Genomic DNA, 106,496 nt, shown 5'->3' with positions numbered 1-106,496 from the left:
ACCCACCCCGCCCCCAAAACCCCCCCCCCGCCACACCGCCTCCAATCAGTCGATCCGAGCCGCCTTCAGCGACTACAGGTTGAGCCGAGGTCGCGGCGAAGGCGTTCACTGCGAAGATCGAGAAAGCGATGCTGAGGAGGGTTTGGCGTTTCATGATCGTGTGCTCCAGGGTGTTGTCGGTGGGTATGGAGCAGATGTTACGCCGCACAGTTTTTAAGAGAACTTCATTGAGTCAATGGTGACTATTGATGCGGTCAATGGATGCACGGAACCGCTCTATGTAGGAGCCGGCTTGCCGGCGAAGGCGATCTCAAGGGCGCCTTCGCCAGCAAGCCGGCTCCTACAAGGGCCTATCGGGAAATGATCCCGTGATCGATGGCGTATTTGACCAGGGCGGCAGGCTTGTCGATGTTGAGCTTGCGACGGATGCTCAGGCGATGGGTTTCCACCGTGCGTACACTGATGTCCAGTTCCCGGGCCATTTCCTTGTTGTTCAGGCCCTGGGCCATTTTGTACAGCACCTGGCTTTCCCGGGGCGTCAGCTCGTTGTCGGTGCTTTTGTCGGCGATCAGCCGCTGGGCGATTTCGGCGCTGTAGAAGGTGCCACCGCTGGTGATGGCTTCGATGGCTGCAATGATTTCCCGTGACGGGGCATTCTTCAGCACATAGCCGCTGGCCCCGGAGCGCACCGACTCACTCACGTACTCGTAGTTATCGTACATGCTCAGTACCAACACCTTGAGTGAGGGGTACTGGCTACGCAGCACCCGGGTCAGCTCCAGGCCGTTCATGTCCCGCAGGCTGATGTCGACCAGCAGCAGGTCCGGCTGGCAGCGCCCGACCATCTCGATCGCCTCGGCGCCGCTTTCGGCTTCGCCCACCACTTCCAGGGGCGCCATGACGGACAGCAGTGCCTTGATTCCGTCACGGACCAGGGAGTGATCGTCGACCAGAGCGACGCGGATCGGGGAGGGCAGGTTCATGGCAGGCATTCACTCTTGTTGTTTTGGACGGCGTCAGCGTTTGCCGCCGGGCAGTTTCATTGGCAGCAGAACGTCCAGTTCACTGCGTCCCGGCATCGAAACCAGATCAAAGCGGCCGCCAAAATGTTCGACGCGTTCGCGGATATTACGCAGGCCAATGCCCGCGTGGCGACGTTCGACCTGGGCGACGTTGAAACCGATACCGTCATCGACCACGGTCAGGCGCACGTTGTCTTCAGAACCGTGCAGGGTAATGGAAACGTTTTTGGCATGGGCATGACGTTCGATATTGGTCAGGCCTTCCTGGACGATGCGGAACAATGACACCGCTGCGCCATCGACCAGATGGCAGTCGAATTCATTGTCGTTGTAGGTCACCGTGAGCCCGCTGCGCTGCTCGAATTCCGCGGCCAGTTGGCCGATGGCCGCTTGCAGGCCGAGGGTGTCGAGCAAGGATGAGCGCAGGTCGTGGGACAGGCTGCGAACTTCGCCGATGGCTTCGCCCAAACGTTCGGTGGCGTCCCTTAAAATGCCCAGGCCCTTGTCCTGGCCATTCTCCAGTACATGGCTGGCCAGTTCGAACTGAAACTTGATCGACACCAGCACCTGGCTGATGCCGTCGTGCAACTCACGGGAAACCCGCGAGCGCTCTTCCTCTTGTAGGCTGACGATGCGTTGGGTCAAGCGCTGCAGTTTCTTGTCCGCCAGGCGATGCTCGCTGACGTTCAGGGTCATGCCGGTGGCAAACACGAACAGCACCGCCACCAAGGCGACCACGGCAATCGCCATCATCGTCTTGCGGATGCCCGTGGCCACTTCGGCGCGGGCCTGCTGGGTCGCGCGTTCGACGTCTTCAAGGTAAATGCCGGTGCCGAGCATCCAGCCCCAGCGATCCAGCATCACCACGTAGGCGAGCTTGTCGGTCACCTGGCCGGAGGATGGTTTGTTCCAGGCATAGCGTTGAAAGCCTTCGCCCGATTGCGCGCTTTTGAGCAACGCCTGAATCACCGGCAAGCCGTGCGGGTCTTTCATGTCCCACAGGTATTTGCCCACCAGCTCCGACTGCCGCGCGTGCATCAGGCTGCGGCCTTCGTGGTCGTAGACGAAGAAGTAGCCGTTGATGCCAAAGCTGAGCTTGCGCAGTTCCTCCAGCACCTGTTGCTGGGCGTGGGCGTCACCGTGGCCGTCGTCGTATAGCGGCTCGATCAGGCTTTTCGCCATTTCCACGTAGTTTTTCAGTTCCGCGCGCTTGCTCGCCAGAATGCTGTCTTCGATCAACTGCGCCTGTTGATCACCCAGTTGACGGTTCAGGGAAATCACCAGCGCGCAGATAACGGCAATGGCCAACACCAGCGGCAGAATCCCGAGGGCGACGATCTTGTGTTTGAGCTGCATCAGTGCTCCTGGCCGGAACGAGGGATGGCGAAGGCCCGGCATCATATGCCAAACATACGCCCGCGCTGTAGCGCTGCTGGACGGAATGACGGGTGGGTGGGGTGTCTATGCAAAACCCGTAGGAGCAAAGCTTGCTCGCGATGGCGGTGTGTCATTCGACAATGATGGTGACTGACACACCGCTATCGCGAGCAAGCTTTGCTCCCACAGGGTTTTGTATTTTCCAGGAAGGATCAGCGTGTTCTACGTAGAACTACGTAGACGTCACGTACGTAGTAACGCGGATTTATTTGTGGACGGCATGCGCGGATATTGGGCCAGCTCCGCACCGCGGACACAATTATAAAAATTACCGCCGCAGTCACAGGCTGTCGGCAGGAGACCCTCTATGCCCCGTCTGGCTAAACACCTCGCCTGGTTTGCCGTGGCTGTTCTGGGAGCGTTTGCGCTGAGTGTCGTGGCCCTGCGCCGCGGCGAAGCGATCAACGCCCTCTGGATCGTCGTCGCAGCCGTCGCCATCTACCTGGTTGCCTACCGTTACTACAGCCTGTTCATCGCCAATAAAGTGATGCAGCTCGACCCCAATCGAGCGACTCCCGCTGTGCTCAACAACGATGGCCTGGACTACGTACCGACCAACAAACACGTGCTCTTCGGTCACCACTTCGCGGCCATCGCCGGCGCGGGGCCGCTGGTCGGCCCGGTGCTGGCGGCGCAGATGGGCTACCTGCCCGGCACGCTGTGGCTGATCGCCGGCGTGGTGCTGGCCGGTGCCGTGCAGGACTTCATGGTCCTGTTCATGTCCACCCGCCGCAATGGTCGCTCTCTGGGTGACATGGTCCGTGAAGAAATGGGCCGCATCCCCGGCACCATCGCGTTGTTCGGCTGCTTCCTGATCATGATCATCATCCTCGCGGTGCTGGCGCTGATCGTGGTCAAGGCCCTGGCCGATAGCCCGTGGGGCATGTTCACGGTGATGGCGACCATCCCGATCGCGATGTTCATGGGCATTTACATGCGCTACATCCGTCCGGGCCGCATCGGTGAGATCTCGGTGATAGGCGTCGTATTGCTGCTGGGTTCGATCTGGCTGGGTGGGCAGATTGCCGCCGATCCGGTATGGGCCAAGGCCTTTACCTTTACCGGTATCCAGATTACCTGGATGTTGATCGGTTACGGTTTTGTGGCGGCGGTGTTGCCGGTGTGGCTGATTCTGGCACCCCGTGACTACCTGTCCACTTTCCTGAAAATCGGCACCATCGTCGCCCTGGCCATCGGCATTCTGGTGACCATGCCGGAGCTGAAAATGCCAGCGCTGACCCAGTTCATCGACGGCACCGGGCCGGTGTGGAAGGGTGGCCTGTTCCCGTTCCTGTTCATCACCATCGCTTGTGGCGCGGTCTCCGGTTTTCACGCGCTGATCGCGTCTGGCACCACGCCGAAGTTGCTGGCCAGCGAAGGTCACGCCCGTTACATCGGTTACGGCGGCATGTTGATGGAATCCTTCGTGGCGATCATGGCCATGGTTGCTGCCTCGGTGATCGATCCGGGCGTGTACTTCGCCATGAACAGCCCGGCCGCCGTGGTCGGCGCCGATGCGGTTGCCGTCGCGCAAACCGTCAGCAGCTGGGGCTTTGCAATCACCCCCGAAGCGCTGCAAGCGGTGGCCCACGACATCGGTGAAACCACCATCCTGGCCCGTGCCGGCGGTGCGCCGACCCTGGCGGTCGGCATCGCGCAGATCCTCCACCACGTCCTGCCGGGTGAAAACACCATGGCGTTCTGGTACCACTTCGCGATCCTGTTCGAAGCCCTGTTCATCCTGACCGCAGTGGACGCCGGTACCCGTGCCGGGCGCTTCATGCTGCAGGACTTGCTCGGCTCTTTCGTGCCGGCGCTGCGCCGCACCGAATCCTGGACCGCCAACCTGATTGCCACTGCCGGTTGTGTGGCCATGTGGGGCTACCTGCTGTATCAAGGCGTGATCGACCCGTTGGGCGGCATCAACACCCTGTGGCCGCTGTTCGGCATCTCCAACCAGATGTTGGCCGGCATCGCGCTGATGCTTGGTACGGTGGTGCTGATCAAAATGAAACGCCAACAGTATGTCTGGGTGACCTTGCTGCCGGCGGTCTGGCTGCTGATCTGCACCACCACCGCCGGCTTCATCAAGCTGTTCGACGCCAACCCGGCGATCGGCTTCCTGGCGTTGGCGAAGAAATACAGCGATGCCCTGGCCAATGGACAGGTGCTGGCGCCGGCCAAGAGCATTGACCAGATGCAGCACGTGATCTTCAACGCCTACACCAACGCCACGCTGACCGCGCTGTTCCTGTTCGTGGTGTTCAGCATCCTGTTCTTCGCGCTCAAGGTCGGCGTCGCCGCCTGGGGCACCAAGGAGCGCACGGATAAAGAAGCGCCATTCCAGGCAGTACCAGAGGCCTGATTGAGGACTGCAGCATGTTCAATGACCTGAGTCGCCTCGGCAAATACCTCGGTCAGGCCGCGCGCCTGATGGTGGGCATGCCCGACTACGACAACTACGTCGAGCACATGCACAGCAAGCACCCGGACAAGCCGGTGATGGACTACGAGGCGTTCTTCCGCGAACGCCAGGAAGCCCGTTACGGCAGCAAGGCGGGGCCGAAGTGTTGTTGAGTCAATAAAAAAACCGGCTGAATAAGCCGGTTTTTTTAACTCTGTGTTACGTCCTCATCTATGCCGTGCCAGCCAGCTACAGGCTGAACCGCTGCAGAATACCTCCCAGCCCATCGGACATTGCTTTGAGCTCTTGGGTTGTTCGCACGATCCCGCTTTGGGCGGCAGCGTTCTCTTCTACGCTTTGCGCCACGCGTTCGACGTTGCTGGCGACTTGCTCACTGGCTGCGCGCTGTTCCTGAAGCGACAACGAAATGAAACTGACGGCCGCAATGGATTCGTCCAGTGCGCCCTTGATCTTGCTCATGGATTGCCCAGCGCTTTCGACCAGTTTCTGGCCATGGGTTACACGCTCACAACCGGCGGACATGCTGTCCTTCGCTTTGACCATCCCGTTTTGTATGGCATTGACCAAGGTTACGATTTCTGTGGTGGATTGCGCGGTGCGTGCGGCCAGACTGCGGACTTCATCGGCGACCACGGCAAAACCACGGCCTTGTTCACCGGCGCGTGCCGCTTCGATGGCGGCATTGAGGGCAAGGAGATTGGTTTGTTCAGCGATACCCCGAATCACTTCGACAATCAGGCTGATATCCTTTGACTGGATCGCCAGTTGATCGATGTCGGATGAGCTTTGCGCAACCAGACCGGCAATCTGTCCCATCTCCTCGATGGAGGCGTGCATGATCGCCATGCCTTCACCGGTGATTTCGCCGGCTTTCTGTGCGGTGCTTTGGGCCTGTCGGGCATTGTCGGCGATGTGATTGATGCTCACGGACAGCTCTTCTACCGTGGCTGCCATGGAGGAGGCGGTCTCGCTTTGCAGTGCGGCGCTGCTCAGTCCCTGCTCCGATGACGCAGACAATTGCAGCGTGGCGCCTTCGATTTGTTCGGAGGCCTGGCTGATCCTGCCGATCATATCGCTCAGGCTGTGGCGCATCGTTTGGACGGAGTGCAAAACGCCCGTCGATGGTCGTTGTCGATCACTGTGCGTGTGAGCCAGGTTTCCGTGAGCAATGTTCGAACTGATCGAAGCCAGTTCTGCCGGTTCAGCGCCGAGCTGGCGACTCAACATCCTGGAGAAGAACAATGAGTAGCCTGCGCCCGCAATCAGTGCCAATGCCAGAATCAGCACGCAGAGTTGAAGATTGGAGGCGTAGTGGGCCTGGTTGAGTTCGAACTGGTTCCTGGCTTCCACCAGTTGAACTTCGATCAACTCGGAAAACTTGTCGGATAAGGGGTCGATCAGCTGATACAACTGGTCGGTCGCGAAGCGCGCGAGACCCGCGTCGTCGTTCTGGCGCAGCACGCCCTGCAATTTTTGCAGTGGCCCGCGGGTGGCTTCCATCAGTGGGTCGATTTGCGCGATCAGCCGTGTTTCTGCGGCAATCAGTTGCGTCGATTTATAGGCCTGCCACGTCTGTTCGATTTCCTTTTGGGCCTGCTCGATCCGGCTCAGTGATTCCGCTTTGGTGAAGTTGCCGTTGCGCGCCTTGTGGGTGGCGTCAACGATGTTCACTGCATACAGATCGGCGATTTTTTTCAGGTCCCGCAGCGGGACGACGCGATCGAGGTAGACGGTTTCCAGGCTGCGTACGGCGGATTGCATGCCCTTGAGTCCAAGGCCACCAACACAGAGTAATCCCAGCAGTAAAGCGCTGGTCAGCAGTAGAAGATGAGTCCTGATTTTCCAGCTTTCCATCGTCCGGTCTTCCTAAGTCAACTAGTTCAGTTAGTAATCGAAGGGGTAGGGGCTGTTGTTTTTATGCACTAAAGGCATATTGACATCATGTACTGTACGGACGAAAAAAGTCGCCGCTTTACCGGCGAGAAATTACGAATTCGCGACGTTTGACAGAATGCGCTGAAGGAGTCTTCTGACCGGTGCCGCAGGTTGGGCACGGTATCAAGGCGGGGGCGAAGTGTTGTTGATTGACCACAAGACCTGTAGGAGCGAGCCCTGCTCGCGATGAACGCAAGGACAACGCGTGTCCCCAGACAGTACGCTTTATCGTTGACGCCCATCGCGAGCAAGCTCGCCCCTACAGTTGTTTTTGTGCCTACATGGCAATGCGCTTTTGCCGCAGGGCTATGGGGGAATTCAGCAACATCCCCTCGAGATGATCCAGGTGTCGGCTTAGCAGGGTTACAGCCATCGCCGCCTCTCGACGTTCAATCGCATCCAGCATCCCTTCGTGTGCCTGCCAATCGCAATAGCCCTCGACCTGCGCGTCAAACTGCGCGATCGCCAGGGATGTCAGCGGTACCAGGCTATCCAGAAAATGCGCCAGCGGTGCATTCCCCGCCAGCTCTGCCAACGCCAGATGAAACTCACCTGACAGCCGAAGCGCCTGGCCGCGCTCGCAACAGTGGCGTTCGTTTTCGATCATTGCACGCAGGCGTTTCAGGTCTTGAGGACGCTGACAGGCCAGGCGCACCAGCGTGGTCTCGACCAGCCGCCGGGCATGCAGGGTTTGCCGGGTCTGTTCGGCACCGGGTGCCGCGACGCGAGGTCGGTGGTGGGTGCGCAGGATGATGATTTGCTGATGGGACAGGCGCGTCAGCACGCTACGAATTTCACTGCGCCGAGCACCGAACATCTGTCCCAGGCTGTCCTCGGTGAAGCGACTGCCGGGCAGGAGGCGCTGGTCGAGGATGGCGTCGAAGACCCGCGAGTAGAGATCATCCGCCGACAAGGGGAAAGGCAGGTCAACAAGAGTTTGCGGTGACGCGAAGCTGTTCATGGCCTGTCTCCAGTTCCAAGAGGGTTCAACGGCTGAGGTTGTCGTCCGGAATGTTCAATTCGATGCCCATCCGCTGGCCTTCGCGCAGAATGTGACGGCGCATCTCGGCGCTGGCCTGGGCGCTGTTCTTGCTGCGGATCGCGCGGACCACGGCTTCGTTTTCGTCGAGGCGCTCAGCCAGATGTTCGGGTGAGTTGCGCAACACGTCGGCGCTTTGCTTGAGGGCATTGCTGGTCTGCTGTACCACGCTCTGGAAAATCGGATTGGAAGTCAGCGTGAACAGCTCTTCGTGGAACGCGATGTAGGCGTTGACTCCGGCTTCGCTGTCGCCGGCTTCCAGGGCTTCACGCATGTCCATCAGCGTCAGGCGCAGTTGCCCGACTTCCTTGCTGCTGATCGACTGCGCCACCAGGCCGACAATAAACGGCTCAAGGGTGTAGCGCAGTTGCAGTACATCTTCCAGGCTCGCGCCGGCCACCGCGCTGTCGTGACTTTGGCTGTCGCTCAGATTGGCATCCAGCACCACCACGCCTTTGCCCGGCATCGAACGCACCAGTCCGAGGGTTTCCAGCACGATCACCGCTTCGCGCAGGCTCGGGCGGCTGATGCCCAGTTGCTCGGCCAGTTCACGCTGGCCCGGCAACATATCGCCGGAGCGCCACTGACCACGGGCCAGGGCGGCCCGAAGTTTTTCTACCACTGAATTGACGACGGTTGACGAGGTAATCACTGTTCGCTCCAAGTCGCGATAAATGTGCCCGCCCGTGGGGCAGGCACAGTCTGTTTAAAATTCCTGCTGATGCGCCGGGACACCCGGTTTTCTCGGCTGGAAGGTATACCCCACCTGACCGGAAAGCACTTTGTTTGCCCGCTGGACATCGATGTCTTTTTCCCAGCGGGCGATGGCCACTGTGGCGACGCAGTTGCCGATCAGGTTGGTCAGTGCCCGGCCGATGCCCATGAACCAGTCCACTGCCAGCACCAACACCAGGCCGACCACCGGAATCGCCGGGATGGCCGTCAGTGTCGCCGCCAGAATCACCAGCGCCGAACCGGGAATCCCGTGGGCGCCTTTGGACGTGATCAGCGACACCAGCAGGATGGTCAGCAGGTCGGTCATGGCCAGCGGTGTGCCGGTGGCATTGGCGATGAACACAATGGCCAATGTCAGGTAGATCGAAAAGCCGTCCAGGTTGAACGAGTAACCGGTTGGAATGACCAGGCCGACCGTCGAACTGCCGATGCCCAGATGTTCGAGCTTGCGCATGATTTGCGGCAGTACGGCGTCGGAGGAGGCGGTGCCCATGACGATCAGCAATTCCTCGCGCAGGTATTTGAGCAAGGGCCACATCCGCAAGCCAGACAGGCGCATCACCAGGCCGAGAATCAACGACACGAACGCCACGCAAGTCAGGTAAAACAGGCCGACCAGGCTGCCCAGATGCTGCAGCGAGTCCAGGCCATATTTGCTGGTAGTGAAGGCAATTGCGCCGAACACACCAATCGGCGCCAGGCGCACGATCATGCCCATGATGCGGAAAATCACATGGCTGAGCTCATTGATCAGCCGTGAAATGCCTGACGCCGCTTCGCCCACCAGATTCAGGGCACTGCCGAACAGCACCGAAAACAGCAGCACCTGCAGGATGTTGTTGTCGGCGAACGCACCGATGACCGAAGTGGGGATCAGGTCCATCAGGAACTGCGTGGTGGTGTGCATATGCTGGCTGCGCTGGGCGATGTCGCCCATATCGGCGGCGGACAGCTGATCCAGATGAATGTTGGCGCCGCTGCCAATGCCTGTACTGAAGGCGAACACCAGGCCTATCACCAGGGCAACGGTGGTCAGCACTTCAAAGTAGATGACCGATTTCAGGCCGATGCGTCCAACCTTCTTCAAGTCGCCGGCGCCGCTGATGCCGCTGACTACCACGCAGAACACGATCAGGCCGATGAGCATCTTGATCAGTTTTATGAAGCCGTCGCCGAGCGGTTTGAGCTGGGCGGAATATTCGGGAAGGGTCAGCCCGCAGACGATGCCGAGCACCAGTCCGAGAACCACTTGAAGGAAGATTGAACGCGAGCACCATTTGAGCATGGGAGGAATCCTGGTCGGTGTCCTGGCAGCCGTGCGCAACGCGCATCAACATCAGGACTTAATTATTGTGGTCTTACCGGTATGTCCAGTGCAGGCGCAGTTTAGGCTGGGATTTTGGGTGATTACAAGGGGGAATGGAAAAATTGGCATGACCGGTCTGACCAGTTGATTTCGTCAAAACGGCTTTGGGAGGTCAGCGCGAACGCCGAAGATCGATACAAGGGGCGTAGGGACTATTGTCAGCCATTGATCCAGGCCGCTCGACGATCCGAATCATCGTCTGCACGATCAGCCACCTTGGCCTTGTGAATCAGGCGACAGAGGATCGCAACGATTGCGACTGCCAGCAGTGGCCAGTAGATCAGGGCTTTCAGGAACATGGCGTTTCCTCATACGGCAAACACGTTTCATGAACGCCGGCGTCCTTCCAGCAGAGAATCGGTTTGATTATCGTACGCTTTCATGACAATGCCGAGTGAGTAACCGAAGCACCGTAAGTTCTGTGGGAGCGAGCCTGCTCGCGAAAGCGGTGTGTCAGGCACTAGAAATGTCGAATGTGATGCCGTCTTCGCGAGCAGGCTCGCTCCCACAGGGAGTTACGATTATTGCGGATTGCTTGTCGGGTCGAATCAGAGCAGGGGAATGCTGTAGCTGACGATCAAGCGATTCTGGTCCTGATCCCGGGACGCCTGGCTGTGGGACTCACCGTTGCGCCAGCCGAACCCGAGCCCCTTGAGCGTGCCGGATTGCAACACGTAGTCGAGGCTGATGTCCCGTTCCCATTCCTTCTGCGTCGAACCGGTCGTGGTCTTGATGTTGTCGCCGCTCAGGTAGATGACCGAAGCCTTCAGGCCCGGCAGGCCGAGGGCCGCGAAGTCGTAGGCGTATTGGCCGAACGCGGTGCGCTCGCCGGCGCGGGTGAAGGTCTGGATCAGGCGGTCGGTGTACAGGTACAGGCTGGCGCCCCCGGCCCCTTTGTCCGGCAAGCCGCCCTGATTGAGTTGGGTGAAACCGCTGCCGCTGGACACACTCTGGTAACCGGCGGTAAAGGCGTGGGCACCCAGGGCGTAAGTCAGCGCGGCGCTCCAGGTGCGATTGTCGATCTCGCCATCATTGCCCTGGGTGTAGCCGCTGATCCGGTAGCCGGATGTGCCACTGCTGTTTTTACCCGACGCATCGGTATTGAAATAACGCAGGTCGGTTTTCAGCGATTGATTGTCTGCGATTGCCAGTACGTGGATCAGGCCGAAAAACTGTTGGGTGTAGTAGTCGTCCAGGTGCGCGTAGTAGTACTGCGCGGTCAGGTCCCTGGTCACTTTCCAATCGCCGCCGGCGAAATCGAATCTATTGCTCTCCCGGGTACCGCCAGTGGCCGCCAGGCCGGTTTGATCGCTGGAGCCGCGGCCCGTCGCGTGCTCGATGCGCCCGCCGATGAGGGTCAGGTCCTTGAACTCGCTCGACGTCAGTTGGCCGCCTTCGAAGGTCTGCGGCAACAGCCGACCGTCGTTCGCCACCAGGATCGGCAGCTTCGGCATCAGCGTGCCCAGGCGCAGTTCCGTTTTCGACAGTTTGACCTTGCCGGTCAGGCCCAGGCGACTCCACTCATCGACGGCGCTGTTGTCGCTGTCGGACGGAATCATGCTGCTGCCGACGTGGCGCCCCTTGCCGCTGTCCAGCGTCACGCCCATCAGGCCCAGCGCGTCGACACCGAAGCCGACCTGGCCATCGGTGTAGCCCGACTTGTAGTCCAGCAGGAAACCCTGCGCCCATTCTTCGGTCTTCGAAGGGGCGGCGCTGCCGTCGCGGTTATCGTTATTGAAATAGAAATTCTTCAGGCCCAGGGTGGCTTTGCTGTCACTCAGGAAGTCTGCCTGTGCCTGGCCGCCAAGCACGATGCCGCCCAGTGCCAGGGTTGCCGCTATGTGTTTACTGCTCATGTAGATCGCCCGTTTTTTATCGTTGGAAGTGGGGAGCTCCCACCGTGATGGTGGGAGAGGCAGCTGTATCCGTTAAATACCCAGCACGTTGGCGCCGATGCACGGGTCGATCCCGCGTTCCAGGCGACGGGGGTGCACGATGACGGTGATTTCCATCGAGCCGGTGGTGACCTCGAAGTCGAGGATGTGGCCGCCATAGGCCTGGAATGTGCTGTCGCCGGCTACGCCGTGCATATGAATCGAAGGCTGGTCGTTCTTCCACGCCACGGAGCCGGTGATGCTGGCCATCTCGACGCTGTTGAAGACCCTGGCGTCGAAGTCTTTTTTGTCCTTGTTCCAGAAGCCGAACTTCACGTTGCCGAAACCGATGCCGCTGATCGAGGCACTGGGGATTTTTTCGGCGATGGCCAGTTTGGTCAGCTCCTTGAAGGCGTTGTCACCCATGCGCAAGACCATGAGATAGCCGGTGGCGGTTTTGGTGTAGCGCGGGGTGGCTTCGGTTGCGCATTGCATGGGCGTGGTCGTCGCGGTGGGCGTGGTGTCGGCCAGGGCCGATTGGGAGAGACTCGAACTGATCAGGACGCTGGCGCTGATGGCCAACATCATTTTGGACAGGCGCTGTTTCGGTTGACGTTGCACTTGCATGGGACTTCCTCTGTTGTTGTTTTTGTAGGGATGAAGCGTTTTTTAGGCGCAGCGTTGCCCGGCGCCTGTGGGAACAGGCGCGGCTGTTATGGGATTAACAGTGGGCGTTGAGTGGTCGCAGGCTTACAGTGCTTCGCGACTCATGACACCGTCCAGCAACCGGGCAATGCCCAGCGGGTTGGCATTTTTCAGCGCATCCGGCAGCAGGCTGTCGGGGCAGTTCTGGAAGCACACCGGACGCAGGAAACGGTCGATCGCCAGGGTCCCCACCGACGTGCCTCGCGCATCGGACGTGGCCGGGTAAGGGCCGCCGTGGACCATGGCATCGCAGACTTCAACCCCGGTGGGGTAGCCGTTGAACAGCACGCGCCCGACTTTTTGTTCCAACAGGGCCAGGACATCACCCAAGGTGTCGAGCTCGGTGTCTTCCACCATCAGGGTCGCGGTCAACTGGCCGCGCAAGCCGTGCAGGGCCTGGATCAATTCGGCGTGGTCCGCCACTTCGACGACGATGGTGGTCGGGCCGAAGACTTCCTCCTGCAACAGTTCGTCACCGTTGATCAGCAGGCTGACATCGGCCTTGAACAGTTGCGGCCGTGCCTGGTTGCCTTGTTGTTCGGCGCCCGCCAGGCGGGTCATGCCGGGATGAGCACCGAGGTTTTCCAGGCCGTGGCAGTAGCTTTTCAGCGCGCCGCTGTTGAGCATGGTTTGCGCCGGTTGCTCGGCCATCACGGCGGTAAAGCGTTCGAGGAATGCCGAGAACTCCGGCGAGCGGATACCCAGCACCAAACCCGGATTGGTGCAAAACTGCCCGGCACCCAGCACCACCGAAGCGGCCAAATCTGCAGCGATCTTGTCGCCGCGTGCCTTGAGGGCTGCGGGCATCAGCAGCACCGGGTTGATGCTGCTCATCTCGGCGAACACCGGGATCGGCTGCGGACGGGCCGCCGCCATGTCGCACAGCGCCCGGCCACCGCGCAACGAGCCGGTGAAGCCCACGGCCTGAATCGCCGGATGCTTGACCAGCGCCTCGCCGACGCTGCCGTAGAGCATGTTGAACACGCCCTTGGGCATGCCGGTCTGCTCGGCGGCGCGCAGGATCGCGCCGGCGACGCAGTCGGCGGTCGCCATGTGGCCGCTGTGGGCCTTGAACACCACCGGGCAACCGGCGGCGAAGGCCGCGGCGGTATCGCCGCCGGCGGTGGAGAAGGCCAGCGGGAAGTTGCTGGCACCAAACACCGCTACCGGACCCAGGCCGGTGCGGTATTGGCGCAGGTCAGGGCGGGAAAGGGGTTGGCGTTCTGGCAGCGCACGGTCGATGCGCGCACCGTGGAAGTCACCGCGACGCAGGGTCCTGGCGAACAAGCGCATCTGGCCGCTGGTACGCGCCCGTTCGCCTTGAATGCGACCGGTGGGCAGGGCGGTTTCCCGGCAGACCAGGGCGATGAAGGCGTCATCCAGCACGTCCAGTTCGGCGGCGACGGCATCGAGGAATTCGGCGCGGCGTTCGGCCGACAGATGACGGAAGGTCGGGAAGGCACTGGCAGCCGCTTCGGCGGCGGCATTCACTTCCTCCACGGTCGCCGCATGGAAACGATAGGGCAGTGCTTCGCCGGTGCTGGCATCAAAACTTTGCAGGGTGGTGGTGCCGTTGGCGGAACGGGTGCCGGCGATGTAGTTGTGGCCTGAAACTTCAAACATGGGAACTCCTTAAGGGCTGTTCAAATGAGTCGGTAGAGGCGACGGGCGTTGTCATGGAACAACGCCAGCCGATCGGTGACAGTTCGGTCGCGGACGATGGTCTTGAAACCGTCGAGAATCTCGCTCATGCCGTTGACCACGCCATCGACCGGGTAATTGGTGGCAAACGCACAGCGGTCGACGCCGACAATCGAAATCGCGTCGTTGACCACCACGCGGTTTTCTTTGACGGGCCACGGCTTGCCTGGGATGCAGATGCCGGAAATTTTCAGCGCCACGTTCGGCTCCCGGGCAAGCCGTTCAAGATTGCTACGCCAACCCGCCAGACCTTGTTCGGAACGATCCGACGGCAACGCCGTGTGATTGACCACAAGGGTCACGTCGGGAAAGTCCCTGGCCAGCTCGGCCGCTTCCGGCAGGTGCCACCAGGGCGCCTGCAACTCGAAGTGCAGGCCGTTGTCCGCCAACAGGGCGTAGCCGTCCCGCCAGCGCGGATCGCGCATGGAACCGGGCGCGGCGAAATCTTCGCGCCAGGCTTCACGGTGGGTGACCACCGGTTTATGGCGTATGCCGCGCACCAGCGGATGTCGGGCGTACTGGCGCAATAGGTCGGGTGCGTCTTCGCGGTCGAGCCAGGCCTGGGCCACCATGGCGGCCAGGGTCGGTTCATCCTCGGCCAGCGACTCGACAAAGCGCACTTCATCCAGCGGTGTCGCCGGGTCCCACTCGCCCTCGATCAGCACGGTCTGGACGATCCGGTGAGCGCCGGTCAGACGGCGATAGTCCGGGGGCAGGAAGTTGCGGCAGATCGACGAATAGTCGCCATAGCGAAACGGGCGCAGCGGGCGATCGTTCAGCCATGGGTAGTAATGCGCATCGATGTCGAAGTAGTGCTGATGGGCGTCGATGATGGGCAAGTCGGCATCGTCGCCGCTGGCCAGGAAGCGTGCGCGCCAATCAATGTTGCGCTGCTCATCCATGGGCGGTCTCCAGGCGATAAAAGCGTTGGGCATTGCCGGCGAACACCGCTTCCTGAACCTTGCGACCCATGGGCGCGAGCATCGCGGCCACGCCATCGGCGAGGGTGTCGTAGGAAGCGCGCAGGCCGGCCACGGGGAAATTGCTGGCGAACATGCAGCGTTCGGCGCCGAAGATCTCCAGCGCGGTGAGCACCACGATGCGGTTGTCTTCAAGGCGCCATGGCGAATCCTTGAGGCCGAATTCCGAGAGCTTGATGTGCACGTTGGGTTGCAAGGCCAGGGCTTCCAGGCCCTTGCGCCAGCGCGCCATGCCTTCAGGGCTACGGTCCCAGGCGAAACCGGTGTGGTTGAGGGCAATGCGGATCCGCGGAAACATCGCCGCCACTTGCGCGGCTTCCAGCAGATGCCACGGCGGCACGCGCAGGTCCCAGGACAAGTCGTAACGCTCCAGCAGGGCAAAGCCTTCCAGCCACTTGGGGTCCTGCATCGTGCCGGGGGCTCCGGCTATCGAGACGTCCGGCGAGGCCGAGGTCACCGGCTTGGAGCGGATGCCTTTCACCAGTGGCCGGGCGGCCTGGGCGGCGAGAATCTCGGCGCTGTCTTCGCGATCGAACCAGGCGTGGGCGACGATGGCATTGGGAAAACCGTAGCGGGCGTTCACCTGTTCCAGCCAGCGGGTTTCGGCGACCTGTTCGTCACGGGCGCGCTCGGCCTCGACATGCACGGTGCCGATCAAGCGTTGGTTCCGGGTCAACGCGAGAAAATGCTCGGGCAAGAAGTCGTGGCACAGGGAGTGGTAATCGCCGAGGAAAAAATCCTCGTGATACTCGTCCTGCAACCAGGGATAGCGGCCGCTGCCGAGGTCCCACAAGTGATGGTGGGCGTCGACCATCGGCAGCGCATCCCCGGCCGCGAGGTTGGGCAAGCCATTGCGTTCGTGCAGGGTGATCATGGCAACGTACTCAGCGTGACGCAGTGAGGCGTGCAGGGCTGAGCGCGTCGTCATCGACTTCGCCAGCCTCGGCAGCCGCGGCCTTGGCCTGGACGCGGCTGCGCAGCTTGGCGACATTGACCACCACCCGCGTGTGCGCCGCCGTCGCCACCAGTTCCATGTCATCGCGCACTTCGACATTGAAGGTGACGCTGCGGCCTTCAATGCGGGTGACGGTGGCGACGATGCTCACCGACATGCCCAGCAAGGTCGCGCCGACGTGGCGGATATCCACTGCCGCGCCCACGGTGTTTTCGCCGTCGTCGAGGAAGGTCAGCAGGTAGTCCAGGCAGGCCTGTTCGATGTCATCCACCAGGCGCGGGGTGGCGTAGATGCGCAAGTCCTCGCCGAGAAACGAGATGGTGCGCGGCGAGTCGACGATCAGCCGGCGTTCAGTGGTGGCGCCGGTTTCCAGCGTGGAGAAATTCATAAGCAACCTCGTGTTTGAGTGCCGGCAGTCGAGATCGCGACCACCGGCAGGAGTGTCAAAAGGTGATTCAGGACGGCAGGAAACCGATGGAGATCCAGGGCACGGCGATCAGCACCCCCAGCGCTACCACCAGCGCACCGAGGTACGGCCAGACCCGGCGCATGGCACCGCTCGGGTCAACCTTGGCGATGGCGCAGGCGGCATAGAACCCCACGCCGAACGGTGGCGCGAACAGGCCCAGGCCCATGGCGAAGATCGCGACCATGGCGTAGTGCACATCATTGATGCCCATGGCCCTGGCAATCGGGAACAGCAGCGGCCCGAACAGCACAATGGCCGGGATGCCTTCCAGGAAACTGCCGAGCAGAATGAACGCCACGGCGGAGATGATCAGGAAGCCCAGTGCGCCACCGGGTACGGTGGACATCACCTGCGCCAACTGATGGGAGAACCCCGATTGGGTCAAGGCCCAGGCCATGGCCGTGGCGCTGCCGATGATGATCAGGATCGCGCCGGACAGCGACGCGGTGCTGACCAGGATCGGGTACAGGCGTTTCCAGTCGAAGCAGCGGTAGCACAGCAAGCCGACGATAAAGGTGTAGGCCACGCCTATGGCGGCCACTTCGGTGGCGGTGGCGACGCCTTCGACCACCGCGGTGCGGATCACGAAGGGCAGGGCCAGTGCCGGCAGGGCGACCAGCAGCGAATGGCCGATTTCCTTGCTCGAAGCGCGTTTGCCGGTAGAGGCCTCGCCTTTGCGGTTTTTCCACCAGATCACCACGGCCATGGCAATCGCCCCCACCACCGCCGGCATGAAACCGCCGGTGAACAGCGCGGAAATCGACACGCCGGTGACCGAACCGATGGTAATCAACACCAGGCTCGGCGGGATGGTTTCCGACATTGCTCCGGAGGCATTGAGCATCGCCACCAGTTCGTTTTCATCCTCGCCGCGTTTCTTCATTTCCGGAAACAGCGCCGGTGCAATGGCCGCCATGTCGGCCGCTTTCGAGCCGGAAATCCCGGAGATCAGGTAGATCGCACCGATCAACACATACGACAGACCGCCACGGACATGGCCGATCAACGAGCACAGGAAGCGGATCATCGCCCGCGCCATGCCCATGGCTTCAATCAGCGCGCCGAGGAACACGAACAACGGAATCGCCAGCAGGATCAGGCTGGCCATGCCCTCGTCCATGCGGCCCACCACCAGGGTCAGCGGTGTGCTGGTCATGGTCGACAGGTACGCCACGGTGGCCAGGCCGAACGCGACCATGATCGGCACGCCGATGACGATCATGCCCATCACGCCGATCATGAAGAACACGATCAGGTTCCAGTTGCCCATCAGCAGCAGGGTGCCTTCACCGGCCCACAGCAACGCCGCCAGCGAACCGAGCATCGCCACCGACACGGTGAAGTCGATCAGCCGTGCGCTGGTCAACAGCCGCGCCACGCAGGTCAGCAACATCAGGCTCAGGCCGACGGCAATGGCCGACACGCGAAACGCGTTGGGGATTTCCAGGGCGGCGGTGGTGATGATCCATTCATCGCTGACGAACTCCCAGGCCGGCGAGAACAGCATCACGATGAAGGTGATGACGATCACCGCGCCGAAGGTGTCGACGAAGGCGCGTTTTTCCGCCGGCAGGCGGGCGATGAACGAGGTCAGGCGCATGTGCTCGCCGCGTCGCATCGCCACCACCGAGCCGAGCATCGCCAGCCACAGGAACAGCAGCGACGCCATTTCGTCACCCCAGACAATCGGCTGGTTGAGCACGTAACGGGAGAACACGTTGCAGAACAGCAAGGTGACTTCCAGGGTCACCAGCAACGCGGCGCTGCCTTCGGTCGCCCAACGCAGGGCGGTATCGAGCACGCGACCAAGGCGCAGTGCGGTGTGGCGTGGGCTGAGTCGTTCAGCAGCAGAAACGTCCGTCATCGGTATCGGGTTTTTCATGACTGTGTCTCCGGCTCAGGACAATTGACCTGCGTACTGCTCAAGCAGGTTCCAGGCTTCGTCGCCGTACTTCTGTTTCCATTGGGTGTAGAAACCTTTTTTCTGCAGGTCGGCGCGGAACAGCGAACGGTCAACCTTGTTGAAGGTAATGCCGTGGGCGGTCAGCGACGGTTCCAGGCTGGCATTGAGGTCGATCACTTGCTGGCGCTGGACCAGGGCGGCGGCGTTGATCTGCCGGGAGACGATTTCCTGCACATCCTGGGGCAGTTTCGGGAAGGTCTTGCCGGAGCCGAGGATCCAGAAACCACCCCAGATGTGGTCGGTCAGGGAGCAGTATTTCTGCACTTCATAGAAACGCGCCGACTCGACCACCACCAGCGGGTTTTCCTGGCCGTCGACGACCTTGGTCTGCAACGCCGAGTAGGTTTCGTTGATGCTGATGCCGGTGGGGGCGGCGCCCAGTGCGCTGAACATCGAGGTCCACAACGGGCTGACCAGTACGCGTAACTTGAAGCCGGCGAGGTCTTCGGGGGTGTTGATCGGGCGGGTCGAACTGGTGATCTGGCGGAAGCCGTTGTTCCAGACTTTCTCCATCGGGATCAGGCCGACCTTGGTGGTCTGCGCCCGGACATACTCGCCCAGTTTGCCGTCCAGTGCGGCCCAGACACTCTCGTAGTCCTTGAAGGCGAACGGCATGCTTTCGATGGACATCGCCGGGACCAGGGTTGAGAGGATCGCACCGGGCAGGGGAATGAAGTCCACCGCGCCGGCGCGGACCTGGGACAGCATGTCGGTGTCGCCACCCATGGAGGCGTTGGCATACACCTGCAAGTCCACAGCACCGTTGGATTCGGCCTTGATCGCCTCGGACGCGGCCTTCATCTGTTTGTTCAGCGGGTGGGTGTCGGGCAGGCTGCTGCTGTAGCGCAACACGATGGGTTTGGTGGCGGCAAACACGCCGCTGGTGGGCAGCAGGCTGGCGGCGAATGCACCGCCAACGGTGACGCCGGCACCGACCAGGAAAGATCGGCGGCTGACGGCTTCGGTCAAGATACGGCTCATGTTGTTCACCTTTTTGTTTTTGTTGTTGTTCTTGTAGGAGCAAAGCTTGCTCGCGATGGTCGTTAACGATGGCCAGGGCTGCCTGGATGCAAACGGCGCCTTCACCACCATCGCGAGCAAGCTTTGCTCCTACACGGATCACTGTTTTCTGTGGGAGCGAGCCTGCTCGCGATGGACCTGAGCGCGCCGCGTTTATCCAGGCACCCCTTGTCATCGTTAACGTCCATCGCGAGCAGGCTCGCTCCTACAGGTGGGGGTGTTTTCAGGATGCGAGTGCCAGCACTGCCTTGCTGCGAATCAGGTCGTCGATTTCGTCTTCGGCGTAACCGCTTTCTTTCAGCACCTCGCGGGTGTGTTCGCCGAGCAGCGGCGCCGGGCGGCTGGTTTGTGGCGGGGCGTTGTCCATGTCGGAAAAGTGAATCGGCAGGCCCATGCCGCGCACGCGGCCTTCGGTCGGGTGTTCGGTTTCGACGACCATGCCGCGTGCTTTGGTTTGCGGGTGGGCGAGGGCGGCGGCGATGTCCAGGACCGGTCCGGCAGGCAAGCCGAGGCTGTCGAACAGCACCATCCATTCATCGGTGGTGCGGGCCACCAGCACTTCGTTGAGGATTTCCACCAGGGCCAGGCGATGCTCCATGCGCAGGGCATTGCTGGCGAAGCGCGGGTCGGCCTTGAGTTGCGGGACCGCGAGGGCTTCGACCAGGCGTTCGTAGTTGGCCTGGTTGGCGGCGCCGATGTTGATCCAGCCGTCGGCGGTGCGGAACACCTGATACGGCGCGCTGGTGGAGTTGGCCGAACCCATTTTCGGCAGGATGGTGCCATCGGCAAAGTACGCCGCCGCCGGCCAGAACATCTGTTGCAGGCCGGCCTCGAACAGCGAGGTGTCGACCATTTGTCCCAGCCCGGTTTTCTGTTTGGCGGCGTAGGCGGCGCAGATGCCGAGGGCGGCGAGGATGCCGGAATTGATGTCGGCCACCGGTGAACCGGCCTTGACCGGCTCACGCCCGGCTTCACCGGTCATGCTCATCATGCCGCTCATGCCTTGGGCGATCAGGTCGAAACCGCCCTTGTCACCGAACGGGCCGCTGCGGCCGTAACCGGAGATCGCGCAGTAGATCAGTCCCGGGTTCAGGGTTTTCAGGGTGTCGTAACCCAGGCCGAACTTCTCCATGGTCCCGGCACGGTAGTTTTCGGTGACCACATCGGCGTCCATCAGCAGGCGGCGCAGCACATCGCGACCGCCGTCGGTCTTCAGGTTCAGGCCGATGCCGCGCTTGTTGCGGTTAACTACCATGAACGAGGCGGACTCGCCGCTGGTCATGATCGGCGAGAAGCGCCGGGAGTCATCGCCGTCGGGCACTTTCTCGACCTTGACCACGTCGGCCCCCATGTCGGCCAGCATCATGCCGCACACTGGCCCGGACATGATGTGAGCCAGCTCTACTACGCGCATGCCTGTCAGCGGTCCCATGTCATTTACCCTCGAATTGTGGTTTGGCTTTCGCGATGAAAGCGTTCAAGCCGATCTGGAAGTCGTCGGTGTCGTAGCAGAAGTAGCTGTGGTCGATCTGCGCAGCAGTAGGCGCGTGACCGGCTTCGAGCTGGCGCGCGGCCTGGCGGTGCCAGCGGGCAACCAGCGGCGCGCCGTTGGCGATGCGCCGGGCGGTGGCGAGGGTTTCGCTTTCGACGTCGGCATCGGCGACGACCCGGGTCACGAGGTTTTTCACGTAGGCATCCTGGGCATCGAGGATGCGGCCTTCGAGGAGGATTTCCAGGGTGGTCGAACGCCCGGCCAGCGCCACCAGTCCGGCCATTTCGTCATAGGACATGACCAGGCCCAGCTTGCCGACCGGCGCACCGAAACGGCTGGACGTGCCGCAGATGCGCAGGTCGCACAGCGCCGCGATCTCCAGGCCGCCGCCGACGCAGACGCCGTGGATCATCGCGATCACCGGGTGCCGGCAGTCGGCAACCGCGCGCATCGCCGCCGAGGTGACTTCGGCATACACGCGGGCTTGAGAGGGGTTAGCGCGCACGGTCGGAAACTCGCCGACGTCGGCGCCGGCGGCAAAGGCCTGTTCGCCTTCACCGCGCAACACCACGCAGCGCACGCTCGGGTCGGCGGACAGTTCGCTCATGACGTCGCCCAGGTCCTGCCACATCGACAGGTTGAGGGCGTTCATTTTTCCCGGGTTGCTGAGGGTGACAATGGCAAGGCTGTCTTGCCGTTCGAAAAGGACGGTGGGCTTCATGGTTGTTCTGCCATCGCGACTTCACGTTTCACGAGAACGTAAGCGTGATTGCCGCGATGGCGTGGCCTCCTGAATTTTTATTGTTGGAAAGCGGCAGGGTGCAGCGGTGCGTTACAGCGATTGCCGCAGCATCGTCAGGTAGTCCGCACTGGATGCTTCGCGCGGGTTGGTCTTGTGACTGTGATCGTGCAGCGCGCCCTCGACGATGTGGTCGAACAGGCTTTCGTCGACGCCGATTTCGCTCAGTCGGGTCGGCAGGCCCAGGCGGCGGGTCATGTCCTCGATGGCCGAGCCGATGTTGGCGTCGGTGGCCAGGCCCATGGCGTGTCTCAGGCGTTCGAGTTTTTGCTCGCCGCGCACGGTCGGGGCGTCGGCGTTGAAGTGCACCACCGCCGGCAGGAAAATCGCGTTCAAGGTGCCGTGGTGCAGTTTCGGATTGATGCCCCCCAGGGCATGGGACAGGCTGTGCACGCAGCCCAGGCCTTTCTGGAACGCCAGTGCGCCCTGCATCGATGCGCTCATCATGTTCAACCGCGCCTGGCGATCGCCGGGTTCGGCGGTGGCGCGTTCGATGTGGCCCCAGGCACGCCACAGGCCGTCGAGGGCGATGCCGTCCGCAGCCGGGTTGAAGGCCGGCGCCATGAAGGTTTCGATGCAATGGGCGATGGCGTCCATGCCGGTGGCGGCGGTGAGCATCGGCGGCAGGCCGAGGGTCAGTTCGGGGTCGCAGATGGCCACGCGGGGCACCACATAAGGCGAGATCACGCCCACCTTGCGACCATCGTCGAGAATCAGGATCGCGCCCCGGCCGACTTCGCTGCCGGTGCCGGCGGTGGTCGGGATCGCGATCAGCGGCGCGGTGGCCGAGGTGATGCGCTCCAGGCCGCCTTCGATGACGGCAAAGCTTTGCAATGGGCCGTCATGGGTGGCGCACACCGCCACGCCTTTGGCCAGGTCGATGGATGAACCACCGCCGACTGCGATGATGCCGTCGCATTCACCGCTGCGGTATCGGGCGACCGCTTCACGTACGGCGTGTTCGTTGGGGTTCGGTGGGGTCGCATCGAAAATCGTGTAAGGGTGGTTGGCGCCGAGGGCGGCGATGACCTTGTCGACGATGCCGGCATTGCGCACGCCCAGGTCGGTGACAATCAGTGCGCGGGTGATGCCGGCGCGGTCGGCTTCGGCGGCCAGGTGCTCGAGGCTGTCGTAGCCGAACTGGATTTTGGTGACGTAATTGATGAGGGACATGATTCACCACAAGTTATACAGGATTGTTATTGTCGCGATCGGTTCGTGGCAGCAGCGCCGTGGCACTATGGTCAAACCCATTGCATTGCCTGACTGTGGAGCGGACTATAGGGCCGTCGGGGTGACCCCGATACTGACAACTTTCGATACCTCTATAACTTTTAGTTAACCCTGATGACGCCCTCACTCAACTCGATCATGTCCCGTTTGCACATCAAGCAACTGCGCTTGTTGATAGCCCTTGATGAGCACGGCTCCTTGCTGGGCGCGGCCAAACAGGTGGCCCTGACCCAGCCCGGCGCCAGCAAGGCGTTGCAGGAAATCGAAACCACCTTCGGCACCTCGCTGTTCACCCGCACTAACCGCGGGCTTGAACCAAACGATGCCGGACGCTCGGTGATTCGTTACGCCCGGTTGATCCAGACTGACCTTGCGCACCTGCGTGAAGAGATCATCGGCATCATGAGCGGCGAGGGCGGGCGGGTGTCGGTGGGCACCATCATGGGTGCCGTGCCGCTGCTGACCACCGCGATCAGCCGGGTGATCGCCGACAACCCGAAAATGTCCGTGGAGATCGTCGAAGACACCAGCGCCGCGCTGCTGAGCCAGCTCGACGCCGGGCGGCTGGACCTGGCGATCTGTCGCACCACCATCAGCACCACGCCGTACCTGTATGAGAGCGCGACATTCGTCGAGGAAACCCTGGCAGTGATCGCCAGCACCCAGCATCCGTTCGCCTATGCCAGGCGACTGACCCTGAAGGATCTGGTGGATTACCGCTGGGTGGTCTACCGCGCCAACATGCCCATGCGCCTGCTGCTGGAGCGGGAGTTTCACGAGGCCAATCTGCGCTTTCCGGTGCACCTGCTGGAAACCACTTCGGCTTTCGCGACGCTGTCGTTGTTGCAGGAGAACCCGACGCTGGTGGCGCTGGTCTCGACGGACGTGGCCAATTTCTGTTCCGGCTACGGCTTCACCACTACGCTGCCGCTGCCCATCACCTCACGCAGCGAGCCCTATGAACTGGTATCGCGCAAAGGCGTGCCGGATTCACCGGCGGCCAGGTTGCTGCGCCAGGCACTGTTGAATCCGGGCTGATCCGCTGTTTTTTGCGGCAACTGCCCCTTTGCGCAGTGAAGGGCATAGCTCTAGAGTCGGACAGGCATCTTCAGTGGACGTCAGGTCATGTACAGCACGCGGGAAACACCGGGCAGCGCCCGGCAGTTTCACGACCGGATCTATGCCGGCGAGATCATTCGTTTCACCGATTTGTCCCCCATGGCGTCGCTGGTGGCATTCACCCGTGAATGGCTCGAAGAGGCGCTGTATCCGTGGTCGCCGCAAGAAATCCATCGGCACCTGAGCCACGGGGAACAGACCGAACGTTTTTCCCAATACCAGAATGCTTTCGCCAGCTGCGCCGAGATCCAGCTGCGCTGGCTGGCCGTCGTGGAGAGCCTTGGAATTGACGCTGATGCCCTGGCCTGCGATCGCCTGCACCTGCGTTTTCAGCCACACCGTGAACCGCGTCACGTCGCGCCACGCGCCCGCACCACGGCCACCATCGCCTTTCACCGCGACACCTGGGGCTCGAATCTGTATGCGCAGACCAACTGGTGGGCGCCGATTTACCCGATCACCACGGGGCGGACCTTCGCCTTGTACCCGCATCTGTGGCAGCGCCCGCTGCTCAATTCCAGCGCGGATTTTGACATGCGCGCGATTCTGCAACGCTCCCATCGCGACGGTCGCAACGCGGTGGATGCCGATGAAGCCATCCCGCATCTACTGGAGGCGGTTGATCCACAGCAGGGTATTGTTGTCGATATCGCACCTGGCAGCCTGATTGCCTTTTCCGGGGCGCATGCCCATGTCGGCGTCGGAAACAGCACCGGGTTGACGCGGATCTCCTTCGAAACCCGCTCCGTTTTGATCGATGACCTGTTGGCTGGATTGGGGGCTCCCAACGTTGATGGCCGTGCGCCGTGGATGACGCCCGGGCTGTTTCGGCGGATGAGCGATGGCAGGCGCCTGAATGAGATTCTGGGGTGTGGGTTTATCGAACCCTACACCCATCCAGAACACCACTAGATCCCTGTAGGAGCGAGCCTGCTCGCGATAGCGGTGTATCAGGCAACAATTCCATCGACTGACACGCCGCTATCGCGAGCAGGCTCGCTCCTACAGGGGGCCTTGGCTGGCATGAAATCGCTTGTTCAAATCAAAACCGGGATAGCCGTTTGCCATGCGTATCGGTATGCTCATCGCGTTCACAAACGCCAATGATTAACAACCACAGTGAATCCATGAGCCAATCAGACTCGCGTGCGAATGTTCTAGCGCTTTATCCGGAAGACTCCCGCGAGGCGGCGGCGCTGCTCAAGCAAGCCGTACCCCTGATGGTTCGCCACAATATCCCGCCCAATCCGGTGCATTACGCCCTGTGGTACACCTACAGCAAAGGCCAGGACCCGGAACTCAATCGCCATTTGGATCGGGTGGTCAGGGACTTTGACGGTTGCCCGCCAGAGTCCGCGACCCGGCTGTTTCGCGAGTACATCATCCGTGACGAGCTGGAAGATGCCCGCGCCGGGCAACAACAGGTCATCAGCCTGGTCGATGGCATGGAGCGCGATGTCTCGCGCAGTGTGAAGGGCAGTGCCCACTTCCAGCACCGTCTCGGGCAGTGCCTGGAGATGCTCGAGGAGCCGGTCAGCGAGCGCTTGCCGGGTATCTTGAACGAGCTGCAGCAGAGTACCCGGCTGATGCAGAGTCAGCAGGAGCAGTTCCTTTCCCAACTGCATTCGGCGCAAAGCGAGATCAAGACCCTGCGGGACAAACTGGAGCGCGCGCAACTGGCCGCGACACTGGATGGCCTGACCGAGCTGCTGAACCGGACGGCCTTCACGCGCATGCTGGAGCAGGCCTTGGCCAAAGGCTCCCGCAGTGTCGCGCTGGTGATGCTGGATATCGATCACTTCAAGCAATTCAACGATCAATACGGCCACCCGCTGGGTGACCGGGTGTTGCAGCATGTCGGCCAGGTGCTGCGCAGTGCGCTGGCACCCAACGCCTTTGCCGCGCGTTATGGCGGCGAGGAGTTCTGCGTGGTGCTCGAAGACTGCGCCAATCTCGACAGTGCCTGCGCCTTCGCCGAGCTGTTGCGCCTGAAGGTCCAGTCGTTGCGGATCAAGGCACGGGGCACCGACACCGTGCTGGACACCATCACCGCGTCCTTCGGCGTGGCCTTCGTGCAGCTCGGTGACAACCTGGAAAGCCTGTTGACCCGCGCCGATGACGGGCTGTATCAGGCCAAGCGTAATGGGCGCAACCAGGTGTGTGCGATGCACAAAGCCCCGGCCTGACCACCTGCCACCCTGTGGGAGCAATGCTTGCTCGCGATGACGGCAGCACAGTCACCAAGGATGTTGTCTGACCGACCGCCATCGCGAGCAAGCTTTGCTCCCACAGGTAACCACCGGTCTTACCGTTTATTGACCGTCCATGCTGCGTGGCAGACCAAGTGGATTGAGCTCTCGCAACGCCTCAGGCAGCAACGCATCCGGAAACCCCTGGTAAGTCACCGGGCGCAGGAAGCGTTCGATGGAGGTCATGCCCACCGAGGTGAATCGGCTGTCCGACGAGGCCGGGAAGGGGCCGCCGTGAATGGTGGCGAAAGACACTTCCTGCGGATGGGCAAAGGCGTTGACCACGATCCGCCCGGTGCGCCGCTCCAGCACCGGCAACAAACGTCGAGCCAGGTCCAAATCCGCCTCCTCAAGGTGCAGGGTTGCGCTGAGCTGGCCGCGCAACGAGCGGGCGACCGCGAACATTTGCGCCTCGTCCTTGACCTTCACCAGCAGTCCCGCCGGCCCGAACACTTCATGGGCCAATGCGTTTTCGGCCAGGAAACGCTGGCCATCGACTTCAAGCAGCGCGGACCGGCCATCCAGATCGGCATGGGCCACCGAACCCACGGCAACCAGGCTTGCACCGGTGCTTTGCAGGCGATCGAGGCCGCTGAGGTAAGCCCCGTGAATCCCCGGTGTCAGCATCGGACGCGCCGGTGCATCGGTCACACGCTTGATCATGGCGGCGCGCAACGCCTCGAAACCTGCACCTTCGACCGCGATCAGGATCGCCGGCTTGAGGCAGGCCTGGCCGACATTGACCAGCATGCGCTCGACGAATCCGTCACCGATCTGCGCACCGCGCGCGGCGAGTGCCTGGGGCAGGATGAACGTGGGGTTGACGCTGGTCATCTCGGTAAACACCGGGATGGGGTCGGGGCGCAGTTGCGCTCGGCGATACAGCGCCATGCCGCCCTGTTCCGAGCCGGTGAAGGTCACGGCCTTGATCAGCGGGTGGTCGACCAGGGCTTCGCCGATGGCGTTGCCGCCGCCGCGCACCATCGAAAACACACCTTCCGGTAAACCGCTGTCCTGCACGGCCTGGCGGATGGCTCGGGCCTGGATTTCCGAGGCACCAGGGTGAGCGTTATGGGCCTTGACGATGACCGTCGCGCCCGACGCCAGCGCCGAGGCGGTGTCGCCACCGGCAACCGAATAGCTGATGGGGAAATTGCTCGCGCCGAAAACAGCCACCGGGCCGATGGCGATTTTCTGCAGGCGGTGATCCATGCGCGGCCTTGGCTGGCGGTCAGGTTGTGCCGGGTCGATGGCCAGTTGCAGGAAGCGTCCTTTGCGCACGACATCGGCAAATTGGCGGAACTGGGTGGCCGCTTTGGCCGCTTCGCCCTGAAGCTGGGCTTCGGGCAGACCGGTTTCCAGTGCAGCCCGTGCTGCCAGCTCCTGGCTTACGGCATCGAGATTGTCGGCGATGCGCTCAAGGAATGCCGAACGTTCGGCCAGCGAGGTATGGCTGTAATGGTCGAATGCCTCGTCGGCCAGGTTCGCCGCCTTGTCGACATCCGCGACACCACCGAAGGCGAAGTCCGGCTCGATGAGTTGGTTGGTGGCGGGGTTAAGCGCCTTCATCGTCCCTTCGCTGGCAGGGACTTCGCTGGCGCCGATCAGGAGGTTTCCAGTCAGTTTCATGTGTTGTCTCACGGCTTCAGGGTGGCGATCAGTTGTTCGGTGGTCACAATCGAATGGGCGAACGTGGGGCCGTTCAGCTCATGGGCGGCGTGCATCATTTCCGGCTTGAGCGCGGCGGTGGCGTCCCGCACCAGGGTAACGTGGTAACCGAGTTCCTGGGCGTAGCGAGCGGTGGCTTCGATGCAGGTATTGGCCAGCAGGCCGACGATGATCACGTGGGTGATGCCTCGTTGCTTGAGGCGAAAATCCAGGTCGGTGTTGGCAAAACCGCTCGAACCCCAATGCTCCGAAACGACAATGTCGCCGTCCTTGGGCGCGAAATCGGGGTGCCATTCACCGCCCCATTCACCACGGGCGAAGTGGTGCATGTGCTGGATCTTGCATTGGCTCGGGCTTGGGTGATCCCAGTTTTCGTAATCGCCTTTTTCCCAGCGACGGTGCGGTACGATGACCACCGGAATGTCCAGGGCACGGACCGTGCGGTCCAGTGTGCGCAGGTTGTCGAGCAGGCCGACTTGCTCGGCGATCGGTTCGATCAAGGGGTAAACCTTGCCGCCTTCGGAGAGGAAATCGTTGTAGGGATCGACCAGCAGGTAGGCGGTGCGATCAAGCGGATAGGCAGCATTCGACATGACGAGTTCTCCAGGAATGTGGGCTGACCCGTGCCATGGGCTTGCCCCGGCATGGTGTTGATATGATAATCATAGTTACTGTGAAAGAGGCAAGCCTGCATGGCAGTAAAAAAGAGTAGTCCTGAAACTTTGTGCCCGATTGCACGGGCCGAGGCGGTCGTCGGAGACCGATGGACGGTATTGGTGCTGCGCGAATTGTTCATGCGCAATCATCGATACGACGAAATCCAGGCGCAGACCGGAGGAACGCCGCAGATGGTCGCGGCACGCCTGAAAAGCCTGGAGGCTGACGGGATGGTCGAGCGCCGTGCCTACAACGAACGACCCAAGCGCTACGAGTACCACCTCACCGCCAAGGGCGAGGCGTTTTATTCGGTGGTGCTGGCCCTGCGTGCCTGGGGGGAAGCCTGGTGTAAATCGGCAGAGGAAGGGGTGGCCGTGCGCTTCACCCACCAGACCTGCGGGCACCCTGCCGGACTCGGGCCGCTTTGCGAGCATTGTGGAGAGCTGCTGCGCCGTGAAGAGCTGATCAGCGAGCCCTCAGAGGCCTATGCCCAGGAGCGACTGGCACGGCGAGAGGCGTTCAAGGCGTGATCGCGCGGCGAATCCTGTGAACGGGAACCTGTAGGAGCAAAGCTTGCTCGCGATGGCGGCGTATCAGGCGACATCAATGTTGACTGTACCGACGCCATCGCGAGCAAGCTTTGCTCCTACAGGTAATCGTCTACCGCGAGCTCATAACTATTCGTTCGAGTAATAGTGACAATCACCGATCACAAGTTCTGTTGTATCCGGGAAACAAGGAAAATCGCACCCACCTAAAACGCTCTTAAGGAACCGGCGCGATGAACCTTCATGCCCGACTGGCTATTGCCGCATCCCTGCTGTTGTCGGGCTGTGCCTCCACGCCAAACGACCCGACGCTGACCTTGCAGACGAAAAAAGCGCCCGCGGATTACGCGAATTGCGTTTTACCGAAACTGCAGGAAAATTCGCTGCACGCGACCCTGTCGGAAACCCAGCGCAGTTACCGGATCGTGGTTTCAAGCAAAGTCGCTGCAAACGATGTGCTCGAGGCCTACAAGGCGTCGAACGGCGGCAAGGTGTTTTTGTACGAACGCGCACTGCTGGCCTCGACGTTCGGGCCTTCGCGACTTGAACGCGCTGCCCAGGAATGTCTGTAGGCGCTGGCAGAAAATTCCCGCTTCCATCCCCCCGACACTCGAACCGGACGTGTCTGCGCGGCGCTCGTAGCCGCATTCTCTTCTGATTGAACAAGTGTTCATTTAGGTTGCATCGAGGCCTTGCGCCTCGATATAGTGGCCAAATAATATCAATTATAAATCACTTGCCAGCAGGGCTGCTGCACTCACATTTTTGCGCGGGCTGTGCTGGCTGACGTATCGCTCATTCGAGAATGCTCATGCCCAATCGCTCACTGCACTTCAAGCTGTTCTGGACCGCGCTGACTGGAACCGTCGTCGTCATGGCGCTGCTGCTGGGTTCCATCGCCTACATCGCCTATGGCTCCTCCGTCAAAGAAACCTTTGCCCTGGTCGATACCATCGTCAAGGCCAATGCCAAGCAAGTGGAAGTCGAACTCGGTGCCGGTTTTACCGTGGCTGAATCCCTGGCCAGTGTCGCCACGGCGATGCAGCAACAACAGGTCGACCGCAAGACCGCCGATGCCCTGACTCGCCAGCTGTTCGAGGCCAACCCCAAGCTGCTGGGCCTTGGGCAGTATTGGGAGCCTAACGCGTTCGATGGCAAGGACAGTGAGTACGCCAACCAGCCCAATCATGACGCCACGGGCCGTTACCTGACCTACTGGAACCGTGCCGCAGGCGCGGTGAAGTCCGAAGCATTAAGCGGATACAGCCCGGAGAATGCCGACAACCAGTATTACTACCGGCCACTGCACACCCGCCAGCCATGGGCGTCCGAACCTTTTGCCTACAGCACCGGCAGCGGTCAGCAGGTGATGATGGTGTCGATCATGGTGCCGTTGTTGCAGGGCGGCAAGGCGGTGGGCGTGGCGGGGGTCGATATCCCGCTGGAAAGCATCAACCGCCAGCTCTCGACCATCGATGCCTACAAAGGCTACGGCGCGCTGGTGTCCAGCGATGGCTTGTACGCCAGCCATCCCGACGCCAAGCGCCTGAGTCAGCCGGCCAATGAATTGCCGACTGCCGCCAAGGATGCGATCAAGGCCGGCCAGCCCTACAGTTTCGAGCGCGATGGCTGGGGCTATGTGCTGCAACCGGTGCGTATCGGCAAGGCGCCGAACAACTGGGCGTTGATGGTGGCGTACCCGTTGGCCGAAGCCATGGCCGGCATTAATCATTTCCTCTACACCGCCGTGATCATCGGCCTGGTGGCGTTGCTGGTGCTGGCCATTGTGCTGTGGCATTTGCTGGCGTGGCAGATTCGTCCGTTGTCGGGCCTGACGGTCGGCATCCAGGCCTGGGAGGGCGAGTTGGGGTTGCGCTTCGAGCAGCGCAGCGGCGATGAAACCGGCAAGCTGGCAGGGGCGTTCAACCAGTTCATCCAGCGCCTGGGCGATCTGGTGGGCTCGATTCGCCACAGCAGCACGGCGTTGATGCAGATCTCCAATCACCTGGGCGATACCACCCAGGCCGTCGCCGAACGGGCGACTTCGCAGCACACCGCTACCGAGGAGATGGCCAGCGGCGTCACGGCACTGGCGCACTCGGTGACCGAGATGTCACAGCAGGCCGAAGATGTGGAGCAACTGGCGCGCAACACCGAAATGCTGACCACGCACATTTCCGGGGACATGAGCCAGACCCTGGCCGGCATCACCCATATCGACCAGACCATGGACGTGGTCGCCGGCGCGGTGGGCGATCTGGAAAAACGCTCGCAGCAGATTGCCGGGATCATCGCGGTGATTCGCAGCATCGCCGACCAGACCAATCTGTTGGCCCTCAACGCGGCGATCGAAGCGGCGCGGGCAGGGGAGCAGGGCCGTGGTTTTGCCGTGGTGGCCGACGAAGTGCGGCAACTGGCGGAACGCACCAGTCGCTCGACCGGTGAAATCGGCGAGATGATCGGCGCCATCGGTTCGGACGTGCGCAACACCGTGGCCAACGTCCAGCAGGTCGGCGAAGCGGTGCGCCAGGGCGTGGTGCAACTGACCACCTCGGCCCAGGGCGTGGATCAGATCCGCCAGCATGCCCAGGATATCCTGACGCGCATCAGCGAAGTGGCACGCCAGACCCAGAGCCAGGCGGCGACCGGTGAGCAACTGTCCGTGGCCATCCAGGGCGTCAGCCGCATCTCCGAACAGAACGACCAGGCGATCCGCAGCCTGCTCGATCAGTCGGTGCAATTGCGCGATCAAGCCGGCTCGCTGAGCCGGCAACTGACGCAATTCAGGGATTAAAAGAGCCACTCCTGTAGGAGCAAAGCTTGCTCGCGATGAACGTCAACGATAACGCTCGCTGTCTGAATGACCGCGTTGCCTGGACGTCCATCGCGAGCAAGCATTGCTCCCACAGGTGATCATCCTTGAGCCCTCAGACCTGCCAGGCATCGATCACCGACGTCAAAAACTGCTTCGACAATTCAGGCTTGTCCACCGCACGGGCAATCATCATGGCCCCTGCGATCGAGGCAATGACCTGCAGCACTTGCTGGTGTTTTTCCTCCTGAGTCTCGCCTTCCACCAGTGGCATCAGTATCTCGATCAAGCGCTCGAGGCCCTGGGTGAAGGACTGGCTGACGGTGCCACCGGTGCGGGCGACATCGACCGCCAGCGCGGGGATCGGGCAGCCTCCGGTCCAGTTGTCCAGGTGCTTCTGGGTCAGGTATTTCTTCACCACCTCCGGGATCGATTTGGCGTCTTGCCAGTTTCGTATGGTGGTCTCGAACGTCCGGGTCACGGCCTCCGACGCCAATTGTTCCTTGCCGCCGGGGAACTGCCCGTAGAACCCGCCATGGGTCAGCCCGACCGAGCGTGAGAGCTCGCCGATGCCGATGCCGTCGATGCCTTTTTCCCGGTACAGCCGGGAGGCGGCGGTGAGGATCGCTTCTTTGTTCGCCGCGGCTTGGTCTTTCGTCACTTTCATGAGCTGCTCCTGAGGCCAGGTATGCCTGCCGTGTGCACGTCGTCGCCAAATGTCTTGTAATGATTATGGTCGTAATATATCGTCGGCGCAAATACCAGGTGGACACGTTATGAAACGTAATGATCTGCGCAGAATCGACCTGAATCTACTGGTGGTTTTCGAAGTCCTCATTCAGGAACGCAACGTCACTCGTGCGGCGAGGCGGCTCTCAATGGGCCAGCCGGCTGTCAGTGGCGCACTCAGGCGTTTGCGAGCCTTGTTCAACGATCCCTTGTTCGAGCGCGCCGGGCGGGAAATGCAGCCCACGCCCCGCGCCATCTCGGTCGCGCAGGCACTGGGCCCGGCATTGGATTGCGTGTGCAGCGTGATAGGCAATACCAAGGCTTGAGCAGGACAGTTGTGTTTTTTTGCCCATATACATGACGATCATCATTAATAGTAATACCCAAGTTCACCCTGTTCGATTCGTCGACGCCTCGCGCGAGGCCGAGACTTCGAAAATCCTTCAACCGTCTGGCGGACACCACCCATGGCACAGTCACTCAAAGCTTTTCGTTACCCGTTTGCCGCATTGGCCCTCACGATGCTCACCGCCTGCGACCGCGCGCCAGTAGCCGCCAATGCGCCAGGGGCGCCCCACGTCACGGTTGCCAAGGTCATCGAGCAGCCCATCACCGAGTGGGACGAAGTGACTGCGCGCCTTGAGGCCCCGGAAACCGTCGAAGTCCGTCCACGGGTGTCGGGACAGATCGAACAAGTGGCCTTTACCGACGGCGCGTTGGTGAAGAAAGGTGACTTGCTGTTCCAGATCGACCCACGGCCGTTCGAACACGAAGTGCATCGTTTCGAAGCCCAACTGCAACAAGCCAGGGCCACGCTGGTTCGCACTGCCAACGAAGCGCAGCGCGGACAGCGTCTGCTGGGTAGCAATGCGATTTCCGCCGAATTGGCCGATACCCGCACCACCACCGCGCAAGAAGCCAAGGCCGGTGTCGATGCGATCCAGGCGCAGCTCGATCTGGCCCGCCTGAACCTGAGTTTCACCCGCGTCACCGCGCCGATCAGCGGGCGTGTCAGCCGCGCCGAAATCACCGCCGGCAACATCGTCACCGCCGACACCACGCCGCTGACCAGTGTGGTCTCCACCGACAAGGTCTACGCCTATTTCGACGCCGACGAGCGCCTGTTCCTCAAGTACGGCCAGCTCTCCCGCCAGGGCCAGCGTAGCCAGACCACACCGGTGTACATGGGCCTGTCGAACGAGGAGGGCAATACGCACCTGGGGCAGATGAACTTCGTCGACAACCAGGTCAACCCCAAGACTGGCACCATCCGTGGTCGCGCGGTGTTCGACAACGCGGATGGCCAATACACCCCCGGCCTGTATGCCCGTCTGAAGCTGGTGGGCAGCGCCGCCTATGCCGGCCTGCTGATCAAGGACGAAGCGGTGGGCACCGACCTGGGCAAGAAGTTCGTGCTGGTGATCGATCAGGACAACAAGGCCGTGTACCGCAGCGTCGATCTGGGGCCGAAGCTTGAGGGCCTGCGCATCGTGCGCAGTGGCCTGCAGAAAGAAGACCGCATCGTCATCAACGGTCTGCAACGGGTCCGTCCCGGCGCGGTAGTCGCCCCGCAGGATGCGCCCATGGCCGACCCTGAAACCGTCGCGACCCTGACCCGCCAACGGCAGGCAATCGAAGCCGGCAATCAACCGGCCATCCAGGCCCCGGCCTCCGTCAAATCACCCGCACTGGTGAAAACGGATGCTGCGGTTTCTCCTCGCGGATAAGGGAATACCGACATGAAATTCTCTCAGTTCTTTATCACGCGACCGATCTTCGCCGCGGTGCTGTCGCTGCTGATCCTGATCGCCGGCGCCATCGCGCTGTTCCAGTTGCCGATCAGCGAATACCCCGACGTCGTGCCACCCACCGTGGTCATTCACGCCAACTACCCGGGCGCCAACCCCAAGGTGATTGGTGAAACCGTTGCTGCACCGCTCGAACAAGCCATCACCGGCGTCGAGAACATGTTGTACATGTATTCGCAGTCCACGGCCGATGGCAGGCTCACCCTCACAGTGACCTTCGCCCTGGGCACGGACCTGGACAACGCCCAGGTGCAGGTGCAGAACCGCGTGACGCGGACCGAGCCGAAACTGCCCGAGGAAGTGACCCGCATCGGTATCACCGTGGACAAGGCGTCGCCCGAGCTGACGATGGTGGTGCACCTGACCTCGCCGGACAAACGCTACGACATGCTGTACCTGTCCAACTACGCGATCCTCAACGTCAAGGACGAGTTGTCCCGCCTGAACGGCATCGGTGATGTGAAGATGTACGGTATTGGCGACTACTCGCTGCGTATCTGGCTCGACCCGAACAAGACTGCTTCGCGCAACCTGACCGCGACCGACGTGGTCAACGCCGTGCGCGAGCAGAACCGTCAGGTCGCGGCTGGCCAACTGGGTGCGCCCCCCGCGCCCAACGCCACAAGCTTCCAGTTGTCGATCAACTCCCAGGGCCGTTTGGTCACCGAAGAAGAGTTCGAGAACGTGATCATCCGCAGTGGCCCGAACGGCGAAATCACGCGCCTCAAGGACATTGCCCGGATTGAACTCGGTTCCAACCAATACGCCTTGCGCGCCTTGCTCAATAACCAGGAAGCGGTGGCGATGCCGATCTTCCAGCGCCCGGGTTCCAATGCCATCGACGTTTCCGATCAGGTGCGGGCGAAGATGGCCGAGCTGAAGAAAAACTTCCCCGAAGGCATGGACTACGAGATCGTGTATGACCCGACGATCTTCGTGCGCAGCTCGATCGAAGCCGTGGTCCATACACTGTTCGAAGCACTGATTCTCGTGGTGCTGGTGGTACTCCTGTTCCTGCAAACCTGGCGCGCCTCGATCATTCCGCTGGTGGCGGTGCCGGTATCGCTGATCGGTACTTTTGCCGTGATGCATCTGTTCGGCTTCTCGTTGAACGCCTTGTCGTTGTTCGGCCTGGTACTGGCCATCGGGATCGTGGTCGACGATGCGATCGTGGTGGTGGAGAACGTCGAGCGAAACATCGAGACGGGACTGGAACCGATCGAAGCCACCAAAAAAGCCATGGGTGAAGTGACCGGTCCCATCATCGCCACGGCGCTGGTGCTGTGCGCGGTGTTCGTCCCGTCGGCGTTCATCTCCGGCCTGACCGGCCAGTTCTACAAACAGTTCGCCCTGACCATCGCGATCTCGACCGTGATCTCGGCGTTCAACTCGTTGACCCTGTCGCCAGCCTTGGCGGCGGTATTGCTCAAAAGTCATGACACGCCCAAAGACCGATTCTCCAAAGTGCTCGATCGCCTGTTCGGTGGCTGGCTGTTCAAACCCTTCAACCGATTCTTCGAAAAGGCCGGCCGCGGCTATGTGATGACCGTCGGCAAAGTCATTCGTGGCAGCAGCGTGGCATTGCTGGTCTACGCCGGCCTGATCGCCCTGACGTACATGGGTTTCAGCACCACACCGACCGGTTTTGTGCCGACCCAGGACAAAAAATACCTGGTGACTTTCGCGCAATTACCGGACGCCGCCAGCCTTGATCGCTCGGAGTCGGTGATCCGTCGCATGAGCACCATTGCCATGAACGAGCCGGGCTTCGACAGCGCCGTGGCATTCCCCGGCCTGTCGATCAACGGCTTCACCAACAGCCCGAACGCAGGGATCGCCTTCATCGGCTTGAGTTCTTTTGAGGAACGTAAGGATCCAAGCCTGTCAGCCAAGGCGATTTCCGCTTCGCTCAATGCCAAGTTCGGCGGCATTCAGGACGCCTACATCGCCGTGTTCCCGCCGCCGCCGGTTCAAGGCCTGGGCACCATCGGTGGTTTCAAACTGCAGATCGAAGACCGGGGCAACCTGGGCTATGAAGCGCTGTACAAGGAAACGATGAACATCATTGCCAAGAGCCGCAGTGTTCCGGAACTGGCCAACCTGTTCACCAGCTACACCGTCAACGTGCCACAGGTCGAAGCTGCCATCGACCGGGAAAAAGCCAAGACCCACGGCGTCGCCGTCAACGATATCTTCGACACGCTGCAGGTGTACCTGGGGTCGTTGTATGCCAACGACTTCAACCGCTTCGGTCGCACCTATCAGGTCAACGTCCAGGCTGACCAGCAATTCCGCCAGGAGCCGGAGCAGATCGGTCAGTTGAAGGTGCGCAACGACCACGGCGAGATGATTCCGCTGGCGACCTTCGTCAAGGTCAGCCCGACCTCGGGCCCGGACCGCGTGATGCACTACAACGGCTTCATCAGCGCAGAAATCAACGGCGCGGCTGCCCCCGGCTACAGCTCCGGCCAGGCCCAGAAGGCCATCGAAAAACTGCTCAAGGACGAACTGCCCAACGGCATGACCTACGAGTGGACCGACCTGACCTACCAGCAGATCCTCTCCGGCGACACCGCGTTGCTGGTGTTCCCGCTCTGCGTCTTGCTGGCGTTCCTGGTGCTGGCAGCGCTGTATGAAAGCTGGAGCCTGCCATTGGCGGTGATCCTGATCGTACCGATGACCCTGTTGTCGGCGATTGCCGGGGTGATCATTTCCAAAGGCGACAACAACATCTTCACCCAGATCGGCCTGATCGTACTGGTGGGCCTGGCCTGCAAGAACGCCATCCTGATCGTCGAGTTCGCCAAGGACAAACAGGACGAGGGCCTGTCGCCCCTGGACGCCGTACTGGAAGCGTGCCGCATGCGTCTGCGGCCGATCCTGATGACCTCCATCGCGTTCATCATGGGCGTTATCCCGTTGGTGACCTCCACCGGCGCCGGTTCCGAAATGCGTCGGGCCATGGGTGTGGCCGTGTTCTCCGGCATGCTCGGCGTGACCTTCTTCGGCCTGCTGCTGACACCGGTGTTCTTCGTCCTGATTCGCCGCTACATCGAACGCAAGCAAGCGCGCAAACAAACCCGTGCGCTGAACCTGGAGGTGCAACCATGAATGCTCTGAAGCTTTTTTTACCCAGCCTTCTGGTGACCGCGCTGGCCGCCTGCACGGTGGGCCCCGACTACAAGGCCCCGGACACCGCACCGGCCAATAGCGTTTATGCGAAAGCAAGCAACTACGATCAATCGCGATTTGAATCGGTGTGGTGGCAACAGTTCGACGACCCCACGCTGAACCAGCTGGTGAGCAAATCCCTGGAAGGCAACCGCGATTTGCGCGTGGCCTTTGTTCGCTGGAAAGCGGCGCGGGCGATTCGTGACGACATCAGCAACGACAACCTGCCGGTGGTCACCAGTCGCGCCAGCAGCCAAATAGGCAAGGCGCAGGTGCCCGGCCTGACGGACAAACGTGTGAACATCGAACGCTACGATCTGGGCCTGGACATGGCCTGGGAAATCGACCTGTTCGGACGCATCCAGCGTGCACTGGAGTCGAGCGATGCCCAGGAAGGCGCGGCAGCGGCGGATCTGTTTCAACTGCGGGTGACCATGATCGCCGAGTTGGTGGACGCCTACGGGCAACTGCGCGGTGCGCAACTGCGGGAAAAAATCGCCCTGGCCAACCTCAAGAACCAGAGCGATTCACGCGCTGTGACCGTCAGTCTGCGCGATGCCGGCGTGGGTAACGAACTCGACGTGGTACGCGCCGATGCGCGGCTGGCTGCCGTCGAGGCCAGCGTGCCGCAACTGCAAGCGGAACAGGTCCGGCAGAAGAACCGCATCGCGACCTTGCTCGGTGAGCGTCCGGATCAATTGAGTGTGTCCCTGAGTCCGAAGGACCTGCCGGCCATCGCCAAGGCACTGCCCATCGGTGATCCCGCCGAACTGCTGCGTCGCCGCCCTGATGTGCTGGCGGCCGAACGCCGGCTCGCCTCCGCCACGGCGGATATCGGCGTCGCCACCGCCGACCTGTTTCCCCGGGTCAGCCTGAGCGGCTTCCTGGGCTTCACCGCCGGACGCGGTTCGCAAATCGGCTCCGCCGCCGCCAAGGCCTGGAGCTTGGGCCCGAGCATCACCTGGGCAGCCTTCGACCTGGGCAGCGTACGAGCACGCATCCGCGGTGCCGACGCCAACGCGGAAGGCGCCTTGGCCACCTATGAACAGCAAGTGCTGCTGGCGCTGGAAGAATCGGAGAACGCCTTCAGCGACTACGGCAAGCGCCAGCAGCGGTTGTTGTCGTTGATCAAGCAAAGCGAATCGAGCAGGGCGGCGGCGGACCTGGCCGAAACCCAATACAAGGAAGGCGCCGTGGACTATCTGGTGCTGCTCGATGCCCAGCGTGAACGGCTGAATGCCGAGGATGCGCAGGCCCAAGGTGAAATCGATCAATACCGGGGTATCGTCGCGATCTACAAATCGTTGGGAGGCGGGTGGGACAGCGGTGGCAACAAGGTGGCGACCAGGAACTGAAATCGGTCTCTACATTATTGTAGGAGCGAGCCTGCTCGCGAAAAACCAACGGGCGCCGAGGGGTGTCTGGTTTTACGCGTAATCGTTCACGACCATCGCGAGCGGGCTCGCTCCTACAGGTGGGGGCTGTTGCTTTTCCTTGTAGGAGCGAGCCTGCTCGCGAAAAACCAATGGCCGCCGAGGGGTATCTGGTTTTGCGCGTAATCGTTCACGACCATCGCGAGCGGGCTCGCTCCTACAGGTGGGGGCTGTTGCTTTTCCTTGTAGGAGCGAGCCTGCTCGCGAAAAACCAACAGGCGCCGAGGGGTGTCTGGTTTTGCGCGTAATCGTTCACGACCATCGCGAGCGGGCTCGCTCCTACAGGAGGAGGCTGTTGCTTTTCCTTGTAGGAGCGAGCCTGTTCGCGAAAAACCAACGGGCGCCGAGGGGTGTCTGGTTTTACTCGTAATCGTTCACGACCATCGCGAGCGGGCTCGCTCCTACAGGAGGAGGCTGTTGCTTTTCCTTGTAGGAGCGAGCCTGCTCGCGAAAAACCAACGGGCGCCGAGGGGTGTCTGGTTTTGCGCGTAATCGTTCACGACCATCGCGAGCGGGCTCGCTCCTACAGGTGGGCGAAACAGGGTTTTGTCAGTCTTTAAACGTTTTTTGCAGTGTGTGTTTAAACACCATCAAGATTACTTCCTGAAAGCCACAAAACCTTGCGTCGTTGCCTACCGTTACGCCAGAATCCGCCGGCTTGTGCGCCTTGGGGTCGCTCGGTAACTTGATTCGTGTCACTGCCCATCAGTGATCGGGTTTAGCAGCCCGTGGTATTAGAAGGTCGCACGAGTGTCTATCAGACAGGCGTTTCCATGCCTGCATTTGATGGTGGCTGTGCGCAGGGCGCCCTCGGGCGCGCCGGCTTTCTTCTTTTCCCCGGTCTGCTAACCTGCGTACAGCCGCCACCCCCCGTTTAGCAGCGATGGTGTGGCCGGCTCACAACAGGAAAAGAAATCATGTTCAAGGTCACACCCAATCCCCCGAACACCGATCCCGCATCCCCATACGAACCCGATTCAAACAAGCTCAACGATGCCACCGAACGTGCCCTCGACTACCACTTCCCTTCGACGGCCGACATCAAAGCCACACCGCGTACACCCAGCACACTGTTCACCGTCGACCCACAAGCCACGACCGAAACCCTGATGGTGTATCTGGTCGAGACGCTGGCGTCGGTCGATGTGATGGTCCATCAGTTGGTGGACCATCTGGACGGTGGTGACCGCAATGCGCTGTTGGGCATTTCCAACAGCATCATGCTGGCGGAGATCACGGCGAACAGGGTGCTGGATCAGATTGATCCGGCTGAGTAGCGCGTTTGTCGTGATGCTCCTCTGTGGCGTGGGAGCAAGTTTCCGCGCCACAGGTATGTGTTTAGAAGTAGAAGAGAGACGGATCTATCTAATGCATATGAACGACTGTGAACTCGCTTCAATAAGGAAATCAGAATGATCACTGCACATGTTTTCATCGCCACCAGCCTGGATGGCTTCATCGCTCGGCCCGATGGTGACATCGACTGGCTTTTGCAGCGTGACGATCAGGCCGAGGATCATGGCTACTCAACCTTCATCGCCGATAAAGATGTGATTTTGATGGGGCGAGGAACCTACGAGAAGGCGCTGACTTTCGATACATGGTTCTACGAACTGCCTGTCGTGGTGCTGTCTGAACAACTGGCCGACTCGCCAGTACCCGAGGCGTTGAAGGGCAAGTTGCGTTTCTCTAACCTCGCACCCCGGGACGTGATGGAGGAACTGGCGGAGCAAGGCGTGCGCCGGGTATATGTCGATGGCGGGCAAGTGGTGCAGTCATTCCTGCGCGACGGGTTAGTCGCCGATATGGTGATTACCACAGTTCCTGTCCTGATCGGATCGGGAAGGTCATTGTTTGGCTTGCTCAGGCAGGACATTGGATTGACCCTGGTATCCAGCCGCAGCTTCCCTTCGGGATTGGTGCAGTCGACTTACGCAATAGAGGTCATTAAATAAAGGATCGCAACCTTCGACATCTCCTGTAGGGAACCGAGTAAACCTGTAGGAGCTGCCGAAGGCTGCGATCTTTCGGGACCGCTGCAAAGTCAAACGGGGCGGTACGAGGTTTCGCTATATCCCCTTAAACCCTCACCACAACCTTCCCAACCTGTTGGTTAGCCTCAATAAACCGATGCGCCTCCTGAATCTCGTCAAGCGTAAAAGTCCTGGCGATGATCGGTGAAAGCGCCCCCGATGCCAGGCCGTCGAGAATGAATGCCTTAGCCCGGGACAGGGTGGCCGGGTCCGAGACGATTTCCGCGTACAGATAGCCCTTGAGGGTCAGGCACTTGCCTAGCACCGTGAACAACGGGAACGGCGTGGGCTCCGGGCTCAACGCGCCGTACTCCAACAGAATGCCGCCCTTGGCCATGCTCTGGGTAAGCGGTTCGAAAGAAGGCCCACCGACCGGATCGAAAACCACACGCGCCCCTTTGCCGTCGGTCAGGGCCATGACCCGTTCAACCATATCTTCTTCATCGCTGACGATGACATGCGCGGCACCGGCGTCCAGCAATGCCTGTTTTTTAGCGCGGGTGCGAGTGATGCCAATCGCAGTGGCGCCGACCATTTTGGCAATCTGAAAGGCAGCCAGGCCGACGCTGCTGGAGGCGGCGGTGACCAGCACCACGTCGCCCTTCCCAAGCCTTGCCTGTTCGACCAGGGCGCCCCATGCCGTGACGTATTGCATCCAGGACGCAGCGGCTTGTTCAAAGGAAAGGTTTTGTGGGTGTTTGACCGTGAGGTGGGCGGGAACGTTCGCCAGTTCGCCATAGGTGCCCCAGCGGGCAATGTCCAGCGGCGGGATCACACTGACCGCATCGCCGGCACTGAAGTCGGTGACGCCAGCGCCGACGGCAACCACGACACCCGCTGCCTCGTACCCCAGTCGGCTGGGAAATTGCGCTTCCTGTAGATAGGCGTGATTGCGGAACATGACTTCTGCCCGATTCAACCCAATGGCTTTGACTTCAATTTGCACTTCGCCAGGTCCAGGCGCAGGCACATCGACCGCCTCCAGTTTCAAAACGCTTGCGTCACCGTATTCATGAATTCTGACAATGCGTGCCATGGTTACCTCTTCTTTGATTGATCAGGCCGTCAATTTAGGCTTTGGCCAGCGTTGGATAAAGGCCTAGGATGGCGCAACACTAGAAACAAAGAGTTTCCAATGGATCGCCTCACGTTGATGGCCACATTCGTCAAGGCGGTGGAGTTGGGCTCCTTCAGCGCGGTAGCGAACGAGCTCAATCTGTCCCCGCAACTGATAGGTAAGCAGATAAAAATGCTAGAGCAGCATTTGGGCGTGTCTCTGCTCCATCGAACGACCCGCAAGCAAAGCCTCACCGATTTTGGCCGTACGTTCTATCAGCGGGCAAAGATGATTCTTGCCGACATGGAAGCCGCCGAGGAAATGGCCGCCGTGACCCGGGGCGTACCCAGCGGCCGGCTCAGAATCAATGCCCCGGTCACATTTGGCGTGAGTACCTTGTCGCCCCGCTTGCTGGAATACATGGTCAGGTATCCGCAGGTGTCCGTGGATTTGACCTTGTCGAACGAACTCGTTGATCTGGTCGAAGGCGGCTACGACGTTGTGTTTCGAATAGGCGATCTTGCGGACAGCGGTTTGAAAGCGCTGCCGCTGATGCCGTATCAGATGGTGCTGTGTGCTGCGCCATCCTATCTGGCACGTCGGCCTCCCATCACCACACCTTGGGACCTGCAGGAGCACGAATGCCTGGCCTTTGCCTATTCGGACGGGCGCTCACACGTTCGCCTCGAAGGGCCGCAGGGCTCTATCGAAGTGCCGATTAAAAGCAGATTGACGATTAATCAGGGCGATCCATTGCTCGCCGCAGCCGTGGCGGGACTGGGCGTGGTGCTATTGCCGTCAGAGTTGGTCAAGGATGCGCTGAGAAGTGGAACATTGGTGAATCTTCTGCCGCATTACAAAGTCCCCGTCTCCCCGATGAACCTGTTATATGCGCCTGACCGGCGGCTGACGCCCAAACTTCGAAGCTTCATGGACTTTGCAAAGACTGCGTTTGGGCCAAATGCGTGACTCGACTATCGGTCCAGCAAAGGCGCCAGCAGTGCACACATGCCGCGCCAGTGCGAACCCTCCCAGTAAATCCGTTGGCAGCCATCGCAGCGCAGGAACTGCGAATAGAGGGCGGCAACCCGTGGCGGCACCTGCGGGCGGGCCAGTTCCGGGCTGATCTCGTGCAGCGGCAGGTTGCAATGAAGGCACAGGCTGAAGGGTCGCGCGCTGCGCGCCAGGTCAAGGCGCTCGTAGATTTCGCGCAGTTGCAGCGACGGTTTCAGGGCATGCACGTAACAGCCGTGGCTGATGATCCGCCGCTTGAGCAGTTCGCGGTCGCGGGTCAGCACGATGCGTCCCTGCTGCGCAGCGATCTCGGCGATCTGGCCATCTTCGAAGCCATTGTCGTAGAGGGTGTCGAAGCCGCTCATGCGCAGCAGGCTGGCCAATCCGCCAAGGTGCGCATCCGCGACGAAGCGCAGTACCCGCAGAGGTTGCGTACGAACCTTGAGCAGCGGGCTGATGTCCAGTGATTCGAACTTGGGGTACACCGCCAGCCGGTCACCGTCGAAGATTACCCGCTCGAAACCCGCCGACTCGCCATTGAGCAGCACCAGTTCGACCTCCGTATGCGGCACCCCGAGCGCCTCGATCATGTGCTTGACCGTCGCCCCTTGCGCGCACTCGCAGGTGAAGGACTGCCGCCGCCGGTCGGCCGGCAGGAAATCGTTGAGCTCCTCGTAGAAGCGGAAGGTTGCACGAGTCATGCTTAACAGTATGGCAGGGCTGCGGGATGTGCGAGTCCGGTCTGGACATCGACGCCGGCAGGCATGAATGCGATCGGCACCGCACAACCAAAACAAAACCATTGAAAAAACCCGCTATAACCTTTACACGGAAAGATCGCTGGCATATTGCTAGTAATTGGAAATGAGTATCGCCAATTCTTGGCTCTGGGAGCGCTGATGAGTTTTCGTCCATTGACCGACTTCCCGCGGCAATCGAACGATTGCGACGTTGTCGCATCTCAACCAAAAGGGAACCTGGATACGGTCAATATGGCCTACGCTGGCAATCAGGACGCGATCGAGCAATTGCTGGACTCGGCACGCAGCTGGGCGCACACCACGTCGTGGGTGGTTTATCGCGCCGGTGAGCAAATGCACTTGGTCGGGCAGGGCGACCCGCGGGTGCAGTGGCCGTCCAGTGTTGCCAATGAAGAATTCGAAGCCTTTTGCCTGACCCGGCGCTTGCACCGCTGGCCGACCGGCAGAGGTGAAAGTGTACTGGGTTGGCTGCTCGCGCCCGTCAACGATGCGGCGCAGCCGGCGCTCGCCGATTTTGCCCGGCGCCTGGGTATCGAGGTGCAAACCAATACCCTTGCCCGTGCGCAGTTTACCCAGCGTGTGCTGTATGAAATCACCTACCTGGCCAGTTCGACCCGCGACCGGTCAGTGTTTCTGGTGGGGGTCCACAAACTGCTCGCCAGCCTGATAGACGCCGAGAACTTCTATCTCGCGCTGTATGACCCGCACAGTGGCAAGATTGACTACCCGTATTACGTCGACATCATCGACGTCGATGCCCTGGAGTCCGAGAACTACGAATACCTTGACCCGTCGCACCTGTCCTTGACCGGCCAGGTGTTGACCAGTGGCCAGCCGTTGCTGATCGACGCCGCCGGCATTCTCGTGGCTCAGGCCGAGGGCCGTTTCTATTGCATCGGTGATCGCCCCGAGTTCTGGATGGGCGCGCCGTTGAAAAATGCCTCGGATGAAGTGTTTGGCATGCTGGCGATGCAGGTCTACGACGTTTCTCGTACCTACAGCGCCGAAGACCGTGCGTTGTTCCTGGTGGTGGCCCGCCACGTGGCCATGGCGCTGGACCGGCTTCTGCACCGGGCTGACCTGGAAGAGACGGTGATGCGTCGCACTCTGGAACTGTCGGCACTCAACGACGCATTGAGGCAGGAAGTGGCAGACCGGGAGCGCGCCGAACATCTGCAGAGTGCGCTGTTCCAGATTGCCGAGCTGTCGAGCCAGCCGGGCGACATGGCGGAGTTGTTCCAAACCCTGCATGGCATCGTCGGTGATTTGCTGTTCGCGCAGAACTTCTACATTGCGCTGTTCGACGACGCGACCGGTGAGGTGACCTTTCCGTACTACGTCGATGAGCGGCAGACCACCTGCCCGGCGGCGCGGCGTGGACGCCGGGGTTTGACCGAGTACGTTATCCGTCAGCGTCGGCCCTGCCTGATTGACGTCGGCGAAGCGGAACGACTGACGACGCAGGGTGAAATCGAAATCGCCGATGAGTACTACCGATCCTATTCCTGGCTGGGCATCCCCCTGTTCGATGGCGATGTGGTACGCGGGGTGCTGGCGGTGCAAAGCTATACCTCTCAGGTGCGCTATACCCTGCGTGACCAGGAACTGCTGACGTTCGTATCGCGGCACATCGACACCGCGTTGTCGCGACGTACCGCCGCCGAAGCGATCCATGCCGCCAACCTCAAGCTCGAAGCCCGGGTGCAGAGCCGTACCCGCGAGCTCGATCACGCCAATGCCAAGTTGCAACACGAAAACTCCCACGATGCACTGACCGGGCTACCAAACCGCACCTACCTGCAACAGCGCCTCAATCAGGCCTGGTCGCAGTTCGGCAGTGAAGGCGGGCATCTGGCGGTGATGTTCATCGACCTCGACCGTTTCAAGATGGTCAACGACAGCCTCGGCCACCATTTCGGCGACCTGCTGTTGATGCAGGCCGCCCACCGTCTGCGCGGTTGCCTGCGCGAAACCGACATGCTGGCGCGCCTGGGGGGCGATGAGTTTTCAGTGCTCGCGCCCGAGGCGCCGCTGGACGTCGTGATCGATATCGCTGAACGAATCCTGGTGGCGTTTGACCTGCCGTTTTTCATCAATGGCCATGAAGTCTTTTCGTCCTGCAGTATCGGTATCGTCAGCGCCGACACCCAGTTCCATCTCGAGCCGGCCGACTTGCTGCGCGATGCCGATGCGGCGATGTACCGGGTCAAGTCTGCCGGGCGCGACAGCTACGCGGTGTTCAACCAGGAAGTGCGCCGTGAAGTCTCGGACCAGGTCGAGCGGGAAGGGGCCTTGCGCAATGCGCTCAAGCGGACCGACGAACTGCTGCCGTATTTCCAGCCGATTGTCAGCGTCGAAAGCGGCGAGCTGTTGGCCCTGGAAGCGCTGATCCGCTGGCACCCGCCTGGCGGCCGGGTGATCGCGCCGGGCGAGTTTTTGCCGGATGTCGAGGGTTTGCGCCTGATCGGTCGGCTGGACCTGTACATGCTCAACAGCATTGCAGCGATCCTTGCACAACCCCGGCACGCCCATTGGCCGCCGGTGCACGTCAATTGTTCCAGCTACAGCATGACGCGTCCGGATTTCGCCAGTGATGTGCTTGCACTGTTGGTGCGACACGGCGTCTCGCCGTCAAGGATCTGCCTGGAATTGACCGAAGGCGCGCTGGTCGCCGAACCGGCGATTGCCCGGCAGACCATGCAGCAATTGGCCGACAAGGGCATGTCGGTGGTGCTCGATGACTTTGGCGCGGGGTTTTCATCCCTGAGTTATGTGCATCAATATCGCTTCAGCGGCTTGAAGATCGACAAGTCGTTCATCCTTGAACTGACCACCAGTCCCCGCAGTCGCGCAATCGTCCGGGCGATTGTGCGGATGGCCGAATCACTGGACCTGAGTGTGGTTGCCGAAGGTGTCGAGGATGAAGCGACGCTGGATTTGCTGCGCGAAATGGGCGCAGGACAGGCTCAGGGTTACTATTTTGCCAAGCCCATGGGGTTGGAGGCCTTGCTGGCGAGTGCGCTGGTGGATCGATAGGGTGTTCCTGCGGAATGCCTGTAGATTCCGGTGGTGTTCAAGCTAAAGGGATCAGCTCTCAGGGGTAATGCTCGAGTCGAGACTGGATTCGGCAGCCAGTTTCAATCGGTCAGCTTTACAAATGTATTTAGGCTTGCTTTTCGGTGCCAGTTTGGCACTGGCCTTTTTGGCGTTTGCCTTTAACAGCTGATTTATTTTTTTGCGACGATTCATGTTTTTCTGCTCGGCTTGTAAATTCTTGAATGATATCAGCTTGAATATTAAACCAGATCCTGTCCGCTTCTGACCCATTTCAGGCAGTCAACTCGTGGACCGGACTGTGCCATTGGTAGGATCTCCCTCAGAGAGTATCTGAGTGAGGCGTTCACGCTCCTCAATTCCTGGCAGCACACCAGTAGTCGTCGCCTCCAGTACAGTGACACCATCTGCATTGACTATCCTGACTTCGGCCTTTGCGTGACCCCGTTCATCAATATCAGCGATGAGCCAGTGGCAGGTGCTCTGTTCTCCCGCATACACAGGTCGTTTGAATGCGAAAGTCATCCCTGTGAAGGTGCATTAACCCAGCAGTTGTTCGGCAAACAAAGCCACTGCGATGAGGATCATGGCCGCTCCAGAAAAACGACTGACGAGGTGAGCGGCGGCTGGGCGTGCCCGAAGAACAACCTGCGAGCCAAATCCGACCAGAAGGTAGATCACGCCACAACTGAACGTGTGGACGAGCCCGAGCGCAATCATCTGCATCGGTACAGGCCAAGGTGCAGTGGCGTCGGCAAATTGAGGCAGGAGCGCCAGGAACAGCAGGAACACTTTTGGATTCAGCCCGCTGACACAAAGCCCTTTGAGCGCCCAGCGCGTCCATGAGCCTGACGCCTGAACTTCATCCACCACGTGCGGTGTGGAAGGGGACACGAGCATGTTGATGCCCAACCAAAGCAGGTAACCCGCCCCAGCCATCGTCAGCACCGACAGGGTCACAGGGTGGTTGGCGACCAGGGTGCCAACACCACCGGCTACCACCATTGTGGCAAGCAAATGGCCGGATAGCAGTCCGCCCACAGCGGGTATGACGACTCGATGCTTCAAGCCGGCGGATATTGCGTAGGCCCAATCGGCTCCGGGCGTGATGACGAACAAAATCGACACCGCCCAGAAGGCAACCAAAACACTGAAGGTCATGGCATCACCTGAGCCAGTTCATGATTCGCCGCGTAATTCATCATTCCACCTCTCAAATCAAAGGCCGTCCCTCTGGTTCTCTTAAGAGGTGTACGGTCATTAATGGTTAGGGGAAGATTAATGAAATATGGTTAGAATTAACTTTCAAAGATGGTCGTATTGATGTTGTAGATTGGGAGATTGTTCTACATGGACAGAATTGATCGGAAGATTCTTGCTGAGCTGCAAAAGGATGGTCGCCTTTCGGTCACTGAACTTGCCGAACGTGTAGGCCTGAGCCTCTCTCCTTGCCATCGGCGCGTGCGGGCACTGGAGGAGTCCGGTGTGTTGCTGGGCTATCGCGCGCAACTTGATCCCGTCGCGTTGGGCCTGAATTTTTCTGCCATGGTGTTTGCCACCCTTCGAGAGGGTGACCGGCAAGCTGTCGAGGCGTTCGAGACGGCGCTCATTGATATACCTCAGGTGGTCGATGCCCAGAGGTTATTTGGGGAACCGGACTACCTGCTGCACGTCATTGCCCAGGACTTGCCAGCCTTTCAAAGACTTTACGATGAGAGCCTTTCGACCTTACCCAATGTGCAACGGCTGACCTCGACCCTGGTCATGAAGCGGGTCATTCAAGACAGACCGCTTCCATTGTGATTGGCGTGGCAGGCCTTCTGTTTCTTGCAGGATTTTATGGGGTTTGGGAACGACTGCCTTTGGCCACATCTGCCTGTCATGAAGGACCGTTAACGACTGTGGATTCACAATGTTTATGTATCCTGCACACCTTGTGGCTCGTCGGTTTGGCATCGATCCTCCAACGGGTGTGCGATCGAATCTCCGGATAGCTTGCGCATTACCACGTAGAACACTGGCGTCAGAAAGAGTCCGAAGAGAGTGACACCCAGCATGCCCGAAAATACCGTGACGCCGGTGGCCAGACGTATCTCTGCGCCGGCACCCTGGCCCAGCAGCAATGGCACGGACCCCGCGATGAACGCGATTGAGGTCATGATGATCGGGCGCAGACGCAGGTGGCACGCTTCGATGGTGGCATCGAGGGTTTCTCGTCCCTGCATTTCCAGTTCCCGCGCGAACTCCACGATCAGAATGGCATTCTTGCAGGCCAGTCCCATCAGCACGACCAGCCCCACCTGCACGAAGATGTTGTTGTCGCCACCGGTCAACCAGACGCCGATGAGCGCAGAGAAGATTGATGCCGGTACGATCAGGATCACCGAGAACGGCAGAATCCAGCTTTCGTACAACACAGCGAGGGTCACGAACACCAGCAGGATGGCCACCGGAAAGACGATGATCGCGGAGTTGGACTGGGACACTTCCTGATAGCTGAGGTCTGTCCATTCCAGTTCGATTCCTACTGGCAAAATCTTCGCGGCGATTTCAGTGATCTTCTCGATGGCCTCGGAAGATGACATCACTGTGGGATCGGTTCCTCCAATGAGATCGGCAGCCGGATAGCCGTTGTAACGGATGACCGGGTCGGGCCCGAAGCTCTGTTCGACTCGTATGATTGAAGAGATGGGTACCATGGCGCCCTGGCTATTGCGCATCCTCAGGTTCTCTATGTCACTGACTTTCTGCCGGTAGGCCGAATCGGCCTGGACCATGACGCGGTATACGCGGCCGAACTTGTTGAAATCGTTGACGTACACGGCGCCGAGATAAGTCTGCAAGGTTTCGAAGATGTCCTTCACGGAAACGCCTTGGACTTTGGCCTTTACCCGATCCACCACAACCTCGAGTTGGGGGATGTTGGCCTGGTAGGAAGTCACTGGATAGAACATGCCGGGCGTTGCGGCGATCTCTGCCTGAAGTCGCGTCAACGCGCCGTTAAGGGCGGGGAAGCCGAGGCCTGCACGGTCCTTCAGGTAGAGGGAGTAGCCTGAGCCGTTGCCCAGCCCCTGGATCGGTGGCGGCATCAGGGCATAGGTGTAGCCGCCCTTGATCTTCGAGAATTTTTCATTCAGTTCCGTCGTGATCTCCGTCGCGCTCCGGGTTCGCTCGGAGAATGGCTTGAGTACCACATAGGAGGCCGAGATGTTCGGGGTGTTCACCGTCTGCAGCGCGTTGAAGCCAATGTAGTCGGATACCAAATCGACCCCTTCCGTGGAGCGAGCCGCGTCACTCATCTGCCGCGCCACTTCGGCGGTGCGGGAAAGCGAGGCACCGCCGGGAAGTTGCGCGCCACTGAAGAGGTAGAGCTTGTCCTGGGTCGGGATGAAGCCAGAGGGAACCTGATTGAACAGGTATGCCGTGCCGCCCAGCAGCACCAGATAGAGCGACAGGAAAGTACCCCGACATCCAAGCGTCCTTGACACCGATCGACCGTAGCCGTCGGAGCTTTTCAGGAAGAAGCGATTGAACGGTTTGAAGAGCCAGCCGAAGCAAGCAGCGATCAGCCGTTCGAACCTGTCTTTCGGCACGCCATGGGGTACCAGCAGCCTGGCGGCCAGGGCGGGCGATAGGGTCAGTGAATTGATCGCAGAAATGACCGTGGAAATTGCGATGGTTACCGCGAATTGCTTGTAAAACTCCCCGGTAATCCCCGATAGGAACGCCATTGGTACGAAGACGGCACAGAGCACCAGCGCAATGGCGATGATTGGGCCGGACACTTCCTGCATGGCCTTGTGGGCGGCCGCCTTGGGCGTGAACCCTTCGGCGATATAACGCTCAACGTTCTCGACGACCACAATGGCGTCGTCGACTACGATGCCAATCGCCAGTACCAGGCCGAAGAGGGTCAGGGTGTTGATTGAGTAGCCCAGCAGAAGCAGGAACAAGAAGGTGCCGACGACGGACACCGGCACCGCTGCCAGAGGAATGAGTGAGGCCCTCCAGGTCTGCAGAAAAAGGATGACGACCAGGATGACCAGGAACACGGCTTCGATCAGGGTCGTCTGTACAGAACTGATCGAGTCCCGCACGAAGGTTGTCGGGTCCCACACTGCCTGATACTCGACGCCTTCGGGAAAATCGGTGGACAATTTGTCGAGCTTGGCATACACCGCGTTGGCCACCTCCAAGGCATTGGCTCCCGGAGTAAGGAAGACACCAACGGTGGTGGCATGCTGGCCGTTCTTCTGGACGCGCATGGTGTAGTCGCCGGAGCCCAATTCGACACGCGCCACATCGGCCACGGTCACGACCTGACCCTGATCACCCACCTTGAGCACAATCTGCTTGAACTCGTCTGCGGTTTTCAACCGGCCTCGCACGCTGATGGGGATCAGAAAGTCCGTGGAACTCGGGGAGGGCTCCGCGCCGAGCTGGCCAGCGGAAGCCTGGGCGTTTTGTTCGCGGATCGCGTTCACCACGTCGGACACAGCGAGCCCACGGGATGCCAGCTTGTCCGGGTCCAGCCAGACGCGCATAGCGTAGTCGCCGGCACCGTAAAGCCCGACGTTACCGATGCCCTGGATTCGGGAAAGCTCGTCCTTGACGTTGAGGGTCAGATAATTGCGCAGGTACAGGGAGTCATACTTCGGGTCCTCGGAGAAGAGGCTCACATACATCAGAGGCGTAGGTGACTGCTTCTGGGTGGTAACGCCATACTGGCGCACTTCCTCTGGTAGCCGGCTCGTTGCCTGGTTGACCCGGTTCTGCACCCTTACCGCAGCGGTATCAGGGTCTACCGAAGGAAGGAAAGTCACGATGATCTGCAGAGTGCCGTCTGAGCCCGAGACGGACTTCATGTACATGATCCCCTCGACCCCGTTGATAGCTTCCTCCAGCGGAGTGGCGACAGTTTCCGAAATTTCCTTGGGATTGGCGCCGGAATAGACGGCACGCACTACCACGCTGGGCGGCACCACTTCCGGATACTCGCCCACCGGAAGCTGTGGAATGGAAACCAGGCCCAGCGCGAAAATCACCAGCGAAAGGACAATCGCATAGATGGGCTTTTCAATGAATATCTTCGAGATGTTCATGACGGCTTACCTGCGGCTACATGGTAACTTCGATGGGGGTCACAGCGGAGCCCGGTATGGGTATCCGATGCAGGCCGTTGACCACGACGCGGTCATCTCTGGAAATGCCTTTCGTAACGATGCGCAAGCCTTCGTCGGTCAGCCCGCCGAGAATGATGTCCCGGCGACTGACGGTGTTGTCGAGGGCCAGTACATACACGTACTTCTTGTCCTGGTCCGTCAGGATCGCCTTGTCGTTCACCAGGATGGCTTCTGTCCTGCCGACGTTGGCCAAGCGCACCCGCGCAAACAGGCCGGGCGTGAACCTGCGCTGGGAGTTGTCCAGGGTGGCTCGCGCTCGGATGGTGCCGGTCTGGGGATCAAGCACGTTGTCGAGGAAGTCTGCAGTGCCCGAATGTGGGAAACCTTCTTCGTTCGCCAAGCCCACGCGGACGGAGAGCCCGGACTCAGTTTCCTGGTCCCGCGCATGGTTCAGGAAGCTTTTCTCGTCCGGGTCGAAGTAGACGTAGATAGGGTTGATGGATACGACCCGGGTCAACACCGACTGGTCGGCGACGGCCAGGTTGCCGAGGGTCAGTTGCGCGGTGCTCACCTTGCCGTCGATGGGCGAACGGACCTTAGTGAACTCCACATTGAGCTTCGCTACCGCGACAGCGGCTTTGGCTTCTCTAACCGCGGCTTCGCTTTGCAGCAGGGCTGACCGCTTGGTATCGGCAGCATCCCGGGAAATGGCGTTTGTGGGTAGCAGTCGCTGGGCGCGCTGGTCCTGGGTCCTGGCTAGCGTGAACACTGCTTGGGCCTGTTCCAGCCGGGCCAGTGCACTATTCAGTTCAGCTTCGAAGGGACGAGGATCGATCTCGAAGAGCAGGTCGCCGCGCTTTACCTCGCTGCCCTCCTCGAATGCGATCTGGCGAATGTAGCCACTGACCCGCGGACGAATCTCAACCGCGTCGGTAGCGGTAATCCGCCCATTGAATTCGCTCCATTGTTGGGTTTCCTTATGCACGACTCGCGCGACATCGACACTGGGCGCCACGGCCGAAACCTTGGAGTCGGCCACACCTTCCTTGCAGGCGGTCAACGCCAGAGACAGGGTTGCCAGTAGGGCGATGGCAGGGAGCTGGCCTCCAGTTGATGGGAAGTAGTTCCGGACAGAAAGTTCTTTGAACCAGTTGGGATTGTTCACATTAGTTCTCCGTCCGCATTGTGTTTGCGGGGCATAAAAGAGTTACTGTCTGGTCATACTCATTAGGCCGTAATCAACGCCTGACGAAGTCCTTAAGGGGTTAGAACAAGCACCCCGGCACGCGGGTTTCCGGCCCACCGGAACAACTTGAAGGGAAACGCGCTGAGGACTACCCAGTCGTTGATGGTAGAGGCTTGGCGGGTATCGCTCTGCGCGATCAAACGGTCGCTACCACCTTCGGCGAATACGGGGGATGCGATACCCACCAGTGCACAGATGAACAAGGCTTTGAGCGTTTTCATATCAATCTCCAGAGCGTGAAGTTCGAGTACCGGCGGCGCTCTCGTACCCAGTGAAGTTCTGTGAGAGCGCTAATTTTTGTGCATACCCAGGCCTTGCGTCCCACTCGAGTGCGGGATGCAGTAATGCCGGAAAACTTCGAATTACGGTTTCAGTTGAATGGGCTGGACCAGTGCTTCCTGACCGTCCGACAGCAACCAAGCCACCAATGAAGCCGGTTCGGACGAACTGGCATTGCGGGTGATGCGGTGCAATTGGCCGGGGCTCTCGTACCAAGCGTCTCCTGCCTTGAAGCGTTGCGGGGCCTCGCCGTCGAGGGCTGATTCCACTTCACCGTGGAGCACCACCACGAAAACGTGCCCAGGATGGCGATGCGCCGTCGAGGTGGCTCCGGGTGCAAAGTCGACGCGAAGCGCAGTGGCGCGCTTGAAAATCTTGAGCGGCAACTCAGTCTGGGCGACGGGTGTGACCACCTCGTCTCCGGCACCATCGCCGCTTCCATGGGCCAGGGCGACCGTACTGAGCAACCCCATGAGCGCGATTCCGATCGACTTGATCAGCAGGTTCATGAGGCTTGCTCCGGCTGCATCGCAAACCCGACGCCGAAGCGGTTCCAGGCGTTGATCGCGGCGATGACGAAGGTCAGTTCGGACAGCTCCTGTGCGCTGAATACAGCGGCCACCTGCTCGTAGATTTCGTCCGGTGCATGGCAAGTGGCAACCAGCGTCAGCGTCTCGGTCCACAGCAGGGCGGCGCGCTCCCGCGCGTCGAAGAAGGGGGTTTCCCTCCAGGCGCTCACTGCCATCAGGCGCCGAAGACTTTCGCCCTCCTTGGTCGCGTCGCTGGTGTGCATGTCGATGCAGTAAGCGCATCCATTGATCTGTGAAGCGCGAATCCTTACCAACTCACGCAAGGAGCGTGGCAGTACCGACTCGGATGCGGCTTTCTCGAGACCGAGCATGGCCTTCATGGCTTGCGGAGCGGCTTGGTAGTAGTTGAGGCGTTTGGAACCCATCGCTAATTTCTCCAAAGTGGCCGACGGTTCTCGGCACTGGAGTCGACTTTATTGGACGAAATTCTGCGGATAAACTGGCTTGAATCGTTTTTACTGTGCGTTAACTCGGATAATCATGGCCTTCGATCGATTAGAAGCAATGCGCGCCTTCTGCCGGATAGTGGAGGTGGGGAGTTTCACCCGGGCGGCGGAGGCACTGAATGTCGCCAAGACCACCATATCCGGTCAGATTCAAGGGCTGGAATCACTGCTGGGTGTAAAGCTGCTGCACCGGACCACGCGTCGTGTGACACCGACAACCGACGGAGCGGCATACTACGAGCGCGCCCGCACGGTGTTGGATGATCTCGACGAACTGGAGACGTCAGTTGCTCAGAGCCGTAGCGTGGCCCGTGGCAGGGTGCGGGTCGAAATGCCTTCTGGTATCGCTACACATCTCATCATTCCATCGCTACCGGAGTTCATGGCGCGGCATCCACAGATTGAACTGGATATCGGTTGCAGCGAACGGGTGGTTGATCTCGTGCAAGAAGGCATCGACTGTGCCTTCCGGGGTGGACTGGTCACAGATCAGGATTTGGTGTGTCGCCTCGTGGGGATGATGCCGTTCTGCCTCTGCGCGTCGCCTGTCTACCTTATGAACGCCAAGCCCATTCTTATGCCGGACGATTTGCAGCTTCAGCGATTTCTAGGTTTTACCTTTCCCGTCTCAGGCAGGCAGTTGATTCCGGTGCTTCATCAAGGCGACGACAGCTACCGGGTCGAACAGAGGCCGGCAATGCGGTTCAACAATGCGAACGCATACATCGCGGCCGGGTTGGCAGGTCTTGGCATCATTTCGGTGCCACGCGCGGAGGCGAGCCTCCTTTTTCAGGCGGGGACGTTGATTGAGGTCCTGCCTGACTGGGAGATGGCGGGCATGCCCATCAGCCTTGTGTACCCCTCGACGCGGCATTTGTCTGCGCGGGTCCGCGCCTTCGCGGAGTGGGGAGCTGCGTTAATGGCCAACGATCCGTCCTGGACTATGAAACGCTAGGTCGGGAGCACCTGCTTGTTGACGGCGAAGTGCTGTTTGGCTCAATCAAGTGAATCTTTGGGGGACCTCAGCGGGGTCGTGCTGCGACGGACCCTCAATAGCAATTTCCTGGTCACCCATTGGCGGATCGTAAGCCCAGAGTTCTCACTTCCATGAGAGAGAGACCAATTGGGCGTTTGACGAAGTGCGCCGAACAGTGTCTCGGGCTTGCTTAGGCTGGCATGCCGTGCGGGGCGGAAAAGTCCATGCTCATTATCCAGCCATTCATCAACAGCGATTGAACAATCCATTCAGCTTCTCTGCTGCACGGGTCAACGGAGAGCGTGAGTAACCATAACCGTCCATCGTCGGTCTGACGCTTCAAAGCCCACACACCTTCAGGTAGCGATTTTTCCAAGCAGTGCTCTATGTAGGACTGGACTTGAGGGTGAGTGGTGATCTGAATGAATGCGCTCATGTTTGAACCTCAGTTGTTTAGCTAGCCAAGTCCATCCGCAACTCGTGCGCGAACTTACACTTCAACGCCGCGCAAGAGTGAGGCGACGAGAGCGACAGGACTGCTTCAGATGCGGCTTTTTCGAGCCTGAGCATGGGCTTCATGGCTTGCGGGGCGGCCCGGTAGTCGTTAAGAGGTTTGGAAATCATTGCTAATTTCTCCAAGGTGGCCGACGGTCCTCGGCGCTGGAGTTAACTTTATTGGTCGAGAATGTATGGATAAAGAAGGGCTTTTCGTTTTCATTGTGCGAAAACCAGGATAATTCTGATGCTCGACTTCCAGGACTTTCCCCCCAGCCTTGCTCAACAATATCCGGACGTCCGTATCCGTAGCGCTTGCCCAGTAATTCGTCCCGAAGCAGTTCGATATTTCGCATCGGCACGAATATCGTCGAACCCGGGCTGGCATCGCCATGATGTTCAGAAAGATGGAGCTGCAGGCCGTTTCGGCTCAGTCCCAGATACAACGGTAGATCGGCTTCGAAACGGTGCTCGAATTCGATGCTGAAACCCAGAAAATCGAGATAAAACTCGCGGGTCTTGGTTTCGTCAAACATCCGCAATAGGGGGACGGGTTTGTCGAACGTAACAGTGGAGTAGGGCTGCTACTGAGTGCGGCAGTTCCCGGTCACTTGTTATTGGTACGGATCAGGAGTCCACTATTGACCGACCACTGCCGGTCAGAACGGGCGGGAGTCCTGAAGCTATGCGGGTCGTCGATCAATGGTGACCCATTGTTCGCGCTGCGTCCGCCCCTGGAGGGCCCAATGCCGGCCATCACCACGCGCATGGTGGCGTTGTTTGTTCTTTGCCTGACGCTTGAAGTGCCGGCCCAGAACAGCACCTGCCCGGCTGGCCAGAAACAAGTGTGCCTGGACAGCTGCATCTGCCTGCCGGACCTGGGACCGCTGCTTGGCCCCCTGCCTGATGACATCCACCAGATCGCGGCGCCGGCCCTGGCGCTGTGGCTGACCCAGGCCCGCGCTGAAGCCGCCACTGCCGACCTTCAACCCATTCCACCGCACCTGCGCGAGCAACTGCTGCATTGGTACGACCCCGGCGTCCTCGATGCCGCGCGCTACAAAGTCAGCGACAACGGCCAGTTAAGCGCCGCCACGGCCATGCTGCAAAACCCTGATGTCGGTGCGGTGACGCTGATCGATATCATCCTCTTCCGGGACACTCAAACCGCAGAGCAGGACATCGCGCTCTGGGCTCACGAGCTCAAGCATGTGCAGCAGTTTCAGGAGTGGGGAGTAGAAGGATTTGCCCAGCGGTACACTCAGGATTTCAATGCCGTGGAGTCACCGGCGTATGACATACAGGCCGAGGTCAGACGATCGGTGCGGCAAGGGACTCATTGACGGGCCGCCTGGGCCTGCGGATTTAACCCGCCTCATGCCTGGCTGCCACAATCACTGTTTGTTTGGGAGATTCGCTTTGCAGACTATCCGCCGGGCTCGACAGGGTGATGCCGAATGCATCGCCTTGCTGGTCACCGAAGCCTACACGCCCTACATCTCCAGGATCGGCAGAAAACCGGCGCCCATGCTGGAGGATTATCGGCAGGTACTGGTTGATACCGATACGTTCGTGCTGACGGAGGGGGCTGAAATCGCGGGGGTACTGGTGATGAGCCGGGAGCACACGGAACTGCTCCTGATCAATGTCGCGGTGTCGCCTCGCTACAAAGGCCAAGGCTTGGGAAAAAGATTGATGGCGTTCTGTGAGCAGCATGCACAACGCTCCGGATGCGAAGCGGTTCGGCTCTACACCCATGAGCTGATGATCGAGAACATTGAGATCTATAAAAAGCTGGGCTACCAGGAAACCCACCGAGCCACAGAAAATGGCTTCTCCCGGGTGTTCATGCGCAAGGCGCTGGAGGTTGGATAATCAGGGGCAGGGCCGGGAACGCTTAGCGCCCGCGTTTCTGGTCACGCGGCATCAAAGGCTCGGGAGCAATCGCCTTGGCTGCAGCCAGCACCAGGCCGCGCAACCACTTCGAGGCTTGTGAGCGATGTTTGCGGGCATGCCACAACTGGTAGTACCTCAAGGGGGGAGCGGGCACCGGAAAAGGCTCGATACGCAGCGGCAATAACTCGGTGTAATGCTTGGCAAACGACCGGGTGGTGGTGAAGATCAGGTTCGATTTGACCAGTACATAGGGCGCGATGCAGAAGTAGGGCAAGGTCGTCGTCACCCGTCTTGCCAGATCACTCTTGGCCAGTTCAGCGCCAATGGTGCCTTGCCCGGAAGCATTGTGTGTCATGACGGCGAGATGGTCCGCGTCCGTATAGGCTTCCCGCGTCAGGCAACCTGGCCCGATGGGGTGTTCTTCGCGCATCAGGCACACCAGATCATCGTCGCATAAGGGTTGCAGATGGAGGTGATCTGCCGGTGTATTCCAGTTTCCGATCACCAGATCCAGATAACCATCCTCCAGCCCACGTGAGTATCCGCCATCGGCTTGCAAGTGCGTCAACTCCAGCGTGGCAAAGGGTGCGTGCGCATGGAACCGCTCGATGATGGCCGGAACAAAGAAAACGCTCAGGTAATCCGGGGTGCTGATGCGAAAGGTCTGCCGGGTTGTGGCAGGATCGAACCGGTCGAGCGGGTGCAGGATCTGCTCGATCCCGTCCAGCGCCTGGGAGACTGGCTCGATCAAGGTCTGGCCGTGTGCGGTCAGCACCATGCGGCTGCCGCTGCGCACGAGCAATTGATCGCCAGTCAGCTCACGCAGCCGACGCAGGGCAACACTGATGGCCGGTTGAGTTTGCCCAAGCAACTCGGCCGTACGCGAAACGCTGCATTCCGTCAGCAGGGTATGCAAGGTCCGCATCAGCTGGACATCGAAGTTGGGCAGGGAGTTTGGCACAGCAGCCTCGGTTCTGATGAGTCATAGCGCTATATAAATGATGATATAGCGATATGTCTGGAGGCGTCCATGCAAAGACTCTGCTAGCGCCAGTCCGGCAGCGTTTTCAGCAGTTCGGTTTTTTCTTGCGTCGCAGCCCCCATCAGCACGAAGCCAGCCATTCGATGTTGCTGATCGTGGTAGATGGACTTCACGTTCGCGATGCCTCTGTCGCAAGGCTCCATCCGTTGGGTGGACCACAGCCCCTCGCTGTCCATCGGCGACGCCACGATCGTCGGCAGGACACTGGTCTTGATGGTCACCGGCATGGCGGGATAGGCGACCGGGGTGGGCTGGCCAGCCAGCGTTCGGGCCAGGGCGCGGGCCTGCAGCATGATGGGCATGACGTAGGGCAACACCAGGTCATGGACTTGCGCGCAATCGCCCAGGGCATAGACGTTACTGGCGCCCGCGCGCAGGCAGGCATCGGTAATGATGCCACTGGACACGGCAATACCCGCCGCACGCGCCAGGTCGACCCGCGGTTCCAGTCCGATGGCGCACAGCACATGGTCCACCTCGAGCACGTGGCTATCAGCCATTTGCAGTTGCAATCCCTTGTCGGTGCGGTGAACGGCGACCGGTGCATTGCCAAGCTCCAGACGCACGCCAATGGACTTCAACGCATTTGCCATTTCGTCCCCGGCCTCCGTTGGCAGCAGGCGACTCAGTGGCCAGGTGGCGCGGTCGACAACCCACACCTCATGGCCAGCATGGCGCAGGTCGTTGGCAAACTCGCAGCCAATCAGTCCGGCACCCAGAATGGCAATCCGACTTTCAACGCCGATCTGCTGACGAAAGGACCGGTAATCTTCCAGATCGTTGACCGTGATGATGGATTCCACTGCGTCGCCTTGCAGGGCAGGGCGGCGCGCATCGGCGCCCAATGCCAGCACCAGCGCGCTATAGCGGTATGGCTGGCCATCGATGTAGACCCGTTGCGCCTCGGGGTCGATCTGTTCAATCGACATGTGGGTCTTGATCTGCGCTTGCAGTTGCGTCGCCATCTGCCCGGCGCTGAACGTGACAAGCTGATCCGGCAGGCGCCCTGTCTGGAAGGCATTGGACAGCGCGGGCTTGGAGTAAAACTCCCCGCCATCGCGCGTCACGATCATGATCGGTATCTCGGTGTCCAGCTTGCGCAGCTCACGGGCCACGGTGTAACCGGCCAGACCCGATCCCAGAATGATCACCGGGTCGGGTTGGCTCGCCGGGTGATTTACAAGTGCATCGACCGGGACCCGGATCATCTCAAAATCGGCCTTGCCCACGCCGCAATCCGGGCAGAACCAGTCGTCCGGCACGTCCTCCCAACGGGTACCCGCCGCGATGCCGTGCTCCGGCATACCGGTGGCTTCATCGTAGACGAAGCCGCACACAAGACATTCCCACTTATACATGGTCGTTGCTCCCATCAATCGGTTGGCAGTCAGGTCATCAGCTGGTGAAGGCACGGCCCAGGCCGAGCGCCCTCAAGGCGCGGCGATAGGCGGTGGAGGAGCGATCGGCGGGAATATGGATTTCCAGCGAAAGGTCCAGCGGCAAGTCTTCCGGGCGGCACAGTTCGACGATGTCGCGGTCTTCTTCGAACACCTGCTGGTTGAAGGCGTACACGTCATCCAGCGGCATCTCCTTGTCGAAGTTGCGCGTAATAGCGCAGAACATGCGTGTCTTGCGCGCCGAGATCGGGCTGGCCGCGTTCAGAATCACCAGGCGGTGTTCCGGATCGGGAAAGTTGACGGTCAACCGGGCGGTGAACGGCGCAAAGACATCGAAGGTGCGGCTCCAGAGAAAGCCTTCCGGGGCGCGGTGCTGCATGCTCTTGGGGAAATTGCTGACGCTACTGATGTATTCGGCGTGCAACCCGTACGGCGTGACTTCGGCCTTGTAGGTGGGCACCACCGGATTGTCGCGTTCGGCAAAGGCTTCGTGGTGAATCCAGGCGAAGTGGGCGACGTCGATAAAGCCCTCCACCTGGCGGCCGGCCGAGGCGGCGATGTCAATCGAGGGCGGAAGGATGCGCTGGAAGTGGTCGTCATGCCAGGACGGCATTTGCGCGAAGGGCGCACTGGTGCCAGACATCAATACCCAGATCATCCCGTAGTCTTCGCGGGTCGAGTATATCTGGATGCGATGGCGCTCGGTGAGATTGGCATTGGGCTCCGATGGAATGCGCGTACAGCGGCCATCGGTGCCGAAGTGCAACCCGTGATAGGGGCAAATGATGTTCTCGCCCTGAACCCAGCCCTTGCTCAGTGGCGCACCACGATGACTGCAGATATCGCGGGCGGCATTCAATTTGCCGCCTGCACGGTAGAGCACGACGGGCTCGTCCAGCAGGGTGACGGCATACGGCTTGTCGGTCACGTCCGCTGAAAAAGCGACGGGGTGCCAGTGCTGGCTGAGGATCTCGCGATCTTGTGCGGTGAAGGTGCTGGTTTTGGTGATCGGGTTCCAGGTAACAGACTGGCAGGCGATGGCGGCCGTGGACATTTCAGTTCTCCTTGACATGGGAGTGACACCGGGGAAGTACGCAGCCCATGCTAGAGAACCGGGCCAACCTCGCCCATGTCGTGAAGAACATGTTCGTTATGTGAAATTCCTTATGTAGGCTTTTACGTGGCAAGCCATGGCACGCCGGGTGATGGCTGCGCGCTTGCACGGACTTGCCCACCCATTTGCATTCGACCTAACCAGCCATTTGCATCGGATTTGATCAGCAAAATTTGTGGTAATGACCGGCAGAGAACGATCCATCTCGGACGCTCGACCGATTTGAAACGGATGATCCATTTGCACCCACAAACGGACGCCCACACGCGCTAAATCTTTTCCCACAAGTCGAACCAAGCTCCGGAAAGGGCTTCAGGCCCCGTCATTTTTTTTGGCAGAAGTCCCGGCGTGCCGGTGGAGGAACTCGACCTCCGTGCGCAACACGTCAGCAAATCCTGCCCCACCTTCGTAGACGTCGTAGTGACCACCGGCGCTGCGGAACAATTCAGCCCGTGGTGCCCTGCGTGCGACCTCAAGCGCGGCAGGCACCGGCGCGATGGCGTCTGCCTGCGGGACGACCAGCAGGAAGGGAACACGCACTGAAGCGGCGCGGCGCACGGGGCGGCGCCACGAGAAGCTCAGCAGAGACCGCGCGGCCACGCGGTCGTGCCATGGTGTCCCATCCTTCGGGGTCATGAGCCTCTCCCCGAACAGGCCGTCAGGCGTGGCACCAATGGACAGATCTCCGGGTTTCCCGTGACCTGCAATGTAGATCGGCTGGCGGCCGAACAGGGAGCCGAAAAGATCGAGCAACGCCAGCCCGAAGAGGCGAATTCCGATCTTGGGTGGGGCCATCAACGCCGCGGCCAAGCCGTCGGTGAGTGGGGCCTGAGCGATCGCTCCAGCCACACGAGTGTCACAGGCAGCCAGTTCGACGACATGCATGCCGGCAAACGAAGTGCCCCAAACAATGACCTGGCGTGGGTCGATGTAAGGCTGCGCAACGGCCCAGCCGATGACGGTGCTGTAGTCCGCACGTTGACGCGGGACGGAGAGTACTTCGCGTGGTTGTCCACCGGAGCCTCCAAAATTGCGGTAGTCGAAGGCGATGGCGACGAATCCCTCCTCGCGAAAGCGCTCGGCGAACGGGGACAGTCCTCCTGCCTTGATGGCGCCGATGCCGTGGGCCATCACCACGACAGGGTGGGGGCCACTGCCTGCAGGCAGGTAGACCCACGCTTCGATCGCGTCGCCCGACGCCGTCGGAATCTGTACGGTGATGCGCGTGGGGGCAGGATTGTTGGGGGTTGTCATGGTCATTACCTTCCAGTCATCAGAGTTCAGTGGCCAACGCCACTGACGGCGCGGTACTCGACACCGCCGCTACGCGCCAGTTGCACGAGCAGCACTACGAGGCCCAAGGCCGAAATCAAGGCACCCGCGAGGCCGGTGTACGTAACGCCCAGCGTGCCGAGCGTCGTACCGCCCACCAGCGAGCCCAGCGCGATACCGGAGTTGAACCCGGCGATGTTCAGTCCGGCGGCCACACTGTGGGCGTGCGGTGCATGCTGTTCGGCAATGCCGATCAGGCGGGCTTGCAGGGCCGGCACCGCGGCGAAGGTGAACATGCCCAACAGTGCGACCAGGATGCCCATCGCGACCGCTGATGAGGCGAATCCCCACATGCCCAAGGTGATGATCGCAATGCCGGCGATCAAGGCTACGCTCGCCCGGTTTACCCCGAGTCGGTCGCTCAGTTTGCCGCCGATCACGTTGCCGATCGCGGCAAGCACGCCATAGACGAGCATGAAGATGCCGACGGTGTGGCTGCTGACGTGCGTCACCTCAGTGAGCAGCGGGGCGATGTAGGTATAGGCCGTGAACGAGCCGGCATAGCCCAGGACCGTCACGAGGGCGGCGAATAGCAGGACCGGGTTGAAGATTGCCTTCAAGGCCTGGCCCACGGAGTCGGATTCACGGCTCTGCGCCTTTGGCGGTTCCTTCATGCCCAGCAACAAGCCGAGGAAGCCCAATGCACCGAATGCCCCGATCGCGCCGAGCACCGGGCGCCAAGAGATCACGCCCCCCAGGTAAGTGCTGACCGGCACGCCGACTGCCATGGCGATGGTGAAGCCACCGAACACGACGGCCACCGCGCTACCAGCCTTCTTCGGGCCCGCGAGGCGCGCCGCCGTGCTGGAGGCAACCGCCAGGAACAGACCGTGGCCCATGCCTGCGACAAAGCGCGCGATCAGCAGGGTAGACAGATTCGTCGCAATGGCCGCGGCCAGGCTACCGACGGTGAAGACCAGAACGGTCGTCAGCATGACGCGCTTGCGCGACCAACCTGCAGTCAAAGCCGTCAAGACCGGGGCGGCTAAGGTTGCGCCCAGTGCATAGGTAGTCACGGCGCTGCCGACCTGTTCGATATCGATATTCAGGTTGTGCGCCATGACGTCGGTCAGACCGATGGGAACGAACTCCGCAAGGCCGAGGGCGAAGGCACTGAGCGTGAAGATGTAAACGACAAATGGCATGAGGGATCTCTCGACCGTAATGTAGGCGGCGTGATGCCGCGACTGGCACGAATCGTAGAGGTCCCCCAGGAATTGAAAAAATTACTATTTCTTCCCCATTGGATAAATTTTTTTATCGCTCGACCAGGCACTACCCGCGTCGTACCCTGCCGTTATCACACGGATCCCTGTCGCGAGGGTGTCGCGGGCTGCGACACGATGACTTCATGAGCCATCTGGACCATCTTCGGACCTTCATCGAGGCCTATCGGCTGCAGTCGTTCACCCGGGCGGCGGAGGCGTTGAGCATGACGCAACCTGCGGCGTCCCAGCACATCCAGGCATTGGAGGCATTTGTCGGCAAGCCCCTGTTCGTGCGGCGTGCCCGAGGCGTCACGGCGACGGAGGCGGCCGATGAGTTGGCACGTGCGATCGGACCAATGCTCGACGGCCTGGAAATGCGACTGGCCTCATACCGCCTTGGCAGCGAGGGGGGCGGCACCCTACATATCGCCGGACCCTCCGATTTCATCTATGCGAAGCTCGCAGCGGGGCTGGCGCCATTGATGGCCCAAGGCTTCAGGATCCGCGTGCATACCGGCAACCGGGAGCGTATCTACAACCTTCTCAATGCCTCTACCGCCGACCTGGCAATCACCGCCTCCATGCCGGATGAACATTCGCACGGATTCGCCAGGCTGCTTACCGAGCGTTTTCTCCTCGTGCTGGCGCCGCAGATTGCCAGCCAGCTCGGCAAACACCCGACTGCGGAGCGGCTGGCGAGTCTCCCGCTCATCGCCTATGACGAGGACTTGCCATTGATCCGGCCGGTCTGGGCAGCCATGTTCCAGTTCGCGCCGACGCTGCAGGCGGCGCTGACCATCCCCGATCTTCGCATCGTCCAGGATCTGGTCATCAAGGGGCAGGGGTGGAGCGTGCTGCCCGACTACCAGTGCGCCGAAGCACTGGAGTCAGGACGACTGGTTTCGCTCACCCCTGGAAAAGACGCGCCTACCAACAACCTGTACCTGGTGTGGAACAAAGCCTCGATGCGCAATCCGCGCATCGTTCATGCGCGCGATTTCATCCTTGGGCTTTTCAGCTCGAGCGCCAGTTTGCACTCCTCCTGACGGGGCGCTGTCGAGTTAGCCGTTCGACCCTGGCGATCCGCAGCCGACGGTCATCTGTCCTGCTAACTAAGTCGGCCAGGTGGGTAGTGACTGTTTTTCGGCCCGGAGAGGCGGTTTGAATAAGTACGTAACGGTAATGGCGAACGGCGGCAATTGGCCGATTACAGCCTGTCGCGAAGGGCCGTAGTCGACCCATAGCTGCCCCTCGTGAAGGACAGCTATATGCGAGATCAAACCTTTGAAAATAGACTCGTCGCTAGTGAGCTTTTTTCAATTTCACTTGCGAGTCTGAGAACAGTCTCCTCATCACCAAACTTTCCAACAATTTGCATCCCAATTGGAAGGCCATTCTCCATGATCCCTACGGGAATGCTTATGGCCGGCTGGCCAGTCAAGTTGAAAACTTCGGTGAAAGGAGAAAATGCGTAAGCGTTTTTGTACCACTCGTCCAAATGCCTTTCCCCCGTGGTTACAAAGCCACCTATCAACGGTGGAGCAAGCGCTACGGTAGGCGTGATAAGGACATCTATGCCTGTGAAGCTATCCGCCATGTCACGACTGACTTTGTTCTGCGTGGCACGGGCATGGTGAACATCCAGTGCCGTTCTCCGGCGCGAGCATTTGTAAAACTCATACGTGATCCATTCAACATCCTTATCAGAGATCGGAAACCCACGAGTTCGCGCCTGGTGTTCCATCAACGCCTCTATTTCCATCTGCCAGAATAGTGCAGCAGCTGCACCGGCGTTGTTCATGTCTGGCCATTTGAACGGCCGTAATTCATGGCCGTCCTTACTCAAGAAATCAACGGCGTTCAAAATGGCTGTGTGAATGGCATTATCGATACTCGAACCATCTGGACGGTAGCAGGCGAAAGCGATCTTCAATCGTGGTGATTTTGCTTTCAGGGATTCCAGCCATGAGGCCGGTGCAGGAGGGGCGGCATAGGGTGCACCCGGTTCATAGCCTGACAGGACGTCCAGCAGCAATGCGGTATCACGAACAGTCCTGGTCAGTACATGCTCGCAATCGAGGCCTCCAACAAACTCACCGACATGAGGGCCCACAGGATTGCGTCCCCTGCTTGGCTTCAGCCCAACCACGCCACAAACGGAAGCTGGAACCCTGATGGACCCACCGCAGTCGGTGCCATGCGCGACAGGTACCATTCCCGCGCCTACTGCACTCGCCGAGCCACCACTTGATCCGCCAGAAGCGTACTGCGGATTTCTCGGGTTCCGACATGGGCCTTGCCATTCAGGCTCTGTGACAAAGTCCCCTGCGAACTCGGGCGTTTTGGTTTTCCCGAGAATAATTGCCCCGGCTTTGCGCAATCGACGCACAAATTCACTGTCGATCTGCGCCGGTGCGGCGTCCTCGTATAAACGAGACCCGTGCCGGGTTGCAAAACCTGCTACATCAATGTTGGTGTCCTTTATCAGGATGGGTACACCCGAGAGTGGTCCAGTCTTGGGATCTAGCGCCACTCGTTGCGCGCCTTCGATATCGATTGCAACGACCGCACCCAGGGTTGGGTCCTGAGTTTCAATTTCTCTGGCTGCGAGGTTCACCAGTTCCAATGGAGAGACTTTTCCGGACTGCAACCATTGAACAAGGCCAACGGCATCAAGACTTTTATACTCTTCAGGTGTCATTACTACGCCTCCAGATCATAACCAAGCACGTTGTTGAGAAATTCGTAAGCCAAGCGACGCGAATCATCAATCGTGTCTGGGCTGCAATCGACCGCAGCCCTCAGCCATAAACCGTCGATGAAAATCGCGATCATCTGCGCTTTGGTGTGGGCTGCTGTCTTATCCATGGTCTTTGACAAGGCATAAAAAAGTAATGAGTGGCTTCGCCGCGCGACGACGTTTTGTATCCGCTGCAATTTCGCGGACTGAGGTACCTGGGCCCAGAAAGCCAGCCAGGCCGCGACGTTTTCTTTTGTCAGATTCAAGGCACTGACGTTTCCGTCTACAAACGCAAGAACACGCCCCGCAGGCGTTGTGGACGTTCGCAGGCGCGCAAAAATTTCGGCATTTATGCGTTTGTTCAGCTCTCTCAAGGTGGCTTCAAGCAAAGCATTCTTGTCTGAAAAATAATGGTGGACGATGCCGTTGGCCAACCCGGCGCGGGCGCTGACCTGGGCCATGCTCGTACCTGCCATGCCCTGCTCACCAATAAGGGTGAGCGTCGCTTCGACGAGCTGCTTTTTTCTGATTTCTTGCATTCCGACCTTTGGCATGTAGGTGCTCTTTTTTTCATTGGACGATGAATGAAAAAAAGTTATCACTAGGTTCTCCAAAAAACAAGAGAACCAAGGGGATCCAATATGAAAAGCAGTGCTATCGGTTGTGCCGTGCTGTTGATGACATTCCAGGGAATTGCCGGCGCAGCGGACTCTGCGGCATGCCGCACGCCTCAGTTCGCAGAGGTGGGATGGACCGACATCGCTTTGACCACTTCCTTGACCACAGCAGTACTGGAAGGACTGGGTTACGCCCCAAAAGTCATTACGTTGTCGACGGGTATTGCCTACAAGGCGATGGAGGGCAAGAGCATCGACGTGTTCCTGGGGACATGGGATCCGGCGTTGATCGAGGCGGCTCAGCCCTACTACAACAACAAGTCTATTCAGACCGTGCGAGTGAACCTGACCGGCGCAAAATTTACCTTGGCGGTTCCGCGATACGTCTATGAGCAAGGTGTTAAAAGCTATGCCGACCTGGACACTTACAAAGAAAAATTTGGCGGGAAAATCTATGGGGTTGAGCCTGGCGGAAACAAACCGATCCAGAACCTTATCGCGGATAATGCATATAACCTGGGCAGCTGGAGCTTGGTTGAGTCAAGTGAGAAGGGCATGCTGACTCAGGTCGGCAGGCAAATAAGAAAGAACGATTGGATCGTGTTTCTGGGATGGGCGCCTCATCCAATGAACAAAAATATTGAGCTGGAATATTTGTCAGGTGGCGATAAGTATTACGGAGAGAATTACGGCGCATCGTCAGTGCGGACCGACGTGCGCGCGGGATATCTGGATGATTGCCCTAACGTGGGGAGATTGCTGAAGAATCTGGAGTTTTCTATAGATGCCGAAAACACCATGATGGACTACGTGATCAATGGCGGCCTCGCACCACGTGCTGCCGTGAAAAAGTGGCTGAGTGATCATCCCGAATGGCTTGAGAGAACGCTGGACAATGTTCAGACACTGGAAGGACAACCTGGGCTCACCGCAGTAAAGTCTCATATGGATGTAGCGTCTCAATAGGCATATCTCTACAAGTCAAATCTCTGCAGAACATAATAAGTGGAGAGTATTTTAGCGCCTGGTGCTCACTTGCTGGGCGCGTCCTTACAACATCTAGCCCCCCATTACCCGGCCAGAAATCATTTTACTTTGGAATCAAAAAATTTGACTGACCGCTCTTGGCTGTGGATTCAACCGGTCATTGCCACGAAGCATGCTGGTCAAATCCGATGCAATTGGTGGTCAGAGCGAATTCAAATGACTGGTCAGTCGAATGCAAACGGGTGGTCAAAAGGAGTGCAATTTCGCAATGGCGAAAAAAAGTTAAAGCAGCAACATCATTGCGTCTCTCTTTTGCACGCGCTTCAATGGATTGCCACACGCTAAAGAGGTGATCAGTCATGAAAGGTTTTCTGGTGATTTTCTTCACCCAGCAGAACCGTCGTCATCACGGAAAAATGCTCGGTGACTGGCTGGTTGATCTGGCCAAGGAAATGGGATTGCGCGGAGCCACCCTGGCAACCGGAATCGAAGGCTTCGGGCATTCCGGGAAACTGCATTCATCGCATTTTTTTGAGCTGGCTGATCAGCCAACCGAGGTTCGCCTGGTCATGACCGAAGAGGAATCCGTTCGGCTGTTCGAGCGACTTGAGGGCGAAGAGATCGCCTTGTTTTACACAAAGACACCCGTCGAATTCGGTGTCGCCGGCAAGCTCGCCGGCGGCCCGCCTCATCAGCCTTGATGACTGACGAGGCGGCTCGTTGTTATTGACTGGAACGAACGGCCCCGCCATCGATCAACAGGTTCTGCCCGGTCAGGTAGCCCGCATGGCTGCTGCAAACGAAGGCGCAAAGCGCCCCGAACTCCTCGGGTGAGCCGAAGCGTTTGGCCGGTATTTCGTGGCGGCATTCGCTGAGAAATGCCTCACTGTCCAGCCCCGACTCTTCGGCGGCCGCGACCAGGTTGTCGCGCAGTCGATCGGTGTCGAATGAGCCCGGTTGCAGGTTGTTGATCGTCACATTGCGACTGGCAATGCTGTCCTGCCGGGCAAGTCCTGCGATAAAACCGGTCAGGCCACTGCGCGCGCCATTGGACAGACCCAGGCTTTCGATAGGGGACTTCACGGCACTCGACGTGATGTTGATGATTCGGCCAAATCCGCGTGCCGCCATCCCGTCTACCGTTGCCTTGATCAACTCGATCGGGGTGAGCATGTTGGCATCCAGTGCCTTGAGCCAGGCATCGCGGTTCCATTCGCGGAAATCCCCGGGAGGAGGGCCACCGGCATTGTTGATCAGAATATCGAAATGCTCGTGGGCCTTGAGCGCTGCCGCCCGACCCTCGGGTGTCGAAATGTCGCCGGCCACGGCAATGACCGTCACTTCAGGATTGATCGCCCTGAGCTGACGGGCTGTTTCATTCAGCGTCTGTTCGCCCCGTGCAGTAATCACCACGTTCACGCCTTCGCTGACCAGCGCCTGTGCGCAGGCTTTACCCAGGCCTTTGCTGGCGGCGCACACCAGCGCCCAGCGTCCTGCTATTCCAAGATTCATGCGTGTTTTCCTGAAAGATCGAAGCTCAAAGAAAGGGATCGCCGATTCATGCGTGATCCACCGTTGCCGACAGGTTTGGCGATCGGGCAGCGATGCCCATGAAGCGCCGCACTCGCTCGCCTTCGGCATCGCACAGTATGGTTTCAGGTGCAGCATCCAGTTGGATAATACCGTTCTCCATGAACACGACCCGGTCGGATATCGACATGGCAAAGTCCATTTCGTGGGTCACGATCAGCATGGTCATGCCTTCCTTGGCCAGGTCGCGGATCACGTTCAGCACGTCGTTGACCAGTTCCGGATCGAGGGCCGAGGTCGGCTCGTCGAACAGCATGACCTGCGGCTCCATCGCCAGGGCCCGGGCGATCGCCACGCGCTGTTGCTGGCCACCGGAGAGCTGGTGCGGGTACTTGTGGGCATGGGCCAGCAGACCGACCTTGTCCAGCAGCGCGTAGGCGCGGTGTTCACTCAGTTCGCCCGGCTGGCCATGGTAACGCGGTGCCAGCGTGACGTTGTCGAGAATGGTGCGGTGCGGGAACAGGTTGAAGTTCTGGAACACCATGCCGATGTGCCGCACACCTTTGCGCAGGCGGGAGCTGTCGGGTTTGTCCGATGCTTCGATGAATGTTTCGCCGAACAATTGAATGTCGCCCGTGTCGATGCTTTCCAGGCCATTGACCGTACGGATCAACGAGGTTTTACCGGAGCCGGATGGCCCGATGATCGAGACCACCTGGCCGTATTCGACATTCAGGTCGATGCCCAGCAGCACCTTGTGTGTGCCATAGCTCTTCTGGATGTTCTTGAGTTGCAGGATGGGCGTCGTGTTATTGCCGGCGGCTTTGCGTGCATTGTCGGGCAAGGCTTCGGCGCTGGCCTTGAATTTGGCGATGGTGGCCGCGTCGAGTGTGTGCGGCTTGCGGAAGTTCAGGTCCAGATAACGCTCCAGACGCTGCAGGAAAAAGCCGAACACGGTGACGATCAACACGTAGTAGACGCCTACCGCCGCCAGGGTTTCCATCACCAGGAAGTTGGTGGCATAGAGGCGCTGGCCGACGGTGAGGATTTCGGTCAGGGAGATGACCGAGACCAGCGATGTCAGCTTGACCACCGTGATGTATTCATTGATCAGGGTGGGCAGCGAAATACGGAAAGCCTGGGGGATGATGATCAAGCGTTGCATGCCGAACAGGCCGACACCCAGCGCGCGCGCGGCTTCCTTCTGGCCCTTGGCCACGGAGATCAGGCCGCCACGATGGATTTCCGCCATGTACGCCGCTTCGGTGACCACCAGGGCCAGCAAGCCGGAGTAGAAGGGGTTCGACAGAATCGGTCCGCTACCGGGAAACAATTGCGGCAAGTTGTAGACGAAGACCACCAGCACCAGTAACGGGATGCTGCGGAAGAACCAGATGTAGACCGCTGCGGGAATGCGCAGCAAGGGCGAGTGGGACAGCTTGGCCGTGGCCAGGACAAAACCCAGCAGCATGCCGATGAACCAGGCCAGGGCACTGAGCTGGATCACCGTGACGCAGGCGTGCCAGAAGTCTGGCAGGGAGAACAGCGAGAGAAAGTACGACCAATCGAATTGCATAGGGCACCTCCATCTGCCGCACCGTTGCAGGGGCGGCAGATGACCAGACTACAAGGGCAGGTTCTTAGTGGGCGGTCGGCTCTTCCAGGCCATATTTCTTAAGGATAGCGGCGTATTCACCGCTCTTTTTCGCTTCCTCGAAGGCTTTCTGCACGGCCTGGAAGGTTTCGTCGTTACCTTTCTTGACGAAAATGCCCAGGGTTTGCTGATAAATCGGGTGCTCGGTGGTGATCACCACCCGGCCATTGGTCTTTTCCGCGATCATTTTTGCGGCGCCGGCGATTTCAACCTGGGCCTGAATGTTCTTGGACAACAGGGCCTGGGTCACTTCGGGAGCCGAAGGGTACTCGCTGACGGTGATGGCGCCTTTGTTGTTCGGCACGCAGTATTCATCGGACAGCTTGCGGAATTCCTTGACCCAGGTCGTGCCCTGTTCCAGGCCCAGTTTCAAGCCGCACAGGTCTTCAGGTTTTTTTGCATTGATCTCGCTGCCCTGGGGCACCATGACGGCTGCGCCCGTGTTGGCATAAGCGATGGTCTGAGCCTGGGTCTGGCGCTCCGGCGTGATGTACATGCCGGAAATGACTGCGTCGTACTTGCCGGAGTTCAGGCCCAGGATCAGGCTTGGGAACTTGGTGTCGACGAACTCCACCTTGGCGTTCATGTGCTTGGCCAGTGCTGTTGCCAGTTCGGGGTCCGAACCCACCACGTTCTTGTCCTTGTCATAGGACTCGAAAGGCGGGTAGGTGATTTCCATACCGACCTTGAACGTGCCTGCCGCGGCCATGCTTGCCGAAGCAGCGAGCATGCCGGCTGCCAATACAGCCAAGCTCAACAGGTTTTTTTTATTGTTTTTCATTATTTACTGACTCCGGCGTAGGTAAGGGTGTAGCTGAAAACTTCAATCAGGACGGTTGAGCCTGGTTTTTCAAATGTCCGAAACTGGCGGGCTTGCGTGCCTTGCCTGGCAGTTGAACGTCCCCGTTGGCCACTCTCTGGCGCAGATACTGATAAGTCTGCAACGCCTGGCCATACATGTGTTCGCCGATCGTGATTTCTTCGTAGTCGTTGCCTGCCTGCGCGAACCCGGGCAGCGGTTTGATCTGGGTGTGATAGTCGCAGGCATAAAACAGCGGGAAGGAATAACGCTCCTCCTTCACGCTGCGCACCCGGTGCGCAGTGGCAACGAATGCGCCGGCGGTCATCACTTCCAGCATGTCGCCGATGTTGACCACAAAAGCATCGGCAATCGGTGGTGCATCGATCCATTGGCCAAGGTTGTTCATCACCTCAAGGCCTGGTTTGTCGGCCAGCAGGATGGTGAAGCACTCGTAATCAGTATGGGCGCCAAGTCCCGGTGCGTCATGGGCCGCACCGTCGTAGGGGTAATGGATTAGGCGCAGCTTGGACGGTGGACGGGTGACCAGGCTGTCGAAATAGTTTTCGTCCAGGCCCAGGGTCAGGGCAAAGCCGCCGAACAGGCGCCGGCCCAGGGCGAAGATCGCTTCATAGTAGGCCTGCACCGATGCTTTGAAACCTGCCAGCTGCGGCCAGTCATTGGGCCCCAGCAAGGGAGTGTTGGCCAGCACCAGCGGGTCATCGGCCGGAACTTCGAAGCCGACGTCGAAGGCTTCCTTGTGGTCTGGCTTGCCTTTGGAATAGACCTCTTCGCCTTCGGGTACAAAGCCCTTGTGGGTTTGCGAGGTGCCGATGTAGTGCTGCATCTTGGTGTCGAAGGGCTGGTCGAAAAAGTCCTTGGCCGCCTTGCGCAAGTTGGCAATCAGTTGCGGGTCGATACCGTGATCGGTGATGTAGAGGAACCCGACCTCGCTGGCGGCGCGCCCCAATTGTTCGGCCACGGCCAGGCGGTGTTCCAGTTCAAAGCTGAACAGGCCGGCGATGTTGACTACCGGAATGCTGTTGAAGTTGGCTTTGTGTGGGTCAGTGCTGACGCTGTTATTTTTATTGTCTGGCATGACGCATCGGCTCCCTAAGGATGGCGTGAGTGGTGGAAACGCTCGAAGTGTTCGCGCTCGGTCTGGCCCATCCACACGTTCAATGACCACAGGTCGGCGACCGGGACATTGGTGAAGGGCAAATGATGCAGGTAGCCGTCGGCGCCGAATTCCGGGGTCAGGGTGCTGACCTGATAACCGCGGGCTTGCTGCGAGCGCCAGATGCTTTCCCAGTGCTGCTGGTGGAAAGCCAGTTCTTTGGCATATTCAGGCGCCGCGGGGTGCGGAACCTGCGGCCCCTGGTCGTAACCGACACGGGCCTGGATATGGTGAACCCGTTCGACGAAAGCGCTCAGGTCATCGGCCGGGTCATTCAACAGACGCTCGCAGGTCACGACCCAATGGCTGATGTCACTGGTGAACAACAGATCGGGCAGTTGCCGGATCAATTCCAAGGTCACCCAGGGGTTGAACAGCGAACGCGAGCGATGGGTTTCGAAACTGCAGACCTGGCCGTGCTTGCGCGCCAGATCCAGCGCCTGGCCAAAGAACTCCACTTGTTGTGGCAAGGACCAGCGATCATTGCCCGCCAGCACGTTGACGAAACGTGGGCCGAGTTCGGCGGCCCAGGCGAGTTTGCGGTCCAGGTCATCGAGGTGGATGGCAGGCGTTGCCGACTGCTCCGGCAGCACATCGTAGGCGGTGAAGACGGTGCTGATATAGCCCAGGCGATTGGCCTTGAGAAAGGCACCAAACTCCGCTCGTTCGCGGGCGTCCAGTGGCAGGCGTGCTTCCATGCCATCAAAGCCCGCTTGCAGCAACTCCTCGAGCGCCTGAGCCTTGCTGGCGGTGTAACCCCACAGCGTGCGAAAAATTTCCAGCTTCATCGGTGATCCTCAAAAATCCCAGGGCCTACTGCAAAAGCATGTCGACGGCACCCAGCTGACAAGCGATCAATGGTCAGCGGCAGCAAGGGACTCTGGATCCGGATTTCTGCGCCATCTGATCCCACTGAGCGATACCGAAGCGGGTTCGCTGTGGGGCCGATGTTAATCACAGGTTGCGCGGCGAAAGAATCTGAAAGTTCAAATGAATACTTCAGACTTTCATTAACAAATAGCTAGCTACTTATTTAGCTTGCAAGGCGGGATTTTATGGGCGAGTGCGTGTCTACGTTGGGTATTAGCGGGAGGTGCCAGTGTTACGGCATCATTTTGAAGAGTCCCAAGCGACACCGGATTGCTGAGGGCGCCGTTTTGGAGGGGAGCGCATTGTCAGGTGTTTCCAACGGAATGTTCCATTTAATAATTTTCTGCCTCGGGCGCACGGAAGGCCTTACTGTAATAGCCGGACTGGTCGAAACAGCAAACCTGCTTCTTGCCGGTTGCAAGCATTTCGCAGGCATCACCAATTCGCTTTTCGCGCGTCTTGAGTTGCTTGGCTGAAGTAATCCAGTGGATCCAGTCTACTCTCGCGATGGTCGTTGTATTGTTCCAGACTTTACGAGCCTCGGGAGTGGCTGCCAGTGCTTCCTCAAAATCTGCCGGAATGTCAGGCTCGGGTTCCTTCTTCACAGGGGTTAGCTCGAGTGTGACGATATCCCCGACGGCCACACCTGCGGCGTCGAGTAACTCGCTACTGACCTTCAGCCAATGGCTCAACTGACCATCGGGCTCAAGGGTTGCCTGGAAAGGGTGCCCATTGATTGTGCCTTCAACGGTCGTCCTTCCTCGCCTCGGAAGCGGTTCACTCGCGTCTCTTGGCAGTACTGCGAACGCCCATGACGTATCATCGCCGGGCTTTGCCGGACGAAGAAGCTTTGCCTCGAATCGGGATTTCACATCGATTGCTGTCATAGCTACTCCTCCAACTCATACGCCTGACGACTTTCTGGCGACATCACTGTCGCGTTTGAATGCGACAGTGATGACGCCAGGATGAGCACTTAGTCAACCATCACCTCGTCCAGTGCCTGCTCGAGGGTGCTGACCGTGCGCTCGATATTGTGCAGCTTTTCGAGTCCGAACAGACCGATGCGGAAGGTCTGGAAGTCGGCCGGCTCGTCGCATTGCAACGGCACTCCGGCGGCGATCTGCAGGCCGTGGTCGGCAAATTTCTTGCCGCTCTTGATATCGGCATCATCGGTGTAGCTCACCACGACGCCAGGGGCCTGAAAGCCGGCTGCGGCCACGCTTTTGATGCCTTTGCCGGTCAACATTGCGCGCACCCGATCGCCCAGAGTCTGTTGTTCGTCGCGGACCTTGTCGAAACCGTAGGCTTGCGTCTCTTTCATCACTTCGTTAAACCGCGCAAGGGAATCGCTGGGCATGGTCGCATGGTAGGCATGTCCGCCCTGTTCGTAGGCCTGCATGATCTGAAGCCACTTTTTCAGGTCACAGGCAAAACTGCTGCTCTGCGTCTTCTCGATGCGCTCGAGGGCCAACGAGCTGAACATCACCAGGGCGCAGCAAGGGGAGGCGCTCCAGCCTTTCTGCGGTGCGCTGATCAGCAGGTCGACTGCGCATTTGTGCATATCAACCCAAATCGTGCCCGAGGCGATGCAGTCCAGCACGAACAGACCACCCACCGCATGCACGGCGTCGCCGACGGCCCGCAGGTACTCGTCGGGCAGGATAATCCCGGATGAGGTTTCAACGTGGGGGGCGAACACAATCTGCGGCCTCGAAGCCGCAATGACTGCCAGCACTTCGTCCAGAGGGGGTGGGGCGTAGGCAGCCTGGCGACCCGTGTCGACCGGTCGGGCTTTGAGCACAGTGGTGGCCGCCGGGATGTTGCCCATCTCAAGGATCTGGCTCCAGCGATAACTGAACCAGCCGTTGCGTATCACCAGGCATTGCTGGTCGGTGGCAAACTGTCGCGCCACCGCTTCCATGCCGAATGTGCCGCTGCCCGGGACCACCGCAACAGCCTGGGCGTTGTAGACCTGTTTCAGGGTCCTGGAAATGTTCTTCATCACGCCTTGAAACGACTGCGACATGTGGTTGAGCGAGCGGTCGGTGTAGACCACTGAGTACTCGACCAGCCCCTCGGGATCGATACCGGGATATAGCTTTGACATGGGTGACTCCTTTGGCAGAGATGTCAGTGGTATCGACCCTGCCCTAAGCCTTGGCAAATGACAAGAATGCTCGGGATGGAATGGCGACTTCTTTGTAGGAGCGAGCTTGCTCGCGATGGTCGTCAACGATAATGCGGGAGTCCTGATGCCCCTTGGCGTTGTCGAGTTCATCGCGAGCAAGCTCGCTCCTACATACAGGCCTGGTTGCTGCGAACATCTGCATAGCATTTGACCAATCACGTATCAGGATTAAAGTCTATTGTCTGTGAGTGGCGACGCAATAAAGGTCAGCCCCGTCAGTCTTTGACCCGCAGCGACTGTCATCACTCAGGCTCCTCAACGGCAGGTGCAGAAACGGAGTATTTCTCATGATCAAATACCTTCCAATGATGGCAATGATTTCAATCCTCGCAATCACTGCGGGCTGCCAAATGGATCAATCAACTTCCGCCTCTGGCACAAAGGCTGCGGACGCTACGATGGACCAGGAAGCGAAAGCAGCGTTACAGAGCTTGTACACCAGTACACCGAAATCGCGTGCCCTCGCGCAGAAAGCCAAGGGTATCCTCGTTTTTCCGGACGTGGTGAAAGCGGGGTTCATCGCCGGCGCTCACCATGGCGAAGGCGAATTGATCGAGAACGGCAAAGTCACGGGGTACTACTCGACTACAGCAGCCTCATACGGCCTTCAGGCAGGCGTACAGAGATTTGGGTACGCGATGTTCTTCATGAGTGATTCTGCGCTGCAAGATCTGAAAACTGGCAATGGGTTTGAGGTCGGCGTGGGCCCAAGCATCGTGGTCGAAGATGCAGGCGCGGCCAAGTCGCTGACTACTTCAACGATTCAGTCTGATATCTATGCGTTCATTTTTGATCAAAAGGGCTTAATGGCTGGGGTGGGATTGCAGGGTTCAAAGATTAGCAAGCTCAGTCGCTGAGACCGTCGGCTATGCACCGAGCTGATTTTTGGGAGGGTGTTGGTTCGGCAGAACGCCGGGGAGGGCTGGGCCAATTCTCCAACCCTCACTGGACGAAATCCAGCGAAGTCTGACCAATATCAACCAACTCGCTGATCTTCACGGCAGGATAGCCAGATGGCGATATCGCCAGCAGTGGCGCCCAGCGTTCAGCTTCTGAATAGCGGCCGTGCTTGTTGCCGATGCCCCCGTGATCGCTGATAAAAACGACCAGGCGCTGAGGCGTTGCACCCTGGGGGGAGGGGGATGCAAATGCCTTCTCCCAGAGGCGACGAATGCGGGCATCTGTTTCTCGCACGGCCGCAGCGTAGCCCGGATCAGACGGGTCGAAAGCACCGTGATGGCCCGCGTCGTCTACTGCATCGAGATGAATGAAAGCCAGATCGGGCTGGCATGTACGCCAGGTGGTCAATACTTCCTGTTCGACCGCTGTATCGTTTTTGCGCAAAAACGCCGCATGGTGTAACCCCGGCAAACCCTGCAAACGCCCCTCGACCAAATCGTACAGCGGCTTCCAGGAGGTAATGAGAAGGCTGCGGCTATCGGCCTTGCGGGTTTGCAGACGCTCAAACACGGTTTGGCTTTTGACGGGACCTGGGCTGTCGTTATCAACAATGCCATGTGCGCTTGCCCAACTTGCCGTGAGCACACTGATCCAACCAGGCGCGGAATAAGTCTGTTGCGTGCGGCCGTTGCTGACATCGACCTTCCCCCAAGCCAAACCCCTGGACTCGGCCAACTGGGACAGGAAAGGGGCCAGTGCCGGGTTGACCGCGTCGGTACGCAGGCCGTCGATGCCGATGATGACCACCTGTCGAACAGGCGCTAGCGGCGCCGCACGACATTGCCCTGCCTCCTCGCTACGTGAACAGCCAAGCAGGCTTATCGCGCATAGCGTCAGCAGCAGCTTGAGTCCCGAGGGCAGAGTGAAATTCTGAGTGTTAAAGGCCAATGCTGAATATCTCCAATGAAATCCAGGAAGTCCCATTTTGGGCATGTTCATTAAACAGCCTCCCGGCGGGTCAGCATCGGCTGGCATCGGCCAACAGCAGCTACGGCTCGGTATGGTTCACCGGCACCATTCGGTGACGCTTCGCCGCCCAGACCACCCCACCCACCAACAACACGATCGAGATCACTTCCATCATGCCAGGCACCCGCTGGCTGAACAGAAAACCGTACACGCAGGCAAACAGCGTTTCGAACACGATCATCTGGCCACTCAATGACGTGGCCATTCGACGCGAACAGGCATTCCACAGTCCATTGGCCACCCACGAGCCACAAAGTGCAAGGAACAGGCAGACCCACAGCAAAGCCATCCAGCGGCTGCTTTCTACCTGAGCGGGCACCAGGTTCGGAAACAGCATCAAGGCAGCGAAACCAAACACGACCGCTACGATGCCCGTCACGATACCCAATAGTGTCGACCATTCGCTGCTGTTGAAATGGCTTTGTTTGAGATAACGGGCATTGTGGGTGGCGTACCACGACCAGCAGACAACACCGCTGAACCCGCAGGCCAGGCCCAGCAACTGGGAAAAAACCGAGGTGCTGGCCGCCTGTGCGCCTGAGTGTTCCAGACTGACCGATACGATGCCCAGGAATACCAGCAACAGGGGCAGCTTAAGCTTTGTCAGGGGCAGGGACCCTGCGTCGCCACGCCCCAGAAAGGTAATGGCAACCGGCATCATGCCGTTGATCAGAGCGGCCGCCGTCACCCCGCTCAGTTGTACGGAAGCGCCCAACAGCGCGTAGTTCAGGACATTGCCGGTCAATGACAAACGCAGCAGCATCAAGGCGTCGCTGCGCGTCAATCGCGACAGCAGACGGGATGCAATCGGCAGCGCCACGAGGAGCGAGATCAGCCCGTACAGGGCAAATCGCACACTGCTGATCAGCACGGCATTGAATTCCGGCAGCAGCGAAGGGGCAAGAATCACCCCACCCCAGATGGCACCCGCCAATATCGCAAACACAATCCCACTGTTCATTATCTCGGCTCTGGCAGGCTGTTTAGCGGCATTCTAGCCATGGTATATAAGCGCCACCTGCGATAAATAGTTGGCCACCCATTCCCGTCAGGAATGTCGAGTCACAGTCACCAGCCCGGGAGAATCCTCATCAACCGTTACCTGCGTACCTTGCCGCCATTGGAGACCCTGATCACGTTTGAAGCCGTGGGACGACACGCCAGCTTCACGGGGGCAGCGGGCGAACTGTTTCTGACCCAGAGCGCCGTGAGCAAACAGATGCGCCAGCTTGAGGACTGCATGGGCGTTGCGCTTTTCGAGCGCAAACCACGGGGTGTCAAGTTGACCGGCGCAGGCGATGAGTTGCTGATGACCGTCAACGTGCTCCTGAACACGATGTACCAAAGCGTCACGCGCATTCGCAATGTCCATCAGTCCAACGCGGTCTCGGTACTGGCGACCCATGCCCTGGCCCAATTCTGGCTGTTCCCCAAGCTGATTGAATTCAACAAGGCGTACCCCGACATCGCCGTGCACGTTCACGCGATCAACGAGTTCGATGAAGCCAGCCTCAATGATTTCGACGTGGGCATTCTCTACGGTTCTGGCGAATGGCCTTCGCTGGACAGCGATTTCCTGCTCCCGGAAATCGTCTATGCGGTGGCTCATCCTTCACTGGATGTCGCGGGGATCAAGACGCTAGAGCAATTGGCGCAGGCCAACCTGGTGCAGATCGACACGTGCGCCTGGCAGTGCCTGGACTGGCATCAATGGTTCGGTCACTTCGGCATCGACTACGCCGCGCGGGACAAAGCCCCGGTCTTTAACCAGTTGACGTTGGCGTATCGCGCCGTTCAGCAAGGGATGGGCATCGGCCTGGCGTGGACGTTCATGGGGGATGAGGCGCTGGCCAAGGGAGAGTTGCAACGGGTTACGTCTTTCGAATGCGTGACAGGCAATGGAGAATTCCTTGTCTCGCTCAAGCACCGCAAGCGTTCTGCCGCTGCCGAGATTTTTCGGCAGTGGCTCCTGGGGGCGATGGGCGACTGACTTTCCATAGCTGCCGATCCGCACTGGCAGGCCAAGCCCAACTATTGATTACTCAATGTAATAAGTGAAATTCAATTCAGGGGCTCTATCGCTGTCTGCTCTAGTAATAAGATGGCCACATCAAACCATTCCTACTGGAGAATCGCGTGAAAAAAACCATTATTGCCGCCTTGCTGGCCGCTGCCGCCAACTATGCCAACGCCGGCACGGTATTGGTTGTACTGTCGGATCAGGCTCAACTGGACCTGAAAGACGGCAAGGTCATGCAAACAGGTTTCTTCCTGAACGAATTAATGCAACCGGTGCAGACCTTCATCGCGGCGGGTCAAACCGTCATATTTGCCACCCCTAGCGGCAAGGCGCCAACCGCGGACCAGAAATCCAATGATGTGAGCTTCTGGGGCGGCGATGAAAAGGCCCGTCAGGAAAGTCTCGCGCTGCTGGCCACGCTGAAGCTGACCTCGAAGAGCGACTCGCCGGCAATCAGCTTCGCGCAGGTTCAGAAAATCGGCTACGACAAGTTCGATGCTGTATTCGTGCCTGGCGGCCATATCCCGATGCAGGATCTGCTGAAGGACAAGCAACTGGGCCAACTGCTGACCAACTTCCATGAAAAAGGCAGGATCACCGGCTTCACCTGCCATGGCACCATCGCCATGTTGTCGGCGATCCCGGACGCGCACGGTTTTGTCTCCGCGCTGGAATCGGGCAAACAGCCGGCAGCGCCAGCCAATTGGATTTACAAGGGCTACAAAGTCACCGCCTTTACCGACGCTGAAGAGGAGCAGGCCAAAGGTTTCCTCGGCGGCGGCCATATGAAATTGTTCCCACAGGATGGCCTCACGGCAGCCGGTGCTCACTTCTCCGAAGCCAAGCCATGGAGCGAGAACGTGATCGAAGACCGCGAGGTCATTTCCGGCCAGAACCCACAGTCGGCCAAGGCAGTCGCCGTGGCCATGCTGGCGAAACTGAAGTAATCCTGGGCGGCCGTTCGGCGCAAGCCGGGTCGTAGGTTCTGCGGGTCGATCTGCTTTGGCTTGCCCTTGACAGGGAGAACGACCGATCGGCCAAAAGCAAGCACCAACATTCAAGGGGCGATCTTCTGATCGCCTCGCTTAGATATGCAACCAGGCCAGCGAACCCAACATGACGCCAACACCGGCGGCACCAAACGAGACCCGCTTGAGCCATTCCTTACGCGTCAGCAAGGTAATGGCTGCCAGCGAAATGGCTATTTGAATCGCCACCATCGCCTGGGCCCAGCGGTGATGCTGATGCAGCACCTGCTCTGACTTCTCGTCCCACTCGCGTGCCCCTTGTTCGAGTGCTTCAGCCTTCTTGCGCGCCTCCTCTTTCTGTTCACCGTACCGCCGCGCCTCGGAGGCATAGTGGGCCGAATCCAGCCCCGGGAGATGGCTCGCCAGGTCCGACAGGCTCTGCCGGCTGGACTTTGCCTGGTAGTAATTCCATTCGTTGGCGGCTTCAGTCTTCTGGATGGCGGCGTTGTTTTTGTCCATGGCCGCCTCATTCTCCGTTGAGCCGGCCTGGTAGCTCATCAGGGCGCCGACGGTCGCCATGATGGCCGTCATGACCGCAACCTTGCTGGCAAAGCCGTCGCCTTGTGCATGCGCATGATGGGTGGTGTGCTCAATATGTTGCTCGTGTGGGCTGGGGACTTCGAACTCTTCAGGCATGGATGTCGATCTTGGAGAAATGAGTAGTGGGCGGACAGTATGAATGGCCCGTGATTCTTTAGACACAAATGCTCTCTAGCGCAGTAGATGCACTGCCAGGCCCACGAGCGCACAGGCCAGCAACACCTGGATAACGCCCCGCTTGAAGCGAAACAGGGCAGTCGCGGCGGCAATCGCGATCAACGCTGAAGGCCAGTCGAGGCTGCCGCTGAAGCCCTTTGGCCAAAGCACGTGGTAGCCGAAGAAGCATGCCAGATTGAGAATCACGCCCACCACTGCGGCGGTAATGGCGGTCAGTGGCGCAGTGAATTTGAGTTCGTTGTGGGTCGACTCCACCAGTGGGCCACCCGCGAGGATGAACAGGAACGAAGGCAGGAAGGTGAACCATGTCACCAAGGAGGCAGCTACAGCCCCCGCCAGAAACACCTGATCAGCCCCGAATAATTGCGAGACATAGGCCCCGACAAAACCGACGAAGGCCACCACCATGATCAGTGGCCCGGGTGTGGTTTCGCCCAGCGCCAGGCCGTCGATCATCTGCGTCGGGGTTAGCCAGCCATAGTGACCGACCGCGCCTTGATAGACATACGGGAGCACAGCGTAGGCTCCACCAAAGGTCAGCAACGCCGCCTTGGTAAAGAACCAGCCCATCTGGGTCAAGGTGCCTTCCCAGCCAAAGAGGGCGGTCAAAATCCCCATTGGCAACGCCCACAGTGCGGCGCCGATCAGGGCCAGCATTGCCAGTTTTAACCAACTGAACCGGGCATGTACCGGGGACGGGGTGTCATCATCAATCAAGGCCGGACCGAAGGATTTTTTCGCAGCGCCATGGCCACCGGCTCTGAACTTCTCGGGCGCCAGGCGTCCGCCAACATAACCGATCAATGCGGCCCCCAGCACAATCAACGGGAACGGCACATTGAACGCGAAGATGGCGGTGAATGACGCCGCCGCTATCGCCCACAGCCAATTATTTTTCAAAGCCCGAGAGCCGATTCGATGGGCCGCCTGCACCACAATGGCCGTCACGGCGGGCTTGATCCCATAGAAGAGGCCGGCCACCACGGGTACTTCGCCGAAGGCGATATACATCCACGACAGGGCGATCAGGATGAACAATGAAGGCAGCACAAACAGCGCCCCCGCAATCACGCCACCCCAGGTTCGATGCATCAGCCAGCCGATGTAGGTCGCCAACTGCTGGGCCTCCGGCCCAGGTAGCAACATGCAGTAGTTGAGGGCATGCAGGAAGCGGCGCTCGGAGATCCAGCGCCGCCGTTCCACCAGCTCCTGGTGCATGATCGAAATTTGCCCTGCTGGCCCACCGAAGCTGATAAAGCCGAGTTTCAACCAAAACCAGAATGCCTCACGCAAACTGATTGCTTGCGGCCTCGACAGCTCTTCTTCAACCATGGGTGCCACAACCTTATTCATGGGGTTGTTCCTCTTTCACAAACCCGGCGAGCAGGCCATCGAAGATGGCGCTTGCAGCAGCCAGCAAGTGGTCGTCGTGGCGAATGGTTTCGCGTAGCCCTGCGAGCACACGCTCGCGACGGATTAGCCAGCGCAATGTAGCATTTACTACATAATAAATAGCGCTCTCTACATGAAAAACTGGCTAGCCCTGATTCTTGGATTACCCACCGCCAATGCCACCGAACGCGTCGATTGGAAAGCCACTTCATTTTCATTTGCACGCTGCTACGTGAAATCCGGCATTGATGAGGCGCCACCTCACGAGCGGTAGATGAATGGTTTTTCCTGGAATTCAGAGCCTGAGGCATGAGTCGCCTGCAACGCACCCTGAAGGGTGCTCATGACCATTTCATGCAGCAGCTTTCGGCGTGCCCCCTTGTTTGCCTGGGCCTCTCCCACCCAGGCCGGCAGTTGGTTGAGCAGGGAGACGATGCCGCTCAAGGTCGCGCGCCGGGTGATGCTCACCGGTGTACCGGTGAGTTGCTCTATCGTTGCCACCAGGTATTCCTCGTAGCGCCGGCGCAATTCCAGGATCAAGGCATGCTGTTCGCTGTTCAGACAATGGAGGTCGTACTCTGCCAGGCGAAAATGCGCGCCCATGCTCTCATGCAACAAGAGGTGCGCCTCAAGCAGACCGCGCAGTCGTACGGCGGGTGTGGATTTGCGACGGCTCACCAGACGGGCGCCATGTAGCAACTGTTCGTAAAGCTCCTCGATCAGTTCGAACAGCAGTGCCTCCTTGCTATCGATGTGGTTGTAAATGGAGCCGACCTTGATGCCCAGATAATCGGCCAGGTCGCGCATGCTGACCCGGCTGAAACCGCATCTGGCAAATAGCTCCAGCGCCTTGTGGCGGGTTTCCAGGTAGCGCGAGTGGTGCACTTGTTCGACAGACCCCGCCAAAAGAGCATTGGGGCTGACGCAATGGGGCGTGACTGGCTGCGAGGCCGGCATGGCATCAATACTCCGATCGTTGCTCATCCCCCTCATACGCGAAACTGTCCCAACAGCCGGTTGAGCTGGCCCGCCAGTTGGCCCAATTCCAGGCTGGCGTCGTTGGACCGGTCTGCCGCCAGGGCATTCTCTTGGGCCAGCGTGGCTGCACGGGTGACATTCTGGTTGATGTCCTCGACCACATGGGCCTGTTCCAGGGTGGCACTGGCGATCGAGGCGTTCAGCTCGGTGAGGTTGCGCAGCGCCGTGATGACCTGATGCAGGCTCTCGCCGGTTTCGCGCGCCTGTTCCACGGTTTGCTGCGCGGCCTGGCTGCTGACCGTGATGACATTGACCGCCGCTTCCGAGTTGCCTTGCAGGCGTTCGATCATGCCCTGAATCTGCGCCGTGGATTGCTGGGTGCGCTGGGCCAGCAGACGCACTTCGTCTGCCACCACGGCAAAGCCGCGACCCTGTTCGCCAGCGCGAGCCGCTTCGATGGCGGCGTTCAGCGCCAACAGGTTGGTCTGCTCGGCGATGGCGCGGATGACTTCCAGCACGCTGCCGATCTGGGTGCTTTCCTGGGCCAGGCTCTGGATCACTCCGACCGCCTGGCCGATGGTCTCGGACAACTGATCGATCTGGCGCAGGCTGCTGTCGATGTTGTGCTGGCCCTTGCAGGCTTGCTCATCGGCCTGGCGGACTTCGTTGGCGGCGTGCTCGGCGTTCTTCGCCACTTCCTGCACCGCATAGGAAACCTCGTGAATGGCGGCGGCCACCAGTTCCATCTGCTGCGACTGCTGCTGGCTGTGACGTTGGCTATTGCTGGCGATTTCACCGAGCGATTGCGAGGCCTTGTCCAAGTTGCCGGCGGTCTGCATGGACTGGCCGATCACCGCGCGCAACTTGCTGGTGAACGCATTGAAGTGGCCGCTCAGAGCGGTCAGCTCATCGCGCCAGCGGCTGTCCAGATGATGGGTCAGGTCGGCTTCGCCGCTGGCGATGTTCTCCATGGCATTGACCACCTGCGTCAGTGGCGAGGCGATGCTGCGGGCAATCAACAGGATCAGCGCGCTGAGCAGCAGGGAGATCGTGACCAGTATGACGAAGGCTTGTATCAGCTGGCGGCGGAACTCGACGTGGACGTCGTCGACGTAGATGCCCGAGCCCACAATCCAGCCCCAGGGCTTGAACAGTTCGACGTAGGAAACCTTCTCCACCGGCGCCTCGGAGCCCGGCCTTGGCCAACGGTAGTGCACCAGGCCGGAACCGTCGCGCATGGCCACGGCCACCATCTCGTCGAACAGTGCCTTGCCATCGGGGTCGCGGGTGCCGGCCATGCGCTTGCCCTCGAGCTTGGTATTGGGGTGCATGACCATGCGCGTGTCGAGGTCCTCGATCCAGAAGTACTCCTCGCGGTCATAGCGCAGGTCGCGAATGACCGCCCTGGCCTGTTGTTGCGCCTGCTCACGATCGAGACCCTGGCCTTCCAGGTTCTGGAAATGGCGCAGGATGCCGCTGGCGGTCTCTACCACGTGACGGGTTTTCAGCGCCTTGGCCGCATACAGGTCGTCATAGTTCTGTTTGAGCATCAGGCCAGCGAGAATCAGCAGCATCAGGATGGACGTCAGCAGGATCAACCAGAGGCGACGGCTGATGGGAATATTGCGCAGGCCGGGCATGGGCAACTCCAGAAGGGGCGGAAAAGGGGCAGCCGGACACAGTGGAGGCGTCCGGCCAACGGGTCAGAGCGCGTAGTGGGCCAGCTCGCGGGCGATCAGCAGGCGCTGGACCTCGCTGGTGCCTTCGTAGATCTGGGTGATGCGCGCATCGCGGTAATAGCGCTCTACCGGGTAGTCCTCCAGGTAGCCGTAGCCGCCATGGATCTGCAGGGCGCTGGAGCACACACGTTCGGCCATTTCCGAGGCGAACAGCTTGGCCTGGGACGCTTCTGACAGACACGATTGCCCGGCGCTTTTCAGGCGTGCGGCATGCAGCACCAGCAGGCGGGTCGCATTGAGCCGGGTGTGCATATCAGCGAGCAGGTTGGACACGCTCTGGTGCTCGATGATCGGCTTGCCGAACTGCACGCGTTCGCGGGCATACCCCAGCGCGGCCTCGAAGGCGGCGCGGGCAATGCCCAAGGCCTGGGCGGCGATGCCGATGCGACCGCCTTCCAGGTTGGACAGGGCAATGGCCAGGCCCTTGCCGCGCTCACCCAGCAAATTGGCCTCGGGGATCGTGCAGTTGTTCAAGGTCACCGCGCAGGTATCCGAGGCTTTGATGCCCATCTTGTGTTCGCTGCGGTCGACCACGAAGCCGGGGTTGTCGGTCGGCACCAGGAATGCCGACAGACCCTTCTTGGCCAGCTCCGGATCGGTGACGGCGAAGACAATGGCCAGCTGGGCGCGCTTGCCATTACTGACGAACTGCTTGGCGCCGTTGAGTACCCACTGGCCGTCGCGCAGTTCGGCGCGGGTGCGCAGGTTGTGGGCTTCGGTGCCGGCCTGTGGCTCGGTCAGGCAGAAGCAGCCGATCGCCTGGCCACTGGCCAGAAGCGGCAGCCAGCGGTCTTGCTGGGACGGGCTGCCATATTTCAGCAGGGGGCCGCAGCCCACTGAATTGTGGATGCTCATCAATGCGCCGAGGGCGCCGTCGCCGGCCGAGATTTCTTCCACGGCCAGGGCGTAGGCCACATAGTCGGTGTAGCTGCCGCCCCAGGTGTCCGGCACCACCATGCCCAGCAGGCCCAGCTCACCCATCTGCGCCACCACGGTGTCATCGATCCAGCCTGCCTTCTCCCAGGCCTGGGCCTGCGGTCCGACTTCGCTGCGGGCGAAGTCCCGTGCCATGTCGCGGATCATGCGTTGTTCGTCGGTCAACTCGATATCGTGCATTGCGTTGTCTCCTGTCGATCAGGCGGTGCGAAGAGGGGAGGCGAAGGTTGGCTGGAAGCCGCTGAAAAAGGCCTGCACCCGAGGGGGTGCCAGCTCTGCCAGGGTGGGCGGATTCCAGCGGGGGCTTTTGTCCTTGTCGATGATCAGGGCGCGTATGCCCTCCATCAGATCGCCCTTGTCGAACCACTGATAGTCCAGGTGCAATTCCAGGGCAAAACAGTCGGCCAGGCTCAGGTAACGGCCGCGACGCAACAGCTCCAGTGTCGTGGCCATGGCCAGCGGCGAGCGGCTGTCGAGCAGCTTGACCGTCTGTTCGGCCCAGTCGCGCAGCTCCGGCCGCTGCTCACGCTGGAGCGCGGTACGAATCGCCGGTACATCCGGCAGGGCGAAATACTCATCGATCACATCGCGATAAGCCTTGAGTTCCGACCCCGCAATACGCTCGGTGGCCAGACCGTCGAGCAGGTCTCGCAGGTCTTCTTCAGGCGCAGGGGTCCAGTTCAAGTGATCCAGGGCGGCATCCAGTTCCGCCAACCGCTCGCTGGACAGGCAGTAGTCCGCCAGGTTGGCATAGAGCGCATCGGCGGCCCGTACCTGGCAGCCTGTCACCCCCAGATAGATACCCAGCTCACCCGGAAGGCGCGGCAGGAAATAGCTGCTGCCGACGTCGGGGAAAAAGCCGATGCCGACTTCCGGCATCCCCATCCGCGTGCGCTCGGTGATCACCCGCAGCGAGGCCGCCTGCGCCAGCCCCATGCCGCCGCCCAGGACAAAACCATCCAGCAGCGCCAGCACCGGTTTTGGGTAGCCATGCAGGTACTCGTCAAGGGCGTACTCCTCTTCGAGGAACAGCTCGTGCAGGTTGTCACCGGCCGTGTGACTGTCGTACAGCATGCGGATGTCGCCACCGGCGCAGAAGGCTTTTTCCCCGGCGCCACGGATGGTCACGGCGACGATCTCCGGGTCCTCTTCCCAGACCCACAGGTACCGGCAAAGCAGTTTCACCATGGGCAGGTCCAGGGTGTTCAATGCGTTCGGTCGATTCAGCGTCAGGTGGCCGATGCGGTTGCGCACACTGGCCAGCACCGGGGCTTGCTGCTCGCTCATGCTCAGGCTTCTCCACGGAACAGTTTGATGATGGCGGAGAAGTCCAGGCTGCCATTACCTTGCAGGCTGAAGGTCTGGTACAGCTGCTGGGCGGCAGCGCCGAGCACCACCGGTTGACGCGCATGCCTGGCGGCTTCGGTGGCGAGGCCGAGGTCCTTGAGCATCAGGTCGGTACCAAAGCCGCCACTGTAACCACGCGAGGCTGGCGCGTTTTCCAGCACGCCAGGGAACGGATTGTTGATCTCCGAACTCCAGCAGCGACCGGTGGAAGTACCGATGACACCGGCCAGCACCTTGGCGTCCATGCCCAGGGTCACACCCAGGGCCATGGCCTCGGCGACGCCGACCATGGAGATGCCGAGCAGCATGTTGTTGGCGATCTTGGCCACCTGGCCGTTGCCTGCTGCACCGCAATGCACGATGTTCCGGCCCATGGCCGAGAGAATCGGCAGGGCCTGGTCGTACACACTGACCGGGCCGCCGACCATAAAGGTCAGGGTGCCTGCCGTGGCGCCGCCGGTGCCGCCGGATACCGGTGCATCAAGCATCGGGTTACCTTGGGCAAGGGCGAACTTAGCCACCTCGCGGGCACTGAGCGGGTCGATGGTCGAACTGTCGATCAGCAGCACGCCCGGGCCAATGTTGGCCAGCAGACCGTCCTGGCCGCGATAGACCTGTTTCACGTGGTCGGCGGTCGGCAGCATGGTGATGATCACCTCAACCCTGGCTTTGGCCACGGCGGCGGGGGAGTCGGCGGCGCTGGCGCCGGCTTCCACCAGGGCGGCGACTGCCTGAGGGAAGGGATCGAAGACGGTCAGGCTGTGGCCGGCCTTGAGCAGGTTGCGGGCCATTGGGCCGCCCATGTTGCCGAGTCCGAGAAATCCGATATGCATGATGATTACCTTTTGCGTGTGGGGACGCGCTAGTGCGCATCGCCCGGTAATGTCGGGTATTGCACCGTTGAGCGTCTGGCGGCCGATGCCGGGCACCGGCCGCCAGGGATCATTTCAGGGTGATGGTGGTGTTCACGGCGCCGCCGGTGTCATCCTCGTCGAACCAGCGCTGGGTGATCGTCTTGGTCTGGGTGTAGAACGTCACCACTTGCTTGCCGTAAGGGCCCAGGTCGCCGAGCTTGGAGGCGCGCGAACCGGAGAAGGAGAACAGCGGCACCGGGACCGGGATCGGCACGTTGATACCCACCTGGCCGACGTCGATTTCTTCCTGGAAGTGACGGGCCGCAGCGCCGGAGCGGGTGAACAGGGCGGTGCCGTTGCCATTCGGGTTGGCGTTGATGATCTCGATCGCCTCGTTCAGGTTGGCGGCGTGCATGACACACAGCACCGGGCCGAAGATTTCTTCGCGGTACACCGACATTTGTGGAGTGACGCCGGAGAAGATGGTCGGGCCGACGAAGTTGCCGTCCTGGTAACCAGGCACGCTCGGGTTGCGTCCATCCAGTTCGAGCCTGGCGCCTTCTTCGATGCCACTGGCGATCAGGCTGTTGACGCGATCCAGGGCTGCGCAGGAGATCACCGGACCGATATCGGTACCCGGTTCGGTACCGCCATTGATCTTGAGGGTTTTGGTGCGCTCGATCAGGTCCGGCAACCAGGCCTGCGCTTCACCCACCAGGATCACCACCGGCAGGGCCATGCAGCGCTGACCGGCGGCGCCGAAGGAGGCGCCCAGCAGGTTGTTCAACGTCTGCTGTTTGTTGGCGTCGGGCAGGACGATGGCGTGGTTCTTCGCCCCCATCATGCACTGTGCGCGTTTGCCGTTCTGGGTGGCGCGGTTGTAGACATGGGTGCCGACCTTGGTCGAACCCACGAAGGACACAGCCTTGATGTCCGGGTGGTCGCAGATCAGGTTCACCGCATCGACGCCGCCGTGGATGACGTTGAGCACGCCCTTGGGCACACCGGCCTCCACAGCCAGTTCCACCAGACGCATGGTCACCAGCGGGTCTTGCTCGGACGGCTTAAGGATGAAGGTGTTGCCGGTGGCGATGGCCATCGGGAACATCCACAGCGGGATCATCGCCGGGAAGTTGAACGGGGTGATACCGGCACACACGCCGAGCGGCTGCATCAAGGTGTAGGTGTCGACGCCGTTGGCGACGTTGTTGGCCAACTCGCCCATTTGCAGATTGCCAATGGCGGTGGCGTGCTCGACCACCTCCAGGCCACGGAACACATCACCTTCGGCATCGGGCAGGGTTTTGCCCTGTTCGGCGGTGAGCAGGGCGGCCAGTTCCTTGATGTTCTCGCGGATCAGCTGCTGGTATTTGAAGAAGATTCGCGAGCGGGCGCCGATCGGCGTCTTGCGCCAGGTCTTGAACGCTTCCTTGGCGCTGGCCACGGCGGCGTCCATTTCCTCGGCGGTGGCGAAGGGTACGCGAGCCAGGACTTCCTGGGTGGCCGGGTTGACCACGTCACGCCACTGGGTGGTGCGCGACTCGACGAACTCGCCGTTGATCAGGAGCTTGACGCTTGGAACGATGGAAGAGGTCATTTTCGGGTCCTGCCTGCTTTCTTTGGGTCGAGTTAAGCCACTCGGCCAGATTGGCCGAGCGGTCGGATTTGATTTCGAAAGGGCCGGCGTACCGGCCCGGATTCAGCCCTTGAGCTGTGGGAAGTCTTCTTCGAAGTACTCGTGAGCGCCGCGCGCGTCGCTCTGACGGCGCTGTGTTTCCATCTGCCGCAGTTCTACCCGGCGGATCTTGCCGGAGATGGTTTTGGGCAGCTCGGTGACGAACTCAATGCGTCGCACCCGCTTGTAGGGCGCCAGGTGCTCACGGGCAAAGGCGAGGATGTTGCCGGCCAGTTCGGCGCATCCGGGTTCGTCATGGGCCAGGATCAGAAACGCCTTGGGCACGGCCAGGCGCACTGGGTCCGGGCTTGGCACCACGGCGACTTCCATCACCGCCGGGTGCTCGATCAGCGCGCTTTCCAGCTCGAAAGGACTGATGCGGTAGTCGGAGGCTTTGAACACATCGTCAGCGCGGCCGACAAAGGTGATATAGCCATCTTCGTCGATCTGTGCGGTGTCGCCGGTGCGGTAGTAACCGTCGCGCATCACCTCGGCGGTTTTTTCCGGGCTGTCCTCGTAGCACAACATCAGGCCCAGTGGTCGCACGTCCAGTGGCAGGGCCACTTCACCCTCATTGCCGGGCACGCCATCGGGGTCGAGCATGGTCACCCGGTAGCCCGGTAGCGGACGGCCCATTGAGCCGGGCTTGAGCAGTTGGCCGGGCGTGTTGCCGACCAGGGCGGTGGTTTCCGACTGGCCGAAGCCATCACGCAGTGGCAAGTCCCAGGCATGCAGGATCTGCTCGATGATCTCCGGGTTCAGCGGTTCACCGGCGCCCACCAGTTCGCGCAGGTTCAAGCGCGCCTTGTAACTGGCCAGGTCTTCCTGGATCAGCATGCGCCACACGGTGGGCGGGGCGCACAGGCTGGTGACGCCGTAGCGTTCCAGAGCGGTGAGCAGGGCCGGGGCGCTGAAGCGCGCGACATTGTGGATGAAGATGCAGGCGCCGGCGTTCCACGGTGCGAAGAGGCAGCTCCAGGCGTGCTTGGCCCAGCCCGGTGACGAGATGTTCAAGTGCAGGTCGCCCGGCTGCAGGCCGATCCAGTACATGGTCGACAGGTGGCCGACCGGGTAGCTCTGGTGACTGTGCAGCACCATCTTCGGCTTGGAGGTGGTGCCGGAGGTGAAGTACAGCAGCATCGGGTCGGTGGCCAGGGTGCGGCCCTCGACTTCGAACTGTTCGGAGTATTCGCTGGCGGCGCTGTGCGGGGTCCAGTCGGCAGGGCCCGGGCCGACGCAGACGCGGCTGCAGCCTTCGCCCAGGCCGACGAACTTGTCGACATGGGCGCCGCCGACCACGAGGTGGCGAACCTGGCCGCGCTCGATGCGGTCGCGCAGGTCATCGGGCGTCAGCAGGGCGGTGGCGGGGATGACCACGGCGCCGAGCTTGAAGGCAGCCAGCATGGTTTCCCACAGGGCGACGTCGTTGCCGAGCATCAGCAAGATGCGCTCGCCGCGGCGCACACCGAGGTCACGCAGGTGATTGGCCACCTGGTTGGAGCGCAAGGCCAACTGTTCGAAGCTATAGCGCTGTTCGCTGCCGTCTTCTTCGACGATCCACAGGGCGTTGGCCTGGTTGCCCTCGGCCATCGCATCGAAGTAATCCAGTGCCCAGTTGAACTCGTTCAACTGCGGCCAGCGGAAATCACGCACGGCAGTGGCGTAGTCGGTACGGTGAGTGAGCAGGAAATCCCGAGCGGCGAGGAAGGGTTGGCAGTGGCTGTTCATTGGAGTCTCCCGAGAGCCGTGCGGGTACTTGATAGCGGGGAGACGGCGGCAAGCATGAATGTCTTCACGGTGGGTGCCCTTGGTTGTTTTTGTTGGGTCTGAGCCGGTTCACGACCAGGCTGTGGAACCCAGTATAGGCATGCAAAAATCAATTAAGAATGCTCATAAAAACCGGTGCGTTGTGCAAAAAAATCATGAATATTGCGCGCCGGTCGGGAGCCGTCCGCACCGTCAGGCGATGCGAACGGCCCCCGTCTTGCGGGGGATTTACCAGAGCGCCAGGGTATAGCTGAGGATCAGGCGGTTCTCATTGAGGTCGTTACCGAAATGGCTGGTACGCACGGTTGCGTTGCGCCACTTGAGACCGACGCTCTTCAACGGGCCGCTCTGCACCACGTAGCCGATGTCGGTGTCGCGCTCCCATTCGCGGCCCTCGGGCTTGCCGGCGCCCAGATCGATGCTGTCGCCGGACAGGTAGCGGGTCATGAAGGTCAGGCCGGGGACGCCCAGCGCCGCGAAGTTATAGTCGTAGCGCGCCTGCCAGGAGCGCTCGTCCTTGTTGGCGAAGTCGCCGATCTGCACGAAGTTGACGAGGAAAGCATCACTGCCGTTGACGTAGGCGAAACCGGTATCGCCGCTCATGCGCTGGTAGCCGAGACCAAAGGCATGGCCGCCGAGTGCGTAGGTGAACAGAGCGCCCAATGCCGTGTTGTCGATGTTGCTGCTGCCGTCGTCGGTGGAACGGGCGTAGCGCAGGTCGCTCTTGAGCGACTGTCCTTCACCCAGCGGCAGCATCTGGACCAGGTTGAGTTGGTGCTGGTGGTAGAAATTGTCCAGGCCACCGTAGCTGTAGCTCGTGTTTAACCGCTCGTTCCACTGGTAGGCCAGGGTGGCGAAATCGAAGGCATTGCTGCGCGCCTGGCTGTTGACGATGCCCTTTGCGCCCGTGGTGGTGATGCCCATTTTCTCGTCGTCCGAGGAGTCGCGCTGGTTGACCCGATCCAGGTGCCCGGCATCGATGGTCAGGCCCTTGATCTCCTGCACGTTGAGCTGGCCGCCGCGAAAGGTCTGTGGCAGCAGGCGCGAGTCATTGGCCAGCAGCACCGGTAGCTTGGGGGTCAGGGTGCCGAGTTTGAGTATCGTGCTGGAGGCCTTGAACTTGGCGGTCAGGCCTATTTCGCCGTATTCGTCCTGGGCGCGCCGGGGTGCCTGGTTTTCGCGTTTGAGCAGGCCGGACCCGGCGCGATCGGGGCTTGAGTCGAGCTTGACGCCGAGCAGACCGAGGGCATCGACGTCGACGCCGATCATGCCGTCGGTGTAACCGGACTCGTAGCGCAGCAGAAAGCCCTGGGCCCATTCTTCTTGCATGGACTGGGTGGCACCCGCCTGACGGTAGTCACGATTGAAGTAAAAGTTGCGCAACTCCAGTTTGGCCTTGCTGTCTGCGAGGAAGTCCGCATGGGCTTGGACGGCAAGGCTGCTGCCTGCCAGGAAAAGGGTAAAAAGAGTGGGTTTCATTGCATGCCTCTTGTTGTTATAGGCAAGCCGTTCCCGCACTGGCCGGGGCCAGTGGAGGGAAGGCTTGTTGAAGGTGCCCGGCGCGGGGGGCGCGCAGGGCGGGAGTAAAAAAGCGCGACGCTAAGGGGTGAACTCGCGCTCGGGGCATAGACCCCGTAAAACGGCGGCGTTAGTGACTGCTGGCCATGGCCGCGCCCAGGCCGGTCTGGGCGCGGACGAACTGATCGGCATAGGCGGCGCGCTCACGGTCGGCGCGTTCGCTGCGGTCCAGCCGGGACACCACCACGATGACCAGGAAGGCCAGGGGCATGGAGAACAGCGCCGGTTGATCGTAGGGGAAGATCGCCTTCGCATGGCCCAAAACACCGACCCACACCGACGGCGACCCAATGACCAGGACCAGGGCGCTGATCAGTCCGGTGAGGCCACCGTAAAGGGCACCACGGGTAGTCAGGCCCTCCCAGTACATGGCCATGATCAACACCGGGAAATTCGCCGAGGCCGCTATGCCGAACGTCAGGCCGACCAGGAAGGCGATGTTCTGGCCCTCGAACAAAATGCCCAGGGCAATCGCGACAATGCCCAGGCAGACCGTGGCGATACGCGACACGCGCATTTCCTGCTTCTCGTCGGCCTTGCCCTTTTTCAGCACCGACGCATAAAGGTCGTGAGAGATCGCCGAGGCGCCAGCCAGGGCCAGGCCGGCCACCACTGCGAGGATGGTGGCGAAGGCCACGGCGGAGAGGAATCCCAGAAACAGGTTGCCGCCCACGGCCTTGGCCAGGTGCATGGCTACCATGTTGCCGCCGCCGATCATCGCGCCGCCGAGCTTACCGTCGACGTAATACTGCGGGTCTGTGCCGACGATGACGATGGCGGTGTAGCCGAGGATGCAGACCACGAGGAAGAAGAAACCGATGAACACCGTGGCGAATAGCACCGATTTGCGCGCTTCCTTGGCATTGGGCACCGTGAAGAAACGCATCAGGATGTGCGGCAGGCCGGCGATGCCGAAGACGAGGCCAAGGGACAGTGACACCGCGTTGACCGGGTCGGCCAGCAAGGTGCCCGGGCCCATGATCTGCACGCCGCTGGCATGCACTGCCACGGCTTGGGCCGCCAGCGTCTCGAAGCTGAAGCCGAAGCGGCTCAGGGCCATCAGCATCAGGGCCGTGCCGCCCGCCAGCAGCAGAACCGCCTTGGTGATCTGCACCCATGTGGTGGCGAGCATGCCGCCGAAGATCACGTAGACCAGCATCAGCAGGCCGACCACCACCACCGCCGTGCGATAGTCGAGGCCGAACAGCAGCTTGATCAACTGGCCGGCACCGACCATCTGCACCACCAGGTAGCAACACACCACCGTCAGCGAGCCGAGGGCGGCGAAGCTGCGCACGCGGGTTTGATCCAGGCGCAAGGAGACGATGTCGGCAAAGGTGTAGCGGCCCAGGTTGCGCAGGCGCTCGGCCATCAGGAAGGTGACGATGGGCCAGCCGACAAAGAAGCCAATGATATAGATGAAGCCGTCATAGCCCTTGGTGAACACCAGGCTCGAAAGGCCGAGCAACGTGGCGGCCGACATATAGTCACCGGCGATCGCCAGGCCATTTTGAAACCCCGTGATACCGCCACCGGCACTGTAGAAGTCGGCAGCGGAGCGCGTGCGGCGGGACGCCCACCAAGTGATCAGCAACGTGGCGAGGACGAAGACGAAGAACATGCCGATGGCATGCACATTGAGCGGTTGCTTCTCTGCGGTGATGGGGTCGGCGTGGACCAGCAGGGGGCAAAGGGCGAGAAGGGCGGCTATGCGTTTCATGCGCGGGTCTCCTGGAGGATCTGCACGCTGAGCGCGTCGAAGCGGGTGTTGGCGGTATGCACGTAGCTGGCAGTCAGCAACCAGGACAGCAGGATAATTGCCACGCCAATCGGCATGCCGAGGCTGAGGTGACTGCCCTCGTACAGTGGCCGGTGCAGCCAGGCGGGGGCGAAGGCCACCACCATGATGAAGCTGTAATAGACGGCCAGGACGGCGCCGCTCAGTGACCACGCCAGCATTGAGCGCTGGCGTGTGAGGCGCTGGAACTTGGGATTGGCCCTGACCTGGTCGCAGGTCCGGGCGTGATTCGGATGGTCGGTCGTCATGGTGAGGCTCCGCTTTTTAATTGTTTTTGTTTGTCGGCCTTTTCAGGGGCGTACGGGTACCCGAGCGACGACCCGAAGCGGGGCGTCACCTGAATGCTGTTGCTGGAGTCATTGCCTCTCTGGTGATCTTCCCGAGACGAGGGGAAGGTGGAATGTCGAAGGGATTGCGCCGACAGGGTGCTCGCTGCATGAGCCCTCGGCTGGCAAAAATATGGCCGTGATTTCGCTGCCGGGCAGTTGCCTGTTTTCGGTTTGAAAGCCGACGTTCCGCCCTGCATTCATGCTGTTAGCCCTGATTGAGTTTGGGACCTCCCTGGCCGAGAAACGGTGCTGGTCAAATCACGTTGAATGCGAGTATATGGTTGCAAATTTCCAATATGTATTGGCAGAAAAGCCTGATGAATATGCAAAAACGCACAACGCAAAATCATGTGAATTGGGACGATATGCGCTTCTTTCTCGAAGTCGCCCGTGCCCGCACCGCCAGTGGTGCAGCACGCCGCCTGGGGGTGGACTACACCACAGTGTCGCGGCGCATCCGCGCCCTTGAGCAAAGCCTGGGTGCCCTGTTATTCGAGAAATCGCGAACGTCGGGTTTCGTCCTGACGGTGGAGGGTCAGCGCCTGATCAGCCACGCCGAAACCCTGGAAAGTACGCTGCTGGCAGCCTGCGAACAGGTTTCCGGAACCACCGGGGGGCTCGCCGGGCACCTGCGCATCGGTTGTACCGAAGCCTTCGGCTCCTGCTTCATCACCACGCAGATGAGCCACTTCATCATTCACTATCCGCATATCTCAGTGGACATCCTGCCGGTCCCGCACTTCGTCAACCTGTCGCGGCGCGAGGCGGACATCGCCATCACCCTGGAGCGGCCCGAGCGCGGTCCGTATGTGTGCTCGCGTCTGTGCGACTACCGCTTGCGTCTGTATGCGACACCGGAGTACCTGGCCAATCATCCGCCGATTACCAGCACCGAGGATTTGGCGAGTCACCCGTTCGTGACCTATGTCGAGGACCTGGCCTTCAGCTTCAAGCTGCTCTACTTGAACGACCTGCTGCCCGGCGCCCACAGTCGCCTGCGCAGCACCAGCGTCGTCTCCCAATACCATGCAGCGCTGGAAGGCCGCGCACTGGCCATCTTGCCCTGCTTCCTCGCCGGTCCCGACCCGCGCCTGTGCGAAGTGCTGCCGGACCAGGTGGAGGTCACTCGACAGTTCTGGATGTACTACAGCGAGGATCTGCGAAAGCTCAAGCGAATCACCTTGGTAGCCGACTACCTGCGCGCCTGTGCGGAACTCAATCATCCGCTGCTGATGGGCGAGTCGCGCGCGATGGCCTATCTGCCGTCGCCTTGAGTTGCATTGATCCAAAATTGGGAGGGGGCGATGGTATGTTGGAGGTCACTCCATTCATTTCACTTTCAGGACCGGGATGAACCATGCGAATGTCGATAAGGGTCACGGGACGGCTTATCAAGCCATTGATTATGGCTGCGGGTATTAGCCTTTTCGCAGTTGTCCCTAATGCGCAGGCTCAGGTCACACCTCAGGCCAATCAAGAGATAAAGGGCTTGCTGGACTTTGTCGAACACAGCAAGTGTCAGTTTGTGCGCAACGGGAGCGAATACCCAGGTCCCCGCGCTCGGGCGCATCTGGAGAAGAAGCTGAATTATCTCGAAGGCAAGAACATGGTGAACAGCGCAGAAGACTTCATCGATCTTGCAGCCACTAAAAGCAGCATGAGTGGCCGCGCCTATGAGGTGCGATGTTCGGAAGGCGTAGAACCGGCAAGCATCTGGTTGAAGCGGGAACTCCAGAGGCAACGGCAACTTCATTGATGTTGTGCCATGAAATGCATACTTGACCGACTACGTGGCTGGGCTGGAAATCTCGAACGGCTAACTGTGGTCTTATGGTTTTGCTATCGGCGTCCGCAAACGCCTTGGTTACCAAAATGGGCATCGTTTTTAACCACTAGTGAGGTGCACGCAGATCGATCTGGAGTACGGGCGCATCGTCCCCAACTTCACCTATCTGGAGTCCTGCGTCGGTGACATTATCTGGAATTACAAATTCCACCGATCCTTCCTTTGAACTATGGCTGGCTACCAGCTCGTTAAGATCGTTTTCCGGTGCGCGCAGTACGCCGCCTATCAGCAAGCGGAAAGAAGCCGCCCAAAAGTTTGCGTCGTATCGGTCATTGTTGGTCATCCGCACTTCGAACCTCAACGAAAGTTTGCCCGGAGAATGACGATCAAGCCGCGCTGATAATATTTTGTAAACGGCGTCCCCGACTCTTACCTCTGCGCCGGACGAAAGAGTTATAGGGTAGGGCTTCGTCTCTTCAATTGACGACGGCATTGGCGCCTTGGCGGCTGTGTCAGCTCGGCTTTCACCTCCCGTCGCCTGCGTGACGGTGCCAGACTGACCCTGCGGGGCCTTTGGGGTTTGCGATTCAAAGTAGCCAATTCCGTGGAGCGCAACAATCATGGCCGTTACTGCCGTAATGATGCCGGCGATTGCCGTCAAAATACCGGGAATGGTCTGCCACCATCCTTTGGATCCTGGCTCTTCGTTCATCGCTTGAGTTCTCGGCTATTCAAATTGGGGAATTTGCGAGCAGATATCGCCTCTTACTAACCCACTACTATTGAATGACATGTGATGTTGCGATGGAGTGTCGTATAACGTCCTGTAAGTCCTTGTCTAGCTTAGAGGTAGTCGCGGTAAACGCAACATTGCTCAGGCTGGCGCAAAGCGCAGCGCATATTCCTTGGGGCTTATTCCCAGGCGTCTGATAAACGCTTTGCGCAACACATCGACATTGCTGTAGCCGCATTGGCGTGCAACCTGCTCCATTGAATGTCCGCCCAGCTCAAAGGCCCGACAGGCGGCTTCGAGGCGAACGTCTTCGACATACTTTGCCGGCGTGGTCTTCAAGTCCCGTTGAAAGGTCCGGATCAACGTTCTGACACTGGTCGACATCCGGTCTGCCAGTCTCTCGACCGTAAGGTCTGTGTGCAGATGCTCACTGATCCACAGGCACAGTTGATCCAGACTTGAACCCGGCACACGCTGCGATTGAAGCGTGACACTGAACTGCGCCTGTCCGCCCGGACGCCGCAGGAACAGGACCATGTTTTTCGCAATCTCCATCGCGACGTGATCGCCCAGGTCCTCGCTGACCAACGCGAGGGCGAGATCGATTCCCGCCGAGATGCCTGCCGAGGTATACACGTTGCCGTCTTTCACCCAGATAGGGTTCGCGTCGACCTCGATGAGCGGAAAACGCTCTGCCAGCTCGCGTGCCATCTGCCAGTGGGTGGTTGCCCGACGACCATTCAGAAGCCCGGCCTTCGCCAAGGCAAACGCGGCGACACAGATCGAGCACACGCGCCGCACGCTGGCGGAACGCGCCCGTATCCACTCGATGGCCTCTTCGTTCAAATGACCCACTGACTGCTGGCCCGCCGCGACAATCAAGGTGTCGATCGGCTTGTTCGCCTGGCGTTCTTGCTCAAGGGTTTTATGCGCCGTGAGGTTGATGCCTGTGCTGCTGGCCAAGTGAAGGTCGCCGTCCGATGAAACCAGGTCCAACTGGTAGGGGACGGTTTCGCCGTCGTGCAGGCTATTGGCGAAGGCAAACACCTCGGCAGGGCCGATCACGTCGAGTGCATCGACAGGGGGCATCCCCAGAATCACCACGCGTTTTTGCATCTGCCCGGAGCGCGGATGGCGGGTGTTCGTTGGTTTTTTCACGGTTGTCCCCTATGGGTGTCCCAACGTCCACTTTGGCACGAATCAACTGAAAATAGTCAATTTGGACAAATCAGAATCATTAGATTGGAGCGAGGTCAATCTCAACCCTGGGAAGCAAGCATGAACACACCCGTTACAGTCGGCGGCATCGTCGCACCGGATTCAGAACTCACCCGCAAGGCCGCTTCGCTCGTTGAGCGGGTCCACTCCAGGGCGCTCCTGAATCACGTGCACCGCACATGGTGGTTCGCCGATTTCCTCGGCAAGCAGCGCGGGCTGAAGTACGACCGGGAAACCGTTTACCTCGCTGCGCTGTTGCATGACTTGGGGCTTACCGACGAGTTCTGTGCCGACCAGCGCTTTGAAGTCGATGGCGCCGACGCGGCCAGCCGATTCCTGTTAGCGAACGGGTATTCGGACGCGAAAGCGCAACTGGTCTGGGATGCGATCGCGCTTCACTCCAGCGCCGGCATCGCGGACCGCAAGCAACCGGAAATCGCCCTGATCTACATGGGGGCGCATGTCGATGTCATGGGCCTGTTCATGGAGGAAATCACGCCATCACTGATTGACGACACACTCGCCCTTTACCCCCGCATCGGAATGAAGGCCGCGTTTACTCAGGCGGTGGCCGAAGTTGCCCGGAAAAAACCGCATACCGCCATTGGTACCGGGCTGGGGGACGTTGGACGTCGGCACATACATGGTTTCGATTGCCCGAACGTGTGCGACCTGATCGACAACGCTCCATTCGAAAGCTGAGAGGCCGCAGCGCAGTTCTGCAGCGACGAGAGGCTTCAACCCGCCGAGCCGGTCGTTGAAGTCAATTGACAGTCGGAGCACAGGCTCCAATTGCTTGAGGGGAACACAGTCATGAGCGAAGCGGACATTCTTGTAAGCGGTGCAACCGGGCGTACGGGTGGGGCTGCCATCGATGAGCTGCTCAAGATGGGCAAGCGTGTGCGGGCATACGTACGCACGGACGATGAAAGGGCGGCGGCCCTGCGCGAGCGCGGGGTTGATATTGCGATGGGCGATTTCACGAATATCGATGATATCCGCGCGGCGATGGAAGGCATCCGTTCGGCCTATTTCCTTTATCCGCTGGCACCGGGAATCATCGACGGTGCGGCCTATTTTGCCCAGGCAGCGAAGGAGGCGGGGGTACAGGCGATCGTGAACATGTCGCAGATCTCCGCGCGGCGCGAGTCCAGGAGTCATTTGGCACAGGATCACTGGATTTCCGAGCGCGTTTTCGACTGGTCAGGCGTACCGACCACGCACCTGCGCCCCACATTCTTCGCGGACTGGCTCGTCTACCCGCACTTCGCGAAGGAGATCCTGGCCAGGAAAAAAATCGAGTTCCCCTTCGAAAATGGCCGTCACGCGCCGATCGCGACCGATGACCAGGGGCGGGTGATCGCTCACCTCCTGGCCAACCCTGCGGGGCACGAGGGCAAGATTTACAGCCTGCATGGGCCGGTCGAGATGAATCACACCGAGATCGCCGCTGCCATGAGCGAAGTGCTTGGCGTGCAGATCCAGTACGCACCGACATCGATCGAGGCGTTCGAGCACAAGATGGAGCACGAGTACAGGTTTCCACCGGCCTTGGTCCAGCACCTGGTCGAAGTCGCTCAGGATTACCGGGAGGGCATCTTCGCGGGGGTAAACGATGTCGTGGAGAAAGTGACCGGCACGCCCGCGTTGTCCGTGCAGGCGTTCATCGAAAAATACCGGGACGTGTATGCGTGACGAGGACCCGCGTCGTCTTGCAGCGGTGAACACACTGTAGTCGGTGGTTCTCAGTAGGTGTGGCTGAACAATAGTCCAGCCTCGCCATCCGGGCTGGCGTCGGTAAACCCCTTGACGGCATACAACTGAAATTTCCAGTTCTGATTGAGTTTGTGGGTGAGGAAGAGTGTGAGTTCCTTGATCGGGTCGCCCGTGGAAATGACCTTCTGCCGCCAGTCGTAGGACGCGCCCGCGGAGGTGCGCGCGAACACGGGGATGGCGAAGCCCAGGCCGGCGAATATCGGATTGTCGAAGTTGGAGCCCGACGGGTCGCCGTACTTTTTCCAACCCAGGGTGGCGAATCCGGTCAATCGGCCGAAGGCCTTGGCGACATCGACCTGGGCGGAGTAGTCGGTTTTGCCGGTGCCCAGGCACTTGTTTTCGTCGGCAGTGGGCAGCTTGACCTTACCGATCAGGTCCACGAAAACCCCACTCACGCTACCGTCAAGCACGGCATAGTCGGCACCGGCAACGGTGTCGCCCAAACCGCTTTCCACTTTGCCGCAGCCACCGGGCAACGGTTCGCCGTCAGGGCCGACCGAAGGATTGGTGATGCGCAGCCAGGGCACCGTGAGCTTGTAGGTCATGGGACCGGTTTCGTATTTGCCCACCAGTGGAACGTACCAGGTTTCAGACGTCGTACCGGTGCCATAGTCGCCCCGCGAGTAGTCGGTTCCAATCGAGGTCGTGAAGGTATCGGCCTGGGCTGGCAAGGCCAGGCTGGCAAGCAAACCGACGAGCAGGGCGTGCCTGGGGTTCATGTTCACCTCGTGTGTTCCACCATCGAAGTTCACACGCATGCTTTGTTGCGTGACTTACCCAGCCTAGTCATTTATGGCGATAGTGCATCATGCCCGCACGGTTTAACTCCCCTTGCCGGAGCGATCGACTCTTTCAATCTTCTCGACCTTTTCGACTTTCTCTACTTTTTCTGGCCGTTCAACTTTCTCGACTTTCTCCGGGCGTTCGACCTTGTCAACTTTCTCCGGGCGATCGACCTTTTCGACTCTTTCTACCTTTTCGACTTTCTCTACCTTTTCGACCCTTTCGACTTTCTCGACTTTGTCGGGTTGCTCGACCCTCTCGATACGCTCTGACTTGCCGGACTTGTCCACGCTTTCCAGCCTGTCGCTGCCGCCATGACTGTCGCTGCCGCCATGACTGTCATTGTCCCCGTGGCGAGTGTCGTCGCGGACGCTGTCTTCGTTCTCGGAGCGGCCACTCCTGTCACTGCCCGAGTTTCCCGAACTGCCGGAGCTGCCGGAACTGTTGGAGCTGCCGGAACTGTTGGAATCGCCCGAATTGCTCGAGCCACTTGAGTCGTCCGTGTTTTGCTCGTTGGTTCGAAGTTGTCCGTGTTGGTTGCTCGCGGGTGAATCGGAGTGTTCGCGGGGCAATTCGATGCGCGTTGCCCGCACGTCCCGCGCGCCACTGAACACACCGCTGACCCGCACGCGTCGATCCAGCGCCAGCTCCGACGGCTGCACACCGACAAACACGGTGTCGCGCGCCAGCGTCACATTAAAGCCACCCACCACCCATTGGCGGTCGTTCCGGCCCTGTACCAGGCCCTCGATCACCGCATTGTGTACCCGGCCAATGAAAGGCAGGCTCGGATCGGGTCGGCTTTGGGTCACGTTCAGCTCACGGCCGGACCACTGGCCGCGCACCAGCATTTCCTGCGCCGGGCCCGGGTTATTGCCGAGTTTGATCCCCTGGAGATAACCGCTGCGATCCACCGGGCCGATAGCGCTGGCCTCCTTGAGGTCGGGCGCCCGGTCGATGCGACTGGCGACCACTTCACCGCGGGCATCGCGCAGCCCGCTGACCCGTACGGGATCACCGGGGCGCAGGCCGGAAGCGACTTGAGCACCGCTGGCCAGGCGTACCGGTTGCCCCATGACACGCATGGGCATGGAATCTCTCGGCAGGGCAGTCAAGGGACCTTCGTAGACGTGCAGGATAGAAATGCGTCCGGCCTCCAGGCCGCGCCGGGAATTGAACGCTTCCACGGCAACCACTTGGCCTATCGCCAGGTGGGTGCTGGTGGCGGCAATGCCGTTCTCGCTGACCGGAACGTTTTTGTTGAAGTGCACTTCCACGCCATTGACGCAGATCGAGGCGAACCCGGTGATGGTGCCGACAATGCCGGTGCCACCGATCCCGCCGTTGTCATTGCTGATGCCCGTGCCACCCACGCCGCCTGCAACATCACCTGTGCCGCCCATGCCACCAGGGCGTTTTTTAATCGGTGCGCCGGTGCCACCGACTCCACCGTTATCGGTGTCGATGCCGGTACCGCCCATGCCACCAGGCGCCGCGCCCGTACCGCCGGTGCCGCCCGGTGCCTGGATGACCGGCTCTCCACTGATGCCCGCATTATCCTGACTGACACAGGTGGGGGCGGCTTGCAGCACAATCGGAAGCCCGAGGCCCAGAATAAGGGCGATTGCACGGATCAGGCGCGAATGGAGGGTCATGGCTTAGGGGCCGGCGAATTGGGATCGGAAGCTTCGGTGTAGAAATACAAGCCGACCGTGATGCGCTGGCGTGGTTCAGGGCTGGGCAGGTCCTTGAATTCCAGTTCGGCGGCGAGTCGGTTGAAACTCAGCAGGGCTTGCATCCCCTCGCTGGCAACGGCCTCGCGCAACACCTCGACGCTCATCGGGGCCAGTGCATCATAGTGGACGCTGCGCTCAAAAAAGGCAGGGCCTTCGCTGGTCAGGTTGTGCACCGCAGCGCAGGCATGATCATGCAGGTTATGCCCCAGGTAAGCCGTTTTCTCATCGAAGCCCTTTTGCGGCACGAAGGCCTGGACTTCGAGGTGCACGCACTCTTGCTCGTCAAGGCGCACGACGCCCAGGCGCAGCCATTCGTCCAACACCACTCGCGCCCTGATATCGGTGCTGACCTTCGCCACCAGGGCGTCAAAGGAGCGGTCGCCACCCACGCTGGCCAATCGAGGCAGCGGCAGTGGCTGGCCGGCGTTGTCGCAAAAAGGCGCGTTGGTCCAGGCGTTGACCAGTTGCGCACCGAAGGTGATGTTTTCCGGAAGCGTCGAAGAAATCGGGTCGCTGGTATCGCGCAAGCGCCTTACGTCCTTGCGGTGCACGCCGGTGAGCAGGCTGATGCGGCTGTCGGTCGGTGCCTTGTCGTCCAGGCGGAATTCACGGTCCGCCACCTCGACGAAAACCTCCTTGAGCAGGTCGGCGAACACCAGGTAGGTGACGCCTTTGCGCAGCATCAGGCGTACCAGCGGCCGCATGACATGCCGCAGGGCTTTGAGGAGGGAGGCGGGCAGGGTGGACGATTGCATTCAGCGCATTCCTGGATAGACAACCCTAGTATAGCTGCGTGGGAAATAATCCCATGAATGCTGGCGGGTATTTTTTGCCGTGCCTCATACAAAACCGGTCCCGGGGTTTTGTATGAGGTCATCAGGCCGCCGCTTCAAGTCCGGCTGTTGTCGTCGCCGGGTTCGCCACCCACATGGTTGCCATTGTCGTCACCAGGCTCGCCGCCGGCGTGGACGCCATGATCGTCACCGGGCTCGCCGCCAGCGTGGACGCCGTGATCGTCACCGACCTCACCGCGGGCGTGGTTACCGTGGTCGTCTCCCGCCTCTGCATGAGTACCACTGCGACCGGAGTTCGAGCTTCCAGATCCGGCATGGCCTGAATTCCCATTGCCATGGTCGCTGCCGCTGTGACCACTGTTGCCGCCATCGCCATGCCCACTGTTGCCGCCGCCACCGCTGCCGTTGCCCCCCCCGCCGCCGTTGCCGCCGCCGCCGCTGTTGCCGCCACCGCCGCCGCCGCCGTGACCACCGCCACCGCCACCATCCTTGGCATAGGCGCTCGAGTCCTGGGAATGGGAGTCAGGTATCGAAACGGTGGAGGCCGGGAGGGCGGCACGGGTTGCAGTGGCCGGGAGTCCGCTGGGAGGGGGGGGGGTGGTCGACGTGAG

At 60.2% G+C, this 106,496-nt stretch carries 96 protein-coding genes and 4 pseudogenes; 30 read left to right on the top strand and 70 right to left on the bottom strand.

The window, feature by feature from the left end; all coding sequences use genetic code 11:
• Positions 1-350 precede the first annotated feature (350 nt).
• Positions 351-983, bottom strand: coding sequence for a response regulator (locus GPL81_RS29120; RefSeq protein ID WP_160109535.1), 633 nt, complete (start codon positions 981-983; stop codon positions 351-353).
• A 33-nt stretch (positions 984-1,016) separates the two neighbouring features.
• Positions 1,017-2,378 carry a cache domain-containing protein gene (locus GPL81_RS29115; protein ID WP_160109534.1) on the bottom strand — a complete coding sequence of 454 codons (1,362 nt, stop codon included), beginning with the start codon at positions 2,376-2,378 and terminating at the stop codon, positions 1,017-1,019.
• Between the two features lie 388 nt (positions 2,379-2,766).
• Here GPL81_RS29115 and GPL81_RS29110 point away from each other — a divergent pair, with 388 nt between their 5' ends.
• Entirely contained in the window at positions 2,767-4,824 is a 2,058-nt protein-coding gene (locus GPL81_RS29110) for a carbon starvation CstA family protein (RefSeq protein WP_160109533.1), read from the top strand.
• Between the two features lie 14 nt (positions 4,825-4,838).
• Positions 4,839-5,036, top strand: a complete 198-nt coding sequence (locus GPL81_RS29105; RefSeq protein ID WP_096510549.1) for a YbdD/YjiX family protein — start codon at positions 4,839-4,841, stop codon at positions 5,034-5,036.
• Positions 5,037-5,112: 76 nt separating this feature from the next.
• Here the strand turns inward: GPL81_RS29105 and GPL81_RS29100 are convergent, their stop codons facing one another.
• From GPL81_RS29100 to GPL81_RS29030, 16 genes are all read right to left on the bottom strand, one after another.
• Positions 5,113-6,738 carry a methyl-accepting chemotaxis protein gene (locus tag GPL81_RS29100; protein ID WP_160109532.1) on the bottom strand — a complete coding sequence of 542 codons (1,626 nt, stop codon included), beginning with the start codon at positions 6,736-6,738 and terminating at the stop codon, positions 5,113-5,115.
• Between the two features lie 358 nt (positions 6,739-7,096).
• Positions 7,097-7,780, bottom strand: coding sequence for a GntR family transcriptional regulator (locus GPL81_RS29095; RefSeq protein WP_160109531.1), 684 nt, complete (start codon positions 7,778-7,780; stop codon positions 7,097-7,099).
• A 25-nt stretch (positions 7,781-7,805) separates the two neighbouring features.
• A complete protein-coding gene (locus tag GPL81_RS29090; protein ID WP_160109530.1) occupies positions 7,806-8,510 on the bottom strand; it encodes a FadR/GntR family transcriptional regulator in 705 nt (234 codons plus the stop codon).
• A 54-nt stretch (positions 8,511-8,564) separates the two neighbouring features.
• On the bottom strand, positions 8,565-9,878 hold the full coding sequence (locus tag GPL81_RS29085) for a C4-dicarboxylate transporter DctA (protein ID WP_160109529.1): 1,314 nt from the start codon (positions 9,876-9,878) through the stop codon (positions 8,565-8,567).
• 239 nt (positions 9,879-10,117) lie between these two features.
• Positions 10,118-10,258 carry a hypothetical protein gene (locus GPL81_RS31175; protein ID WP_178122635.1) on the bottom strand — a complete coding sequence of 47 codons (141 nt, stop codon included), beginning with the start codon at positions 10,256-10,258 and terminating at the stop codon, positions 10,118-10,120.
• Positions 10,259-10,507: 249 nt separating this feature from the next.
• A complete protein-coding gene (locus tag GPL81_RS29080) occupies positions 10,508-11,815 on the bottom strand; it encodes an OprD family porin (RefSeq protein ID WP_160109528.1) in 1,308 nt (435 codons plus the stop codon).
• 72 nt (positions 11,816-11,887) lie between these two features.
• Positions 11,888-12,460 carry a PPC domain-containing DNA-binding protein gene (locus GPL81_RS29075; RefSeq protein WP_160109527.1) on the bottom strand — a complete coding sequence of 191 codons (573 nt, stop codon included), beginning with the start codon at positions 12,458-12,460 and terminating at the stop codon, positions 11,888-11,890.
• Positions 12,461-12,583: 123 nt separating this feature from the next.
• Positions 12,584-14,161, bottom strand: coding sequence for an aldehyde dehydrogenase (NADP(+)) (locus tag GPL81_RS29070; protein WP_160109526.1), 1,578 nt, complete (start codon positions 14,159-14,161; stop codon positions 12,584-12,586).
• Between the two features lie 20 nt (positions 14,162-14,181).
• Entirely contained in the window at positions 14,182-15,141 is a 960-nt protein-coding gene (locus tag GPL81_RS29065) for an amidohydrolase family protein (RefSeq protein ID WP_160109525.1), read from the bottom strand.
• Entirely contained in the window at positions 15,134-16,093 is a 960-nt protein-coding gene (locus GPL81_RS29060; protein WP_160109542.1) for an amidohydrolase family protein, read from the bottom strand. Before GPL81_RS29060 ends, GPL81_RS29065 begins: the two co-directional genes overlap by 8 nt.
• A gap of 10 nt (positions 16,094-16,103) precedes the next feature.
• Positions 16,104-16,562, bottom strand: a complete 459-nt coding sequence (locus GPL81_RS29055) for a thioesterase family protein (protein WP_160109524.1) — start codon at positions 16,560-16,562, stop codon at positions 16,104-16,106.
• A 67-nt stretch (positions 16,563-16,629) separates the two neighbouring features.
• Entirely contained in the window at positions 16,630-18,525 is a 1,896-nt protein-coding gene (locus tag GPL81_RS29050; RefSeq protein WP_160109523.1) for a TRAP transporter large permease, read from the bottom strand.
• A 15-nt stretch (positions 18,526-18,540) separates the two neighbouring features.
• Positions 18,541-19,587: a TRAP transporter substrate-binding protein gene (locus tag GPL81_RS29045; protein WP_160109522.1), complete on the bottom strand. Its 1,047-nt coding sequence runs from the start codon at positions 19,585-19,587 to the stop codon at positions 18,541-18,543.
• A 262-nt stretch (positions 19,588-19,849) separates the two neighbouring features.
• Positions 19,850-21,058: a CaiB/BaiF CoA transferase family protein gene (locus GPL81_RS29040; RefSeq protein ID WP_160109521.1), complete on the bottom strand. Its 1,209-nt coding sequence runs from the start codon at positions 21,056-21,058 to the stop codon at positions 19,850-19,852.
• 1 nt (position 21,059) lies between these two features.
• A complete protein-coding gene (locus tag GPL81_RS29035) occupies positions 21,060-21,839 on the bottom strand; it encodes an enoyl-CoA hydratase-related protein (protein ID WP_160109520.1) in 780 nt (259 codons plus the stop codon).
• A 111-nt stretch (positions 21,840-21,950) separates the two neighbouring features.
• The gene (locus GPL81_RS29030) at positions 21,951-23,090 is read right to left on the bottom strand and encodes an iron-containing alcohol dehydrogenase (RefSeq protein ID WP_160109519.1); all 1,140 of its coding nucleotides are present in this window, start codon (positions 23,088-23,090) and stop codon (positions 21,951-21,953) included.
• Between the two features lie 174 nt (positions 23,091-23,264).
• Between GPL81_RS29030 and GPL81_RS29025 the strand changes: the two genes are divergently transcribed.
• From GPL81_RS29025 to GPL81_RS29015, 3 genes are all read left to right on the top strand, one after another.
• The gene (locus GPL81_RS29025) at positions 23,265-24,188 is read left to right on the top strand and encodes a LysR family transcriptional regulator (RefSeq protein WP_096510564.1); all 924 of its coding nucleotides are present in this window, start codon (positions 23,265-23,267) and stop codon (positions 24,186-24,188) included.
• 87 nt (positions 24,189-24,275) lie between these two features.
• Entirely contained in the window at positions 24,276-25,181 is a 906-nt protein-coding gene (locus GPL81_RS29020) for a hypothetical protein (RefSeq protein ID WP_160109518.1), read from the top strand.
• A gap of 215 nt (positions 25,182-25,396) precedes the next feature.
• Positions 25,397-26,455: a GGDEF domain-containing protein gene (locus GPL81_RS29015; RefSeq protein ID WP_160109517.1), complete on the top strand. Its 1,059-nt coding sequence runs from the start codon at positions 25,397-25,399 to the stop codon at positions 26,453-26,455.
• Positions 26,456-26,581: 126 nt separating this feature from the next.
• Here the strand turns inward: GPL81_RS29015 and GPL81_RS29010 are convergent, their stop codons facing one another.
• Complete coding sequence (locus GPL81_RS29010) at positions 26,582-28,147, bottom strand: aldehyde dehydrogenase (NADP(+)) (RefSeq protein WP_160109516.1); 1,566 nt, start codon at positions 28,145-28,147, stop codon at positions 26,582-26,584.
• Positions 28,148-28,155: 8 nt separating this feature from the next.
• Positions 28,156-28,779: a cysteine hydrolase family protein gene (locus GPL81_RS29005; protein ID WP_160109515.1), complete on the bottom strand. Its 624-nt coding sequence runs from the start codon at positions 28,777-28,779 to the stop codon at positions 28,156-28,158.
• A gap of 99 nt (positions 28,780-28,878) precedes the next feature.
• Between GPL81_RS29005 and GPL81_RS29000 the strand changes: the two genes are divergently transcribed.
• The 3 genes from GPL81_RS29000 to GPL81_RS28990 all read left to right on the top strand — a co-directional run bounded on the left by GPL81_RS29000 (position 28,879) and on the right by GPL81_RS28990 (position 32,185).
• Positions 28,879-29,373, top strand: coding sequence for a winged helix-turn-helix transcriptional regulator (locus GPL81_RS29000; protein ID WP_160109514.1), 495 nt, complete (start codon positions 28,879-28,881; stop codon positions 29,371-29,373).
• A gap of 251 nt (positions 29,374-29,624) precedes the next feature.
• Positions 29,625-29,963, top strand: coding sequence for a hypothetical protein (locus GPL81_RS28995; RefSeq protein WP_121102314.1), 339 nt, complete (start codon positions 29,625-29,627; stop codon positions 29,961-29,963).
• A gap of 239 nt (positions 29,964-30,202) precedes the next feature.
• On the top strand, positions 30,203-32,185 hold the full coding sequence (locus tag GPL81_RS28990; protein ID WP_160109513.1) for a methyl-accepting chemotaxis protein: 1,983 nt from the start codon (positions 30,203-30,205) through the stop codon (positions 32,183-32,185).
• Between the two features lie 133 nt (positions 32,186-32,318).
• Here the strand turns inward: GPL81_RS28990 and GPL81_RS28985 are convergent, their stop codons facing one another.
• Positions 32,319-32,870 carry a TetR/AcrR family transcriptional regulator gene (locus GPL81_RS28985; protein ID WP_160109512.1) on the bottom strand — a complete coding sequence of 184 codons (552 nt, stop codon included), beginning with the start codon at positions 32,868-32,870 and terminating at the stop codon, positions 32,319-32,321.
• 109 nt (positions 32,871-32,979) lie between these two features.
• Here GPL81_RS28985 and GPL81_RS28980 point away from each other — a divergent pair, with 109 nt between their 5' ends.
• The 6 genes from GPL81_RS28980 to GPL81_RS28955 all read left to right on the top strand — a co-directional run bounded on the left by GPL81_RS28980 (position 32,980) and on the right by GPL81_RS28955 (position 41,299).
• Positions 32,980-33,258, top strand: coding sequence for a LysR family transcriptional regulator (locus GPL81_RS28980; RefSeq protein WP_096510572.1), 279 nt, complete (start codon positions 32,980-32,982; stop codon positions 33,256-33,258).
• Between the two features lie 141 nt (positions 33,259-33,399).
• The gene (gene mexE, locus GPL81_RS28975; protein WP_160109511.1) at positions 33,400-34,659 is read left to right on the top strand and encodes a multidrug efflux RND transporter periplasmic adaptor subunit MexE; all 1,260 of its coding nucleotides are present in this window, start codon (positions 33,400-33,402) and stop codon (positions 34,657-34,659) included.
• Between the two features lie 12 nt (positions 34,660-34,671).
• Complete coding sequence (locus GPL81_RS28970; RefSeq protein WP_160109510.1) at positions 34,672-37,851, top strand: efflux RND transporter permease subunit; 3,180 nt, start codon at positions 34,672-34,674, stop codon at positions 37,849-37,851.
• Complete coding sequence (locus GPL81_RS28965; protein ID WP_160109509.1) at positions 37,848-39,266, top strand: efflux transporter outer membrane subunit; 1,419 nt, start codon at positions 37,848-37,850, stop codon at positions 39,264-39,266. Before GPL81_RS28970 ends, GPL81_RS28965 begins: the two co-directional genes overlap by 4 nt.
• 995 nt (positions 39,267-40,261) lie before the next feature.
• Entirely contained in the window at positions 40,262-40,621 is a 360-nt protein-coding gene (locus tag GPL81_RS28960) for a DUF6124 family protein (protein WP_160109508.1), read from the top strand.
• Positions 40,622-40,756: 135 nt separating this feature from the next.
• Positions 40,757-41,299 carry a dihydrofolate reductase family protein gene (locus GPL81_RS28955; RefSeq protein WP_160109507.1) on the top strand — a complete coding sequence of 181 codons (543 nt, stop codon included), beginning with the start codon at positions 40,757-40,759 and terminating at the stop codon, positions 41,297-41,299.
• Positions 41,300-41,423: 124 nt separating this feature from the next.
• Here the strand turns inward: GPL81_RS28955 and GPL81_RS28950 are convergent, their stop codons facing one another.
• Complete coding sequence (locus GPL81_RS28950; protein WP_160109506.1) at positions 41,424-42,413, bottom strand: zinc-dependent alcohol dehydrogenase family protein; 990 nt, start codon at positions 42,411-42,413, stop codon at positions 41,424-41,426.
• Positions 42,414-42,512: 99 nt separating this feature from the next.
• Between GPL81_RS28950 and GPL81_RS28945 the strand changes: the two genes are divergently transcribed.
• Complete coding sequence (locus tag GPL81_RS28945; protein ID WP_160109505.1) at positions 42,513-43,403, top strand: LysR family transcriptional regulator; 891 nt, start codon at positions 42,513-42,515, stop codon at positions 43,401-43,403.
• 5 nt (positions 43,404-43,408) lie between these two features.
• Here the strand turns inward: GPL81_RS28945 and GPL81_RS28940 are convergent, their stop codons facing one another.
• A complete protein-coding gene (locus tag GPL81_RS28940; RefSeq protein ID WP_160109504.1) occupies positions 43,409-44,149 on the bottom strand; it encodes a Mut7-C RNAse domain-containing protein in 741 nt (246 codons plus the stop codon).
• Between the two features lie 198 nt (positions 44,150-44,347).
• On the opposite strand from GPL81_RS28940, the gene GPL81_RS28935 reads away from it, so the two are divergent.
• The gene (locus tag GPL81_RS28935; protein ID WP_160109503.1) at positions 44,348-47,245 is read left to right on the top strand and encodes a sensor domain-containing phosphodiesterase; all 2,898 of its coding nucleotides are present in this window, start codon (positions 44,348-44,350) and stop codon (positions 47,243-47,245) included.
• 51 nt (positions 47,246-47,296) lie between these two features.
• On the opposite strand, the gene GPL81_RS28930 is transcribed toward GPL81_RS28935, so the two are convergent.
• The 3 genes and pseudogenes from GPL81_RS28930 to GPL81_RS28925 all read right to left on the bottom strand — a co-directional run bounded on the left by GPL81_RS28930 (position 47,297) and on the right by GPL81_RS28925 (position 48,424).
• A complete protein-coding gene (locus tag GPL81_RS28930; RefSeq protein WP_160109502.1) occupies positions 47,297-47,458 on the bottom strand; it encodes a DUF2986 domain-containing protein in 162 nt (53 codons plus the stop codon).
• 87 nt (positions 47,459-47,545) lie between these two features.
• Positions 47,546-47,794: pseudogene (locus GPL81_RS31630) on the bottom strand (hotdog family protein); the annotation flags it as partial.
• A 9-nt stretch (positions 47,795-47,803) separates the two neighbouring features.
• The gene (locus tag GPL81_RS28925) at positions 47,804-48,424 is read right to left on the bottom strand and encodes a LysE family translocator (RefSeq protein ID WP_160109501.1); all 621 of its coding nucleotides are present in this window, start codon (positions 48,422-48,424) and stop codon (positions 47,804-47,806) included.
• A 189-nt stretch (positions 48,425-48,613) separates the two neighbouring features.
• Between GPL81_RS28925 and GPL81_RS28920 the strand changes: the two genes are divergently transcribed.
• On the top strand, positions 48,614-49,066 hold the full coding sequence (locus GPL81_RS28920) for an Lrp/AsnC family transcriptional regulator (RefSeq protein ID WP_160109500.1): 453 nt from the start codon (positions 48,614-48,616) through the stop codon (positions 49,064-49,066).
• A gap of 113 nt (positions 49,067-49,179) precedes the next feature.
• Here the strand turns inward: GPL81_RS28920 and GPL81_RS28915 are convergent, their stop codons facing one another.
• The 5 genes from GPL81_RS28915 to GPL81_RS28895 all read right to left on the bottom strand — a co-directional run bounded on the left by GPL81_RS28915 (position 49,180) and on the right by GPL81_RS28895 (position 54,866).
• Positions 49,180-52,365: an efflux RND transporter permease subunit gene (locus GPL81_RS28915; RefSeq protein WP_160109499.1), complete on the bottom strand. Its 3,186-nt coding sequence runs from the start codon at positions 52,363-52,365 to the stop codon at positions 49,180-49,182.
• Between the two features lie 16 nt (positions 52,366-52,381).
• Positions 52,382-53,551: an efflux RND transporter periplasmic adaptor subunit gene (locus GPL81_RS28910; protein ID WP_160109498.1), complete on the bottom strand. Its 1,170-nt coding sequence runs from the start codon at positions 53,549-53,551 to the stop codon at positions 52,382-52,384.
• Between the two features lie 92 nt (positions 53,552-53,643).
• Positions 53,644-53,853, bottom strand: a complete 210-nt coding sequence (locus GPL81_RS28905) for a co-regulatory protein PtrA N-terminal domain-containing protein (protein ID WP_160109497.1) — start codon at positions 53,851-53,853, stop codon at positions 53,644-53,646.
• Between the two features lie 141 nt (positions 53,854-53,994).
• Positions 53,995-54,420, bottom strand: coding sequence for a cupin domain-containing protein (locus tag GPL81_RS28900; protein WP_160109496.1), 426 nt, complete (start codon positions 54,418-54,420; stop codon positions 53,995-53,997).
• Positions 54,417-54,866: a carboxymuconolactone decarboxylase family protein gene (locus GPL81_RS28895; RefSeq protein WP_160109495.1), complete on the bottom strand. Its 450-nt coding sequence runs from the start codon at positions 54,864-54,866 to the stop codon at positions 54,417-54,419. The genes GPL81_RS28900 and GPL81_RS28895 overlap by 4 nt, the downstream gene beginning before the upstream one ends.
• Positions 54,867-54,981: 115 nt before the next feature.
• On the opposite strand from GPL81_RS28895, the gene GPL81_RS28890 reads away from it, so the two are divergent.
• Positions 54,982-55,902, top strand: a complete 921-nt coding sequence (locus tag GPL81_RS28890; RefSeq protein ID WP_160109494.1) for a LysR family transcriptional regulator — start codon at positions 54,982-54,984, stop codon at positions 55,900-55,902.
• A gap of 211 nt (positions 55,903-56,113) precedes the next feature.
• Here GPL81_RS28890 and GPL81_RS28885 read toward each other — a convergent pair whose 3' ends face one another.
• Positions 56,114-56,359 (bottom strand): hypothetical protein, encoded by a 246-nt coding sequence (locus GPL81_RS28885; RefSeq protein ID WP_160109493.1) that lies wholly within the window; start codon positions 56,357-56,359, stop codon positions 56,114-56,116.
• A 325-nt stretch (positions 56,360-56,684) separates the two neighbouring features.
• Positions 56,685-56,987 (bottom strand): annotated as a pseudogene (locus tag GPL81_RS28880) (glyoxalase superfamily protein); the annotation flags it as partial.
• A gap of 177 nt (positions 56,988-57,164) precedes the next feature.
• On the opposite strand from GPL81_RS28880, the gene GPL81_RS28875 reads away from it, so the two are divergent.
• The gene (locus tag GPL81_RS28875) at positions 57,165-57,761 is read left to right on the top strand and encodes an eCIS core domain-containing protein (protein WP_160109492.1); all 597 of its coding nucleotides are present in this window, start codon (positions 57,165-57,167) and stop codon (positions 57,759-57,761) included.
• 76 nt (positions 57,762-57,837) lie between these two features.
• Positions 57,838-58,293, top strand: a complete 456-nt coding sequence (locus GPL81_RS28870) for a GNAT family N-acetyltransferase (RefSeq protein ID WP_246218999.1) — start codon at positions 57,838-57,840, stop codon at positions 58,291-58,293.
• 22 nt (positions 58,294-58,315) lie between these two features.
• Here GPL81_RS28870 and GPL81_RS28865 read toward each other — a convergent pair whose 3' ends face one another.
• The 5 genes from GPL81_RS28865 to GPL81_RS28845 all read right to left on the bottom strand — a co-directional run bounded on the left by GPL81_RS28865 (position 58,316) and on the right by GPL81_RS28845 (position 64,344).
• Positions 58,316-59,275 carry a LysR family transcriptional regulator gene (locus GPL81_RS28865; protein WP_218585669.1) on the bottom strand — a complete coding sequence of 320 codons (960 nt, stop codon included), beginning with the start codon at positions 59,273-59,275 and terminating at the stop codon, positions 58,316-58,318.
• A gap of 83 nt (positions 59,276-59,358) precedes the next feature.
• Positions 59,359-60,714, bottom strand: coding sequence for an FAD-dependent oxidoreductase (locus GPL81_RS28860; RefSeq protein ID WP_160109490.1), 1,356 nt, complete (start codon positions 60,712-60,714; stop codon positions 59,359-59,361).
• Positions 60,715-60,751: 37 nt separating this feature from the next.
• On the bottom strand, positions 60,752-61,807 hold the full coding sequence (locus GPL81_RS28855; protein ID WP_160109489.1) for a Rieske 2Fe-2S domain-containing protein: 1,056 nt from the start codon (positions 61,805-61,807) through the stop codon (positions 60,752-60,754).
• A gap of 372 nt (positions 61,808-62,179) precedes the next feature.
• Positions 62,180-63,121, bottom strand: coding sequence for an alpha/beta hydrolase (locus GPL81_RS28850; RefSeq protein ID WP_160109488.1), 942 nt, complete (start codon positions 63,119-63,121; stop codon positions 62,180-62,182).
• 26 nt (positions 63,122-63,147) lie between these two features.
• Positions 63,148-64,344, bottom strand: coding sequence for an MFS transporter (locus GPL81_RS28845; RefSeq protein WP_160109487.1), 1,197 nt, complete (start codon positions 64,342-64,344; stop codon positions 63,148-63,150).
• A gap of 206 nt (positions 64,345-64,550) precedes the next feature.
• Here GPL81_RS28845 and GPL81_RS28840 point away from each other — a divergent pair, with 206 nt between their 5' ends.
• The gene (locus GPL81_RS28840) at positions 64,551-65,453 is read left to right on the top strand and encodes a LysR family transcriptional regulator (RefSeq protein WP_160109486.1); all 903 of its coding nucleotides are present in this window, start codon (positions 64,551-64,553) and stop codon (positions 65,451-65,453) included.
• A 230-nt stretch (positions 65,454-65,683) separates the two neighbouring features.
• Here GPL81_RS28840 and GPL81_RS28835 read toward each other — a convergent pair whose 3' ends face one another.
• Positions 65,684-67,108 carry an amidase gene (locus GPL81_RS28835; protein WP_160109485.1) on the bottom strand — a complete coding sequence of 475 codons (1,425 nt, stop codon included), beginning with the start codon at positions 67,106-67,108 and terminating at the stop codon, positions 65,684-65,686.
• A 2-nt stretch (positions 67,109-67,110) separates the two neighbouring features.
• Complete coding sequence (betI, locus tag GPL81_RS28830; RefSeq protein ID WP_160109484.1) at positions 67,111-67,701, bottom strand: transcriptional regulator BetI; 591 nt, start codon at positions 67,699-67,701, stop codon at positions 67,111-67,113.
• Positions 67,702-67,788: 87 nt separating this feature from the next.
• Here betI and choX point away from each other — a divergent pair, with 87 nt between their 5' ends.
• On the top strand, positions 67,789-68,730 hold the full coding sequence (gene choX, locus GPL81_RS28825; protein ID WP_160109483.1) for a choline ABC transporter substrate-binding protein: 942 nt from the start codon (positions 67,789-67,791) through the stop codon (positions 68,728-68,730).
• 178 nt (positions 68,731-68,908) lie between these two features.
• Here the strand turns inward: choX and GPL81_RS28820 are convergent, their stop codons facing one another.
• Positions 68,909-69,112 (bottom strand): hypothetical protein, encoded by a 204-nt coding sequence (locus tag GPL81_RS28820; RefSeq protein ID WP_160109482.1) that lies wholly within the window; start codon positions 69,110-69,112, stop codon positions 68,909-68,911.
• Between GPL81_RS28820 and GPL81_RS28815 the strand changes: the two genes are divergently transcribed.
• Entirely contained in the window at positions 69,111-69,452 is a 342-nt protein-coding gene (locus tag GPL81_RS28815; RefSeq protein WP_160109481.1) for a DUF190 domain-containing protein, read from the top strand. The genes GPL81_RS28820 and GPL81_RS28815 overlap by 2 nt on opposite strands.
• Positions 69,453-69,474: 22 nt before the next feature.
• Here GPL81_RS28815 and GPL81_RS28810 read toward each other — a convergent pair whose 3' ends face one another.
• The 7 genes from GPL81_RS28810 to GPL81_RS28780 form a co-directional block, all read right to left on the bottom strand.
• A complete protein-coding gene (locus GPL81_RS28810; RefSeq protein WP_160109480.1) occupies positions 69,475-70,263 on the bottom strand; it encodes an SDR family oxidoreductase in 789 nt (262 codons plus the stop codon).
• A gap of 46 nt (positions 70,264-70,309) precedes the next feature.
• Entirely contained in the window at positions 70,310-71,857 is a 1,548-nt protein-coding gene (locus GPL81_RS28805) for an amino acid ABC transporter permease/ATP-binding protein (protein ID WP_160109479.1), read from the bottom strand.
• A gap of 64 nt (positions 71,858-71,921) precedes the next feature.
• The gene (locus GPL81_RS28800) at positions 71,922-72,716 is read right to left on the bottom strand and encodes an ABC transporter substrate-binding protein (RefSeq protein WP_096510588.1); all 795 of its coding nucleotides are present in this window, start codon (positions 72,714-72,716) and stop codon (positions 71,922-71,924) included.
• Between the two features lie 46 nt (positions 72,717-72,762).
• Positions 72,763-73,833, bottom strand: a complete 1,071-nt coding sequence (locus tag GPL81_RS28795) for an isopenicillin N synthase family dioxygenase (RefSeq protein WP_160109478.1) — start codon at positions 73,831-73,833, stop codon at positions 72,763-72,765.
• Positions 73,834-73,847: 14 nt separating this feature from the next.
• Entirely contained in the window at positions 73,848-74,699 is an 852-nt protein-coding gene (locus tag GPL81_RS28790) for a sugar phosphate isomerase/epimerase family protein (RefSeq protein ID WP_160109477.1), read from the bottom strand.
• A 414-nt stretch (positions 74,700-75,113) separates the two neighbouring features.
• On the bottom strand, positions 75,114-75,668 hold the full coding sequence (locus GPL81_RS28785; RefSeq protein ID WP_160109476.1) for a YdeI/OmpD-associated family protein: 555 nt from the start codon (positions 75,666-75,668) through the stop codon (positions 75,114-75,116).
• A gap of 89 nt (positions 75,669-75,757) precedes the next feature.
• Positions 75,758-76,891: a pyridoxal-phosphate-dependent aminotransferase family protein gene (locus GPL81_RS28780; RefSeq protein WP_160109475.1), complete on the bottom strand. Its 1,134-nt coding sequence runs from the start codon at positions 76,889-76,891 to the stop codon at positions 75,758-75,760.
• Positions 76,892-77,259: 368 nt separating this feature from the next.
• On the opposite strand from GPL81_RS28780, the gene GPL81_RS28775 reads away from it, so the two are divergent.
• Positions 77,260-77,829 carry a lipid-binding SYLF domain-containing protein gene (locus GPL81_RS28775; RefSeq protein ID WP_160109474.1) on the top strand — a complete coding sequence of 190 codons (570 nt, stop codon included), beginning with the start codon at positions 77,260-77,262 and terminating at the stop codon, positions 77,827-77,829.
• 85 nt (positions 77,830-77,914) lie between these two features.
• Here the strand turns inward: GPL81_RS28775 and GPL81_RS28770 are convergent, their stop codons facing one another.
• Together GPL81_RS28770 and GPL81_RS28765 are read right to left on the bottom strand one after the other, a co-directional pair.
• Complete coding sequence (locus GPL81_RS28770; RefSeq protein ID WP_160109473.1) at positions 77,915-78,871, bottom strand: alkaline phosphatase family protein; 957 nt, start codon at positions 78,869-78,871, stop codon at positions 77,915-77,917.
• Between the two features lie 49 nt (positions 78,872-78,920).
• Positions 78,921-79,865: a DMT family transporter gene (locus tag GPL81_RS28765; RefSeq protein ID WP_160109540.1), complete on the bottom strand. Its 945-nt coding sequence runs from the start codon at positions 79,863-79,865 to the stop codon at positions 78,921-78,923.
• A gap of 90 nt (positions 79,866-79,955) precedes the next feature.
• On the opposite strand from GPL81_RS28765, the gene GPL81_RS28760 reads away from it, so the two are divergent.
• Positions 79,956-80,891, top strand: coding sequence for a LysR substrate-binding domain-containing protein (locus GPL81_RS28760; protein ID WP_160109472.1), 936 nt, complete (start codon positions 79,956-79,958; stop codon positions 80,889-80,891).
• A 146-nt stretch (positions 80,892-81,037) separates the two neighbouring features.
• Entirely contained in the window at positions 81,038-81,868 is an 831-nt protein-coding gene (locus tag GPL81_RS28755; RefSeq protein ID WP_160109471.1) for a type 1 glutamine amidotransferase domain-containing protein, read from the top strand.
• 138 nt (positions 81,869-82,006) lie between these two features.
• Here the strand turns inward: GPL81_RS28755 and GPL81_RS28750 are convergent, their stop codons facing one another.
• The 14 genes and pseudogenes from GPL81_RS28750 to GPL81_RS28690 all read right to left on the bottom strand — a co-directional run bounded on the left by GPL81_RS28750 (position 82,007) and on the right by GPL81_RS28690 (position 96,978).
• Positions 82,007-82,585, bottom strand: a complete 579-nt coding sequence (locus GPL81_RS28750; RefSeq protein WP_096510598.1) for a DUF4337 domain-containing protein — start codon at positions 82,583-82,585, stop codon at positions 82,007-82,009.
• Positions 82,586-82,660: 75 nt separating this feature from the next.
• Positions 82,661-84,019 (bottom strand): chromate efflux transporter, encoded by a 1,359-nt coding sequence (gene chrA / locus GPL81_RS28745; protein ID WP_160109470.1) that lies wholly within the window; start codon positions 84,017-84,019, stop codon positions 82,661-82,663.
• Positions 84,012-84,134, bottom strand: a pseudogene (locus GPL81_RS28740) (chromate resistance protein ChrB domain-containing protein); the annotation flags it as partial. The pseudogene GPL81_RS28740 and the gene chrA, both read right to left, overlap by 8 nt.
• Before the next feature lie 185 nt (positions 84,135-84,319).
• Entirely contained in the window at positions 84,320-85,015 is a 696-nt protein-coding gene (locus GPL81_RS28735) for a TetR/AcrR family transcriptional regulator (RefSeq protein ID WP_160109539.1), read from the bottom strand.
• Positions 85,016-85,047: 32 nt separating this feature from the next.
• The gene (locus GPL81_RS32105; RefSeq protein ID WP_425502629.1) at positions 85,048-85,782 is read right to left on the bottom strand and encodes a methyl-accepting chemotaxis protein; all 735 of its coding nucleotides are present in this window, start codon (positions 85,780-85,782) and stop codon (positions 85,048-85,050) included.
• Between the two features lie 123 nt (positions 85,783-85,905).
• Positions 85,906-86,586, bottom strand: a pseudogene (locus GPL81_RS32100) (cache domain-containing protein); the annotation flags it as partial.
• 153 nt (positions 86,587-86,739) lie between these two features.
• Positions 86,740-87,891 (bottom strand): acyl-CoA dehydrogenase family protein, encoded by a 1,152-nt coding sequence (locus tag GPL81_RS28725; protein WP_160109468.1) that lies wholly within the window; start codon positions 87,889-87,891, stop codon positions 86,740-86,742.
• Between the two features lie 18 nt (positions 87,892-87,909).
• Positions 87,910-88,998, bottom strand: a complete 1,089-nt coding sequence (locus tag GPL81_RS28720; RefSeq protein WP_160109467.1) for an enoyl-CoA hydratase/isomerase family protein — start codon at positions 88,996-88,998, stop codon at positions 87,910-87,912.
• Positions 88,999-89,000: 2 nt separating this feature from the next.
• Complete coding sequence (gene mmsB / locus GPL81_RS28715) at positions 89,001-89,891, bottom strand: 3-hydroxyisobutyrate dehydrogenase (protein WP_121102267.1); 891 nt, start codon at positions 89,889-89,891, stop codon at positions 89,001-89,003.
• A 109-nt stretch (positions 89,892-90,000) separates the two neighbouring features.
• Positions 90,001-91,509: a CoA-acylating methylmalonate-semialdehyde dehydrogenase gene (locus GPL81_RS28710; RefSeq protein ID WP_160109466.1), complete on the bottom strand. Its 1,509-nt coding sequence runs from the start codon at positions 91,507-91,509 to the stop codon at positions 90,001-90,003.
• 102 nt (positions 91,510-91,611) lie between these two features.
• Positions 91,612-93,315, bottom strand: a complete 1,704-nt coding sequence (locus GPL81_RS28705; protein WP_160109465.1) for an AMP-binding protein — start codon at positions 93,313-93,315, stop codon at positions 91,612-91,614.
• A gap of 267 nt (positions 93,316-93,582) precedes the next feature.
• The gene (locus GPL81_RS28700; RefSeq protein ID WP_160109464.1) at positions 93,583-94,833 is read right to left on the bottom strand and encodes an OprD family porin; all 1,251 of its coding nucleotides are present in this window, start codon (positions 94,831-94,833) and stop codon (positions 93,583-93,585) included.
• 169 nt (positions 94,834-95,002) lie between these two features.
• Positions 95,003-96,652 (bottom strand): cation acetate symporter, encoded by a 1,650-nt coding sequence (locus GPL81_RS28695; protein WP_160109463.1) that lies wholly within the window; start codon positions 96,650-96,652, stop codon positions 95,003-95,005.
• A complete protein-coding gene (locus GPL81_RS28690; protein WP_096510612.1) occupies positions 96,649-96,978 on the bottom strand; it encodes a DUF485 domain-containing protein in 330 nt (109 codons plus the stop codon). Before GPL81_RS28690 ends, GPL81_RS28695 begins: the two co-directional genes overlap by 4 nt.
• 404 nt (positions 96,979-97,382) lie before the next feature.
• Between GPL81_RS28690 and GPL81_RS28685 the strand changes: the two genes are divergently transcribed.
• Both GPL81_RS28685 and GPL81_RS28680 read left to right on the top strand, forming a co-directional pair.
• The gene (locus GPL81_RS28685; RefSeq protein WP_218585670.1) at positions 97,383-98,333 is read left to right on the top strand and encodes a LysR family transcriptional regulator; all 951 of its coding nucleotides are present in this window, start codon (positions 97,383-97,385) and stop codon (positions 98,331-98,333) included.
• An 83-nt stretch (positions 98,334-98,416) separates the two neighbouring features.
• The gene (locus tag GPL81_RS28680) at positions 98,417-98,815 is read left to right on the top strand and encodes a YfeK family protein (RefSeq protein ID WP_178122634.1); all 399 of its coding nucleotides are present in this window, start codon (positions 98,417-98,419) and stop codon (positions 98,813-98,815) included.
• A gap of 136 nt (positions 98,816-98,951) precedes the next feature.
• Here GPL81_RS28680 and GPL81_RS28675 read toward each other — a convergent pair whose 3' ends face one another.
• Together GPL81_RS28675 and GPL81_RS28670 are read right to left on the bottom strand one after the other, a co-directional pair.
• On the bottom strand, positions 98,952-99,557 hold the full coding sequence (locus GPL81_RS28675; protein WP_160109462.1) for a hypothetical protein: 606 nt from the start codon (positions 99,555-99,557) through the stop codon (positions 98,952-98,954).
• A gap of 162 nt (positions 99,558-99,719) precedes the next feature.
• Complete coding sequence (locus GPL81_RS28670) at positions 99,720-100,694, bottom strand: GlxA family transcriptional regulator (RefSeq protein WP_160109536.1); 975 nt, start codon at positions 100,692-100,694, stop codon at positions 99,720-99,722.
• A 162-nt stretch (positions 100,695-100,856) separates the two neighbouring features.
• Here GPL81_RS28670 and GPL81_RS28665 point away from each other — a divergent pair, with 162 nt between their 5' ends.
• Positions 100,857-101,498, top strand: a complete 642-nt coding sequence (locus GPL81_RS28665) for an HD domain-containing protein (protein ID WP_160109461.1) — start codon at positions 100,857-100,859, stop codon at positions 101,496-101,498.
• Between the two features lie 111 nt (positions 101,499-101,609).
• Positions 101,610-102,491: an NmrA family NAD(P)-binding protein gene (locus tag GPL81_RS28660; protein ID WP_160109460.1), complete on the top strand. Its 882-nt coding sequence runs from the start codon at positions 101,610-101,612 to the stop codon at positions 102,489-102,491.
• A 50-nt stretch (positions 102,492-102,541) separates the two neighbouring features.
• Here GPL81_RS28660 and GPL81_RS28655 read toward each other — a convergent pair whose 3' ends face one another.
• From GPL81_RS28655 to GPL81_RS31755, 4 genes are all read right to left on the bottom strand, one after another.
• Positions 102,542-103,291, bottom strand: a complete 750-nt coding sequence (locus tag GPL81_RS28655) for a hypothetical protein (protein WP_160109459.1) — start codon at positions 103,289-103,291, stop codon at positions 102,542-102,544.
• A gap of 102 nt (positions 103,292-103,393) precedes the next feature.
• Positions 103,394-105,010: a DUF5666 domain-containing protein gene (locus GPL81_RS28650; RefSeq protein WP_160109458.1), complete on the bottom strand. Its 1,617-nt coding sequence runs from the start codon at positions 105,008-105,010 to the stop codon at positions 103,394-103,396.
• On the bottom strand, positions 105,007-105,846 hold the full coding sequence (locus tag GPL81_RS28645) for a DUF6502 family protein (protein ID WP_160109457.1): 840 nt from the start codon (positions 105,844-105,846) through the stop codon (positions 105,007-105,009). Before GPL81_RS28645 ends, GPL81_RS28650 begins: the two co-directional genes overlap by 4 nt.
• Before the next feature lie 134 nt (positions 105,847-105,980).
• Positions 105,981-106,496 (bottom strand): hypothetical protein (locus GPL81_RS31755; protein ID WP_281355072.1); only part of this gene is annotated, 516 nt, incomplete at its 5' end.

The organism is Pseudomonas izuensis, assembly GCF_009861505.1.
In the GTDB taxonomy this organism is placed as follows: domain Bacteria; phylum Pseudomonadota; class Gammaproteobacteria; order Pseudomonadales; family Pseudomonadaceae; genus Aquipseudomonas; species Aquipseudomonas izuensis.
Note: the sequence above shows the minus strand (reverse complement) of the source record. Positions and strands in the feature narration are given on the sequence as shown.

Coding starts and splice junctions, on each gene's coding strand:
- GPL81_RS29070 (WP_160109526.1), bottom strand. CDS start 14,161: ATGTTTGAAGTTTCAGGCCACAACTACATCGCCGGCACCCGTTCCGCC.
- GPL81_RS28930 (WP_160109502.1), bottom strand. CDS start 47,458: ATGAATCGTCGCAAAAAAATAAATCAGCTGTTAAAGGCAAACGCCAAA.
- GPL81_RS28645 (WP_160109457.1), bottom strand. CDS start 105,846: ATGCAATCGTCCACCCTGCCCGCCTCCCTCCTCAAAGCCCTGCGGCAT.
- GPL81_RS28700 (WP_160109464.1), bottom strand. CDS start 94,833: ATGAAACCCACTCTTTTTACCCTTTTCCTGGCAGGCAGCAGCCTTGCC.
- GPL81_RS28760 (WP_160109472.1), top strand. CDS start 79,956: ATGTCGAGTCACAGTCACCAGCCCGGGAGAATCCTCATCAACCGTTAC.
- GPL81_RS28735 (WP_160109539.1), bottom strand. CDS start 85,015: ATGCCGGCCTCGCAGCCAGTCACGCCCCATTGCGTCAGCCCCAATGCT.
- chrA (WP_160109470.1), bottom strand. CDS start 84,019: ATGAATAAGGTTGTGGCACCCATGGTTGAAGAAGAGCTGTCGAGGCCG.
- GPL81_RS28885 (WP_160109493.1), bottom strand. CDS start 56,359: ATGAGCGCATTCATTCAGATCACCACTCACCCTCAAGTCCAGTCCTAC.
- GPL81_RS29055 (WP_160109524.1), bottom strand. CDS start 16,562: ATGAATTTCTCCACGCTGGAAACCGGCGCCACCACTGAACGCCGGCTG.
- GPL81_RS29085 (WP_160109529.1), bottom strand. CDS start 9,878: ATGCTCAAATGGTGCTCGCGTTCAATCTTCCTTCAAGTGGTTCTCGGA.
- GPL81_RS29080 (WP_160109528.1), bottom strand. CDS start 11,815: ATGAGCAGTAAACACATAGCGGCAACCCTGGCACTGGGCGGCATCGTG.
- GPL81_RS28790 (WP_160109477.1), bottom strand. CDS start 74,699: ATGAAGCTGGAAATTTTTCGCACGCTGTGGGGTTACACCGCCAGCAAG.
- GPL81_RS28815 (WP_160109481.1), top strand. CDS start 69,111: ATGAAAGGTTTTCTGGTGATTTTCTTCACCCAGCAGAACCGTCGTCAT.
- GPL81_RS28890 (WP_160109494.1), top strand. CDS start 54,982: ATGGCCTTCGATCGATTAGAAGCAATGCGCGCCTTCTGCCGGATAGTG.
- GPL81_RS29005 (WP_160109515.1), bottom strand. CDS start 28,779: ATGTCGAATGCTGCCTATCCGCTTGATCGCACCGCCTACCTGCTGGTC.
- GPL81_RS29010 (WP_160109516.1), bottom strand. CDS start 28,147: ATGAAACTGACTGGAAACCTCCTGATCGGCGCCAGCGAAGTCCCTGCC.
- GPL81_RS28965 (WP_160109509.1), top strand. CDS start 37,848: ATGAATGCTCTGAAGCTTTTTTTACCCAGCCTTCTGGTGACCGCGCTG.
- GPL81_RS29060 (WP_160109542.1), bottom strand. CDS start 16,093: ATGATCACCCTGCACGAACGCAATGGCTTGCCCAACCTCGCGGCCGGG.
- GPL81_RS29035 (WP_160109520.1), bottom strand. CDS start 21,839: ATGAAGCCCACCGTCCTTTTCGAACGGCAAGACAGCCTTGCCATTGTC.
- GPL81_RS28710 (WP_160109466.1), bottom strand. CDS start 91,509: ATGACCTCTTCCATCGTTCCAAGCGTCAAGCTCCTGATCAACGGCGAG.
- GPL81_RS28725 (WP_160109468.1), bottom strand. CDS start 87,891: ATGCACGATATCGAGTTGACCGACGAACAACGCATGATCCGCGACATG.
- GPL81_RS29115 (WP_160109534.1), bottom strand. CDS start 2,378: ATGCAGCTCAAACACAAGATCGTCGCCCTCGGGATTCTGCCGCTGGTG.
- GPL81_RS29065 (WP_160109525.1), bottom strand. CDS start 15,141: ATGGATGAGCAGCGCAACATTGATTGGCGCGCACGCTTCCTGGCCAGC.
- GPL81_RS29015 (WP_160109517.1), top strand. CDS start 25,397: ATGAGCCAATCAGACTCGCGTGCGAATGTTCTAGCGCTTTATCCGGAA.
- GPL81_RS28875 (WP_160109492.1), top strand. CDS start 57,165: ATGCCGGCCATCACCACGCGCATGGTGGCGTTGTTTGTTCTTTGCCTG.
- GPL81_RS29000 (WP_160109514.1), top strand. CDS start 28,879: ATGGCAGTAAAAAAGAGTAGTCCTGAAACTTTGTGCCCGATTGCACGG.
- GPL81_RS29110 (WP_160109533.1), top strand. CDS start 2,767: ATGCCCCGTCTGGCTAAACACCTCGCCTGGTTTGCCGTGGCTGTTCTG.
- betI (WP_160109484.1), bottom strand. CDS start 67,701: ATGCCAAAGGTCGGAATGCAAGAAATCAGAAAAAAGCAGCTCGTCGAA.
- GPL81_RS28800 (WP_096510588.1), bottom strand. CDS start 72,716: ATGAAAAACAATAAAAAAAACCTGTTGAGCTTGGCTGTATTGGCAGCC.
- GPL81_RS28925 (WP_160109501.1), bottom strand. CDS start 48,424: ATGACCTTCAGTGTTTTGGTTGCCTTCTGGGCGGTGTCGATTTTGTTC.
- GPL81_RS28690 (WP_096510612.1), bottom strand. CDS start 96,978: ATGACGACCGACCATCCGAATCACGCCCGGACCTGCGACCAGGTCAGG.
- GPL81_RS28670 (WP_160109536.1), bottom strand. CDS start 100,694: ATGCAAAAACGCGTGGTGATTCTGGGGATGCCCCCTGTCGATGCACTC.
- GPL81_RS29120 (WP_160109535.1), bottom strand. CDS start 983: ATGAACCTGCCCTCCCCGATCCGCGTCGCTCTGGTCGACGATCACTCC.
- GPL81_RS28720 (WP_160109467.1), bottom strand. CDS start 88,998: ATGAGCGAGCAGCAAGCCCCGGTGCTGGCCAGTGTGCGCAACCGCATC.
- choX (WP_160109483.1), top strand. CDS start 67,789: ATGAAAAGCAGTGCTATCGGTTGTGCCGTGCTGTTGATGACATTCCAG.
- GPL81_RS28650 (WP_160109458.1), bottom strand. CDS start 105,010: ATGACCCTCCATTCGCGCCTGATCCGTGCAATCGCCCTTATTCTGGGC.
- GPL81_RS28920 (WP_160109500.1), top strand. CDS start 48,614: ATGGACAGAATTGATCGGAAGATTCTTGCTGAGCTGCAAAAGGATGGT.
- GPL81_RS28770 (WP_160109473.1), bottom strand. CDS start 78,871: ATGAACATGCCCAAAATGGGACTTCCTGGATTTCATTGGAGATATTCA.
- GPL81_RS31175 (WP_178122635.1), bottom strand. CDS start 10,258: ATGTTCCTGAAAGCCCTGATCTACTGGCCACTGCTGGCAGTCGCAATC.
- GPL81_RS28680 (WP_178122634.1), top strand. CDS start 98,417: ATGCGAATGTCGATAAGGGTCACGGGACGGCTTATCAAGCCATTGATT.
- GPL81_RS29105 (WP_096510549.1), top strand. CDS start 4,839: ATGTTCAATGACCTGAGTCGCCTCGGCAAATACCTCGGTCAGGCCGCG.
- GPL81_RS29025 (WP_096510564.1), top strand. CDS start 23,265: ATGACGCCCTCACTCAACTCGATCATGTCCCGTTTGCACATCAAGCAA.
- GPL81_RS28990 (WP_160109513.1), top strand. CDS start 30,203: ATGCCCAATCGCTCACTGCACTTCAAGCTGTTCTGGACCGCGCTGACT.
- GPL81_RS28960 (WP_160109508.1), top strand. CDS start 40,262: ATGTTCAAGGTCACACCCAATCCCCCGAACACCGATCCCGCATCCCCA.
- GPL81_RS28935 (WP_160109503.1), top strand. CDS start 44,348: ATGAGTTTTCGTCCATTGACCGACTTCCCGCGGCAATCGAACGATTGC.
- GPL81_RS28945 (WP_160109505.1), top strand. CDS start 42,513: ATGGATCGCCTCACGTTGATGGCCACATTCGTCAAGGCGGTGGAGTTG.
- GPL81_RS28780 (WP_160109475.1), bottom strand. CDS start 76,891: ATGTCAAAGCTATATCCCGGTATCGATCCCGAGGGGCTGGTCGAGTAC.
- GPL81_RS32105 (WP_425502629.1), bottom strand. CDS start 85,782: ATGGAACTGGTGGCCGCCGCCATTCACGAGGTTTCCTATGCGGTGCAG.
- GPL81_RS29030 (WP_160109519.1), bottom strand. CDS start 23,090: ATGTCCCTCATCAATTACGTCACCAAAATCCAGTTCGGCTACGACAGC.
- GPL81_RS28905 (WP_160109497.1), bottom strand. CDS start 53,853: ATGAAAACGCTCAAAGCCTTGTTCATCTGTGCACTGGTGGGTATCGCA.
- GPL81_RS28950 (WP_160109506.1), bottom strand. CDS start 42,413: ATGGCACGCATTGTCAGAATTCATGAATACGGTGACGCAAGCGTTTTG.
- GPL81_RS28810 (WP_160109480.1), bottom strand. CDS start 70,263: ATGAATCTTGGAATAGCAGGACGCTGGGCGCTGGTGTGCGCCGCCAGC.
- GPL81_RS29020 (WP_160109518.1), top strand. CDS start 24,276: ATGTACAGCACGCGGGAAACACCGGGCAGCGCCCGGCAGTTTCACGAC.
- GPL81_RS28980 (WP_096510572.1), top strand. CDS start 32,980: ATGAAACGTAATGATCTGCGCAGAATCGACCTGAATCTACTGGTGGTT.
- GPL81_RS29045 (WP_160109522.1), bottom strand. CDS start 19,587: ATGAGCCGTATCTTGACCGAAGCCGTCAGCCGCCGATCTTTCCTGGTC.
- GPL81_RS28775 (WP_160109474.1), top strand. CDS start 77,260: ATGATCAAATACCTTCCAATGATGGCAATGATTTCAATCCTCGCAATC.
- GPL81_RS29100 (WP_160109532.1), bottom strand. CDS start 6,738: ATGGAAAGCTGGAAAATCAGGACTCATCTTCTACTGCTGACCAGCGCT.
- GPL81_RS28840 (WP_160109486.1), top strand. CDS start 64,551: ATGAGCCATCTGGACCATCTTCGGACCTTCATCGAGGCCTATCGGCTG.
- GPL81_RS28860 (WP_160109490.1), bottom strand. CDS start 60,714: ATGTATAAGTGGGAATGTCTTGTGTGCGGCTTCGTCTACGATGAAGCC.
- GPL81_RS29040 (WP_160109521.1), bottom strand. CDS start 21,058: ATGGGACCGCTGACAGGCATGCGCGTAGTAGAGCTGGCTCACATCATG.
- GPL81_RS28900 (WP_160109496.1), bottom strand. CDS start 54,420: ATGAACCTGCTGATCAAGTCGATCGGAATCGCGCTCATGGGGTTGCTC.
- mexE (WP_160109511.1), top strand. CDS start 33,400: ATGGCACAGTCACTCAAAGCTTTTCGTTACCCGTTTGCCGCATTGGCC.
- GPL81_RS28695 (WP_160109463.1), bottom strand. CDS start 96,652: ATGAAACGCATAGCCGCCCTTCTCGCCCTTTGCCCCCTGCTGGTCCAC.
- GPL81_RS28785 (WP_160109476.1), bottom strand. CDS start 75,668: ATGACAGCAATCGATGTGAAATCCCGATTCGAGGCAAAGCTTCTTCGT.
- GPL81_RS28915 (WP_160109499.1), bottom strand. CDS start 52,365: ATGAACATCTCGAAGATATTCATTGAAAAGCCCATCTATGCGATTGTC.
- GPL81_RS29095 (WP_160109531.1), bottom strand. CDS start 7,780: ATGAACAGCTTCGCGTCACCGCAAACTCTTGTTGACCTGCCTTTCCCC.
- GPL81_RS28845 (WP_160109487.1), bottom strand. CDS start 64,344: ATGCCATTTGTCGTTTACATCTTCACGCTCAGTGCCTTCGCCCTCGGC.
- GPL81_RS28955 (WP_160109507.1), top strand. CDS start 40,757: ATGATCACTGCACATGTTTTCATCGCCACCAGCCTGGATGGCTTCATC.
- GPL81_RS29050 (WP_160109523.1), bottom strand. CDS start 18,525: ATGAAAAACCCGATACCGATGACGGACGTTTCTGCTGCTGAACGACTC.
- GPL81_RS28705 (WP_160109465.1), bottom strand. CDS start 93,315: ATGAACAGCCACTGCCAACCCTTCCTCGCCGCTCGGGATTTCCTGCTC.
- GPL81_RS28820 (WP_160109482.1), bottom strand. CDS start 69,112: ATGACTGATCACCTCTTTAGCGTGTGGCAATCCATTGAAGCGCGTGCA.
- GPL81_RS28665 (WP_160109461.1), top strand. CDS start 100,857: ATGAACACACCCGTTACAGTCGGCGGCATCGTCGCACCGGATTCAGAA.
- GPL81_RS28805 (WP_160109479.1), bottom strand. CDS start 71,857: ATGCAATTCGATTGGTCGTACTTTCTCTCGCTGTTCTCCCTGCCAGAC.
- GPL81_RS28970 (WP_160109510.1), top strand. CDS start 34,672: ATGAAATTCTCTCAGTTCTTTATCACGCGACCGATCTTCGCCGCGGTG.
- GPL81_RS28795 (WP_160109478.1), bottom strand. CDS start 73,833: ATGCCAGACAATAAAAATAACAGCGTCAGCACTGACCCACACAAAGCC.
- GPL81_RS28660 (WP_160109460.1), top strand. CDS start 101,610: ATGAGCGAAGCGGACATTCTTGTAAGCGGTGCAACCGGGCGTACGGGT.
- GPL81_RS28685 (WP_218585670.1), top strand. CDS start 97,383: ATGCAAAAACGCACAACGCAAAATCATGTGAATTGGGACGATATGCGC.
- GPL81_RS28895 (WP_160109495.1), bottom strand. CDS start 54,866: ATGGGTTCCAAACGCCTCAACTACTACCAAGCCGCTCCGCAAGCCATG.
- GPL81_RS28850 (WP_160109488.1), bottom strand. CDS start 63,121: ATGACAACCCCCAACAATCCTGCCCCCACGCGCATCACCGTACAGATT.
- GPL81_RS28940 (WP_160109504.1), bottom strand. CDS start 44,149: ATGACTCGTGCAACCTTCCGCTTCTACGAGGAGCTCAACGATTTCCTG.
- GPL81_RS28985 (WP_160109512.1), bottom strand. CDS start 32,870: ATGAAAGTGACGAAAGACCAAGCCGCGGCGAACAAAGAAGCGATCCTC.
- GPL81_RS28655 (WP_160109459.1), bottom strand. CDS start 103,291: ATGAACCCCAGGCACGCCCTGCTCGTCGGTTTGCTTGCCAGCCTGGCC.
- GPL81_RS28855 (WP_160109489.1), bottom strand. CDS start 61,807: ATGTCCACGGCCGCCATCGCCTGCCAGTCTGTTACCTGGAACCCGATC.
- GPL81_RS29075 (WP_160109527.1), bottom strand. CDS start 12,460: ATGCAAGTGCAACGTCAACCGAAACAGCGCCTGTCCAAAATGATGTTG.
- GPL81_RS28675 (WP_160109462.1), bottom strand. CDS start 99,557: ATGAACGAAGAGCCAGGATCCAAAGGATGGTGGCAGACCATTCCCGGT.
- GPL81_RS28835 (WP_160109485.1), bottom strand. CDS start 67,108: ATGACACCTGAAGAGTATAAAAGTCTTGATGCCGTTGGCCTTGTTCAA.
- GPL81_RS28750 (WP_096510598.1), bottom strand. CDS start 82,585: ATGCCTGAAGAGTTCGAAGTCCCCAGCCCACACGAGCAACATATTGAG.
- mmsB (WP_121102267.1), bottom strand. CDS start 89,891: ATGCATATCGGATTTCTCGGACTCGGCAACATGGGCGGCCCAATGGCC.
- GPL81_RS28995 (WP_121102314.1), top strand. CDS start 29,625: ATGAACCTTCATGCCCGACTGGCTATTGCCGCATCCCTGCTGTTGTCG.